Source organism: Paractinoplanes maris (assembly GCF_023544465.1).
Lineage (GTDB): Bacteria > Actinomycetota > Actinomycetes > Mycobacteriales > Micromonosporaceae > Actinoplanes > Actinoplanes maris.
The window spans coordinates 1-111,979 of sequence record NZ_JALPVL010000005.1; the positions used below are offsets into that span (position 1 = coordinate 1).

Below are 111,979 nucleotides of genomic sequence, written 5' to 3' on the forward strand. Positions count from 1 at the left end.
GATGGCCGCCCGCCTGGCCGGCGAAGACATCGAACCGCAAGGCCCCATCGAAACCGAAGCGGCCCGACGTCTTCAAGACGAACTCAACCAAGACCCGGAGTAGTCACCAGGTAACCCAACACTCTCTAAGGCCTGTCCTGTCGATCACGTGGGAGTGAGGCGAGGTCCAGGTGGTGGCTGGCGGCGGCCGCAGAGCGGTCGCATACCGGGGTTGTATGTGGCCGTTCTGTGGACGTCGTCAGGCGCCACCTGGGCCACGCCGCAGCCCCGCGTGATCGACAGGACAGGCCTTAAGCGGGACGGCGGCGGGGGGTGACCAGGCCCGACTCGTAGGCCCAGACGACCAGCTGGGCGCGGTCGCGGCAGTGCAGCTTGGTCATCGCCCGGTTGACGTGGGTCTTGGCGGTCAGCGGGCTGATCACCATGCGGGCGGCGATCTCGTCGTTGCTCAGGCCGCGGGCGACCAGCTCGACGACCTCCTGCTCGCGGGCGGTCAGCACGTCGCGGCCGGCCGTGGGGTGGGCCGGGGGCTGGTTGCTGACGAATTCGCTGATCAGTGTGCGGGTGACGCCGGGGGCCAGCAACGCGTCGCCGCGGGCCACGACGGCGATGGCTTGGAGCAGGTCGGCCGGGTCGGCGTCCTTGAGCAGGAAACCGCTGGCGCCCGCCCGGAGCGCGGCGAAGACGTAGGAGTCGAGCCCGTAATTGGTGAGCATGAGCACCCGGACGGCGGCCAGCCCGGCGTCGGCCGCGATGCGGCGGGTGGCCTCGATGCCGTCGAGCCCCGGCATCTGCACGTCCATCAGGACGATGTCGGGCGAGACGCGCCGGGCGAGCTCGACCGCGCCGGTGCCGTCGGAGGCCTCGCCGACCACGTCGAGGTCGTCCTCGGCGTCGAGCAGGGCGCGGAAGCCGGCCCGCATGAGCGCCTGGTCGTCGACGAGCAGCACCCGGATCACGCGGCGCCGTCCAGCGGGAAGACCGCCCGTACGGCGAAGCCGCCCTCGTCGCGGTGCGCGGCCTGCAATGTGCCGCCCAGCCCGGTGACCCGTTCCCGCATGCCGTTCAGCCCGACCCCGGGCGTCACCGGCCGGGTCGCCGGCCCGGGTCCGTCGTCGACCACGGAGACCGTCAGGCAGGCCGGCGCGTAGTCGAGTCGCACCTCGGCGCCGGCCGGTCCGGCGTGCCGGGCGACGTTGGTCAGCGCCTCCTGGACGACGCGATAACCGGCCTGGTCGACCTCGACCGGCAGCTCCGCGGGCCCGCCGGTGACGGTCAGCCGCACCGGGACCCCGGCCGCCCGGGTCCGTTCCGCGAGCTCCTCCACCCGGTCCAGGCCCACCCGGTCCGCAGCCGCGGGCGCCCGCAACACCTCCAGCGTCTCCCGCAGCTCGCGCATCGCGGCTCCCCCGGCCTCCTGGATCGCCAGCAGCGCGGGCAACGGCTCCTCACCGTGCTTGCGGGCCAGGTGCACAGCGATCCCGGCCTGCACCTTGATCACCGAGATGCTGTGGGTCAGCGAGTCGTGCAGATCACGGGCGATGCGCAACCGCTCCTCGCCGGCCCGGCGCAGGGCCATCTCCTCGCGGGTGCGTTCGGCGTCGGCCGCCCGCTGCTCGACCTGTTCCAGGTAGGCCCGGCGTTGCCGCGCGACCAATCCGGCCACGTTGGCGGCGACGAACCAGCCCAGCAGCAGCGTCGTGCGTTCGACCACCTGCTGGCCGGGCCGGGCGGCCGGTGCGGCCGAGATGTCGTACGCGAGAAAGCCACCCAGAAAGGCGAGGCTGGTCACCGCGGCGGCCACCCGATGACCGCGCCACGCAGCGATGTAGACAGTGGCGAGGACGGCGAACGAAGCCGACACGCCCGCGTGGACCCGCACGTGCAGCGCGAGCATGGAGGCGGCCACGACCAGCAGCGCGGGCACCGGGTAGCGCCGGCACACCGCCAGCGCCGCCGCCATGGCCAGCACCAGGGCGACGTCGACCGCACGGACCGGATCGGCGTCCGGCGCGACAGCCGCGTTGCCCAGCAGGAAACCGCCGAGGACAACGCCGCCGAGAAGGTAGGGCAGATCGGGGCGCACGTTGGCACTGTAGGACGGACGGCCCACGCGGGGCATCCCGCCGGCGGCGTAGCCGGGGCATACCACGGGCGCGGTATCGGGGCGGGGCCAAGTGTCTACTGAGGCACGACGCTTTCCCGGGCCGCCCGGCCGAGCATGAGTCCCATGACTTACCGCTTCTTCACTCCCTCCCTCGCCGTGGCGGACAGCCGCACGGCCGACGTCCACCGGCAACTGCGCGAGGACTTCCTCGGTCCGGTGCCGGCCTTCCGGGCCCTCTCGGCCGAGCCGGACATCCTCGCACCGGCCTGGGCGCTGATGCGCGAGGCCCTGCTCGCGGACGGCGTCTCGCGGGTCGAGCGGGAGCTGGTGGCGTCGGTGGTCTCGCAAGCCAACCGGTGCCGGTTCTGCGCCGACGCGCATGTGACGCTGCTGCACGCGCTCGGCGAGCACGAGCTGGGCGAGGTCATCGCCCGCGGTGCTCCGCCGCCGCGTCCCCGCCACGCCGCGCTCGCCCAGTGGGCCGCGGCCAGCCGCCGCCCCCGTGCGTCGAGGTGGACCAGTCCGTACTGTGCCGAGATCACCGGCACACTGCTGGCGTTCCACTTCCTCAACCGGATCGTCTCGGCGCTGCTCGCCCCGGATCTGCTGCCCGGCGGCCTGCAGCGGTTCCCGGTGGTGCGGGCGGCCGGCGGACGGCTGCACGCCCGGACCGTACGGGAACCGAAGGAACCCGGCCGCAGTCTCGCCCTTCTCGAGGAGTGCGCCGACCCGCCACCGGCCTGGGCCGGGGACAGCCCGGTCGGCGTGGCCTACGCGGCGTTGCGCGGTGCCGCCCGGCGCGGCGGCGAGCTGTTGAGCGACGAGGCCCGGCAGACCGTCACCGCCACGGTGAGCTGGGAGGACGGGCGGCACCCGGAGCAGCCCGGCGAGTGGGCCGTCGACCTGGTGCGGGACCTGCCGGCACGCGACCGGGTCGGCACCCGGATCGCGCTGCTGGCGGCGTTCGCCCCGGCCGCGATCACCCCCGGCGACGTCGCCCTCCGGCGGCTCTCGCACCCGTCCGACGCCGATCTCGTCCGGCTGATCGCGTTCGGCGCGATGGCCGCCACCGACCACGTCGCCCAGGCTCTCCTGCCGGTGCGGAGGCCGTGATGCGCCGGGCGTTCGTGATCCTCAGCGGCGTCACCCTCGCGGTGTTCGCGCTCCAGTTCGTCTTCGCCGCCGTCGGCGCGTTCACCAAACCGTCGAGCGAGGACGCGTACGCGTTGCACAGCATCACCGGCATGGCCGTGATCCCGGCCCTGACGGTGCTGACCACGCTGACCGCCGTGCTGGCCAAGGCGCCCGGCCGGCTCGTCGGCCTGACCCTGCTGCCGCTCGGCCTGACCCTGCTGCAGGCGCTGCTGGCCGCGCTCACCGGCACGTTCACCGACGAGGCGGGCGGCAGCACCACGGTGGGCCTGATCATCGGCGGGTTGCACGCCGTCAACGGGATCGTCGCCGTGCACGTCGCCGTCGGTGTCGTCCGGGGTGCGAGCCGGCTGGCCCAGCCCGCCCGGGCCGGGGTGGAGGCGGCGGCGTGACCACCGGGTCGATCATCGCCGCCGATCTGATTCTGGCGGTACTCGCGGCCGCGGGATGGCTGGGCGGCGGGGCGGCGGCGACCACGGGGCGCCGCCGCCTCGCGACCGGGCTGGCGATCCTCGCGCTGCTGGCCACGCTGGGCCGGGCGGCCACGACGGTCGCGCTGGCCCGGGCCGGGTGGTGGTTCGCGGCGGAGAAGGTGGTGATCGCGGCACCGCTGTCGCTGGCCGCGGTGGCGGTCGGTGTGCGGCGGACACCGATGGCGATGTTCTTCGCGGGCTATGCCGCCACCGGAGCACTGCTGGTGACGGTGCTGCACGGCTATCCGGTGTCGGCCGGCGCGGCGCTGCTCGCGGTGGCCGGCGTGGCCACGGCGACCGCCGTGACGTGGCGGCTGCTCCATGGCCGGACCTCCCGGACGGCCGTGGCGGTCGCGGTGGTGGCGCTCGTCGGTGGCACCGCGTTCGCCGTCGAGCCGACCGCCGCCGCCGATCATGATCATCGGCCGGTGACGGCGTCCCGGGCCGGTGAGCCGACCAAGCGTTTCGTCCTGACCGCCGGGACGACCGGGGACGCCTGGGCGTTCAACGGTCAGGTGCCCGGGCCGCAACTCGACGCGACCGTTGGTGACGTCGTGGAGGTGACGCTGCGCAACCGGGACATCGAGCGCGGGGTCACGCTGCACTGGCACGGCTACGACGTCCCGAACGACCAGGACGGCGTGCCCGGGGTGACGCAGGACGTCGTGCGGCCCGGACAGGAGTTCGTCTACCGGTTCGTGGCCGATCAGGCCGGAAGTTACTGGTACCACACACATTCGGCCTCCGACATCGGTGTGCGCAAGGGCCTGTACGGCGTGCTCGTGGTGCGCCCCGGGCGGCCGACCGGCGTGGAGGTCGTCGTGGCGTACCCGGCCCGGCCCCCGCTCACGACGACCGCTTCCCAGCCGGGCACCCCCGTACGATTTCGGTTGATCAACACGGACAGTGTCACCCACCGGTACGCGGTGGCCGGCGCCCCGTTCACGGTGGTCGCCCTGGACGGCCGGGACCTGGACAGCCCTAGTCCGCTGACGAACACCGTCCTGGCGATCCCGGCCGGTGGACGCTTCGACGTGGTCACCACAGCACCGGCCGCCCTGTTCGTCGACGGCCGCCCGGTGCGGGCGACCGGCCCGCTCCCGCCCGCCCCCGGCGCCTGGCCGGTCCTGGATCCGCTGACCTACGGCACGGCCTCCCCGCCGCCGTGGACGCGGGTCGACCGCACGCTGACGCTGGTGCTCGACCGCGGCCTCGACCTGCGCGGCCGGCTCCCCCGGTACGCCCACACGGTCAACGGCGCGGCCGATCCCGGCATCCCGACCCAGGTCGTCCGGCGCGGCGAGGTCGTACGGCTCCGCATCGTCAACCGCTCGCTGGTCGTGCACCCCTGGCACCTGCACGGTCACCACGTGCTGGTCCTGACCCGCGACGGGAAGCCGGCCACCGGCAGCCCGCTGTGGCTGGACTCGTTCGACGTGCGCCCGGGCGAGGTGTGGGAGGTGGCGTTCCGGGCCGACAACCCGGGCCTGTGGGCCAACCACTGTCACAACCTGCCGCACGCCGACGCGGGGATGATGCTGCATCTCCGGTACTGACGCCGGCCGCCGGATCATCGGGGTACAGTTGCTACTCGCCAGTAACAACGGTGGAGGCAACATGCTCAGCTCGCGTCTGCAAGAGGTGCTCGACGGCCCCTGGGCCCATGTCCGCAAGGCGGCCCGGGCCGAGCTCGGCGGGGACAAGTTCGTGGCGGTGCCCGGCGAGACGATCGACGAGGCCCGGGAGCGCGTCACCCGCCTGCTCCGGGACCTGCCGGCCGACCCGGGGGTGGCGGCCGGCTTCCCGATCGCGTACGGGGGTCAGGGCGACCCGGGTGGGTCGGTGGTCGCGGCCGAGATGCTCGCGCAGATCGACCTGTCGCTCATGGTGAAGGCCGGCGTGCAGTGGGGGCTGTTCGGCGGGGCCGTGACCGCGCTGGGCACCGCGTATCACCACGACCGGTATCTGCGGGACATCATCTCGGCCGAGCTGCTCGGCTGCTTCGCGATGACCGAGACCGGGCACGGCTCGGACGTGCAGCAGCTGCGCACCACGTGCGCTTACGACCCCGCCACGCAGACGTTCGACCTGCACACGCCGCACGAGGCCGCGCGCAAGGACTACATCGGCAACGCGGCCCGCGACGGGCGCCTGGCGGTCGTCTTCGCCCAGCTCATCACCGGCGGCAAGCGCTACGGCGTGCACGCGTGGCTGGTGCCGATCCGCGACGAGGACGGGAACGTCCTGCCCGGCGTCACCGTGGGCGACGACGGGCACAAGGCCGGGCTGCTCGGCGTGGACAACGGGCGGCTCTCGTTCGACCACGTCCGGGTGCCGCGCGAGATGCTGCTCGACCGGTACGGCCAGGTCGCGCCGGACGGCACCTACACGAGCTCGATCGACAACGACGTCCGCCGGTTCTTCACCATGCTCGGCACCCTGGTCCGCGGGCGCGTGGTCGTCGGCGGCTCGGCCGCGAACGCCGCCAAGGAAGCGCTGACCATCGCCGTGCGGTACGGCGAGTCGCGCCGCCAGTTCACCGCCCCCGGCGAGACCCGCGAGATCGCGCTCAACGACTACCTGGCCCACCAGCGGGTCCTGGGCGTGCATCTGGCCCGGGCGTACGCGTTGCACTTCGCGCAGGACGAGCTGGTCGGCGCGCTGCACGAGGTGCAGACGGCGGACGGGCCGGTCGACGAGCACCGGCAGCGCGAGCTGGAGTCCCGGGCCGCCGGCCTCAAGGCGGCACAGACCTGGCACGCCACCCAGGCGATCCAGGCCGCGCGGGAGGCCTGCGGCGGCGCCGGCTACCTGGCCGAGAACAGGCTGCCCGGGCTGAAGGCCGACACCGACGTGTTCACCACCTTCGAGGGCGACAACACGGTGCTGCTGCAGCTGGTCGCCAAGGGGCTGCTCACCGGATACCGCGACGCCTTCGGCTCCCTGGACGGCTGGGGCCGGGCCACCTTCGTCGCCGAGCAGGTGCGGTCGATGGTCTTCGAGCGCACGGCGGCCCGCGGTCGCATCCAGCGGCTGATCGACGCGGTGCCGGGCCGGGCCGAGGAGGTCGCGCTGACCGACCGGGGCTGGCACCTGGCGCTCTTCGAGGACCGGGAGAAGCACCTGCTCGAGGGCGCGGTGCGGCGGCTGCGCAAGGGTGCCGGCCAGAAGAAGGGGCGGCAGTTCGACATCTTCAACGACGTGCAGGACCACGTGCTCGAGACGGCCCGGGCGCACATCGACCGGGTCGTGCTCGAGGCCTTCGTGGCCGGCATCGACCGCACCGCCGACGATGAGGCCCGGGCCCTGCTGTCCAAGGTGTGCGACCTCTATGCGCTGAGCACGATCGAGGCCAACAAGGGCTGGCATCTCGAGCACCAGCGGATGGTGCCGGCCCGGTCCAAGGCGGTCACCGGCATGGTCAACGAGCTGCTGCGCCAGTTGCGGCCGCGGCTGACCACGCTGGTCGACGCGTTCGCCATCCCGGACGAGTGGCTCAACGCGGCGATCCTGCGCGAGGAGCCGGGCCGCCAGGACGTGATGGCCGGGCACGACGGGGCCGCCTCGAAGGGGTGACGCGCGGCGGTGACTCCGGCGGCGGCACGGCCTCGATACCCGCGCCGCCGCCGGAAGCTCAGGAGCCGCCGCCGTTGGAGCCGCCGCCGTTCGGCCCGCGGCCGTTGGCCCAGTTGCGGGCTCCCCGCGCGGCCGAGCCGACCAGGTCGGCCGCGCCGCCCGCGGCCTTGCGGGCGAACGTGACCAGCGGGTCGGGCGAGTCGCGGAACGAGTCGCGGTAGCTGGCCGCCGCCGCCTTGACGTCGGCGGTCACCGACGCGTCCCGGTCGTCGTCGCGGCGCGGGTAGTCGCCGCCCAGGATCCGGCCGTAGTCGCCGGAGTCGACCCATTTCTGCAGCTCGGCGGCGCGGGCCACCGGCACCGGCTCGCTGCTGAACGCGGTCATCCCGATCTTGTGGATGCTGTCGCGCAGATCGCCGCCGCCCTCGTACTCCGCGGCCTGCTCCAGGAACGCGGCCGTGTCGATCTGCGACAGGTCACCGCCGCCGGCCTGCTTCATGAACAGGCGCAGCGAGGCCGCCGGATCCTGCTGGGCGAGCAGCCCGGCCCGGTCGGCCGACAGCTCCGCCTTGCGCCACCACTCATACATCGCTGCGATGATCGCCCGCAGCGCGATGGCCCCGACCGGCACCCAGCTGAAGCTGGTGACCCAGCGGGTCAGCAGCGTCATGATCGTCTGGTAGACGGCGTGGCCGCTGCGCACGTGACCGATCTCCCGGCCGAGCAGGGTGCGCAGCTCGTCGTCGTCCAGCTTCTCGACGGCGCCCGTGCTGATCACGATGAACGGGTGGTCCATGCCGATCGCCTTGCTGGTGATCATCGGCTGCTGGCTCACGTAGAGCTCGGGCCGCTCGGCGACGTCGAGCGCGTCGGCCGCCTCGGCGAACAGGCCGTGCACCCGCGGATACTGGCGGTGGTCGACCCGGATCGCCCCGGCCAGATACGACAGGCGGAACCCCCGCTCGTTCCACATGCCGAACAGGCCGCGCACCACGTCGTCGAAGCCCCGCAGCTCCCGCAGCGCGGTCAGCGCACCCCGGTCGGCCGGATGCTCCCAGGCCCGCGAGCTGATGCCGGTCAGAGCGACCCGCTGGCGCGCCGGCCGGTTGTCGTCCTCGATGGTCATCTTCGTCTCCCGTCTGAAGTTCCGGTGACGATAGTGGCCTATCGAGCGGGCGGGCACATCCGGCCGAGGACCCGGTTCCGGACGGGCCGACTGCGACTTTCGGCCGATACTTCGGTACGGGGCACACCCGGTACCGAAGTCGGTTCCGGCGCGGCGGCGGACCGGCGAGGATTTCCCGCACACCTGGCGATGAGTTCACCGGCCGACGGGAGTCCAAGGGGCATGACTACGCAGACGCACACCATCAGCACCTCCGGCGCCGAGATCACCTACGACGTCCGGCCGGGCGAGGGCCCGGCCCTGTTCCTGGTCGGCTCGCCGATGGACGCGGCCGGCTTCGTCACCCTGGCCGGGCACTTCGGTGACCGCACGGTGGTCACCTACGACCCGCGCGGCGCCGGCCGCAGCAAGCTCACCGGCGGCCAGGCGACGTCGACCCCCGAGCAGCACGGCGACGACCTGAGCCAGGTCATCGACGCCGTCGGCGGCGGCCCGGTCGACGTGTTCGCCTCCAGCGGCGGCGCGGTCAACGCGCTCGCGCTGGTCACCGCCCACCCCGGCCAGGTGCGCACGCTGGTCGCCCACGAGCCGCCGATCATTCCCGTGCTGCCCGACCGGGAGACCGCCTCGGCCGCCACCCAGGGCATCGCGGAGCTCTATCAGCGCGAGGGCGTCGGCCCGGCGATGGTCCGGTTCATCCAGATCGTCAGCCACCGGGGTGAGGTGCCTGCCGGGTGGATCGACCAGCCCGCGCCGAGCCCGGCCGACTTCGGGCTGCCGACCGAGGACAACGGCGACCGCACCGACGTGCTGCTGGGGCAGAACCTCCTCTCGTGCACCCACTACGAGCCCGATTTCGCCGCGCTGCGGGCCGCCTCGACCCGGATCGTGGTCGGCGTGGGCGAGGAGTCGGTCGGCGAGCTGGCCCACCGCGGCGGTGAGGGGGTGGCGGCCGGTCTCGGCGTCGAGCCGACGACGTTCCCGAGCAACCACGCCGGGTTCCTCGGCGGGGAGTACGGGCAGCATGGCGACCCGGACAACTTCGCGGCCACGCTGCGCAAGGTCCTCGACGAGCAGTCGTGATTCCCGTACGCCTGCCCTGGCCGGAGACGAACGGGGGGCCAGGGCAGGCGGGGGGGGGTGGCTCAGCGGCGAGCGCGGGCCAGGGTGTCACGCAGGGTGTAATAGGCGGGCTTCTTGCCGAAGTCGTCCCACATCACGGTGGCGGCGCCCTCGGCCGGGAAGAACACCGGCACCCAGGAGTACTTGTCGGTGAAGCCCCAGATCGTGAACGAGTTGCAGTCCTCGACCGCGAGGCACGCGTCCAGCACGGTCTTGTAGTAGGAGGCCTGCGTCGTCAGCTGCTCGGCGGTCGGGACGCCGCCCTCGGGCAGATCCATCCGCACGTCGAGCTCGGTGATCGCGGTCTTGAGACCGAGGTCGTCGAAGCGCTGCAGCACGCCGGCCAGCTGGTCGGGCGCGCCATAACGCATGCTCAGGTGGGCCTGCGACGCGAAGCCGTGCAGCGGCACCCGCTGCGCGAGCAACTGCTTGGCCAGAGCCTCGTAGGCGTCGACCTTCACCCCCGGCCACTCGACGCCGTAGTCGTTGAGGAACAGCTGGGCCCTCGGGTCGGCCTGGTGCGCCCAGCGGAACGCGTCGGCGACGATGCCCGGCCCGAGCCGCGAGATCCAGATGTTCTCGGCGCGGTATTCGCCGTTCTCATTGAAGATCTCGTTGGCCACGTCCCACTGCTGGATCTTGCCCCGGTAGTGGCCGACCACCGTGAAGATGTGGCTCTTGAGGATCGAGCGCAGCTCCGCGTCGGTGAAGGTGCCCTCGGTGAGCCAGGACGGGTTCTGGCTGTGCCACAGCAGCGTGTGGCCGCGGACGACCTGGCCGTGCTGGCGGGCGAAACGGACGATCGCGTCGGCCGGCCCGAAGTTGTACCTGGTGCGCTCGGGGTGGATGAACTCCCACTTCATCTGGTTCTCGGGGGAGACGGAGTTGAACTCCTGGGCCAGGACGCGACGGTAGGGCTTGTCGTAGGTGAACGGGTCGGGATAGGGCTGGTCGACGTGGTGACCGCCGCCGGCGACCGCGGTGCCGATCCGCAAGTCTCGGGGTGCGGCCGCGCGCAGCGACTTGCTGTGCGGATGAGCCTGCACCGGCTGGACGACAAGGCTGAGGGTGGCCGTGGTGGCGAGGACGGCCACCACGGCCCGGGCTGCTCTTCTCATCGGGACTCCTTGGAGGAACGTTCGGTGGATGGCGCTCCCGTAACTTCCGGTGGTTCCTCGAAACTTATGCGCCTCAGCGGAGTCCGTCAATGTCTCAGGCGCCGGCCGCGCGCAACTCCCGCACGATTGTCGTGCCGCTCTCGCCCTCGGCCTCGACCTCGCGGCTGTGCCGGGCGACCTCGGTGAAGCCGGCCTTGACGGCCACCGCGCCCGAGGCCTTGTTCGCCTCGTCGTGCTTGATGGCGACCCGCTCGATGCCCGGCAGCGTCACCGCGACCCGGCTGATCGCCTGGACGGCCGCGGTCATGTAGCCGCGCCCGGCGAACGGCGTGGCCGTCCAGTAGCCGATCTCGAGCACGCCCGGCCCCATCCGCGTCATCAGCCCGATCGACCCGGCCAGCTCGCCGACCGCGGTGAAGATGGCGTAGTTGAACTGCGTGCCCGCGTCCCAGTCGGCCGACGACCGGCTGATGTACTCGCGGGATTCCTCCAGGCCGTACCCGTCGGTGGCCCACGGAAGGAATTGCCGCAGCTCAGGCAGCGAATCCTTGATGGCGTCAAGGGCCGCGGGAGCCCACTCGATCTCCCAGCGCTTGAGCACCAGCTCACCGGCATTGATCATCTCTGGCGGTTCCATGGCCCCGAGCCTCCCGCCCGCCGCACCCGGCGGCAAATCGTTTCCGCGTCCCGGCCACGGGGTGACCGCCGCTCAGCGTCTACTGACCGGCGATCGGCCGGGACAGGTCGGTCACGACGCGGTCGATCTCGGCCAGGACGTAGGCCGCCAGCTCGCGCTGCGCCTGCTCGGCGGCCGGGTCGGTCTCCTCCAGGTCGCCGAGCACCACGATGTTCTCGTCGTTCAGGGTGGCGGCCGGGGCGGTGTAGTTGAAGCTGCCCACCACGACCAGGCGCTCGTCGATGACCATGAGCTTGTGATGCACCTTCCGCACGCCGTTGCCGGGCGTGTTCTCGTACAGCTGGGCGCCTTTGACCTGGAGCGGGACCGTGGCGGCCCACTTCTGGCGGCCCTGGCCGCGGTCGAGGACGCCGCGGACCGGGATGCCCGCCCGCAGCAGCCAGAACATCGTGTCGTCGATGCCCGAGGACTGGGCGAAGGTGAACATCGCGAAGTCGACACGGCGCTCGGCCTTGAGCATCTGCTTCATGATCTCCATCTCGGGGCCCTGGTGCGGCGCGAAGATGGGCTTGACCCGGATGCGGCCGAGGCGGAACTCGCGCGGCTTCGACTCGCGGCGCTCGCGCAGCTCGCCGAACGTGCCGCTGCGCAGCCGCTCGAACTCGCGGAGGAAGAGCGACGCCGCCGTCTGCCCGTGCAGGACGAGTACGTGATTGAGGTTGTTGCCGTTGTCGTTCTTCCCGGTGTCGGTCAGCGTGAAGTTGGTCGACCCGGTCAGCACGGCCGCCGTCGGCGCGCCCGGGTCCCGCACGATGAACTTCTGGTGGAAGATCTTGGGGTTGAGATCGGTGACCAGGTCGACGCCCGCGCGCAGCAACGCCGAGTGGATGACCCGGTTGTGCTCGTTGTCGCCGGCCGGGCTCCACGGGTCGGCCAGCGGCGGGTCCTCGACCAGATAGTCGCCCTCGAGGATGATCTGCACGCCGACCTTGCGCGCCTTGGCCGCCAGCACGGCCTCGGCCACCGCCCGCGAGTCCAGTTCCTGCACCGCGATCAGCAACGAGTCGGTGGCGCCGGCGATGAAATCGCGGATCACCAGGTCCAGGTCGTCCGGCCCGCCGAGCGCCACCGGTCCCGCGTAGAACTCCACACTGCCCAGGTCGATCCCCATACCGTCAGTGTGCGGCTCCCCCGCCCGGCGTGGTGTCACCTGGCCGACGACCGCTCAAGGCAAGCGCCCGTTCGAGGGCGGAGGCGTCCGCGGCCACCGGCACCTCGGCCGCGTAGATGCCCATCGCCCGGCCCTGCTCGCCCATCCCGGTGACGAAGGCCAGGGCCGCCTCGGCCACGTCGTCGTCGCAGCGGAACTCCTGCCCGGTGGCCCGGGCCAGGTCCCAGCCGTGGATGACCACGTCGCTGACCAGCATCGACACCGCCATCGGGGCGGGCATCGGCATGCTTGCCATCCGCACCGGCCGGTTCCACGCCTCGTCCGCCGCCCACAGTGCCGTCGCGGCTGCGGCGTGCGCCCGGAAGGTGCCGGCGTCCTCGGCCGCCCAGTGGTCGTCGGGGATCGGCTCGCCCCGCCCGGCCAGCTCCAGCGCCGCGGCGACGAGCAGCAGGTGGTTGGTCAGCGCGCGTACGTCCCAGTCCTGGCACGGCGTGGGAGCGTCCAGCGACCCGGGGTCGACCTTGTCCAGCACTGCCACGGTGCTGTCGAACGCCCTGGTCATGATGTCGTGGTTCATGCGGGGAGCTTAGGCAGCGGGCTCGCCCGCGTTCTTGAAGAAAGGCGACTTGTTAGGCTGCGTCGGTGCCGGCGATCATCAACCCCGGCCCGGCCCGGCGGAAATTCGACTTCAGCGCGCCCGCCGCCGCGCCGGCCCTGCACCCCTTCGTCGAGCACTACTGGATCATCCGCTGGGACCTGCGCGGCCAGGAGCCGTACGAGCAGCGCGTCCTGCCCTACCCGGCGGTCAACGTGACCTTCAAGCCGGGCCGTTGCCGCATCGCCGGCGTGCCGCTGGGCCGGTTCCAGGAGACGCTGGAGGGTGCCGGTCGCGTCTTCGGCGTGCGCTTCCGGCCCGCCGGTTTCCGGCCTTTCCTGGGCGCGCCGGTCTCCTCGATCACCGACCGCTTCGTCCCCGTCGAGACGGTCTTCGATCAAGACCTTTCCGTACGGGTCCTGGCCGCCGACGACGAGGCCGCCATCACGATCCTCGACGAGGTGCTGACCGCCCGGGCGCCCGCCGAGCCGACGCCCGCGGCCGCGCTGGCCGCGTCGGTCGTCGCCCGGATCGCCGAGGACGCCGGCACCACCCGGGTGGACGACCTGGCGGACGAGTTCGCCATCGGCGTCCGGCAGTTGCAACGCCTGTTCGCCGACTACGTCGGGGTCAGCCCGAAGTGGGTGATCCGCCGGTTCCGGCTGCACGAGGCGGCCGCGCGCATCACCACCGGCGCGCCGGTCGATCTCGGCGAACTCGCCGCGGAGCTCGGCTACAGCGACCAGCCGCACCTGACCCGGGACTTCACCGCCATGGTGGGCGAGCCGCCCGCGTTGCACCGCCGAGCTCAGGCGACCGCGTGAGGTTCCGCGTCGCCCGTGTCGTCACCGAAGTGCTCGCCCCCGGGGTGCTCGTCGCGCTGCTGCTCATGGCCGTCGGCTTCCACGCCGGCAGCTGGTGGGGAGTGGGGGCGGCGATCTTCACGGCGGGCATTCCCATGGCGTACGTGGTCCGGGGTGTCCGCCGCGGCCGGTTGACCAGCCACCACATTCCCGAGCGCGAGCACCGCCGGGGCCCGCTGCTGTTCGGTCTGGCCTCGGTGGTCGTGGGTACGGTGGCGCTGGTGCTGCTCGGCGCGCCGCGGGAACTGCTCGCGCTGCTGGCGGCCGGGATCACCGGCCTGGTCGTCTTCGCGCTCGTCACCGCGTACTGGAAGATGTCGATCCACGCCGGGGTGGCCGCCGGGACCGTGGCCGTCCTGATCGCCGTGTACGGGCCGGTCGCCCTGCTCGGCGTCCCGCTGGTGCCGCTGGTCGGCTGGTCGCGCCTGGTGCTGAAGGCGCACACGCTCGGACAGGTCGTCGCCGGGACGCTGGTCGGCGCCGTCATCGCAGGAACGGTCTTCCCGCTCCTGCGATGATCGGTCAGTCGCCCTTGACGTTGACGATCTGGCGCAGCGTGTGCCGCACCTCGACCAGGTCGTCGGCGTCCCGCATGACCACGTCGATCGGCTTGTAGGCGCCCGGGATCTCGTCGAGGAACGCGTCGGTGTCGCGGTACTCGATCCCCTTCATCGCCTCGCGCAGCTGATCGCGGGTGAAGGTCTTGCGCGCCTTCGACCGCGAGAGCTGCCGGCCGGCACCGTGCGGCGACGAGTTCAGCGCGACCGGGTTGCCCTTGCCGACCACCACGTACGACGCGTCGCCCATCGACCCCGGGATGAGCCCCGGCCGGCCCTTCTCGGCGTTGATCGCCCCCTTGCGCGACAGCCACACCTTCTTACCGAAGTGGGTCTCCTGCTCGGTGTAGTTGTGGTGGCACTGCACCCGCTCCAGCTCGTGCACCGGCCCGCCCACGAACTCGGCGAAGCAGTCCACGACCCGGTCCATCATCTCGTCGCGGTTGGCCAGCGCGAAGTCCTGGGCCCAGCGCAGCTGCCGGATGTAGGTCCAGAACTCGTCCGTCCCCTCCGCCAGGTAAGCCAGATCCGGGTCGGGCAGGTCGATCCACCAGCGCTTCATCAACTCCTGCGCCACCTTGATGTGATGCGTGGCGATCTTGTTGCCGACGCCGCGCGAGCCCGAGTGCAGGAACAGCCAGACCTGCCCCTTCTCGTCCGCGGTGACCTCGATGAAGTGGTTGCCCGACCCGAGCGTGCCCAGCTGCAGCTCCCAGTTGCCGGCGAACCGCCCCGGATCGAAACCGGCCTTCGCCGCCTTCGCCGACAGCTCGTCGAGGCGCTTGCGCGCCGTGCCGGTCACGCTGACGTTGTACGAGCCGGCACTGAGCGGTACGGCGTTCTCGATCGCCGTCCGCAGCCGGGCGAGCCCCGGCTTGAGCTCGTCGCGGTGGTACTGGGTGCGCACGGCGGCCATGCCGCACCCGATGTCGACTCCGACGGCGGCCGGGATGATGGCCCCCAGCGTCGGGATGACCGACCCGACCGTGGCCCCCTTGCCGAGGTGCGCGTCCGGCATGAGAGCGATGTGCGGGAAGATGAAGGGCAGGCGGGAGGCTTTCTCAGCCTGTCCCTTCGTCTCGGCTTCCAGCAGGCTGGCCCAATTCACCAGACGCCCGTTGATCTTCTCCATCACCCCTGCTCCTTCCCGGTTCAGGCCTGTCACGCTAGCCGCCCAAGATCGCCCCACGCCTCCGAATTACGGCTGCCCGGGCGGAGAACTGGCAAGGGATGGTGCGAGGTCGCCCTCTCCGGTCAGGAAGACGACGGCTCGGGATCGGCCGTGAGGATGGTCTGGATCGGGGCGCGGTCACGCACGGGGGAAAGTCTCTCCGATTCACCGTCAGCGCCGGGAAGTTCCTTCACATAGACGGCGCACACCTCGAATACCCGGCCGGCCGAGGTGCCATCGTCGTGGAACTCCTCGTACTCGGTCTTGATATCGCCGTAGCGCCACGGGTCGTAAAGCAGACGGAGATAAAGCCGGACCGCTTCCTTGTTGTGCGGGCTGACCCCGAGCGCAACCCGGCGATGGCCGTGTTCCTGAAGCCACTTCTCCGCGGATCGGACCAGTTCCGTGCCGATACCGCGATGACGGAACTGGTCACGGACCCAGAGATTCATCACCAACGGCACGCCGGCCAGGTTGTCGCGGATCTCCGGTTCCTCCGCCACATCGGTCCAGATGAAGATGTGACCGACGGCCACATCTCCGATCCAGGCGGCGAGCAGTTCGCCGTGGCCGGCGTCGCGCCTGTTCAGCCGATTCCGAAGGAGGCCGAAATGGACCTCATCGGTCGCGAGCAGACGTAACTCGTTCGCCCTGACGGGCCGAACCTCAACACCGGTCACAACATCCACGAATTCGATCTCTCCAGGGACCGGCCGGCAACGGCGCCGGCCTGTGAGCTCAACCCACCAAGTATGTAGCCAGGACGAGGGCCAACAGCAGAACCGTCGCCAATACGAGTAGCCTCCGGCCGGCTTCAGCGGCAAGCCGGGCAGCCGCAGCCATCAACTCGGTGGCGGCCAGCATGACCTTCAGCGAAACGTTGATCATGGCAGCCACCGCCAGAACGGCTACCACGGCGACGACCGCGTAGTTTACCTGCAGCGTTGATGAAGATAGTGTTGACATTGCAGTCCTAACTTGCGGAGTTCAGGCACTGTGTCTGTGACACCCCTCAGCGCCAACTGGGGGGTGTCACGCTATGTCGTGGCAGCCCATGTGACTCGATGGCAAACCGCCGACTGGACGGCCACATTCGCCGCCCACGCGTCGAGCGCAACCACGTCACTCATTCGAGGCTGACATCAGCTTTACGCCATAGCCGGTGCCGTCACGTGCAGCGCCGCCACCCCTCCCTCGCTCCTCTGCACCCTCATGCACGGGTCACGCTCATAGATCAGTAAGTACAGGCTATACTTCAGGAATTTCTTGAAGCAAGGGACTCGCCCAGCGAGAACTACCGGCTGTGACCTTGGAGGCGCCCGTGCCGGTCGATCGCCCGATCGCCGACCGACTGACCCTTGCCGCCCTCCTGCGATATCTGCGCGAGCAGACGGGAATGAGCCAGAAGACGCTGGCAAAAGCGCTCGACGTCAGTACGCCTTCCATCTCCTCCTGGGAGAGGAAGTTGGACTCGGAACTCCCGCCGACAAAGCGAATCCGGCAGTACGCCGAATTCTTCGCCCCTTTCCTGTCGGTTGACGACGCGGGCGATTGGGTTGTCTCCGCGGTCCCGTCGCAGGAGATGCCGGAGCACCGGATCAAAATTGTCGAGGACCGTCTTCTCCGCCTGCGCGCGGCCGCCCTGCAGTCGAGAAGATCCCGCGCCGGTACTGATTTCTGGAGCTATCCCGCCGGCCACCACGTCATCGTGGTGGCCGCGCAACTGCCGGAAGAACTGCGCGCCCGCATGCCCTACACGAACCCCGACGACGCCGACTACGTGGAGTTGTACAACTTCGCCGATCCCGACGCACTAGTGGAGATATCGCGATACCTCTACCGGGCCAACCCGGACGACGACCTGGTGACTGTGGAGTGGAAACGTAGCCATGAGCTCACCTCGCGCGACCTGACGACCGACCTCATCGTTCTCGGCGGTGTCGACTGGAACACTGTTGCCGCCGACATGATGTATCGGCTCGATCTGCCCGTGAAGCAACATTCGTTCTTCGAACGAGGAGAGCTGAAAGGCTCATTCGAGGTGGTTGATCCACCGGACGAGGTCAGGACTTATCAGGCGAACCTCGTCCAGGTCAGAGACCGGCCGAAGCTGATAACCGATGTGGCGCTGTTCGCGCGGGCCCCAAATCCTTACAATCCGGCGGCCACGGTGACGATGTGCAACGGGCTTTTCGGCCGGGGCACGCTCGGCGCCGTGCTCGCGCTGACCGACCGCCGGACGCGGGAAACGAACTCGGCTTACCTGCGCTCCAAGTTTCCGCCCGAGTCGACCTACTGCCTCCTCTTCAACGTCCATGTGGGTGGTGGTCGCGCGGTGCCTCCCAACTGGGCTGACGGCAGCTCGGTCCTGTACGAGTGGTCCGAATCGAGGTAGCCGGTCCCGCACGAGACCGGTGTTCGCCGCGACTTAGGCTGCCAGGGTGATCGACGCGCTGGTTTTCGACTTCGACGGGCTGCTGATGGACACCGAGTCGACGCTGCTGGAGAGCTGGCGGTTCGAGTGGCGGCAGCACGGGCTGGAGCTGGCGGTCGAGGGGTTCTTCGCCGACCACGGCGGGGACGTCAACGAGCAGCGGAACGCGAATCTGGCGGCGGCCGTGGGTGGGCACTACGACCGGGCGGCGAGCCATTCCCGGCGTACGGCCTATCGCGACAAGCTGCACGCGGAACTCGAACCGGCGCCGGGCATCCGGGCATGGATCGAGCAGGCCGCGGGTTTGCGACTGGCCGTGGCGAGCAGTTCCCCGGTGAGCTGGGTGCGTGACAATCTGAGCCGCGCCGGGCTGCTGGAGGCGTTCGACGTGATCGCCGGCGGGAACGAGGTGGCCGCGCACAAGCCCGACCCGGCGGTGTACCGGCTCGCCCTCGAACGGCTCGGTGTGGCGCCCGGGCAGGCGGTCGCCTTCGAGGACACCCCGCACGGCGTCGCGGCGGCACAGGCGGCGGGGTTGCGGTGTGTGGCGATTCCCAACGCCTACACGCCGGCTTCCCGCTTCGCGATGGCCGACCTGGTCCTCACGAGCGCGGCGGATGCTCCCCTGCGGACGGTCCTCGACAAGATCATCGCGCGATCACGGTAACCTGCCCGCTGCCGCCGTACGCGATGTTCGTGCCGCCCGTCGCGACCACCCGCAGCGCCCAGGTGCCCTTGCCGATGGTCTTCGGGATCGCGTACGAGCCGTTGGCCTTCACGGTGTTGACGGCCACTGTGCCCCACTTGCCGCCGGTGTAGCGCTGCAGATTGACCTTGGCACCGGCCTGCGCCGGACGGACGGTGCCGCTCACCGTGATCTTCTGGTTGACCTTGGGCTTGGTCGTGCTCGCCTTGATCGACACCGCGAAGCGGACGGTGACCGTCGAGGTCGAGGCAGCCGGCCAGTGCCCCTTCGACCCGGCGAAGGTGGCCCGGTAGGCCGTGGTCACCGACGGCGTCGTCCGGAGGCTCCACCGCAGGTTCGTACCGGTCTTGACCGTCGTGACCTTGAACCAGGTGGGGGTGCCGGCCGCGCGGCGCTCGATCGTGATCGGGTCGCCCGCGCGCGGCCCGGTCCCGGAATAGGTCAAGGAGGCGCCGTAGTTGATCGACGCGGCCGACAGTCCCAACGTGGTCCGGCGCAGTGTCGCCGAGGCGATCGCGCTCTGCCCCTGCGGGCCGCTCGCCGTCACCCGGAAGCTGTAGTCATGGTTCGGGTCGAGGCCGTTGAACCGGGCCGACCGGGCCGTGGCTGGCAGCTCCTGATAGGTGAGCGGGGTCGCCGGGACCTCTGGCGTGGGCGACGGCGAAGAACCCGTACCCGGCTTGGCCCTGGGCGGGGTGTCGTCGTAGACGGTGACGTAGTAACGGGTCCACGTGACACCGTCGGGCGCCTCGGCCTCGGTCCACTCGACCAGCGCGACACCGCCGGCCTGGCCGGTGACGGTGAACTTCACCGCCGGCGCCACGGGCGGGACCATGGTGAACATCGGCCGGACCGTCACGTCGGCTGCCGCCGCCCCGCTCGTCCCCGCCTCGGACTGCGAAGCAAAGATCATCATGCCCGAGCCGAGGGCCGTCGCGGCCACCGTTGCGATGATCGCGCCACGTACACGGGCCTGCCTGATCGCCATGCGTCCCCCTCGCCGATACCGATGACGGCGGAACGCTATCGGACCGGCCCGTCGGGCGACTCCCCCGAACGCACGACCCCGCGCGAGGCCCCCACCGGCTTACCGGGCCGGTGCGTCGCCCGGCTGGGTGGTGAAGCGCAGGATGCGGTCGTCGCCGTCGCGGGGGTCGCCGCGGCCGTCGGTGTTGGACGTGGTGAGCCAGAGCGAGCCGTCGGGGGCGACGGCGGCCGTGCGCAGACGGCCGTACTCGTTGGTCAGGACCGCTGCCGGCTCGCCCAGGTCGTCGCCCTCGATCGGTACGGTCCACAGCCGCTCGCCGCGCAACGCCGCCACATAGAGGGTGTCGCCGGCGATCGCCAGGCCGGACGGGGAGGCTTCGCTGGTCGGCCAGGTGACCAGTGGGTTGGTGAACCGGCCGCCGTCGGTGTCGCCCTCGCCCTCCACCTCGGGCCAGCCGTAGTTCTGGCCCGGCTCGATCAGGTTGATCTCGTCGAGGTCGTTCTGGCCGAACTCCGTCGCGAACAGCCGGTCGTCGTCGTCCCAGGCCAGACCCTGCACGTTGCGGTGGCCGAGGCTGTAGACCGGGGAGCCGGCGGACGGGTTGCCGGGTGCGGGATCACCCTCCGGGGTCAGCCGCAGGATCTTGCCGTTGGGGCTCGCCGGGTCCTGCGAACGGCCGGTCTCGCCCGCGTCACCGGTGCCGACGTAGAGCAGGTTGTCGGGGCCGAACGCGATCCGGCCGCCGTTGTGGAAGCCGGCCTTGGCGATGCCGTCGAAGACGACCTCGGGCTGGTTCCCGCTGCCCACCTGGAAGCGGACGATGCGGTTGTCGGTGGCGGCGGTGAAATACGCGTAGACCCAATCGCCGCGCGCGGCCAGTCCGAGCAGGCCACCCTCGCCGCCCGCGGCTACACCGGGAACCTCGTACACCTGCTGGGGCTGACCACCGTCGGCGGGGACCCGCAGGATGCGGCCGGAGTCCCGCTCGGCCACCAAGGCGTCGCCGCCGGACAGGAAGGCCAGGCCCCACGGGGTGTCGAGGCCGGTGGCGATCTCGCGCGCGGGGCCGAGGGGGGTGCCGGCGCCGCCGCCGCCGTCGTCGTCGGAGGGGGAAGGCTGGGGAGTCGCGGAGCCAGGGGCGGGGTCGTCAGCCGGGTCGGCCGTGCCGCAGGCGGCGAGGGCGAAGACCGTGGCTGTGGCCAGGGCGGCGAGTGCTCGCAAGATGATGCCTCCGTCGTCGGGGATTCCATGGTTGCCGCCGGCGGCGAAACTCCACCGAAAGGCCAGGCCGCGTGACGGTGACGCGCTGAGCCACGGTTCGGGTTCCCGCTCGTTGATCAAGACATGACCCGCCGCCTGCGAGCTACCGCCCTGGCCACCACGGTGGCGCTCGGTCTCGTCCTCGCCCCAGCCGCTGCGCCGTTGCCGTTGCCGGTGCCGTTGTCGGGGGCCCTCCCCCACCCCTCCACCGTTTTTGGCGGCCGCGCCTTCGCCGCTGTCGCCCAGCCCGCAGCCGCTGTCGCCCAGCCCGCAGCCGCTGTCGCCCAGCCCGCAGCCGCCGTCGCGCAGCCCGCAGCCGCCGTTGCGCGGGAGCCGGCCGGAATCGGCCAGGCGATCGACGACATCCTGGCGGACCCCGTCCTCGCGGGCTCACAGGTCGGCGTCGTCGTGGCCGACGCGCGCACCGGCGCCACCCTCGTCGACCGCAACGGCTCGCGACGTCTGCTGCCCGCGTCGAACGCCAAGCTCTTCACCTCGGCCGCGGCCCTGGCGATCCTCGGCCCCGGGCACCGATTCACGACCGAGGTCAAAGCCTCCGGCGTACGCCGTGACGGCTCCCTCACCGGCGACCTCCATCTCCGCGGCGAGGGCGATCCGGCTCTGACTCCCGCCGCGCTCGACGCGCTGGCCCGGGACGTGGCCGCGTCCGGACTGCGCGAAGTCACCGGCGATCTGGTGGCCGACGACACCTCCTTCGACTCGCAACGACTCGGTCTCGAATGGGCTTGGGACGACGAAGCATTCTCCGGCGCGGCTCCCGTCTCGGCTCTGACGCTCGCGCCGGACAACAACTATCTGGCCGGAACAGTGAACGTCAAGGTGTCGCCGGCGCCTGTGGACAGACGACCGGCCCGCGTCTCGGTGAGCCCGGTGAACTCGCAACTGACCGTGGTCAACCAGGCTGTCACCGGCGAAGGCGTTACCCCGGTCTCGGTGACCCGCGGCCATGGCAGCAGCACACTGACGGTCACCGGGGCCATCAGCAGGCACGCTCCTGCGGTGACCGAGCCCGTCACAGTCTTGGACGCCACCGCCCTGACCGCCGAGGTGTTCCGCACGGCGCTGCACCGTCACGGCGTACGGGTGAAGGGGCGGACCGTCACTGGGGCGACCCCGGCCGGAGCGGTCGTCGTCGCACGCCACGCCGGGCAACCGTTGCGGGAGCTCATGGCGCCCCTGCTCAAGTTGTCCAACAACGGGATGTCGGAGCTGCTGATCAAGGCGATCGGGCGGCGCGCGGCCGGGGTCGGCTCGTGGCCGGCCGGCACCAACGCGGTCGCCGCCTATCTGGCCCGGCTCGGCGTCGACACGACCACGCTGCGGCAGGTCGACGGGTCCGGCTTGTCGCGGCGCAACCTCGTGCCGCCTGCCGCTGTCGCGCGGTTCCTGGTGGCGGTGCGTTCCGAGCCCTGGTTCCGCACCTGGTTCGCCGCGTTGCCGGTGGCCGGTGACCCGGATCCGATGATCGGTGGCACGCTGCGCAACCGGATGCGGGGAACGATCGCCGCGGGCAACGTGCGCGCCAAGACCGGCACGCTCACCGGGGCGTCCGCGCTGTCCGGCTACGTGACCGGCGCCGATCACCGTCAGTTGGTCTTCTCGGCGATCATCAACAACCAGCTGTCACCGTCGGTCACACCTGTTCTCGATCGTCTCGCCGTCGCGCTGGCCTGTTGTCCACAGGCCCCGAAAACTGTCGGTCCGGCGCTGTAGGTTCGCCGCATGCCACCGACCCAGCCGGATCTCCTGCCCGACACCGCCCGAGCGCTGCGCCACCGCCTGGCCACCACCCAGGTGTCCGGGCGGGCGCCTTCGATAGTGGCGGCCGTCGTGCGCGACGGCCGCCCGGTGTGGCTCGAGGGCTGGGGCAGCGTCGACGGTTCGACGCCGGGCGGTGACATCCAATATCGCATCGGCTCGATCACCAAGACCTTCGTGACTCTGCTGGTGCTGCGCCTGCGCGACGAGGGCCGGCTGACGCTGGCCGACCGGCTCGACGCCCACCTGCCCGGCACGGCGATCGGTGACGCCACCATCGGCTCGCTGCTCGCACACACGTCGGGTCTGGCCGCCGAGCCGCCCGGTCCGTGGTGGGAGCGCAGTCCCGGATCGCTGCGGCCCGAGCTGGCCGACGTGCTCCACGACGAGCCCCGGGTGCATCAGCCGGGCGAGCGTTTCCACTACTCCAACCCCGGTTTCGCGCTGCTCGGCGCGCTTGTCGAGCGCCTGCGGGGCAAGGCCTGGACGGAGGTGCTCGCGAGCGAGGTGCTGGAGCCGCTCGGCATGACCCACACCGGCCCCCATCCGTCCGCGCCACATGCTTCGGGCTGGGCCGTGCACCCCTGGGCTGACGTGGTGCTGCCCGAGCCCGTCCAGGATTACGGCCCGATGGGCCCGGCCGGCGAGCTGTGGTCCACGGTGGACGACCTGGCCCGTCTGGCTGCCTTCCTTCTCGACGGCGACGAGCGGGTGCTGCGGCCGGCGAGCCTGGAGGAGATGCGGACTCCCGCCTCCGCGCCCGAGCCTGGCTCGTGGCAGGCGAATTACGGCCTCGGCACCCAGCTGCTGCGTCGTGGCGACCGGCTGCTGTCCGGCCACACCGGCTCGGTGCCGGGCTTCCTGGCCACCGTGTGGGTCAGCCCGGCCGACGCGCTGGGCGCCGTGACGCTCGTCAACACCACCGCGGGCGTGCCCGTCAGCGGTTTCACCGCCGACCTGATCGACCTGGTCGCCGAGCGCGAGCCGCGCATCCCGGCCCCCTGGCAGCCCCTCCCCCACGTCGACCGGTCGGTTCTCGAGCTGGCCGGTCCGTGGTATTGGGGTCCCGCCCTGTTCGTGCTGCGCCCCCAGGCCGACGGCTGGCTCGAGCTGGCTTCCCTGACGGGCGCCGGCGACCGGGGCACCCGCCTGCGCCCGACCGGCGACGGCTCCTGGGTCGGCCAGAACGGCTACTTCGCCGGCGAGCGCCTCCACCCCCGCCACGACGACTCCGGCGCCGTCACCCACCTCGACCTGGGCACGTTCGTCTTCACCCGACATCCGTACGCCCCGGGGACCGTCATCCCGGGCGGCGTCGAGCCCACCGGCTGGCGCCCCGGCGACTAGGAGCCGCCCCCCACGGGTGGGAGCGGCTCCTGGCGACGGCGTCTGGCCGGCGGGTCAGGCGGCGTCAGGGCCGGCGGCGGAGGGCGGCGTCAGAGCTGGCGGCGGAGGGCGGCGTCAGAGCTGGCGGCGGAGGGCGGCGTCAGGGCTGGCGGCGGAGGGCGGCGTCGATGGCCTCGATGATGCGGGGGCGCATCTCGGCGGCCTTGATGACGGCGTCGACCGAGCCGACCTCGACGGCTCGCTGGATGCTGTGGACGCGGTCGAACTCCGCGGCCACCTCGCCCAGCTTCTCGGTGCGGACGGCGTTGCGCAGCTCCTCCAGCTCGGCGGCCAGCGCGCTGCGCTCGGCGCCGGTCACGGCGGCGAGGCGTTCTTCCGCGTTGCGCAGCCGTGGGTCGGCGGCCGTGCGGCGGTTGACGTCGCCGGTGAAGACGACCGCGGCGGCGGGGGCGCCGCCGAGCACCGAGGCGAAAGAGCCCTCGAGTGCCAGCACAGTCATGTTCGGGTTCAGCATCTTCGAGAAAACGACGAAGGCACCGCCGTGATAGCGAGAGATGACCGTGAAGATGATCGGGCCGCGGAAGTTGACGATGGCCCGGCCGATCTCGGCCCCGTATTCGAGCTGCAGCTTGCGCATCGACTCGGGCGAGCCGTCGAAGCCGGACAGGTTGGCCAGCACGACGAGCGGGCGGTTGCCCGACGCGGCGTTGATGGCGCGGGCCGCCTTCTTCGACGAGCGCGGGAAGAGCGTGCCCGCCGTGTAGGTGTCGGGGCCGTCGGTGGGCGGGAAGCCGCGCCGGGTCACCGACTGCGACTCGATGCCGAGCAGGCAGACCGGGATGCCGCCGAGGTGCACGTCCTGCACCACCGCGGTCTCGGCGTCGGCCATGCCGGCCCAGCGCTCCAGCACCGCGTGGTCCTGGTCGGCCAGCGCCCGCATGACCACGCGGATGTCGAACGGCTTCTTGCGGTCCGGGTTGGCCGTGGACGAGAAGATCTGACCGACCGTGGTGAAGTCGCTGCCGGCCACGTCGTGCGGGAAGTCGGAGATGTCCCGGTCAACCGGGTCGGCGGTCTGCGCCCGCCGCGGCGACGTCTCACCCGGGACGACGTAGGTGTGGTCGTAGTGCGACATCAGCACTTCGCGGGCCGCCGCCAGGTTGGGCGCCCAGTACTGCGCCTGGCCGTTGGGGCCCATCACCCGGTCGTAACCGCCGATGCCGAAGTTGTCCTCGGCCGACACGCCGCCGGAGAAGTCGAGCGACTGCTTGCCGGTCAGCACCATGGCCGAGTCGGGCGTCATGATCAGGACACCCTTGGTGTGCATGAGCATCGTCGCTTCGGCGTTCCAGTACGGCTGGGCGCCCACGTTGATCCCGGCGACCACGATGTTGATCTCTTGGCCGGCCTGGGTGAAGTCGACGATCCGCTTGAGGGCGGCCGCGACCCAGTCCATGTTCTCGGTGCCGGTGTCCATCGAGATCTTGGCGCCGGCCGACAGCGCCCACCACTCCAGCGGCACCCGCAGCCGCTCGGCGAGGTCGAGCGCCGCGATCACGCGGCGGCACTCCGGTTCCGACAGCGAGCCCAGAGCCTTGGTCGGGTCACCCAGCAGCACCGCCCGGGTCACCCCCTCCGGGTGCAGCGCCGTGCGGGTGGTCACCACACCGGCGACGATGGCCGCCGAGTTGGCACCCTTGGGCCGGTCGACCGGCACGAGAGCACCGGACGCGTCCAGGTCGTGCTCCACGAAATCGCCGAGCAGCCCGGTCAGCTCGTACGGGTAGACGGTGTTGCGGGCCGCGGCTCGCAGCACCTTGAGGCGGTAGTTGTCGAGCGGCTCGATCGGCTCCTCGGACGGCTCGCCGACGGTCAGCACGGGAGCGCCGGTCGCGTCGTTCGAGATGCGCACGGCGACCTTGGCCAGCGTGCCCGTCGCCGGGTCGCGGTAACGGCCGATGAAGAGGATCTCCTCGAGCCCCGCGCCCGCGCTGGTCGGCAGGATGCGCCGGGCGATCATCTCCATCTCCTCGCGGGAGATGGAGATCGGCGGCCAGACGTAGATGACGATGCGGTTGGTGCTGAACCGTTTGTCCGACGGCCGCTGGGCCTGGGCCCGGCGGATCGAGTCGAGGCAGGTCGCGATCGTCTCCTCCGCCGTCGGCAGGGCGACCAGGCGGCCGTCGTGCTCGCGGAGCTCGGTCAGGTCACGCACCTGGGCGAACGCCACCAGCCGGTCGTCACCCGGGTTCTCCCGCGCGACGCAGCGGAAGAGGTAGATCTCCTCGTCCGAGGAGGGCAGCCGGGTGAGGTCGAACTTGCGGAGGCGCTCCAGTTGCATGCGCTGCGCGATGTACGGGTGCAGGCCGCGGATCAGCCGCTCCTCGGCCATCCCGGTGCTCGACGGGCGCCACGTGAAGTGGTGGTGCATGACGGCGCCACCGCGGCCGGCGACCGTGGTGGTGAGCCGGCGGACCTGCGAGGGCAGCGGGTGGGCACTGACCACCTCGTGCAGGGCGGCGGCCATCGCGTCGGGGTCGGTCGGCTGCCCCTCCCAGGACAGGTAGATGTCGGCGTCGATCGGTGCGGCACCGGCCAGTTCGGCCAGACCGTCGAGGGCCGCGCCCAGCTGGTCGAACGGGACGGCGGCGGAGACGATCCACGAGCCCTCCCGCTCCGCGACGAGGAACGCGCCGGCCGTCCGCAGCCCGGTGAGCCCCTTGTTGCCGTAATAGCGGCGGGTCAGCACCTCGAGCATCACGGAGTTGTCGAGGTCGTGGCGCACGAGGCGCTGGCCGAGCAGCCGGACCAGCGGCTCGGTGCTGCGGACCATCTGGGCGATCCGCTCGGCCCGGTCGGGTGCCTGCGGGTCGGCGTCGAGCAGGCGCAGGTTCTTGCGGATGTCGGCGTAGACGCGGGCCCGGTTGCGCAGCAGCAGCGGCTGCCCGAACCACGAGAAGACGACGCCACGGGCCAGGTCGGCCAGGGCCGGGTAGCGGATCTGGGTGGCCGCGATCAGCCGTTCCAGCGCCAGGCCGGTGGGCTCGCGCAACGTCTCCTCGGGCGGGGAGGCCTGCAGCCAGGTGCGCAGCAACGTCGCGATGAGGTTGGCGTCGGCCGCGGCGCGCTGCTGGGCCAGGAAGATCCGGAAGACGGCGGCTTCGAGCTCCGGCGTCCGCTCCAGCTCCTCGACGCCGTAGTGGCCGAGGGCCTTGGACAGCCGGGCCTGGAACGACTCGGGCAGACCGGCCCGCTCGACGTCGAGGCTCTGCAGGTAGGTGTGGAAGTACTCCCGCGCGCTACGCACGTGGGTGTCGCCCGGGCCCTCCTCGCCGGCCGGGCGGTTGCGGCTCAGCTCGGCCAGGTCGGCGAAGACCTCGAGCAGCTGGACCTCGCCGGCCAGCGGGCGGTGACCGGTCTCGGACGCGGCGGCCAGGTATCCGGCCAGCACCCGGCGCTCGTCCAGCGGGTCGACGTCGAAGCCGAGCAGCTGGCTGCGCAGGTCTTCCTGACCGCGGGCGGCGCGGACCGCGGCCGACTCGTCGGCGGGCGCGGCGGGCAGGTCGAGCTCGACGCTGTCGGAGGCGGCCTCGGCCACCGCGTCGGCGTCACCGATCGGCTCGAGCCGCAGCAGCGGCGCCCCCGAGTCGACCTTGGCGCCGACGCTGACCAGGCATTCCTTGACCCGAGCCTTGAACGGAGCCCGGATCACGGCCTCCATCTTCATCGCCTCGAGCACCAGGACGGGTGCGCCCGCCTCGACCTCGGCGCCGGCCTCGAGCGGGGTAGCGATGACCAGTGCGGGCATCGGCGAGCGCAGCACGCCGCCCTCGTCACGGCTGACCCGGTGGGTGACGCCGTCGACCTCGACCAGGTGGATCGCGCCGTGCGCGCCGGTGAGGATCTTGTGGCGCTCGCCGTTGAGGGAGACGCGGCCAGTGTGCTTGTCGAAACGCTCCAGCTCGACGTCGGCCAGGCGGACGTCGGCGCCGGCCTCGATGCCGACGCGGAACCGGCGGGCGCCGATCCGGGCGACGCGGACGCGGTAGGTCGCGCCGCGCAGCTTCAGGTCCAGCGGGCGGCCGCTCTCGTGGCGCACCTGCGGGCGGCCGCCGAAAGCCGTCGACAGCAGCCGCTGCTTCTCGGTGAGCTCCTCTTCCTCGTACGCCTCGATGGCGGCCACGGCGAGCGCGACGGCCGAGTGCTTGTGCGAGACGAGGCGGCCCTCACCGCGGACGCGGTCGATCCAGCCCGTGTCGGCCGAGCCGTCGATGACCTCGGGCTGGTCGAGCAGGTCGAGCACGAAGCTCTTGTTGGTCGCGCCGCCCTCGATGACGACGGTCGTGTCGGCCATCGCCCGGCGGAGGCGGCCCAGCGCCTCGTCGCGGTCGTTCCCGTACGCGATGACCTTGGCGATCATCGAGTCGAAGTCGCCGGGAATGGTGTCGCCCTCGCTCACGCCCGTGTCGACGCGGATGCCGGGACCGGCCGGCAGGTCGAGCCGGGCGATGCGGCCCGGCGACGGGGCGAAGTCCCGGTCGGGGTCCTCGGCGTTGAGCCGGGCCTCGATGGCGTGCCCGCGCTCGCGCGGCGGCTCCCCGGTCAGGCGCCCGCCCGAGGCGACGTGCAGCTGGGCCTTGACCAGGTCGAAGCCGGTGGTCGACTCGGTGATCGGGTGTTCCACCTGCAGGCGGGTGTTGACCTCGAGGAACGCCAGGAGGTCGTCGCCGGGGTGGTAGAGGAACTCGACGGTGGCCGCGCCCCGGTAACCGACCCGGACGGCCAGCCGCTCGGCCGACTGCTTGAGCTCGAGGGCGCGCTCGGGCGGGAGTACCGGCGACGCCGACTCCTCGATGACCTTCTGGTTGCGGCGCTGCACCGAGCAGTCGCGCACGCCCAGCGCCCACGCGGTGCCCTCACCGTCGGCGATGACCTGCACCTCGACGTGGCGGGCGCCGGTGACCAGACGCTCCAGGAAGACGATGCCGCTGCCGAAGGCGCGGGCGGCCTCCTGGCTGGTGCGCTCGTAGGCGTCGGCGAGCTGGTCGCCGTCGCGCACGACCCGGATGCCGCGACCGCCGCCGCCGGCGGTGGCCTTGAGCATCAGCGGGTAGCCGATCGTCTCGGCCGCCGCGAGCGCGGCGTCGAGGGTCTCGACCGGGCCGCGGCTCCACGGCGCGACGGGGACCCCGACCTCCTCGGCGATCAGCTTGGCGCCGATCTTGTCGCCGAGCTTGCGCATGGCGTCGGGACTGGGGCCGACGAACGCGATGCCGATGCGCTCACACAGCTCGGCGAAGGCCGGGTCCTCGGCGACGAAACCCCAGCCGACCCACGCCGCGTCGGCGCCGGTGTCGAGCAGCGCGCGCTCGAGCGTCTTGAGGTCGAGGTAGGGCCGCGAGGCGGCCGGACCCAGGTCGTACGCGATGTCGGCCTCGCGGACGAAGGTGGATCCTCGATCGACGTCGGTGAACAGAGCCACCGTCTCGATCGGGGCTCCGGTCTCGGCGGCCAGCTCACGGACGGCGTGAATGAGCCGCATGGCGGCCTCACCACGGTTGACGATGGCGATACGACTGAACACCCGAACGATTCCCTACCTCACGGAAAGCTTCGACAGGAGACTACAGGCGACCCGCCGCGGGGGGTACGGCGTTCGGTCGTGGGTACTACCGCTAGCAGGAATGCGGACTCGACGGACGACCTGGAAGCCTGGATCACGTGACATTGCGGTGCCTCCTCGTAGACGACAACGACCACTTCCTCGCCGCGGCGCGTGACCTGCTGGAGCGCGAGGGTGTGGTGGTGGCGGGCATCGCGTACGACATCGCGGGGGCCCTCGCATGTGCCGGTGAGCTGCGGCCCGACGTGGTCCTGGTCGACATCAACCTGGGCGGCGAGAGCGGCTTCGACCTGGCCCGCCGGTTGTCGCCGACCCCTGTGATCATGATCTCCACGCACAGCGGGGACGACTACGAGGACCTGGTCGAGGATTCAGCGGCGATCGGCTTCCTGAGCAAGATCGAGCTGTCCGGCTCCGCGGTGCTCTCGCTGGTCAGCGCGCTTCCAGAAAGGTGAGCACGGCCAGGACGCGCCGGTGGTGGTCGTCGGTCTCGGGCAGGTTGAGCTTGCTCAGGACGCTGCGGACGTGCTTCTCGACAGTGCCCTCGGTGATCCACAACCGGCGGGCGATGCCGGAGTTGGACTGGCCCTCGGCCATCTGACCCAGGACCTCACGCTCGCGGGAGCTGAGCGCGGCCAGCGGGTCGTCGCGGCGCCGGGCGGTGACCAGCTCGGAGACCAGGCCGGGGTCGATGACCGAGCCGCCACCGGCGATGCGCTCGACCGCGGCCAGGAACTCGGTCACGTCGGTGATGCGGCTCTTGAGCAGGTAGCCGATGCGGCGGCCGCCGGCCAGCAACTCCATCGCCTGGTCGACGTCGGCGTAGGCGGACAGCACGAGCACGCCGGTCTCGGGCAGCTCGGCGCGGATCTGCTGGGCCGCCTGCAACCCCTCGGTGGTGTGGGTGGGCGGCATCCGCACGTCGACCACGACCAGGTCGGGCTGGGTGGCCCGGACCAGCCGCAACAGCTCGGTGGCGTCACCGGCCTGCCCGAGCACGTCGAGCCCCTCGCGGACGAGCAGGCTGGCGATGCCCTCGCGCAGCAGCACGTCGTCCTCGGCCAACACGACCCGCAGCCCAGTCATGGCAGAGATTATGCGGCTACCGGCTAGCCGGTATCGAGGAGTGGGGGTGGCCTCGATGTGTGATCCCCGCGATCTCGCGAGTCTGTACTCATGTGCAACCACACCCCCGAGTGCCCGGCGGTCGACCAGCCGGGGTGGGAAACCGCAGCTCAGCTGGTCCACCACGACGACCTGGGCTGGAGCATGTTGTGCAACGGCGCGATCGTGCTCGACGCCGCCGTTCGCCCCGAGCCGGCCCCGGTGCCGGTGCCCGCCGTCACCGAGATGCCCGTCCGCGCCCGGCGTGCGCGCACCCGGACCAGGACCCGCCAGGCCGTCCCGGCCCCCGCCCGCCGACCGGTCACCGAGCCGATCGCCGCCTGATCAGCGCTGCGTCTCGTCGCCGTCGCGGCTCGGCCGGCCACCGCCGGGATCGAGCGGGATCCGGGCGGTGACGGTGGTGCCGGCGCCGGCCGGGCTGATCACGTCGAGCGTTCCGCCGAGCGCCTCGGTGCGGTCCTTGAGGCCGAGCAGCCCGGTGCCGCCCGCGAAGTCGGCGCCGCCCGACCCGTCGTCGTGCACGCGCAGGTGCAGGCAGCCGTCCTGTTCGGTCACGGTCACCTCGACGACGGTGGCGCCGGCGTGCTTGACGGCGTTGGTGAGCACCTCGGAGACGACGTAGTAGGCGCCGACCTCGATCGCCTGCGGCGGACGCCCGGTCAGGCGTACGTCGACCTCGACCGGAAGCGGCGAACGGCGCGCGAGTGCCCGCAGCGCCGGCCGCAGGCCGGAATCGGACAACACCGCCGGGTGGATGCCGCGGGACAGCTCGCGCAGCTCGTCGATGACAGTCATCAGGTCGGTGCCGATCTCGGCCATCTCACCGGGCTCGGCTTTGTCGTGGGCCGCGGTCCGCAGCCGCAGGGCCAGCGCGACGAGCCGCTGCTGGGCACCGTCGTGCAGGTCGCGCTCGATCCGGCGGCGGGCCTCGTCGGCGGCGGCGACCAGACGGGCCCGGGAACTGATCAGTTCCGCCCGGCTCTGCGCGTCGGCGACCGAGGTGGCCACCAGTTCGGTGTATTCGCTCATCCGCACCTCGGTGTCCGGCGGCAGGTGCGACTCGGCGGAACCGACCGAGCACATGCCCCACAGCCGGCCGCTCACGACGATCGGCACCCCCACGGCGGTGGAGTCGAGGCGGGAGGCGCGGCCCGTTTCCCGTACGAGGTCGACGAGCTCGCCGGGCACGGCCGGGGCGGGCAGACCGGCGCAGGCCAGCTCGGTCGTCGAGCCGTCCAACTCGTACCGGAACAGGGTGGCCGTGTCGCTGCCCAGGTGGGCCCGGACCTCGTGGGTGACCGCCGCGAAGACCCGCTCGGGGGCCTCGCCCTTGGCGATGAGCAGGGCCAGCCGGCGCAGCGACGCCTGGACGTCGGCCATGTCGCCCCGGGCCCGTTCGGCGGCGACCGCCCGGCGGCTGGTCACGGTGGCCACCGTGCCGACGATGACCGCCATGCCGAGGAAGGTGGCGAGCAGCGTGTACGCGGCCTCGGAGAGCTCCCGCAGCGGCGGGAGGAAGAACCAGTCGTACGCCAGGATCGCCGCCGTGCCGATCGGCAGGGCGTAGAGGATGCCCAGGGCGCGCGCGAACAAGAGCACCACGGCGAGCAGGACGGCGGCGAACGGAAGCGCGTGGATCTCGCCGCGGGCGAGCGTGCACACCACGCGCGCGATCGCGAAAGAGACGGCACCGGCGACCGCGGCCAGCACAACCTGCAGCGGGAGCGGGATCCGCGTTCGGGACAGCACGTGCCGAGGCTGCCACCGCGGGACTCCCGGCACAACATCAACCGGCTCCGGGCGGCGCGGGAGAGGCGACGATCACCTCAGGCGTGGGTGATGTCGCTCGGCGCGGCGCAGTCACATGGACACTCCGGACCAGCGGAAGTGCGCGGAAACGGGCATAATTCGCGGACATGAACGACACCGCTGCCGAGATCGCCAGTCAGCCGGACGTCTGGGTGCGAGCCCTCGAACTCACCGAGCCCGCCCGCCGCGAACTGGCCGCCCCCGGCGAGCGGATGCTCGTGCTCGGCTGCGGCACGTCCTGGTTCGTCGCCCAGAGCATCGCTGAGCTGCGCGAGAACGCCGGACTCGGCGAGACCGACGCGGTCTGCGCGTCGGAGTTCGTGCCGCGCCGCCACTACGACCGGGTGGTGGCGGTGACCCGCTCCGGCACGTCGACCGAGGTGCTCGAGGCGCTGCGCAAGGTCCCGGCCGGCCCCCGGCGGGTCGCGGTCACCGCGGTCGCGGGGGAGCCGGTCGACGGCCTGTCCGACGCGCGTCTGCTGCTCGACTTCGCCGATGAGCGCAGTGTCGTGCAGACCCGCTTCCCGACCTCGGTGCTGGCGCTGGCCCGGGCGGCGTTCGGCGCGGACCTGCGCGATGCCGTCGCCGACGGGCGGGCGGCCCTGAGCGCCGACCTGCCGGCCGACCCGGCCGGCGTCGACCACCTGGTCTTCCTGGGCACCGGCTGGACGGTCGGCCTCGCCCACGAGGCGGCGCTCAAGGTCCGCGAGGCCGCCCAGGCGTACTCGGAGTCCTATCCGGCAATGGATTTCCGGCACGGACCGGTCGCCGTGGCCGGGCCGCGCAGCCTCGTCTGGTCGCTCGGTGACGTCCCGGCTGGTCTCGACGACGTGGCCCGGGGCGCCGGCGCCACCCCGTACCGCAACGGTCTCGACCCTCTCGCCCAGCTCGTGCTCGTCCAGCGCTTCGCGCTGGCCCTGGCCGCCCGGCGCGGCCTCGACCCGGACCACCCGCGACTGCTCACCCGATCAGTCGTCCTGGCCTGATCCCATGGGACGACGCCCCATGACGTTCACCGGTCTGAAGTGCTGAGACTCGGCGACGCTATAGTTCGCCGCTATGACTGTGTCGGCTGAGGCGCTGGCATCGTTGGCGGTGTTCGCCGGCCACCTCAGCTACCTTCTCCACCCGCCGTCGGCCCGGCACGACCCGCGCGCCCCGGCTCTGACGCAGCGGCTCCGATGACGCGACGGCTGTTGTCCGTGGTCGGCGCGGCCCTGCTCTTCGGATGCTCGCCGCGCTGGTGAAAGGGGACCACGACGGCGTACGGGACACGATCGGCAACCTCAGCACGCCCTGGTTGCTTGTCGCGCTCGCGGCCGGGATGCACACCCGCTCTCTTCCGCGCGGCGCGGCGCTCGGTCTCGCGGCGACGGTCACGGCCCTGCTCGGCTTCTACCTGGTGGTCGCCGTCACGGCCGATGACGGCCATCTCGAGCAGGTGTTGCGGCTGAACCGCCGCTGGCTGTATTCGGGGCTGCTGAGCGGTCCGGTGCTGGGAGCGTTCGGCGCCTGGCTCAACCGCCGCTTCACCAACCTGCCGATGGCCGTCACCGTGGTCACCGGTCTCCTGCTCGTCCTGGAGCCGGTGGCGATCGTTTCTGCTCGGATCGTGCCGGGGTGGCGCGAAGTCATCCACTGGCATCTCGCTCCCGGCGTCTACGTCGCCGAAGCCGTGCTCGGCCTGCTCGTCCTCGCCCTGGCCGGACGACGACTGGCCGGACGACGACTGGCCGGACGACGACTGGCCGGGCGACGACTGGCCGGGCGACGACGCCGGACGTTCTGAAACCCGTCAGGGCTTGGGCGCCGCGGGAGCCGGCTGGGCCGGGTTCGGCAGCGACGGGCGGCCGGCCACCAGGTCGGCGATGTCGAGGCCGTAATGGCCGAAGCGCGCGTCGAAGCCGTCGGCCCTGTCCTTGGCCCGCGCGGTCTTCACCTCGTCGTACCGGCGACGGGCCCAGGTGGAACCCGGCCGGGCCAGCCGGAAGGCACCGATCCAGGCCACCGGCGGCAGGAAGACGCCCAGCACCGCCGTCGAGAACTTGCCCTTGCGCACACAAACCAGCAGCGCGCACAGATGCACACCGGCCGACACCGTCACGGCGAGGTGGCCCAGGCCGAGCCCACTGTCCGGGGTGAGTGGGTTCAGCCCGAGCGACACCAGCCCGAGCACGCTGAGGGTGAGCGCCACCAACTGCACGGACAGCTGACCCTGCGGGGACCAGTAGACGTCCTGCAGGTGCAGGATCAGCGCGAACTCGTCGAGGATCAGTGAGGATCCGACACCGATCAGGACGCCCGCCGCCTCGGCCCACGGCCGCCGGCCACCCACCGCGACCGACAGGTAGGCACCGATCAGCGTGAGGATGATGCCCGGCACCGCGTGATGGATGTGGACGCCGCCGGAGACGTTGTTGCGAAACGGCCCGACACCCGCCCGGATCATGCGGGTGATGGTCCGCGTGGTCACGAAGGTCAGCAGAAACGACCCGAACAGCAGCAGGAACGGCAACTGCTCAGCGCCCATGGCCCATCCTCGAGATCCAGCCCATCCCGTACGGCGCTGACGGCGCCGCCGAGGCGGGAGTTTCAGCGCACCGTACCGAAGCGCGGGACCACCGGGCGCTCGGGCGGCCTGAAATGCCGATGACGGTCGGTGGCCGGGCTTCCTACACTGGGGCGATGTCACAGAGGAGACCGACGCTGGCGAACGTCGCAACGGAAGCGGGCGTGTCGAAAGCTGCCGTCTCCCGGGTCATCAACGACGCTCCGGGGGTGTCGCCGCAGACCCGCGAGCATGTGCGCCGGGTCATCGCCGAGCTGGGCTATCGGCCCGACCCGGTCGCGCGGGCTCTGGCCTCGGGCCACGGTGACGTCGTCGAGCTGGTCATCGTCGACGACGCGTCAGTGTTCGCCAGCAGCCCTTACTACGGCCGGATCACCGCCGGCATCCTGCAGGAGATCGCCGGCAGCAACGCTCAGCTGCGCGTGCACGTCGTCGACGAGCTGAGCACGGCCGCGCTGCTCAATCGGATCGCGGCGTCGGTGAGCCTGGGCGTTCTGCTGGTCAACGTGCCGCCCAAGCCGGCCGCGGAGTTCTATCGCCTCTGTGAGCGCGTCGTCACGATCGGGCCGACCGTGCCCGGTCTGCCCTTCGTCGGGATGGAGAACCCCGAGGGCGCGTACGCCGCGGTCCAGCACCTGCACGAGACCGGCCGCCGGCGCATCGCCGCCCTGCACGGGCTCGAGGGCAACTCGTGTGCCGACGGCCGCCGCGAGGGCTATCGCCGCGCCGTCCGCGAGTTCGGCCTGCCCGAGATCTCGGCGACCGGCAAGTTCCGGCGCGAGGCCGGCTACGAGCTCACCCAGCGCCTGCTGGCCGAGGAGCCCGGGATCGACGCGATCTTCGCCGGTTGCGACCTGCTGGCCACCGGCGCCATGCAGGCCCTGACCGACGCCGGCCGCCGGATCCCCGAGGACGTCGCCGTGGTCGGCTTCGACAACAGCGTCATCGCCGAGTGCACCAACCCGCCCATGTCCTCGGTCCACCAGCCCGTCGAGCAGATGGCCGCCGCCGCCACCCGCGCCCTGGTCAACCGTCAGATCGTCCCGCATTGGCGCTGCGTCTTCCCGGCCCGGCTCCAGATCCGCCGGAGCACCGCCGCCTGAGCCCTGCCGCGAATGACAGGTGACGCCCCGGCCCGGCATCACTGAGGCAGGCCGGGGTTACTGCAGGCGGTCGCGGAGGGCGGCCAAGGGGCCGTCCCAGTCGCGGGCCAGGGCGCCCAGGAACTGCTGGGCCACCTTCATGGGGGCGGAGTCGAGGCGGTAACGGACGCGGCGGCGCTCGCCCGGCTCGGGGGTGACCAAGCCCGCCTCGGCCAGCAGGGTCAGGTGTTTGGCGATGGCCTGCCGGGTGATGGGCAGCTGGGCCGCCAGGTCGGTCGCGGTGGCCGGGCCCCGGGCCGCCAGGGCGGCGAGAATCGCCCGCCGGCTCGGGTCGGCCAGGGCCGAGAAGACCTCCTGGGCCACCGGCTCCAGGTCAGAGTTTTCCATCGAGATACGCGGCCAGCTCACCGAGCTCGCTCGCCCAGCCCTCGACGTTGCCCGAGAACGCGGCCTTGTGCTCGTCCCCGCTCGTCTGCGCGAACCCGGACTCGACCACGGTCAGCATGGTGCCCGACCCGGTCGGCTCCAGCGTGAACTCCACGTAGGTGCGCCGGGGGTCGCCGTCGGGCAGCCCGTGGATCGGCCAGGTGTAGGCGAACACCGTCGGCGGTTCGACGCGCTCGATGGTCAGGGTCGCCGTGTCGCCGCTCGTCCACGCGAGCTTCGCCTCGCCGCCGACCCGCAGGTCGACCTCGGCGGTGTTGCCGAACCAGGTCCCCAGCCCCTCGGCCGTGGTGATCGCCGCCCACACCGCCTCCACAGGCTGGGGCAGCTCCATCGTCCGCTCGATGCGATCGGGAAAGCTCATGTCCACTCCTTCAGTAGCAACTACTTGGTTGCGTCACACGTTATAGCAATCATTCGGTTGCGTCAACCGTGGACGAGAAGAGGGTGAAACAGAGGAGAACCGATACGAGCGCCGGCATATCGACCGACTGGGTGAGGTCGATGACCGCGCGTGCGATGGCCGCCATTCGCCATCTCGGACAACCTGGCATTCGCCAGTGGAGACCGACCGTCGTAAAGGACGAAGACCAGTGAGCGAACACGGCGGATATCAGAATCCGAATACCGTTCATCCCCAGCAGTACGGTCCGCCACCGCAGTGGGCCGACCACGGTCACGCCACCGCCGCCCCGGTACCGCAGCATCATGCGGCCGTGCAGCCGTACGCTCCGGCCGGACACCCCGCTCACCAGGGCGGACCCGCCGTCATGTCCTACCGGCCGGGCACCGGCCTGCCGCTGGTCTCGGCCGGTGGCCGGCTCGGCGCGGTGCTGCTCGACGGCGTACTCATGGTGGTCACGCTCTGGATCGGCTGGTTCGTGTGGTCATTGATCACCTGGTCCGGCGGGCAGACGCCGGGCAAGAAATTGCTCGGTCATGTGGTGGCCGATCCGCACACCGGTCAGCCTTTCGACTGGGGCCGGATGGCGCTGCGCGAATTCTGCGTCAAGGGTCTGCTCGGCTCGGTGCTCAACATTTTCACCTTGGGCATCTACTTCTGGGTCGACTCGCTCATGGTTCTCGGCGAGGGCGGGCGCACCCTGCACGACCGCATGGCCGGGTCGGTCGTCCGCCACCTCGGCGCATGACCGCACCCGCGTGCGTGAGATGACTGCCGTCGCGGGGTAGGTAGTGGGGAGGCTGCCGGCGAAGGGAACTGCGGTGATCACACAGGACGATCTCGGCCACCTGAACGGCATCGAGGTGTTCGACGTCAACGGCGAGCGGATCGGCCCGATCGACCAGATCTACGTCGACCCGGAGAGCAACGACCCGCTGTGGGTGACGGTCCGGACCGGGACGCTCAGCTTCCAGGAGTCCTTCGTCCCCCTGCCGGGCGCCCGGCTCGCCGAGGGCCGGCTGATCGTGGCCGTCGACCGGCAACGCGTGACCCAGGCGCCGGTCCGGCAGACCGGCGCCCCGCTGAGCCACGAGGACGCCGACCGCCTGCTCGCCTATTACGGCATGGGCGCGGACGACGGCGCGGGTGACGGAGCCATGACCCGGTCCGAGGAACGCCTGGTGGCCGGCACCCGACAGGAGCCGACCACCAAAGTGCGTCTGCGCAAATATCTGGTCACCGAGGAACGCCAGATCACCGTGCCGGTCACCCGCGAGGAGGTACGCCTCGAGGAGGTGCCGGTCACCGCCGGGGACGACAGCCCGGACGACGACGTCGCTCCCCCCGACCTCACCCTCTACGCCGAGCAGCCCGTCGTCACCACCGAGAGGGTCCCGGTCGAACGGGTTCGCCTCACCAAGGAGACCGTCCACGACGAAGAGGTGATCTCGGCGCCCGTCCGCAAGGAGCGCATCGAGCTCGAGACCGAGCCTACGGACGAACCTGGAAGACCAGGTTGAACGGTGTCTCGGCCACCCGTTGGAAGCGGGTGAACCCGGCCTGCGCCGCCACGTCACGCAGCCGCGCCTCGCCGGCCTGCGCTCCGAGCGCCGCCCCGACCTCCTGCGACAGCGAGTTCGGCGTGCACAGCAGCGTCGACGCGCCGTAGTAGACCGCCCCCACCGGGTTGAGGTTGTCGGCCACCGTGTCCCCGGCGAACGGCTCGACCAGCAGGATGCTGCCGTCGGCGTCCAACTGGTGGTGCAGGTGACGCAGCACCCCGACCGGGTCGCCCATGTCGTGCAGGCAGTCGAACAGGCAGATCAGGTCGTACTCCCCGCTCAGCTCCTTGGCCCGGCCGGCCTCGAACCGGGTCCGGTTGCCGACCCCGGCCGCCGCCGCCCGCTCCTGGGCCGAGGAGATCGACTCGTCGTGATAGTCGATGCCGACAAACGTCGACGCCGGGTAGGCCGAGGCCAGCAGGATCGTCGAGGCGCCGTAGCCGCAGCCCACGTCGGCGACCCGGATCCCGGTCCGCAGCCGGTCGGCCACGCCGTCCATCGCCGGGAGCCACTGCCCCACCAGGTTCGCGTGGTAGCCGGGCCGGAAGAAGCGCTCACACCCCTCGAACACGTCGACGTGATGCTCGTGCCAGCCGACGCCCATGCCCGTCCGGAACGCGGTGACGAGCCGATCGGTCGAGCGGGCGGCGGCCAGCATCAGCTCGAAACCGCCGATCACACAGGCCGGGCTGGTCTCGTCGGTGAGCGCGATCGCATGCTCGACCGGCAGTTCGAACCGGTCGTCGCCGACATAGTCCACATAGCCCGCCGCCGCCTGCGCGCACAACCATTCCCGTACGTATCGCTCGGCCGTCTCGGTGCGGCCGGCGAGCTCGGCCGGTGTCAGCGGTCCGGCCCCGGCCATCGCCCGGTAGAGCCCCAGCTTGTCGCCGATCACCACCATCGAACCGGCCATCATCGCGCCGAAGTCGCCGACCGACTTGAACACGAAGTTCATCAGTTTCTGCTCGTTCACGGTCGTTGTCGTAGTCATAGCTGTTCCTTCCATCGGGTTACGACCGCAAGGTAGCCACGACGATTTCCGCTCTGTGTCCGGTTGCTGTCCCCGCCGGGGACAACAACGGCGCACAATCACCGGATGCCGGCCGCTCTGCGCGTGTGGATGCTCGGCGACTTCCGGGTCGAGGTCGCCGGCCGATCCGTGCCCGACGGTGAGTGGCGGCGCAGCGGGGCCACCGCACTGGTGAAGCTGCTGGTCCTGCGTCACCGCCTGCACCGCGAGGAGGCCGTCGATCTGCTCTGGCCCGAGGTGGACGCGGCCCTCGGCGTACGCCGTCTCAACAAAGCGCTGCATTTCGCCCGGCGGGTGCTGGGCGCCGACCGTCTTCCCCACCGCGACGGCATGCTGAGTCTGGCCGCCGGTGACCTGTGGACTGATGTCGGCAGTTTCGAGGCCGCGGCCCGGCAAGGCGACACCGAGGCCGCGCTCGCGCTCTACACCGGCGACCTGCTCCCGGAGAACAGGTTCGACGACTGGACCGAGCCGCGCCGCGCCCAGCTGCGTGATGCCGTCGTCCCGCTCCTGCTCGAGCGGTCGGCCCACGCCGAGCCGCCCGAGGCCGAGGCCGATCTCGTACGGCTCGTCGCGCTCGATCCGCTGCACGAGGAGGCGTACGCCCGCCTGATGCGCCTCGAAGCGGCGCGCGGCCACCGCCACCTCGCGCTGCGCTGGTACGACCGGCTGGCCGCGCAGCTGCGGGCCGACCTCGGCGTCGACCCCCGCGACGACCTCCAGCAGCTGCACCGCACTCTCACCGCGAGCCGTGCGCCCGAGACGGCCGCCCCTGGCCCCGGGAGCCCTTCGGCACTCGACGTGCCCGGTAGCCCTTCGACGGCCGGCGCCCGCGGCTTCGAGGAGCGCAAGCTGGTCACCGTCCTGGACGCGGACCTTCGCGGCGTCCGCGGGGAGTTCGCCGACGCCGACCCCGAACGCTCCCGCCGCGAGACGGCCGAGTGGACCGACCTGCTCCGCGAGGTCGTCACCCGGTGGGGCGGCGCGGTGCAGCCCCTGTTCGGCGGTGGTGTGATCGGCGTCTTCGGTTATCCGACGGCTCGCGAGGACCATGCCGACCGCGCGCTGCGGGCCGGCGCCGAGATCCTGCGACGGTTGCCGGTCCCGATCCGCCTCGGCGCGGACTCCGGCGAGATCATCGCGCCGGCCGAGCTGTCGCGGATGGGCGGGGCCGTCCTCGACACCGCCGCCCGCCTGCGCGCCGCGGCCGCCCCGGGGACGTTGCTGGTCACCGAACGCACCCGGCGCGCGGCCGACCGGCCCGGCCTGTGTTTCGGCGACGCCCACCCGGCCGGTGATCCGCCGCTGCCGGCCCATCGCCTGCTCTCCGCCGGACCCGGCAGCCGGGCGGCCACCCGCGAGCGGCACGAGGCGCCGATGATCGGCCGCACCGGCGAGCTGGCCGCCGTGCTCGGGCTGATCGAGGAGGCGGTGACCACCGGCCGGCCCCGCCTGATCACGATCACCGGCGTGGCCGGTATCGGCAAGACCCGGCTCGTCCGGGAGGCCGTGGCCCGGCGGCCCGGCCTGCGGGTGCTGCACGGCCGGTGCCTGGCGGCCGGGGACGGCATCACGTTCTGGGCGCTCGGCGAGATCCTGCGCGAGGCCTGCGGCATCCCGTTCGGCGACGCCGACGCTCACGCCCCGCAACGCCTGCGTTCCCGTCTCCGCGAGATCTTCGCCGACCAGCACCGACCACCGGCCGAAGCCCGGCCACACACCACCGCGGCTGACGCCCGGCCACACACCACCGCGGCCGAAGCGCGGCCACATACCACCGCGGCCGAAGCCGGGCCCCGCCTCACCGCGGCCGAACTGGACGCGACGATCTTCGCCCTCGCCACCACCGCCGCGATCCGGCTGCCGGACAACCCGCTCGACGAGGCCGATCCGCGGGACGTGGCCGACGAGCTGGGCCGGGCCTGGCCGCGCCTGGCCTCCGCGTTCGCCGCCCGCGGGCCGCTGCTGCTCGTGGTCGAGGACCTGCACTGGGCCGGCGCCCCGCTGATCGGCATGCTGTCGCGGCTGGTGACCCGCTCGACCGGCCCGGTGGTGCTGCTGACCACCGCCCGCCCCGAGTTCCTGGAGACCCGGCCCGATCTGCCCGAGGTCTCCATGGTCGCGCTGCGCTCGCTGCCCGCCGGGGACAGCGGGGACCTGCTCGACGCGTTGCCGCACACCATCCGGCTCGACCCGCGGCAGCGCGCCGAGATCCTCGCCCGGGCCGAGGGCAACCCGTATTTCCTGGGCCAGCTCGCCGCGCACCTGGCCGAGAGCGCCCCCGGCGGGCTGCCGGACACGCTGCACGCGCTGCTCGCGGCCCGGGTCGACGTGCTGCCGCCGGACGAGAAACGACTTCTGCAGGTGGCGTCGGTGATGGGCCGGGTCTTCTGGACGGCGCCGCTGCGCGAACGGCTGGGGCCCGGACTGCCCGGTCTGCTTGCGGCGCTGGAGAATCGCGGGCTCGTCCGGGCCCGGCCGGGTGCGTTGGTCACCGGTCAGGACGAGTACGCGTTCCAGCACGCCCTGCTGCGCGACGTCGCGTACGCCAGCCTGCCCGTCGCCGAGCGGGCCGCCGGGCACGCCGAGGTCGCGGCCTGGCTCGAGGAGGTGTCCCGCGAGCGCATCGGCGAGGTGATCGAGCTGGTGGCGGTCCACTATGCCGCGGCCGCCGACGTGGACGAGTGGACCCGGGGCAAGGCGTTCCGGTCGCTGATCACGGCCGGCGTCAGCGCCCGGCACCGGTACGCCGTCCCGCGCGCGCTCGACCTGCATCGCGCCGCCCTGCGGCACGCGTCGAACCCGGCCGAGCGGGCCGGCGCGCTGGAAGCCCTCGGCGACGACCACGAGACCGCGTACGACGGGGACAAGGCCGTCCGGGCCTGGCGCGACGCGATCACCGCGCTGCGGGACGCGCCCGGGCACGGCGACCGGCGGGCGGCCCTGTGTCTCAAGACCGCGCAGATGGTCGTGGCCCGGTGGGGTGGCTTCCGGGTGCCGGCCGACCCGGCGCTGGGCGATCGGGTGATCGACGAAGGGCTGGCCGCGGTCACCGATCCACCGACCAGGGCGCAGCTGCTGGCGTTGCGGGCACTGTGCGGCGGGCGCTGGGCCTGGACCGGGCGGACCGATCCGATGCCGGTGACCGGCCGCCGCCGCGCCGCGGCCGACGCGGCGGTCCTGGCCGGGCGGGTCGGCTCCCCCACGTTGCACGGGATGGCGCTGCTCGGCCGGGCCGCGGTGCACTTCCTCGAGGGCCGCTACGAGGACGCGGTCGTGGCGGTGCTGGACGAGGTGACGCTGGTCGAGCAGGAGGGCCGCGACCGGGACCGGGCGCTCGGGCACACCATCGCGAGCCTGGTCGTGGGCGGTGTCCGCGGCGACTACCGACTGGCTCTGGAGCACGCCCACCGCTCGTACGACTGGGCCCGGAACCTCTCCCCCCACGATCGCCTGCACGGCACGGCGGCCGTGCTCATCTGCCTGGAGCAGCTGGGGCTGGACAGGGAGATCGACCCGTTCCTCGACGAGCACCTGCGGCTGCGCCAGGGCCCGATGGCCGCGATGGCCTGCCCGTACATCCGCAGTGGCCCGCTCGTCGGCGCGCTGGCCCTGACCCGGCGCGGCGACCGGGGCGAATCCGGCAAGGTCGCCGCGACCGTCGAGCCCGACTTCGAGCATCCCGGCAACGCCGAGGGCCTGCGGGCCCGCCTGGCCCTGCAGCGGGGCGACATCGCCACCGGCCGCGCACTGGCCGAACGACTCGTCGCGATGGGCCGCCGCCCCAGCCCCGAGGAGATCCCGCAGGAGGCCCTGGTGCTGGTGCAGGCCCTGGACGCGGCCGGCGACCACGACGCGCTGCGGCGTTTCCTGCCCCGGGCCCGCGTCGCCGCCGGCTATCTGGCCCAGCTCACCCCGGCCTGCGATCGGGCCGAGGCGGCGGCCCGGATCTGACTAGACTGCATCGATGCCGAACGAGATGTCGTGGCTCAACGAGCCTCCAGAGTGGTCCGACCAAGCCGGCGTGATCAGCGTCCGCACGGCGCTCAAGACCGATTTCTGGCGGCGGACGTTCTACGGCTACGTCACTGACAACGGGCACTTCTACAGCCGGCCGGTGACCGGTGACTTCACCGCCGAGGTGCTGGTGTCGGCCGGGCACTCGGCCCTGTTCGACCAGGCCGGCCTGATGCTGCGGGCCGACGAGCGCACCTGGCTCAAGACGGGGCTGGAGGTCACGTCGGGCGCCGTCCAGCTCAGCACGGTGCTCACCCGCGACGACTCCGACCTGTCCGTGGTGCCGGTCCCCGGTTACGACGGTGAGCTGCGGCTGCGGCTGACCCGCTTCGGCTCCGCGGTCTGCGTGCACCGCGGCGACCCCGACGGCTCGTGGCACCTGGTGCGGCTCGGGCCCCTCGATCTGCCCGAGACCGTCGACGTCGGCGTCATGTGCTGCTCGCCCGAGCGCGAGGGCCTCGAGGTCACGTTCCGCGACTTCCGGGTCGGCGACCCGATCCCCCGGGAGGGGCTCGAGTAACCGGCTACGGCTGGGCCTCGACGAGCTCGTACACGTTGCCGTCGGGGCCGCGGAAGTGCTGCCAGGTCGGCCCGGCCTCGCCGACCAGCTCGACACCGGCCGCCCGCAGCTCGGCCACCGCGCCGGCCAGATCACGGACGGCGAACCCACCGACCGGCCCGGTGGCGAAGTGCTCCTTGCCGGCGTACGTCTCGTCGAAGACCTCCACGTTGTAGCCGCTGGGCAGCGTGAAGACCCAGAAACCCGGTTCCGTGTGGGTGGGCCGCAGCCCGAGCACGTGCAGGTAGAAGTCCGCCAGTGCGGCCGCGTTGCTCGTGCGGGTGCCCAGCCAGCCCAATCCGACAATATTCATGACCTCGATTGATACCAGAGGTACGGGCGCTGGTCGCCCGGCAGCGTCAGGTGCACCGGCTCCAGATCGAGTCGTTCGAGTGCCCGCCGGGACGAAAGCTCGGCGGGCAGGACCCGGAAGAGGTGCGTCGCCAGCGGCCAGCCGGTCCGCAGCCAGTCGTCGACGGCCTCGGTCACGGCCTCGGCCAGGCCGGTGTCCTGCTGATCCTGCCGGAGCCAGAACGTCACCATCGCGGCCGTCGCGGGGAAGGCGCCGACCGCTCGGACCCGGGTCAGATACTCGTCGAGCGGGTTGAGGTACAGGCAGCCCAGCGCCTCGTCGAGCGCCGGGGTGAGCAGCACGAACGTGAAGGCGCGACGGTTCTCGTGGTCGTCCTGGTGCCGGGCCACCAGCACCAGGTCGTCGGCCAGGGTGAACCCGTCGAGGGGCCACCGGCCGTCGCTGTGGACGCGGATCACCTCGGGACTGGCCAGGTAGGCGGCGTAGTCCAGCGCGGCGACGCCGGCGGTCAGCGGCGTCGCCACAAAACGGGCGTGGCGCAACCCGGACGGAACCGGGGTGCCGGGGCCGACCAGCATTCAGCGGCGGCCGGCCGCCAGGGCCACCAGGAACTGGCCGCCACCCGGGTCGACGGTGGCGGTCACCGGCAGACCGGGCACCAGCCGCGAGAAGCGGTCGACCAGCCAGTCGGCCGCCTCCTGCGCGTCCTTCTGCCGCGGGCAGCGGGCGACCAGCTCGCGGCCGCCCTTGCGTTCGAGGCGGTCGGCCACGGTGATCAGCGGCGCCGGCTCGATCACCTGCAGGCGGTCGGGCCACTCGATGACCACCTTGACCGCGCCCTTGCGGCTGTTGCAGGCACGGTGCGCGAGCCGCTCGGCCAGCTTGGCCTTGCGGTCGGCGGTCCGGCTGTCGACACTCGGCCCGCGCGGGTCGTTCACCGACTTGCCCGCGTCGACCGGCTCGTCGCACACCCAGCAGCGCCAGCCGTCGCGCTCGCCCACGTCTTCAAGAGAACCCATCCGCACAACCTAGTCCGGCCCCCGCCGGGCGTGCGGGGGGTCAGGCCTGGATCCAGTCGAAGGTGCGGGAGACGGCGCGCTGCCAGTTGCCGTACTCGGTCTCGCGCCTGGCCTTCTCCATCGACGGCAGCCACTGGGCGGCGCGATGCCAGTTCTGGCGCAGTCCCTCGAGGTCGGGCCAGTAGCCGACGGCCAGGCCGGCGCCGTAGGCCGCGCCCAGCGACACCGTCTCGGCGGCCAGCGGGCGCACCACCGGCACGTCGAGGACGTCGGCGATGTACTGCATCAGCAGGTTGTCGGCGGTCATGCCGCCGTCCACGCGCAACGTCTTGAGGGCCAGGCCGGAATCGGCGTTCATGGCGTCGACCACCTCGCGGGTCTGCCAGGCGCTCGCCTCCAGCACCGCCCGGGCCAGGTGGCCCTTGGTGATGTACGAGGTCAGGCCGACGATGACGCCCCGGGCCTCACTGCGCCAATACGGGGCGTACAGGCCCGAGAACGCCGGCACGATGTAGCAGCCGCCGTTGTCGGTGACCGTGCGGGCCAGCGTCTCGATCTCGGGCGCGCTGGCGATCAGCTCGAGCTGGTCGCGGAACCACTGCACCAGGGAGCCGGTGATGGCGATCGAGCCCTCCAACGCGTACGCCGCGGGCTCGCCCTTGATCTGATAGGCCACCGTGCTGAGCAGGCCGTGGGTGGAGCGCACCAGTTCCGAGCCGGTGTTGAGCAGCAGGAAGCTGCCGGTGCCGTACGTGCATTTGGCCTCGCCGGGCGCGAAGCAGGTCTGCCCGAAGAGCGCCGCCTGCTGATCGCCCAGTGCCGCGCCGATGCGCACACCGGGGAATGCCGCGGTGGCCGTGCCGAAGACGCCGACGGACGGGCGCACCTCGGGCAGCATCGCGCGCGGCACCCCGAAGAACTCCAGCGACTCGGCCGACCAGTCGAGGGTGTGCACGTCGAGCAGCAGCGTGCGGCTGGCGTTGGTGACGTCGGTGACGTGCAGGCCGCCGGTCAGGTTCCAGATCAGCCAGGTCTCCATCGTGCCGAAGAGCACCTCGCCGCGCTCGGCCCGCTCCTGCAGGCCGGGGTGATGGTCGAGCATCCAGCGCAGGCGCGGGCCCGAGAAATACGTGGCCAACGGCAGGGCCGACCGATGCCGTACGCCCTCCGCGCCCGGTTTCGCGTCGAGCTGACCGATCATGGTGTCGGTCCGGGTGTCCTGCCAGACCACGGCGTGCCCGATCGGGGTGCCGGTCGCGCGGTCCCACAGCACCGTCGTCTCCCGCTGGTTGGCGATGCCGACCGCCGCCACCTGGTCGATCGTGGCCCCGGCCCGGCGCAGCGCCTCGGGTCCGAGCCGTTCCACGTTGCGCCAGATCTCGGCCGCGTCGTGCTCGACCCATCCCGGTTTGGGGTAGTACTGCTTGTGCTCCTGCTGGGCGAGGGACACGAGCTGGCCGCGCCGGTCGATGACGATGCACCTCGTCGAGGTGGTGCCCTGGTCGATGGCGACCACGTAGCGCTCGGTCATGGTGTCCCTCCTATCGTCGGGCAGCTCCGAGATCGCGGGACACCGCGCGGGCGGCGTCGCGCACATTGGCCACCAGCGGCGGCCGGGGTTGATAGCGGCTGTCGCAGAGCCGTTCGACATGACCGGAGATCCCGATCGCGCCGACGACCAGACCGCCGTACGCCCGGATCGGCGCCGCGATCGACGCCTCGCCCGGGGTGAGCTCCTCGATGTCGGCGCTCCACCCGCATTCCCGCACCACCCGCAGGGCCGCCGCGAGCTCGCGCTGGGTGCCGATGGTGCGGCTGGTGAAGCGATCGAGCGAGGTGGGCGGGGTGGCCCCGTACGCGAGAAGGGACTTGCCCAGGGCGGTGGCGTGCATGGGCAGGAGGCTGCCGACGTCGAGGGTCTGGAAGGTGTCGTCGGGCCGGAAGACATGATGGACGACCAGCACCTGCCCCTCCAGGACGGTGCCGATCCGGACGGCCTCCCCGCTGCGTGACGCCAGCGGATCGGCCCAGTTGATCGAGCGGGAGCGCAGCTCGTTGACGTCGAGATAGCCGGTGCCCAGGCGCAGCATCGCCGCGCCCAGCTGGTAGTGCCCCGAGACCCGGTCCTGCTCGACGAAGCCCACCTTGCGCAACGTCTGCAAAATGCCGTGGGTGGTGCCCTTGGCCAGGTCGAGCGAGCGCGCGATCTCGCCGAGCGACAGCCGGCCCGCGCCGCCCGCGAGCAGGCGCAGAACGGCCGCAGCCCGCTCGATGGACTGCACTGTTCCCGGCACGTTACGACACTATGACGATCAGTAGCGGTGGATCGAGACCGCCGTTCGACATTGTCGAATGGCGTTCATTGTTAGTGCCGGTGTGCCTACCTAGCGTCCCTGAGAGGTTAACTTCAGGAGGGCTAATGGCCGCACGACTGAAGATCCCGGGAGGCATCGTCGCCGAGTTGGCGGCCGAGTTCGCCGGGACCATGATTCTCATCCTGTTCGGTGTCGGGGTGGTGGCCCAGGTGGCCGGCGCCGGCATCGGCGATCACGACAGCATCGCCTGGGCCTGGGGCCTGGGTGTGGTGCTCGGCGTCTATGTCGCCGGGCGCATCTCCGGGGCGCACCTCAACCCCGCTGTCACGCTCGCGCTCGCGGTCTTCAAAGGCTTCGAGTGGCGCAAGGTTCTTCCGTACAGCCTCGCGCAGTTCCTCGGGGCGTTCGTGGCCGCGCTGATCGTCCGGTGGAACTACACCGAGGTGCTGCACGCCGCCGACCCCGGTCTGACCATCAAGACCCAGGGCGTTTTCTCGACCCTGCCCGGCAACGGGACCCTGCCGGTCGGCGAGTGGGGCGCCTTCCGCGACCAGATCATCGGCACGGCGCTGCTGCTGTTCCTGATCCTCGCGGTCACCGACGTGATGGGTACTCCCCCGCAGGCCAACCTGGCCCCGTTCATCGTCGGCCTGATCGTCGTGGGCATCGGCATGGCCTGGGGCACCAACGCCGGCTACGCGATCAACCCCGCGCGTGACTTCGGACCGCGACTCGCCAGCTTCCTCACCGGCTACGGCGGCGCGTTCCGCGACCAGACCGGGTATCTCTATTTCTGGATACCGATCGTGGCACCCCTCATCGGCGGCGTGCTCGGCGCCGGCCTGTACCAGGGGCTCGTCGGCCGGTTCCTGCCCAAGCTGGGTGAACCGGAACCGGGACAGCTGCCCGAGCAGACCACCCGAGAGAACGTGGAGGCACGCAATGGCTGACTTCGTCGGCGCCGTGGACCAGGGCACGACCAGCACCCGCTTCATGATCTTTGATCACGGCGGCAACGAGGTGGCCCGCCACCAGCTCGAGCACGAGCAGATCCTGCCCCAGGCCGGGTGGGTCGAGCACAACCCGGCCGAGATCCTGGAGCGTACGGTCACGGTCGTCCGCACGGCGATGCAGAAGGCCAATCTGGGTGCCCAGGACCTGGCCGCGCTGGGCATCACCAATCAGCGCGAGACCGCGGTGGTGTGGGACCGCCGCAGCGGACGCCCGTACTACAACGCGATCGTCTGGCAGGACACCCGCACCGACCGGATCGCCTCGGCGCTCGACCGCGACGGCCGCGGCGACGTGATCCGCCGCAAGGCCGGGCTACCCCCGGCCACGTACTTCAGCGGCGGCAAGATCCAGTGGATCCTGGAGAACGTCGACGGGGTCCGCGAGGCGGCCGAGCGCGGCGACGCCATCTTCGGCAACACCGACAGCTGGCTGCTGTGGAACATGACCGGCGGCGTCGACGGGGGCAACCACCTCACCGACGTGACCAACGCCAGCCGCACGATGCTGATGAACCTGGAGACGCTCGACTGGGACGACGAGCTGCTCGGCTTCTTCAACATCCCGCGGTCGATGCTGCCCGAGATCCGGCCGTCGTCCGACCCCAACACGTACGGGGTGGCGCGGTGGCCCGGTTCGCTCGGCGGCGAGGTGCCGCTGACCGGCGACCTCGGCGACCAGCAGGCGGCCACCGTCGGGCAGGTGTGCTTCGCGCCCGGCGAGGCCAAGAACACGTACGGCACCGGCAACTTCATGCTGCTGAACACCGGCACCGAACTGGTCCGCTCGGAGAACGGCCTGCTCACCACGGTCTGCTACAAGTTCGGTGACGCGGCCCCGGTCTACGCGCTGGAAGGGTCCATCGCGGTCACCGGCTCGGCCGTGCAGTGGCTGCGCGACCAGCTGCACATCATCAACGAGGCCTCGGAGAGCGAGCGGCTGGCGGCCCAGGTGCCGGACAACGGCGGTGTCTACTTCGTGCCGGCGTTCTCCGGGCTGTTCGCGCCCTACTGGCGCTCCGACGCGCGCGGCGCGATCGTCGGGCTGTCCCGCTTCAACACCAGCGCGCACATCGCCCGGGCCACCCTCGAGTCGATCTGCTACCAGAGCCGCGACGTGGTCGACGCGATGGCGCAGGACTCCGGGGTCACGCTCGACGTGCTCAAGGTGGACGGCGGCATCACGGCCAACAACCTGGCCATGCAGATCCAGGCCGACGTGCTGGGTGTGCCGGTGAGCCAGCCGGTCGTGGCCGAGACGACCGCGCTGGGCGCCGCGTACGCGGCCGGGCTGGCCGTCGGCTTCTGGAAGAACACCGACGAGCTGCGGGACAACTGGAACGAGGCCAAGCGCTGGGAGCCGCAGTGGTCCGAGGAGCAGCGCTCCGAGGGTTACGAGAAGTGGAAGAAAGCCGTGGAACGCACCTTCAACTGGGTGGACGTGGACTGAATCATGGTGACAGCCCTCTCCCCGCAATATCGGGACTCGGCGCTGGCGGCACTGGCCGGCGCCGAGCTCGACGTCCTGGTGATCGGCGGCGGAGTGGTGGGAGCGGGGGCGGCGCTGGACGCCGTCACCCGCGGCCTCACCACCGGCCTGGTCGAGGCCCGTGACCTCGCCTCCGGCACCTCCAGCCGCTCCAGCAAGCTGCTGCACGGCGGCCTGCGCTACCTCGAGATGCTCGACTTCGCCCTGGTCAAGGAGGCTCTGCACGAACGCGATCTGATCGTGTCGCGCCTCGCGCCGCACCTGGCCCGGCCGCTGCGGTTCCTCTACCCGCTCAAGCACCGGGCGTGGGAACGGGCCTACGCGGGGGCGGGGGTGACGCTGTACGACACGATGGCGCTGGGCGGCGGCATGCCACGGCACCGGCAGCTGACCCGGACGGCGGCGCTGCGGGCCTGCCCGGCCCTGCGCAAGGACGCGCTGGTGGGCGCGATCCAGTACTACGACGCGCAGGTGGACGACGCCCGGCACACGATGTATCTGGCCCGGACGGCGGCGGCCTACGGGGCGCACGTGGCCTCGCGGACCGAGGTCGTCGGCTTCCTGCGCGAGGGTGAGCGGGTCACCGGCGTACGGGTGAAGGATCTGGAATTCGACCGGATCTTCGAGGTGCGGGCGCAACAGGTGATCAACGCGACCGGGGTGTGGACGGACGACACGCAGGCCCTGGTGGGCGAGCGGGGGCAGTTCCACGTGCGCGCCTCCAAGGGGATCCACCTGGTCGTGCCGCGCGACCGCATCCAGTCGACGACGGGGCTGATCCTGCGGACCGAGAAGAGCGTGCTCTTCGTGATCCCGTGGGGGCGGCACTGGATCGTCGGCACCACCGACACGGACTGGTCGCTGGACAAGGCGCACCCGGCGGCGTCCAGCACCGACATCGACTACCTGCTGGAGCATGTGAACACGGTTCTGGCCCGGCCCCTTTCCCGTACGGATGTGCAGGGCGTCTATGCGGGGCTGCGGCCACTGTTGTCGGGTGAGTCGGAGGCGACCTCACAGTTGTCCCGGGAGCACATGGTCGGGAGCCCGGTGCCGGGGCTGGTCGTGGTGGCCGGCGGGAAGTACACGACGTACCGGGTGATGGCCCGGGACGCGGTGGACGCCTGCGTGCACGGGCTGGGCCGGTCGGTGCCGCCGTCGTGCACCGAGGAGGTGCCGTTGGTGGGGGCCGAAGGGTTCAAGGCACTGTGGAACCAGCGGCGTCTGCTGGCGGTGCGGTCCGGGCTGCACGTGGCGCGGGTGGAGCACCTGCTCGGGCGGTACGGATCGCTGGTCCACGAGATCCTCGACCTGATCGCCGCCTCCCCCGAGCTGAGCGAACCGCTGGGCGGAGCCGACGACTACCTGCGGGCCGAGATCGTCTACGCGGCCGGCAACGAAGGGGCGCGGCACCTGGAGGACGTGCTGACCCGGCGGACCCGGATCTCGATCGAGACCTTCGACCGGGGGGTGAACTGTGCCCAGGAGGCGGCCGAACTGATGGCCGGGGTTCTGGGGTGGACGCCGGAGCAGACGACTCGCGAGGTGGAGAACTACCGCATCCGGGTCGAGGCCGAGCGGGAGTCGCAGGAGCAGGTCGACGACGAGACGGCCGATGCCACGCGTCTCGGGGCCCCGGACGTCGTGCCGGTCACCGCCTCGGATGCCGCCTGATCCGGTTCCCCTCGGTGGGTGGGCAGGCAGGGCCTCGGGTCCTGCTTGCCCAGGCGAGCAGGGCCTCGGGTCCTGCTTGCCCAGGCGAGCCTCAGCGTCCGGCGGAACCGACCGGCGGCCACGTCCGCAGGGCCATGTCGGCCACCAGGAGCAGGTCGTCCCGGGCGGCGCCGCCGGCGGCCTGGACGGCGATCCCGTTGCCCACGGTCATCAGGAAGCGGGCCAGCAGGGCGGGGTCGGCGCCGGGCGGCAGGTCGCCCTCGTCGACGGCCGCGGCGAATCGGCGTCGCAGGTGGGCGGTGCCCTCCTCACGCCAGGCGGCGAGGATGTCGCGGGCCTGGGCTCCCGTGTCGCCGGCGGCCAGGGAGCCCTGCACCCCGAGGCAGCCGGTGGGACAACCCGGCTGCGTGCTGGCGTGGACCGCGCCGTGCAGGAACGCGGTGGCCACCGCCCGGGCGGCCGGCTCCCTCAGCGCTCGGGCGAAATAGGACGCCGGGCCCTCGGTGTAACGCTCCAGCACCTTGCGGAACAGGTCCTCCTTGTTGCCGAAGGCCCGATACATGCTCGTGCGGGTGATGCCCATGGCGCCGGTCAGGTCGTCGAGGCTGGCGCCCTCGTAGCCCCGGGCCCAGAAGACCAGCACCGCTCGCTCGAGGGCCTCGTCGGCGTCGAATCCCCGGGGCCGGCCGATCGCCGTCTGCTTGCTCGTCACCGCCTCAGCATACCCCTTCGGTACCGATCGGATCCGAACTGCTACGGTGGCATTCGGTACTGACCGATACCGAAGTTTGCGGAGGTAGCAGCATGAGCAAAGTCGTTCTCGTCACCGGGGGGACCTCGGGCATCGGCCTGAGCCTGGCCGGGGCCTTCCTGGCCGACGGAGCATCCGTGGTGGTGTGCGGCCGATCCCGGACGGCCCTCGACCGTTTCCGCCAGGCGCATCCCCAGGCTCTCGCGGTCGAGGCCGACGTGACCGTCCCCGAGGCGCGAGCCGCCCTGCTGGACGCGATCACCGAGCGTTTCGGCCGGTTGGACGTGCTGGTCAACAACGCCGGCACGTTCGTCGAGCGGGACTTCGCCGCGGCCGGCGACGCCACCGCGGCCCTCGATCAGGAGATCGACCTGAACCTCACGGCCCCCATCAACCTGACCGGCGAGGCGTTGCGGCGCTGGCCGGCCATGGACGCCATCGTCTTCGTGACGTCGGGCTTCGCCCTGGTCTCGCCCACCCGCGCCCCGACCTACGGCGCCGTCAAGGCCGGGCTGCACGGCTTCGCCGACGGCCTGCGCCGCCAGCTCGCACCGCGAGGCACGCATGTGCTCGAGGTGCTGCCACCGACCACCGACACTCCCATGAACGCCGGCACCACGAGGGCGAAGATGCCGCCGGCCGAGGTCGCGGCGGTCACCCTCAAGGCACTGCGGCAGCGCCGGGCGATGGCCCTGCCCGGTCAGACGAAACTGATGCCGGCCATGCTCCGGATCGCGCCGCACACCCTGGGCCGGATGGTTTCGAAGCTCTGACCGCCGCACCTCCACCCGGCGCCGGTCGCCCATGATCGGGCTGCGTACTGTGGTGGCGGTCCAGGTCCGAACCGTCGATGGGTTGAGGCGATGAAGAGCCCGCTGCGCCCGGGGGACCCGCCGTCGCTGGGCGGTTACCGGCTGCTGGGGCGGCTCGGCGAGGGCGGCATGGGGTCGGTCTTTCTCGGCCGGCGCGACGACGGGCCGCTGGTCGCGATCAAGATGATCAAGCCGGAGTACGCGCAGGAGGAGGAGTTCCGCGGGCGGTTCCGCAGCGAGGTGCGGCGAGCCTGGCAGGTGCCGCCGTTCTGCACGGCCGCCGTTCTCGACGCGGACCCCGAGCACCCGACGCCCTACCTGGTGGTCGAGTACGTCGACGGCCCGAGCCTGGAAGAGGTGGTCTCGCGCGAGGGCCCGCTGACCGGGAGCCGTCTGCACAGTGTGGCGGTCGGCGTGGCCACCGCGCTGACCGCGATCCACGGGGCCGGCGTGATCCACCGGGACCTCAAACCGCAGAACGTGCTGTTCGCGTTGGGCACCCCCAAGGTCATCGACTTCGGGATCGCCCGCGCGCTCGACGTGACCAGTCAGCACACCCGTCCTGACCAGATGGTCGGGACGGTCGCCTACATGGCCCCGGAACGGTTCGACGGGGCGCACCGGGAGATCACGCCGGCGGCTGACGTGTTCGCGTGGGGGGCGGTCATCGCGTACGCCGGAACCGGGCGCACACCGTTCCGGGCCGACTCACCGGTGGCCACCGCCGCCCGGATCCTGACCCAGCCGCCGGACCTGACCGGGCTGACCGGCCCGCTGGCCGACCTGGTGGCGCTCACCCTGTCGAAGGACCCGGAGGACCGGCCGGCCGCGCACGAGCTGCTCACCCTGCTGCTGGCCCAGAACACCGGCCCGCAGGCGATCAGCCGTCCACCGTCGCTCGACCCGCGGCTGCGGAAGGCCGCGGAGGCGGCGCAGCTCTCCGGCCGCCACCTCTCCGGCGCCGGCGCGGTACCGGCCGTCGTGCCGGCCCGGCGGCGCCGCGCCCGGACGATCATCGCCGCGACCGCGGCGGCCACGCTGCTCATGGCCGGGATCGGTCTCTACAGCCGCGGCCGTCCGGAGGCTTCCGCGCAGACGCCCGCTGCCGCCCAGGCCACGATGCCGGTGCCGGGCGCGGTGCGCGGCGCGTGGGTGGTCGACGCCCTCGACCGGCGCGGGCAGTGGAACGCCTCGACCGACGACTACGGCGGCCGTTGCTCGTTCAAGAACGGCCTGGCCATGACGACGCCCAGCTTCGCCATGGTGTGCCCCGGCACCGCCCAGACCTTCGCCGGCGACCAGGCGATCTCCGCCGTCGTGGCCGTCGACAACGCCCGATCCTGCGCGGAGATCCAGTTCCGCGCGGCCGGCGAAAGCTCGTACTGGCTCGACCTGTGCCCGCGGATCATCCGGCTCCGCCACGCGGGCACGCTGCGGACCACCACGCTCGGCTCGACTCAGAACGCCTCGTTCGCCCCCGGCAAGCGGCGAGCGGTCGTCCTGAGCGTGCGCGGTGAGACGGCATCGGTGGCGGTCGACGGCGCCGGCGTGCTGACCACGAAGCTGACCGATCCGAGCCTGCTGGCCGGCCGGGTGGCCTTCGGCGTCGGCCCGGTCGACGAGGCGAGAGACCAGGACGTACGGGCGGGGGCGGTCGTCACCCGGGCCGAGCTTAGGCCGCTCGGGGACGCGCCCCCGTCCTCGGCCGGACCGGTGCCCCCGTTCACCGACGTCCGGCGGGGCACCACGAAGTCGATCGTCAAGGTCCACGGCTACTACCCGAAGACCAGATCGGTCGTCGTGGAACCGGTGCTGTTCATGACCGGTGACGAGTACTGCGCCCGGTTCCAGGTGAAGTCCACGGCCGACACCCCGTGCGAGCAGGCCTGGCTGACCGAGGACAGCCGCATGGTCGTGACCCTGCCGACCTCGGCCAAGCCCAAGCTGGCCAGCACGTTCGACGACCCCGGCCGCTGCGCCGGCGATCCGGTGACCGTCGGCACCTGCCCCATCACCGCCGACCGGCTGGCCGAACGCCTCGGCACCAACGGCCTGGTCGAGCTCACCACCACCAACGGCACCGTCACCGCGATGTCCGACGTCTACGTCCCTTGAGTTCCGGTCCGGCCGTCCCTCACCAGGTCGTTGAGTCGTCCGGGGTGGTCACCCACGGTGGCACCCGGTGGCGGGTCGAGGGGTGGAGACGGCCCGTCGGCTGATCCATCAGCCGGTCGGACAGGACGGGGTGCGTTCCCACCACGCGACTTGTGGTCCTGGGGTGAGGGGCGGCGGGCGAGGCCGGGCGGGGACGCGATTCGCGGTCCAGGGTTGCTCGGTGCGTGCCGCTCCTCAGCAGGCGATGCCTGATCTGACGCCACGGGGTGATCGCGAAGGCCGCGAAGGTGGTCACGCCGGCGAGCAAAGACATCATGACGAAGAGCATGAACAGACCGTAATTGCGCTTACCACCAACAGTCACCGTTCTCTCATACGATGCATCGTGATGATCAGTTGACCGTCGGTCACCGGTCGTATTAATCAGATCGAGCGGGCCCGAGGCGGGCACGGCACACTGAGGAACTATGTGGTTCCTGCTGGGTGCGCCCTGGGACTCGTCCGGATCCGGCCGGGGCGAGGCGAGGGCGCCGGACGCTCTGCGGTCGGCGGGGATCTCACGCCTGACCGAGGTCGATCGGGGCGATGCGGCGACCGTCATCACCTCGAGCGACCGGGATGAGGGCACCGGGGTGCGGGCGCTGCCCGAGACGATCAGCGCGGCGAGAGTGCTGGCGGCGGCCCTGCGGGAAGCCCGGGACGACCACCCCGGGCACCGGGCGCTGATTGTCGGCGGCGACTGCAGCGTGCTCCTGGGGATCTTCGCTCACCTGCGAGCCGCTGTCGGCGACGTGGGCCTGTGGATGGTCGACGGCCATCCCGACTATGTGGACCCGGCCGACTCCGACACCGGCGAGACGGCCGACTCGGAACTGGCCGTGCTCACCGGTGACGGGCCGGCCGTCCTGACCGGCCTGGCCGGCACCACGCCGATGGTGCACCCCCGGCATGTCACCCTGATCGGCCACCGCACCACCGGCCTCGACCCCGCCTCCGCGGCCGAACTGGCCCGGGTGCCGGGCGAGATGCTGACCGAGGTCGAGGCCGGTCTTCCGATGTGGCTGCACATCGACGTCGACGTGCTCGACCCGTCGGTCATGCCGGCGGTCACCTACCCCCAGCCCGGCGGCCCGGACTTCGACGACCTCGAGTCCCTCCTGACCCCGCTGACCGCGTCACCGGCCCTGCTGGGCGTGAGCGTCGCCGACTACCGACCCGACCTCGACCCGGACGGCCACTGCGCCGCCGGGCTCGTCACGCTTCTGGAACGGCTCCTCGTTCGCGCTTGACCAGGTCTCGCACCGCGGGGGCGACCTCGGCGGCCAGCAGCTCGGCCTGCCGGTGGTCGTCGCCGCCCAGGATGAAGCCGCTGATGCCGTGGTTGAGGGCAAGGTCGGCGAAGTAGTCGATCTGCTGGGCGGGCGGGCCGTCCACGCTCATGAAGTTCATCAGGCGGCGGATGCCGGCCGGGTCGCGGCCGGCCTCGCGGGCGGCCTCGTCGATGCGGGCGTTCATCCCGGGCAGCGAGGCGACGCCGTCGGGCAGGTAGGGCATCGACGGGAGCCAGCCGTCGCCCAGGCGGCCGGTCAGGGCCAGCATCCGGGGCTTGTAGGCGCCGATCCAGATGCCGATGTCGTGGGCCGGGCGCGGGCCGCGCTTGGCGCCGGCGACGGTGTAGTACTCGCCCCGGTGATCGACCCGCTCGCGGGTGCCGGTGTCCCACAGATCGCGGATGATCGGGATGGCTTCGGCCAGCGCGTCGATGCTCTGACCGGGGGTCAGGCGGCGTCCGCCCATCGCGGCCACGCCGTCGGGAAAGGCGCCCGAGCCCAGGCCGAGCTCGACCCGGCCGCCGCTCAGGATGTCCAGCGACGCCGCGGCGCGGGCCAGCACAGCCGGTGGGCGCAGCGGCAGGTTGAGGACGTTGCCGGTCAGCGTGATCCGGGAGGTCTTGGCGGCCGCGTAGGCCATCAGCGTCCAGGTGTCGAGGAACGCCGGCTGGTAGGGGTGATCCTGGAACGTGACCAGGTCGAGGCCGGCCCGGTCGGCGGTCACCGCCAGGTCGACGGCCTGGGCGGCGGTCGGGGTCACGAACGTACCGAAAAGCAGGTCGCGCCCGTAGTCGGTCATTTCTCCACCTCGGGGTCGATGTTGAAGTTGTCGCGGAGCAGGTTGGACGGGTCGTACCGCCGCTTCAGGGCGCGCAGCCGGCTCAGCGTCGCCGGCGGGAAGGCGTCGTGCAGACGCTCCGGGCGCAGGTCGGTCTCGAAGCTCAGATAGAGGCCGTCGAAGTGGTGGGCCAGGCGACCCCACACCCGGTTGAGCGCGTCCTGGTCACCGCCCAGCGCGGTCACCTGGAACTCGGGGGTGCGGTGGGCGAACGCGGTCGCGTCGGGGGCGGTGTCGGCGATCGCCCCGCCCATGTGGCGCAGCTGGAAGAAGTAGACCTGACCGGAGTCGAGCAGCTCGACGACGTCGCGGGCGAACTCGTCGGTCAGCACCGGCAGGAAGCCCGACCGTGCCACCGGCTCGCCCCGGCCGTGATGTCCGCCGGGTCCGACGTCGGCCGCCTGGGCCATCACGTCGGCGTACCGGGTGACAACCACCTGCTGCCGGGCCAGCAGGCCGGTCGCGGCGAACGGGGACAGCCGCTCGATGATGGTGTCCGGGTCCGCGGAGTCGACCAGGCCGTACATCTGGACCACGGACTGACCCTGCTGCGGCGGCCCGGTGAGGAAGAAGACCGTGGTGTCGCGGGGCGCGGTGCGGGCCACCTCGCCGTACTGCTTCAGCGTCTGCTCGAGGTCGGGGCTGACCAGCGCGAGCTGAGCCCAGCCGACCTCGCCGGTCTCGGCCGCCTCGAACTCGAAGGCGGTGGCCACGCCGAGGTTCGCGCCGGCCCCGCGTACGCCCCAGAAAAGCTCTTGATTCTCCTCGGCGCTCGCCCGGATCATGCTGCCGTCGGGGAGCACGAGCTCGACGGCCCGCAGGGCGTCGATGGTGAGGCCGTGCTCGCGCGAGAGGAAGCCGATGCCGCCCGCGGTGGCCAGGCCACCCACCCCCACCCCGCCGTAATCGCCCGAGCCGATCGCCCAGTCGTACTTGTCGAGCACGACGTTGACCTGCTTCCAGGTCGCGCCCGGGCCGACCCGGACCAGCCGCCGGTCCTCGTCGATCACCTCGACGTCGTTCATCGCGCCGAGGTCGATGACCAGGCCACCCCGGTTGGTCGAGCGGCCGCTGACGCCGTGACCGCCGCTGCGCAGACCGAGCGGCAGGTGCCGGTGCCGGCTCGCGAAGGCCAGCGCGTCGGCCACCTCGGCCGGTGTCCGGGGGCGGAGCACCAGGCCCGGCGAGCCGCCCCGCATGTAGGTCGACTTGCGGGCGCGATAGCCGGGGTCGCCGGGGGCGATCGCCACGTCGGCGAGGGACGCCGGGACGCCGTCGTAGTCGATGCCCTCGATGCCCTCGCGGCGGGACGCGAGGCGGGGGCCCGCGAGAAGGTCCAGGCTTTCGTACGCCTTCTCGCGCATCTCGGTCGACGCGGCCGCCACCGGGCCGGGCAACCCGATCCGCACACGCTCCGTGCGCGCGGCGAGCCACACCGCGGTCGTCCACGGGTCGAGCCCGCCCTCGGTGTCGGTCAGCTCCACCGTGCCGCCGGCCGCCTGGGCCGCCGCCACGAGCCCTGCGGGGTCGTTCTGCGCCGCCACGAGGTCGAGCGCGGTCCCCTGCGTCATGCGTTCCTCCACCGTTCGATCGTCGTATGAGATCGTCGTTGTAGTAGATAGTATTGCGAAAAGACGATCTGGCCAACAGATAGGATGGACGGGTGAGCGACGCGACAGCGGATCTCGGAGCGGCCCTGGGCACCGTGCTCCGGGCCTACACCGATCTGGTCGGCCCGAAACTCGACGGCTTCCCGCACGGGGCCCGCGGCTACCACACTCTCACCGAGGTGGTGGAGGGGCGGCCGCCGAGCCAGGCGGCCCTGGCGGCCAAGCTCGGCATCGACCGCACGATGATGACCTATCTCATCGACGACCTGGTCGAGGCCGGCCTGGTCGAGCGTCAGCCCAACCCGCACGACCGCCGGCAGCGGCAGATCGTCGCCACGGCCCGCGGGCTCGAGGCGATCGGCACCCTGTGCGGCCAGGTCGCCGAGGCCGAGGAGGCGGCGCTGGGCACGCTCGACCCGGCGGAGCGCGCGCTCTTCCGCCGGCTGCTGCACAAGGCCGCCGGCAACGGCCCGCTGCACACGGCCGAGGCCTGCGCGATCGTCACCGAGGCCCTCGAGGCCTGAACCCGGGCCGGCCACGCGAGGGCGAGGGCCGTCAGGCGGTCATCGCCTTCGTCAGCAGGCCGTGCAGGGCGACCTGCTCCTCGCGGCTGAGCCGGGCGATCGGCGTGCGGGTGGTCGCCGCCTCGACGAGCCGGCGCCGCGCGGCGCGGCCGGCATCGGTGAGGGCGAGCACTTTCGTCCGCCGATCGTGCGGAGCCGGCGCCCGGGTCACATAGGACAGGTGCTCGAGCCGGTCGGCCAGGAACGTCACGGTCGACGGGTCGCACCGCAGCGCGGCCGCCATCTCGCGCATGGTCGGGCCGGCAGCGTCCGGGTCGAGCTGCCACAACGCGTCGGCCAGGGCGTGGGTGATTCCCAGCTCCCCCATGACGTCACGGACCTGCTCGTCGGTGGCTCGGTCCATGGCGTGCACCAGCCGCAGCAGCTGGTAGGTCAGCGACTCCCCATCCATGCTTGGATTCTCCCATACTTGACGACTCCAAGCTTTTTCTCCACGATGGCGATACTTGGATAGTCCAAGCATCTGCCGGATGGAGACCTCCTTGACCGTGCGCGACAGACTGCGCCGCCGGGTGCTGACCACGGCGCTCCGATTGATCGACAATCGGGCGGCCATGCGGCGAGCCGCAACGATCGAACGCCACCGGACGACGGCCGACCAGGGTCCGGGGCCCTACTACGTGCCCGGATCGCCGCACCGGCGCGATGTCCGTGAGGACCGGGCCGGCGTGCCCCTCGTCCTGGGTATCCGGGTTGCCGAGGTGGGGCCGCTGACCCCTGTGCCCGGCGCCGAGGTGGAGATCTGGCACTGTGACGCCGACGGCATCTACTCCGGCTATCAGCGCTACGGTGCCGACAAGTTCCCCGCCCTGGTCTCGCTGACCCTGCGGCGGTTCCGGCCGAGCGACGACGCGACCTTCCTGCGTGGCCGGCAGGTGACCGGAGACGACGGGTGCGCCGAGTTCCTGACCGTCGTGCCCGGCTGGTACACGCCGCGAACCCTGCACATCCACGTCCGCTTGAGCGTCAGGGGCCAGGTCAGGCTGACCACCGAGCTGTACTTCCCGGACGACTTCGCCGCGTTGATCCAGTCGCAGCCGCCGTACAGCCGGCGTGGGCGCAGCCCGTTCGTCAACACCAACGACATCGAGATCCGCCTGGCCCAGGGCTCCCCGGGCAGCTGGCTGACCGTCCGCTCTCTCGTCGACGGTCACCGCGCCGACATCACCCTGCAGGTGCGGGCATGAGGGGGCCGACCGCGGTCGTCACCGGAGCCGCGGGCGGACTCGGCCGCGCCACGGCCCGCCAACTGCTGGACGCGGGCTTCGACGTCGTGGCCGTCACCCGTGACGCGGACAGCGCTGAGCGGACCCGCCGCGACCTGGTGACCCGTTCCGGATCCGGCCTGGTCCGGGCTCTGCCGGCCGACCTCCTGGTCCGGGACGACATCGACCGCCTGTCCCGCCGCCTGGAGGAGACCGGCACCCGCGTCGACGTCCTCGTGCACAACGCCGGCGCGGCCTTCCCGCACTACGCCGAAACCCCCGACGGCGCTGAACGCACCCATGCGCTCAATCACCTGGCGTCTTTTCAGCTCACTCATCGGTTGCTCGCCGCCGGGCTGCTCGCCCCGCGGGCACGGGTCATCGTCATCGCCAGCGATCTCGTCTCCCGGGGCCGGCTCGACCCGGGCCATCCCGATGTCACGGGGGTGAGCTGGCGTGGACGCTTCTCGCAACTCGCCGTCTACGGCACCGCGAAGCTCGCCGGTGTGCTCGCCACCGCCGAACTCGCCCGCAGGTTGCCGGCCGGCATGAGCGCGTACAGCGCGAACCCCGGAGTGATCCGGACCGGCTTCAACACCAAGGCGGGCGGCCTCCTGCGACTGGTGTCGGCCGTCAGCGGGCTGCTCGCCGTACCGCCCGAGAAGGCCGCCGCGACACCGGTCGGGCTGGCCACCGCCACCGTCCCACCCGCGCCGAACGGTGGCTTCTTCGTCAAAGGCGCCGCCGCGCCCCGGCCGGACGCGGTGCCACCCTCGATCGTCTACGAGGAAACGGCGCGGGCACTCGGCCTCACTCCGCTGTGACATCCATGCGGCGCAGCAACAGCCAGGCGTCGGCCGGGAAGAGGCGGCCGGCGACGGCCCAGGCCGAGCGGGAGTAGAACGGCCGGGCCACGGCCGCGCCGACGATCTCCGGGGCGGTCATCCGGTGGTCGGCGCCCTTCCAGCGGATCGTGCAGCCGCCGGCCGCGAGGACGTTGCGCACCCAGTTGGTGCGGGCACCCCACGGCAGGTTGACGATGAAGCCGCTGGGGGTCGTGGTGACGGCGATCGGCACGGCCAGCTCGCGGCCGGTGACCCGGCCCCGGTGGTGGACCACCGCCCACAGCGGGAAGAAGCGCCGGCCGGCCAGCACCCGGACGACGGGCGCGGTGGCCCGGGCGAAACGCCAGGAGGTGTCCTTCGGGGCGGCGGCTGCGGGGGTCGTCATGCCGTTCAGTGTGGGCTCGCGGCCGGCGCTGCCGCGTCCCGGCGATCCGTCAGCCGGCGTGGCGGTTCTCCGTCATCCGGACGACCCGCGCAGGACGTGGGCCACCGCGGCCGTACGCCCGCGGACGCCGAGCTTGCGATAGACGGCGGCCAGATGCCGCTCGACGGTGTGCACGGCGATGCCCAGCCGGGCCGCCAGCTCGGCGTTGGAGTGCCCGGCGACCAGCAGGTCGAGCACCTCACGCTCGCGCGGGGTCAGGCCACCGGCCGGCCGGCGGGCCACCCGGCCGTCGGCCACGAAGCCGCTGACCAGCGCGATGTCGCTCGCGCCACCCTCGATGAACAGCGTGGGAGTCGTGCCGGGCAGCTCGACCAGCCGCGCGCCGGGCAGCCGGGCGGCCAGCCGCCGGGCCACCTCGACCGGGATCTGCTCCGCGCCCTGACGATGCAGGACCAGCGCGGGCGCGCGCACCCGGTCGAGCTCCGCGGTCACGTCGATCGTGCCCGCGGCCTCGAACCACGCCTGGGCCACCGGCGCCGTCGTCGCCCCGCGGAAGGCGTCGGCGACCCACCGGCCGGACGGGGCCGCGTCCCAGCCGAGCCAGGCGGTGGCGGCCGCGTCGGCGAACAGCCCCCAGTCCTGGCCGACCAGCGAGAGCAGGGCCTGGGTCTGCGCCGGGCTCATCGCGTCCCGCAGCCGCGGGGCGCCGCCGAACAGGACGAGCCGCTCGACCCGGCCGGGCTCGCGAGCCGCGAACGCGATCGCCGTCGGGACCGAGTGGTAGTAGCCGAGCAGCGACGCCCGGCGGATGCCGGCGTGGTCGAGCACCGCCCGCAGGTCTCTCAGGTGCGCCTCGACGCCCAGGTCGCCGAGGTCGACCCGCCGGTCCGAGCTGCCCGTGCCCCGGCCGTCGTAGAGCACGACGGTCAGATCGCGGGCCAGACCCTCGTACGCGGCCCGCAGAGCCGGGATGCGCCACTGCGCCACGATGTTGCTCAGCGAGGGCAGCCAGACGAGCACCGGGCCCCGCCCGAAGACCTGATAGCCGAGCGTCACGCCGTCGTCGGCCCGGGCGAAACGCACGTCGGGAAGCTGCTCCACCCGGCCAGTATGCCGGAGCATCACATCCTTATAGATGTATTTAGATGTTTGGCCCATGTTGTGCAGGTCGGGGGTGCGATCGGATGGCTGTGGCAACCACTAATCCACTCCAGGAGGTACCGTGCGCACCCCACCCCGTGCGTTGGCGGGAACCGCTGCCGGTTTTCTCGCCGCCGCGATCGTGCTGACTGCCTCATCGGGCGGCAACGCGGCCCCGGCGGCTCCGGCGAAAGCTCCGTCCGAGAAGGTGCAGGGCGACGAGCACCACGATGATGTGATCGACAATCGGGCGGGGCGCGTCGCCCCGACCAGCGGCCAGCGTGCGGCCGCGGTGGGCACCTCGGCCCGCTGGAACGCTCTGGGCACGCCTTCCACGTTGACCGCGACCGGTGCCGCCCTCGAGACCGGGCTGCCGAGCGACCCGGTCGCGGCCGCCCGGGCGTACGTCGACAAGAACCTGGACGTGCTGGGGCTCACCGCCCGGGGCGCGCAGGCCCTGGAGCTCCTGACCACCTCGCCGATCGGGGAGGGCGCGGCGGTCGTGTTCCGGCAGAAGTTCGGTGACCTGGTCGCCGGGCGCGACGGCCTGCTCTCCGTCGGCGTCCGGGACGGCAAGGTGTGGTTCGTGAGCTCGTCGCTGGCACGCGACGCCGTGGCACCCGAGCCGGCCACGCTGAGCGCCGCCGACGCCGCGGGCATCGCCGCGCGTGAGGCCGGCGTGACCGGCCCGACCGTCCTGGCCAACAAGCTGGTCGCCGTGCCGACGCCGAGCGAGGGTGCTCGGGCGGCCTGGCAGGTCACCTTCGGCGCCGACCTGACCGGGGCCGACCCGGTCGCCTACACCTCGTACGTCGACGCCCGCGACGGCGGCATCCTGGTCCGCGAGAGCATCGTCGACCACGACAGCGACAACCCGTCGTGGGATGTCTTTCCCAACTCGCCGCCCACCGACTACTCCTCGCGGGACACCCGCAAGACGTGGTGCTGGGCGCCGCAGCGCGGCTGTGACGAGCTCGTCGCCTCCAGCGCGTCCCCGCTGGCCTGGGACGTCGACCCGGCCACGAACGAGCCGACCTTCACGACCCGCGGCAACAACGCCATCGCGGTCGAGAACTGGAACTCGAACGACCCGTTCACGGTCGGCACCGAGACGGCCACGCCGAAGCCGGACCGCGACTACAACTACCCGTGGACCAACCAGTGGCAGCGGGAGCGTTGCTCGCCCGACGTCTTCACCACGCCGCAGGAGAACGACATCGACGCGGCCCGGGCCAACCTGTTCGGCATGCACAACCGCATGCACGACTGGTCGTACCACCTGGGCTTCACCGAGGCCACCTGGAACATGCAGGACGACAACCTGCGGCCCGGCGGTCTGGGCGACGACTACGAGCAGGGCAACGCGCAGGCCGGCGGCATCAGCGGTGGCCCGCCGAACTTCGAGGCCCGCAACAACGCCAACCAGATCACCCCGCCCGACGGCGAGGCGCCGATCACGAACATGTACCTGTGGCAGCCGATCGCGGCCGCCTTCTACGGCGCGTGCGTCGACGGCGACTACGACATGTCGGTGATCGGGCACGAGTACACCCACGCCATCACCGGCCGCATGATCGCCGGGCCGGACGCGGGCGTCAGCACGCCGCAGGGCATGAGCGAGAGCTGGTCCGACCAGCTGGCCGTGGAATACCTGGCCGAGCACGGCTACGCGCCGAAGGGCGAGCGCGGGTTCACCGTCGGCCAGTACGTCACGACCGACCCGGTGGCCGGCATCCGCAACTACAACATGAGTGACAGCCCGCTCAACTACTCGAGCATCGACTACGACCTAGTCGGGCTGCAGGTGCACGCCTCCGGTGAGGTGTGGAGCGCGACGAACTACGACATCCGGCAGGCGTTCATCCGCAAGTACGGCGCGGGCACGCCGGCGCTGAACAAGTCGTGTGCCAACGGCAGGACGCCGGTGACCAAGTGCCCGGGCAACCGGCGCTGGGTCCAGCTCGTGTTCGACTCGTTCCTGCTGATGGCCAACAGCGCCAACAGCATGGTCGACGCGCGCGACGCCATGCTCGGGGCCGACCTGGTGCGCTTCAACGGGGCCAACCAGGGCCTGATGTGGAACGCGTTCGCCAAGCGCGGTCTCGGTGAGGGTGCGGTCAGCAACGGCGCCGCCGACGCCAACCCGACCCCCAGCTTCTCCTCGCCGAACGCGACCGAGGGGACCTACAAGTTCCGCCCGGTCGACGAGTTGGGCAAGCCGGTCGCCGGGGCCCAGCTGTTCGTCGGCGACTACCAGGCCCGTGCGGTGCCGGTGGCCGACACCGACCCGGCCACGCCCCTGACCGACGAGGTCAAGCTGGTGCCGGGCGCGTACAAATTCATCGCCCAGGCGCCCGGTCACGGTCACGCCCGGGTCGGCACCAGGCCGGTGCTGCCCGGCCTGACCCTGCCGCTGATCGTCAAGCTGCCGACCAACCTGGCCTCCACGGCGGCCGGTGCGGTGGCCACCGGCGACGGCATCAACCTGGCCCGGATCACCGACGACGACGAGGCCACCAACTGGGCCTCGCTGGGCAGCCCGGTGGCCGGTAAGCAGGTCACCGTCGACCTGGCCGGTGGGGCCCAGACCGTACGCCGGGTGCAGGTCAGCGCCCAGCTGCGGCCGGCCGTGGTCGGCGACCCGGACGCCGGCACCCAGAACAGGTACACGGCGCTGCGGCAGTTCAAGGTGCTCGCCTGCACCGCGACGGCCACGGTGACCTGCGCGAACGCGACCGAGTTCACCACCGTCCACACGAGCAAGCCGGACGCCTTCCCGTCGACCGCCCCGCGGCCGCGCGTGAAGGATCTGGTCGTGAAGTCGTTCGACATCCGCGACACGACGGCCACGCACCTGCGCCTCGAGGTCGTGACCAACCAGTGCACCGGTGGTCCCGACTTCGCCGGTGAGCAGGACGCCGACCCGCGGGCGAGCACGGACTGCGCCACGGCCAGTCCGCAGGCGCTCAACGTCCGGGTGGCGGAGTTCCAGGCGTACGCGAAGTAGTTGATCCCTGGCGGCGGCCCGCACTCACTTGCGGGTCGCCGCCAGAGCCCAGGCCATTTTTCTCCTTCTCCACTCCCCGGGATATCAACCCCCGCCCGCCGGGTCGGTGGCATGCTGCGTTTACGGTGTTCAACGACGCCCGCGGAGCTCGACACCGGAGACTGGGACCTTGACGACCGAGGACGGCGATCAGCAGATCGCGCGCTGGGCCGGTTCAGGCCATCCCCTGCCGGCGACGATGGGTGAGATCGACCCGTTCCGGGGGATGAATGACGAGCTGACCCATTTCATGCTGGTCTACAAGTTCGGGCTGGCCGAGATCGGCACCAAGATCAACATCTTGGCCGAGGAGCTGGCTCATCGGGGCCGGGGCAACCCGATCGAGCATGTGCTCCCCCGGCTCAAGACCCCGGCCAGCATCAGCGCCAAGGCCCGGCGGATCGGCTGCCCGCTCACCATCGACGACCTGCGGGCCCGCATCCGCGACATCGCCGGCATCCGGATCGTGTGCAGCTTCGTCTCCGACGTCTACACGGTGGCCGAGATGCTCACCCGCCAGCCCGACATCACCCTGCTGCAGACCAAGGACTACGTCGCCCAACCCAAGGTCAACGGGTACCGCAGCCTGCATCTGATCGTCGAGATCCCGGTCTTTCTCTCCGAGCGCGTGGTGCAGGTGCCGGTGGAGGTCCAACTGCGGACCGCCGCCATGGACTTCTGGGCCAGCCTCGAACACAAGATCCACTACAAGTACGACCCCCAGGTGCCCGGCGCCCTCCGAGAGGAGCTGGCGGCGGCCGCCGAGGACGCCGCCCGCCTCGACCGCCGCATGGAGCTCCTGCACCGCGAAGTCCACGGCCCCCGCCGCTGAGCCCCGGCTACGGCCGGCCGCGGTAGGTCGCGGGCAGGGCGGCAACTCGCTCCGCCCAGCGGTCGACGTAAGACTTCACGCCGCCGGCAGTGCGGGGAAGACGGAGCCAGTCCCGCGCGGCGTCGCCGATCTCCCGTCGGGCGATCATCTCGGCGTCCTCGCCGTAGTCGACCGGGTAGTGGTCCGCGATGTCCGACAGATCCGCCATGATGGGATACAGCGCTTCGGCCGGCCCCGCGCTGTCGGCCATGAGCGCCAACTCGGTCAGAGCGGCCTTCAACTCTTCGATCACCCCCACCGGGTCCTCGGCCCTGTCCAGGACCCGATACATGAAGGAGTCGACCCGCTGGATCAGCGCGGGGGTGGCAGGCTGTTCGGCTTCGGGCATCCACCCATGATCGCTTGACGTGCCGCCCTCCGGTCTCGTGACGCGGCACCATGACTGCGGATGCGGCGTTTTCATGCGTCGCTCCAGCCGGCCACACCGCCAGGTTGCGCCGTCCTACGGTTTGCGGGCCACCACGGCGTAGATGCCGAGGTCGTCGCTGACCGGGCGGTCGGCCGGGTCGTCCTCGGCCCGCCAGTCGCTGACCAGCACCAGGCCCGGCTCGGCGATCTCGAGGCCGTCGAGCCAGCCGAGGATCTGGGCCCGGTCGCGGGCACGCACGTCGGTCCCGCCCGCGGCGAACATCTTGCGGTACGCCGCGAGGCCCTCGGGCGAGCTGTAGTCCATCGTGCCGTGGGTGATCGCCACGTAGCTGCCGGACGGCAACGCGCCGACGAGGGTGCGGACGGCGTCGGCGGCCTGCGCGTCGTCGTGCACGAAGTGCAGCGTCGCGATCATCAGCAGCCCGACCGGCTCACCGAGGTCGAGAGTGTCGCGCAACGCCGGGTGGCTCAGGATGGCGGCGGGCTCGCGCAGGTCGGCCTCGAGATAGGCCGTACGCCCTCGCGGGTCGCCGGTGAGCAGCGCGCGAGCGTGCACCATGACGATCGGGTCGTTGTCGACGTAGACGACCCGCGACTCGGGCGCGACGCGCTGGGCGACCTCATGGGTGTTGTCCGGCGCGGGCAGCCCGGTGCCGACGTCGAGGAACTGCCGCACGCCCTCGCCGGCCAGGAAATCCACGACGCGGCCGAGGAACCGGCGGTTGGCCCAGGCCAGCTCGACCACGATCGGGAACGCCTCGGCGATGGCATCCCCCGAGGCCCGGTCGGCCGCGAAGTGATCCTTGCCGCCCAGCCAGTAGTTGTAGCGCCGAGCCGGATGCGGCACCGACGTATCGATGGTGTCCCCTGCCTTACCCACGGCACGATGATAGAGGACAAGGCTCGATCTACTTCGGACTTTTTGCAGCCAGGATGTCATCAGTCCGGGCCGGAGTCAGCGACAACGCCGGCTTTCCGTCGTCCGTCAGCCCGAACCGCCTGATCAAAGCAGCCTCACGCCGACCGGCGACCTCGTCAGTCAGGACGCCGGTCTGATCCCATTCGTCACCCTCCCTGTTCATCTGGGGCAAAACCGTGCACGACCACTCGACCAGCGCTTCGGTGTCGGCCGGCTCGCCCTCGACGAGGCGCTCCGCGATGTTCGCGGACGCGGCGGCGGCGGGCCAGGCGACGGACTCACTGGACGGAAACAAGACGGACGACGACCGCGTGGTCCGGTTCCGCAGCGCGAACGACTCCCGCAGCGAGGCCAGCGTCTCCAAGGCTTCGATGTCGCCGCGGTTCACCGCTTCCACGGCCAGCAGCTCGGCGGCCTCGACGCCGTCGATCCACTGAGTGAGGGACACCAGCGCGCGGAGCGCCTGCTTGTCACCGGCGTCCGCGGCCACCCGGTACATCCGGGCCGCCTCGTCGGGTTCGGCGCGTAGCTCGAGCACCAGGCCGAGCAGCCAGGCCGCGTCAGGATCGCCGCGGCCGGCCTGTTCACGGGCCAGGTCGGCCATCTCCCGGGGCGGTACGCTCTCGGCCGACATGGTCCGGCCGGCCCGCGCGGCAGCCTCGCGGGTCAGACGGTCCAGCCGACTGCCAAGGATGCCCCCTCCGAGACGTCGAGGCGACGTCACCAGATCCCGGAGGCCGGCGTGCATCTCGGCCAGAGCGTCCGGCTGAGCTGCCGGTTCGCCGGGCGGCGCGGTACGGCTCCGCCGGCCTCTGATCAAGCCGATCGCCTGGGACAAGCCGCCTCGACCGTCGGACGGCTTGGGCGGCGACCAGTGCTCGTCCCGGAAGATGTGCCGAGCGAGATGGTCCTCGTCTCCCGCCGCCCGCTCGAAGATCCTCCAGCAGCGCTCCACGTCGACGTAGGGATGCCGGTGGCTGAGCAGGTGGCGCTTCTCCGGTGCTACGAGTGGCAGCACCCCGGCCCTGTTCTCGAGCTGAGCGGCCGAGTCGTGGTCTCCGGCCTCGTGACGCAGATCGGCGAGGTGACGATAGGCCGGGAGATGTCCGCACTCCACGGCACGCCGGTAGAGCTCCTCGGCACCGTCCCGATCGCCCGCTTGCCGACGCATCCGGGCGAGCCGGAGCATGGACGGCGGGTATGCCTTCGCCGCATGCCCGGCATAGGTCGCGGCGCTGTCCCGGTCGCCCCGCCGGGCTGCTATGTCGGCCAGCAGGTCCCACGCCGCGAGATCCTCCGATCGGGCCGCCTCCCAAGCGAGCGACTCGGCGGCCACCAGGTCGCCGTCGGCGGCTCGCCGCACGGCAATGGACAGAAGCACGGCGGCGTCACCACGGTTGGCGGCAGCGCGGGCGAACTCCTCCGCCGCGTGGTCCTCGCCCGCTTCGAGATGGATCCGCGCGAGAGGAGTGAGCGCTCGGACCTCGCCGCGACCGGCCGCCCGCCGGTACAGCTGCGCCGCCCGGCCGAACCGGCCCCGCCCGGCCGCGGCGTCGCCCAGCGCGGCCAGGACGCTCGCGACGTCGATCACGGTCGTCGCGGCCTCCCAGAACGCCGGCGGTGGATAGGCCGCGGCCCTCGCCGCCGTTCCCGCCTGCTCGATCGCGTCGGCCAGCCGGACCGTCGCGTCGTCGCCGGGCCGCACCCGGGTCAACGGGCCCGGAATGCCGCGTTGTGGCTGGTCCAGATCATCCAGCACGGCGTGGAACCAATCCGCGCCGTGCTTGCGGACCAGCGAGGTCAGATCGGTCGCGGAGAGATAGCCGGCCGCCGCCCGCTCCAGGAACGCGCCCGGCAGATAGACCGGATGACCCATCCGGCGTGCATCGATTGCCGCCTCCAGCACGGCTCGTTGACCGGCCGGCGCCGTCCGATAGCGGCGCAACAGCTCGGGGACACCGGCCAGGAACTGGGCGATCCGGCCGCCCGCGGCCTCCCGGACCGCGACGGCCAGGCGCTCGTCCCGCTCCCCGGCCGCTCGTATGGCCTCGAGATCAGCCCCGGCGAAAGCTTCCGGGACGACCACCTCGCTCCCCCGCAGGAGGGCTCGCGCCTGGTCGTGCGGGTCCGGCCGCCCGTCCTGCGGCGCCGCCGTCAACCGCTGCCAGAACTGCGGCCACAGCGTGGCCAGCACCAGCACCGGGCCACGCCGCTCGTCGCTCAGCAACGTCCGCAGCCGGGCTGCCACTTGCTCCCCGAGTGCCGGGTCAGGGGTGGACAGATAGTGGTGAGCGTCGTTGATCCACACCACCGTGCACGGCCGCACGTCCGCGAGCGACTCGAGCAGAGCGTCGGGCCGGGACGGATCGATCGGGTGCCACAGGTGCCACTTCTTCGGCAGACCCTGGATGGACTCGTGGAAGGCCCGCGTCTTTCCGGTCGACGAATCGCCCACCAGCGTGACCAGCTTGCTCCGGCCCGCCGCCACCTGATCGACCACCTCGGTCAGCCGACGGTCGTGCTCGCGCCGCACATAAACCGGCTGCGACGCCACCGGGACGCCCGGAACCTCGACCGCCTCATGCACTTCCAGGTCCGCGGCGCTGAAAGCGTGCACCCGCTTGCCGGGCCGCCGGCGACGCGGCCCAGCGTGCCACTCGTCCAGCACGACCACGGCGACACCGAGGAGGACGAGTCCGGTCAGGACGGACCAGACGGCGGTCTCGTGTCCGGTCATCTGGGGCACCAGACCGCCCACCACCTCGGTGGCCAACCCGATCCCGGCCGGAACGAGGACCGCCCCGAGGACACGGTTCAGCAGGGACGGCCGGGGCGTCCTCCGGCGGGCCTCCGTGTCCATGTCCTGATGGTGTCAGCCCCGGCGACCGTCCGCCTTCCCCGGTGTGCGATCGCCGCCATCAGCCGGCCGAAACGAAGGTCACACCCGGGGAAGCGGGCCGATGAGTCGGTTGACCGATGCTTGCCGTTCGCCCGCGCCGCACGCTCGGAGTCGACGGACAGCGAGCTGGGGGATGAGCATGGCTACGGAGACGGCGCGGCAGGCGGAGCTGGGGCTTCATGGGCACGAGCTGCGTGGTGCGGCCGGGCGGGCGGTGATCGCCGAGCTCGTCGGGACTTTTGTGCTGGTGCTGGCGATCGTCGCGGTGGCGGTGGCGGCGACGCTGAACGTCGCGGTGGCCGGTGGGGCGTACAGCTCGGAGACCGTGGCCCTGGCCGGCGGCGGGGCGCTGGCGGTGGTGGTCGCGGCGCTGGGGCCGGTGAGCGGGGCGCACCTCAACCCGGCGGTGACGGTGTCGCTCGCGCTGACCGGGCGGTTCCCGTGGGGGCGGGTTCCCGTCTATGTCCTCGCGCAGCTGGTGGGGGCGCTGCTCGCGGCGGTGGCGGCCTGGGGAGCGTACGGGGACCAGGCGCGAGCCGTGGCGAAGCTGGGCGCCACCGCGCCCGCGGCCGGGGTGAGCGGCCCGCGGGTGCTGCTCGTCGAGGCGCTGGTGACCTTCGTGCTGGTGCTGGTGGTGGTGCTCGTGGCGAACGACCCGCGCGTCTCGCGGGGCAGCGCGGCGCTGGCGATCGGGCTCGCGCTGGGCCTCGCGATCCTGATCAGCGGGCCGGTCACCGGCGCCGGCGTCAACCCGGCGCGGGCGCTCGGACCGATGATCGCGGCCGGTCAGTGGAGGGACTGGTGGGCGTACGTCATCGGACCTCTGCTCGGCGGGGCGGTGGCCGCTTTCCTGTACGAACGTGTGCTCACCGATCAGGGCAGGATGGCGTCGACGTAGCCGCCGTCGACGCGCAGCGCCCCGCCGGTGGTGGCTGAGGCCAGCGGCGACGACAGGTAGACGACCATGTTGGCGATCTCCTCGGGCTCGATGAGCCGCTGGAGCAGCGACTGCGGCCGGTGCCGGCGCATGAACTCGCGTTGCGCCTGGTCCCAGGGCAGGTCCCGGCCGACCAGGGAGTAGACGAAGTCCTCGACGCCGCCGGTGTGGGTCGGCCCGGCCATGACGCTGTTGACGGTCACGCCGGAGCCGGCCGCCTCCTTGGCGAAGCCGCGGGAGACGGCCAGCAGCGCCGTCTTCGACATCCCGTAGTGGATCATCTCGACCGGGGTGACCACGGCCGAGTCGCTGGCGATGTAGAGCACCCGGCCCCAGCCGCGCTCCCGCATGCCCGGCAGCACGTCGCGGGTGAGCCGCACCCCGGCCAGCACGTTGACCTCGAAGTACCGCCGCCAGTCGTCGTCGGTGATCTCCAGGGCCGGCTGCGCGCCGAAGATGCCCAGGTTGTTGACGAGGATGTCGACCTGTCCGATCGCGTCGAGGGCGGCCGCGGCGCCGTCGGCCGTGCTGACGTCGGCCGGCACCGCGACGAAATCCCCCTCCCCCAGCTCGGCCAGGGCCCGGTCGACCGACTCGCGCGACCGCCCGTTGACCCCCACCCGGGCTCCGGCCGAGGCCAGCCCGGCCGCGATGGCCCGGCCGATACCCTGGGTCGATCCGGTGACGAGAGCGGTCTTCCCCGCAAGATCAAGGCGCATGGGTGTGAGTTTTCCCCACCCCCGGCGTGATCACACTCCCCGGCTCCGGTGTGTACGTTCGTACGCAATGAACACCGCACGCCGCCGCCTCGCCCTGTTCGCTCTCTTCTTCCTGCCCGGCCTGGGGATCTCGTCCTGGGTGACCCGCACGCCGGACATCCGTGACCTGCTCGGCGCCTCGACCGCCCAGATGGGTCTGGTGCTGCTCGGCCTCTCGGCCGGCTCGATGCTCGGCATCCTCGGCTCCGGCCGCGTGGTGTCCCGCTTCGGCACCCGGCCGGTGGTCGCGGCGGGCATCCTCACGACGGTCGTCAGCATCCCGGTGATCGGCGCCGGCGCCGGCCTGTCCCTGATCGCGTTGGTCACGGCCGGCCTGTTCCTCTTCGGCTTCGGCATGGGCAGTGGCGAGGTCGCCATGAACATCGAGGGCGCCGACGTCGAGCGGCTCACCGGACGGGCCGTACTGCCGACCATGCACGGCTTCTTCAGCCTGGGCACGGTCGTCGGCGCGGCGATCGGCATGGTCCTGACCGCGGTGGCGTTCCCGGTGACCTGGCACCTGTTCCTGATCGGCCTGATCAGCGTGCCGATCGCTCTCGCCGCGGTGCGCCACATCCCGTACGGCGTGGGTCTGTCACCCTCGGGCGCGGAGAAGACCGCCGAGCGCGAGCCGGTCTGGCGCGACAAGCGCCTGTGGCTCATCGGCGTGATCGTGCTGGCCATGGCGCTGGCCGAGGGCGCGGCCAACGACTGGCTGCCGCTGATCATGGTCGACGGCCACGGGCTCGACGCCGCCTGGGGCTCGGCCGTCTACACCGCCTTCGCCGCCGCCATGGCGATCGGGCGGTTCGGTGGCGGCTGGTTCCTGCGGCGCTACAGCCGGGCCACGGTGCTGGGGGCCAGCGCGGTCCTCGGCGGCATCGGCCTGGTGCTCGTGATCGCGGTCGACAACCAGTTCGTGGCGGGCGCGGCCGTGCTGCTGTGGGGCGTCGGCGCGGCGCTCGGCTTCCCGGTCGCCCTCTCGGCGGCGGGCGACTCCGGCCCCGACCCGACCGCGCGGGTCTCGCTGGTGGCGACCGCGGGCTACGTCGCCTTCCTGGTCGGCCCGCCCGCACTGGGCTTCCTCGGCGAGCACTACGGCCTGCGCAACGCGATGATCGTCGTGCTGGTCCTCCTGCTGCTGGCCGCGGCCGTGGCTCCCGCCCTCAACCGCCGCCCCGCCGCGGAAACAAAGCCGGAGCCGGAGCCGAGCGTGAGCTGAGGCCTCCGGGCCATTGCTGCAAGCGGCTACACCGGCGTACTTCTCGCGCCGCGGTTGGCGGTCTCCCCGGCTTCCGCAACCCCCCCTCGGCAGTCTTTACATGGCCCCGCATGCTTTGCCCCTCCTCACGGACGGGCGCCTCGCTCCAGTCCGGCCTGCCAGGGCGAACCACCCGACGGCAGACTCGGCCCGGCGGCGGCTGCCGGGCGGACCATTCGACCGCAAACCCGGCCCGGCGGTCTGCTCAGACCAGGTACTCCCCGCCGCAGGCCTCGGCGAGGGACGGGCCGAAGAGCGCGGCCGGGAAATGAGCGCCCGGCTTGCCCTCGCCGGCCAGCAGCCGGCACGCCACCTCGGCCGGCACGGCTCCCGTGAACGCCTGGGCCTCCCCCACCCGGAGCCAGCCCTCCCGAACCTCACCGTCGGACCACCGCGCCCGGGCATGCCCCCACGAGTGCTCGCGGGGCTGCGGCCGGGTCTTGAACGCGACCCGGGCCAGCCGCCGGATCGCGAAGGCCCGCACCGGCGGGACTGCCAGCAGCGCCGCCGCGATCGGCAGCACCACCTGAACCAGGGACGACGACGGCACCTCGCTCGACGCGGACAGCACGGACGGCGCCCCGCTCGCCCGCTGGGCCGCGAGCAGTTCGCCGAGCGGCATGCCCGACGTGGTGACGCGCGAGCCGTCGGGCAACGTGAGCTGTTGCGCGTCCCCGGCGAGCCGGGCCGGCACGAGCCCGCCGTCCCGAAACCGCCGGCCCCCGAACCGCCGACCGCCGGCGACACCGGGCAGCCCGCCGAGCATCGTGCCGGCGAGCGCCTCCCCGACCGCGCCGGCCTCCACCGCCAACGAGGGCACCATGTCGACCCGCACCTCGGCCGGAGCGGGCCGACCGGAGCACAGCTTGACGACGACACTCTCGGTGGCCGTCACACCGAATCCAGCCCCGGTCACCAGCGTCCGCCCGGCCGCGGCCGCCGCGTCACCGCGACCGAGCACGGCCGACACCGCCGCCAGGTCGTTGGCCAGGTCCACATAGTGACTGCCGGGCAGGCAGGCCCGGATGAGTGGCGCCGCGGTGTCCGCGAACGGCCCGACCGTGTTGATGACAACAGCCGGTTGCCGCCGCCGGATCTCCTCGGCGATCGCCTCGACCGACCCGGCGACCACCGTACGGCCGTGACCACCACCCGCCGCCGCGAGCCGACCGGCGTTCCGGCCGACCAGCACCGGTGACACCCCCCGCCGGCCCAACTCGGCCGCGACCGCGCGCCCACTGCGTCCGCTACCGCCCAGAACCCAGATCTCGTCTGTCATGACGCCCCCTTCCGATGACACGTCGTGTCGTCACCATAGACGTGATGGCACGCCATGTCATCACGTAGGATGCCCGAGTGAGCAGATGGCAGCCGGACGCGCGCGAGCGCCTCGAGCAGGCCGCCATCGCATTGTTCGTGGAGCAGGGCTTCGCGGCCACGACGGTTCCGCAGATCACCGCGCGGGCCGGGCTCACCACGCGCACGTTCTTCCGCCACTACGCCGACAAGCGAGAGGTCCTCTTCGCCGGCGACGAGATCCCCGCCATGGCCGCCCGCATGATGGCCGACGCTCCCCCCGACGCCGACCCGATGACGCTGATCCTCGACGGCCTCGAGACGGTCACCCGGACCCGCTTCGACCCCCGCCGCCACGACCTGCGCCAACGCCGCCGGATAGTGCGCTCCGATCCCGCCCTGCAGGAACGCGACCTCCGCAAGCGAGCCGCTCTGAGCGAGGCCATCCGCAGCGGCTTCGAGTCCCGCGGCCTCGGCCCCACCCAGGCCGCCCTCCTGGCTGAGACGGCGCTGACCTTGCTCTACGTCTCCCTCGACGAGTGGCTGGACGCCGACGACGACGCCCCGCTCCATACCTACATCGAGAAGACGTTGTCGGTCCTGCGCGACACCATCGCCTGACCCGGTGACCGGGCAATCGGCGACAGGTCCGCGCCGAATGCCTCGATACCGACGTCGTTGAGGTGAGCGGTGACGTATCCAGGGCCGCAGCCGAGATAGGCCACCGGCCCGCCGCCGGCGGCGTGGGCCAGGTCTGCGAACAGCGCCAGCACAGCACGCAGATATGGCTCCTCGGACAACGAATCGCGGACGAAGCCGGCGTAACTGCCGGCAATGGTGTCGTATGACGTCGGGGTGTCGACAAGCCAGCCGTCTGACCTTTGGCCTGGCCCTGCCGGTGCCGGAGTCGCCGATCAGGCAGATTAGCTGGCCGGCGCGAATCCAGTCGCTCGTGTTCTTCGCACTCGGCCATGAACAGTTCGGCGAGCATGCCGCGATAGCTGAGCTGGTCACCTTCGGCGCGGGCAAGGCCGCCGTTGACATTGGCGTCGTATAACGCGGCTCGCGCCTTTTGTTGCTCGGTGAACATCGATCATATCGACGCTTGTTCTTCTCCGTGGCCTTTGCGAGCGTCGGGGTCCAGTCCAAGAAACCACGGGGGGTTTCATGAACAGGTCAGTACGACGGCGGCTGGGTGCCGCCATAGGGACACTCGTCATCCTGGTCAGCACAGTGGTGCTCGGCACGACACAACCGGCCCAGGCCGCGGCCTACGACTACAAGCCGGGGCATCCGATGATGCGCAGCCCCAACGTCGGCCAATGCACCGGCTCCTGGGTGGTGGTCGGGGCCTCGGGCTCGTTCTTCCTCACCGCCGGGCACTGTGACTTCCCCGGGATACCGGGCCAGGAATGGACGTCCGGCCTCGTCTACGGCACCTCGACCTCATTCGGGCACTTCGGTTCCGTACGGCGCGACGACGACACCAGCACGTGTAATGGTGTTCACGACGGTGAGATGGACCTGCAACTCATCCAGCCCCGGGCGAATCTCGTCGGTTCCTACCAGATTGTCTCGGCCGGCAACGTCGAAGGCGGGCGGGTCGTCGGCAGGCTGAGCAACAGCCGGTTGGACGCCGGCGGCCAGGTCGGCAAGTACGGCCGAGTCGGCGGCTCGTCGGTCGGCACACTCCGCGGCACGTCGACCTGGTGCAGCGGGGAACGCGTTTACCTCGCCGACTATCGCTCCTCCGGCGGGGACAGCGGTGGTCCCGTCTACGTCAACGACGGTCAGGGGCGCGCCTGGGCTGCCGGCGTGCACGTCGGCAGGATTCCGATCAACAACGTCGAGTACGCCGCGTTCATCTCGATCGACGACGCGCTGGCCCGCTTCGGGGCGCAGTTACCGGTCTTCAGCTCCCTGGCGGAGGAGCAGGAGCCGCCACTCCACCCGGGCGAACCGTTGCGCCACATGAAGGCCACCGAATTCCTCCCCGACTGAGACACGTGGAGTGACCGACAACCGAAGAGGTCTCCGGCCGACGCCGGAGACCTCGTGGTCACCAGCACGACGTGCTCGGCGGCAGGTGAACGAGACAGCCGACCGCTGAAGCAGCAGGCGCGGCGAAGCCCAACGGACCGCCTCTTCGACGGAACGCAAACGCCACGGCCGACGCCACAGCTCGTCCCGACCCGTCGCCCACCGAGACGATTTTGCGGACGTCAACTCGCTAGCGGAAGAACGCCGACCCGGCTCACGCCGCCCTCCCACGACGTACGCCGAAGGCGGAAGCGACCGGCATTGTTAAGTTCCCGCACCCCACCACCAAGCCCGGCCCGCCGGACCTGATCCCCTCAGCTTCGTCCACAGCGCGGCAGCCAGACCACCACCCCGCCAGGGGACCGCCCACCCCGCCCGGCAATCACCCGCGGGTGACCCGTCCCCTGGCCGTCACCGATCCCCACGCGAGGTTGGGGCCGAGGGTGGCCACGCAGGGCACAGAACGCTCCACAGCCCAGCGTGGCCACCCTCGGCCCCAACCGTCCCGGCGCAAGAAAACCGCAGTTGACCCCGCTCATCCCGAACGAGCCCCGAGGGGATAGGCCTCGTTAACGGCGCCGCCGGCGATGACGCTGGTGAGTATCGAGAGCCGAGGGACAGGAGCTAGTCGACGGTCAGAACCAGCTTGCCCTGGACGTGGCCGTCGGAGATCACGCGGTGAGCCTCGGCGGCCTCAGTGAACGGGAACTCGCGGGAGACGTGGACCCGCAGGCGGCCGTTGGCCACGAGCGCGCCCAGGGTGGCCAGTTCCATGCCGTCGGGCCGGACGAAAACGTAGCGGCCGCCCTGCTCCTTCACCGCGGCGTCGACGACCGAGACGTGCCGGACCGGGTGCCGGACCAGCGACGGGCTCTGGGTCAGGGCGTCACCGCCGTGGAAGTCGGCCACCGCGTCGACCCGGCCGTCGCCACCGATCAGGTCGGCCAGGCGCTTGGGCAGGTCGTCGCCGTACTCGATGGGCTCCGCGCCCAGGCTGCGCAGGAAATCGTGGTTGGCCGGCGAGGCCGTGCCGATCACGCGGGCCGCACCGACCGCGCGGGCGATCTGGACGGCGAGGTGACCGACTCCCCCGGCCGCCGCGTGCACGAGCACCACGTCACCGTGGCTGACGCCGATCGCGGACAGCGCCTGCAGCGCGGTCAGCCCGGCCAGCGGCAGACCGCCCGCCTCGCTGAGCGACATCGCCGCCGGCACGTGGGCGACCACCCGCTCGTTGACCGACACGAGTTCGGCGTACGTGCCGTGCTGCACATGCTCCTTGCGGGCGTACGCCATCACCTCGTCGCCCGGCGCGAACCGGGTCACCGCCGGCCCGACCTGGTCGACCACGCCGGCCACATCCCACCCCGGGACCAGCGGGAAGTGGTGCGGATAGGCACCCGCCAGATAGCCGGTCCGGATCACGTAGTCGACCGGATTGACGCCGGCCGCCCGGACCCGGATGCGGACCGTGTCGGGCCCGACCGGCGGGTCGGGGAGCTCCCGCAGCGTCATGACGTCGACGTCACCGAACTCGTCCAGCGCGATAGCCCTCATGAGGGGCATTTTGCCCTATTGAGCCGACAAAAAACGCCCGACGTCACAAGGACGCCGGGCGTTGCCGGGTGGGTTACTTCGAGAACTTCGCGTACTTGGCGTTGAACTTCTCGATGCGGCCCGCGGTGTCGAGGACGCGGGTGCGGCCGGTCCAGAACGGGTGGCTGCCCGCCGAGATCTGGACGTCGACGACCGGGTAGGTCTGCCCGTCGGTCCACTCGATCGTCTTCTCGCTGGTCTCGGTGGACCGGGTGAGGAACGCGTAGTCCGCGTTGCGGTCGCGGTAGACGACGGTGTGGTAGGCGGGGTGAATGCCGTTCTTCATGTCTCTGTCCTCCTGAGGAGTGCATCCGTCTCAACCACCGACCCACCCCGGTTATTTCCCCTCCCGGGCCACGTTGTCGAGAAGGCCATAAGTGCTGGTCAAGGCCGTTTTGGTCACGGCCCGAGGCGTACGGGGGTTTGGCGCCATCATGATCGGGAACGCATCGAGTCATGACGACGTTGCGTGCGCTGGTGCTCGGCTGTTCCCTCAAGTCGGGCTCGCAGGAGTCGAGCAGCGAGCTGCTCGGCCGCCAGATCCTCGACGCCCTGGCCGACCACGACGTGGACGGTGAGGTGATCCGCGCGGTCGACCAGAACATCAAGTTCGGGGTGAGCACCGACGAGGGCGACGGTGACGGCTGGCCCGCCGTACGGGAAAAGGTTGTGGCCGCCGACATCCTGGTGATCGCCACGCCGATCTGGATGGGCCAGCCGTCCAGTGTCTGCAAGATGGTGCTGGAGCGGCTCGACGCCGAGCTCTCCGAGACCGACGACCGGGGCCGCCCCTCGATGTACGACAAGGTCGCCGCCGTGGGCGTGGTCGGTAACGAGGACGGCGCCCACCACGTGATCGCCGAGGTGCTCCAGGCCCTCAACGACGTCGGCTTCACCGTCCCGGCGGCCGGCGGGGCCTACTGGGTCGGTGAGGCCCTGGGCAAGCTCGACTACAAGGACGCCGGCCCCAAGCCCGACACCACCGGCGCCGCGGTCAAGGCCTTGGCCGGCACCGCCGCCCACCTGGCCCACGCCCTCAAGGCGAACCCCTACCCCGCCGAGTAGGCCGCCGGTCAAGCCCGGGACGGGTCTATGCGCCCGGTGATGATCGTCCTAGGCTTCGGCGATGGGCATCCTCTTCGACCTCGTGAACGCTGTCCGGACCGGGTCGGTGGAGGTCGTCGACCTCACCGCGCCGCTGTCGAGCGAGACGCCGATCCTGCAGCTGCCGCCGCCGTTCGCCAACACGATCCCGTTCGGGCTCGAGGAGATCAGCCGGTACGACGACCGCGGGCCGGCCTGGTATTGGAACGACATCCACACCGGCGAGCACACCGGCACCCACCTCGACGCGCCCGTGCACTGGGTGACCGGCCGGGACGGGGAGGACGTGTCGCAGATCCCGCCGCTCAAGCTGGTCGCGCCGGCCGCCGTGATCGACGTGTCGGCCCGGGTCGCCGACGACCCCGACTTCCTGCTCGAGATCGCCGACGTGCGCGAGTGGGAGTCCGCGCACGGTCCGCTGCCGAGGGAGGGCTGGCTCCTGGTGCGTACCGGGTGGGACGCGCGCTCGGCGGTTCAGTCAGACTTCCTCAACGCCGACGAGACCGGCCCGCACACGCCCGGCATCTCCGTCGAGTGCGCGAAGTGGCTGGCCGACGAGGCCCCGGTGATCGGCGTGGGCGTCGAGACGGTCGGCACCGACGCCGGGCAGGCGTTCGGCTTCGACCCGGCGTTCCCGTGCCACTCGTATGTCCTGGGCGCCGGCAAGTACGGGCTCACCCAGTTGCAGAACCTCGACCGGCTGCCACCGGTCGGAGCGGTCGTCATCGCCGCGCCGCTGCCGATCGTCGGCGGTTCGGGCAGCCCGGCGCGCGTGCTGGCCCTGGTCGAACGGTGACCACCGTCGCCGAGGTGGTCGGCGCGACCCTGGTCCGGCTGGGCGCCACGCACGTGTTCGGCGTGGTCGGCAGCGGCAACTTCCACGTGACCAACGCCCTGGTGGCCGGCGGCGCGACCTTCGTCGCCACCCGGCACGAGGGCGGGGCGGCCACCGCGGCCGACGCCTACGCCCGGGTCTCGGGTGAGGTCGGCCTGGTCAGCGTGCATCAGGGTTGCGGGCTGACGAACGCGATGACCGGCTTGGCCGAGGCCGCCAAGAGCCGTACGCCCCTGGTCGTGCTCGCGGCCGAGCCGGCCGCTTCGGCGCTGCGGTCGAACTTCCGGGTCGACCAGGACGCGCTCGCGCTGGCCGTGGGCGCGTCGAGCGAACGGGTGCACAGCGCGGCCACCGCCGTCGCCGACACTGCGCGGGCCTGGCGCCGGGCGGCCGGCGAGCGCCGGACCGTCGTCCTCAATCTGCCGCTCGACGTGCAGGCGGCGCCGGCCGAGCTGGCGGAGCCGCCGTCCGCCGTCCGGGTCACGCCGCCCCGGGCGTCCGACGAGGCGGTGGCGGAGCTGGCCGCGCTGCTGACCGGCGCGCAACGACCGGTCTTCATCGCCGGCCGAGGCGCCCTGGGCGCGCGGGAGGAGCTGCGAGCTCTCGCCTCGGACCAGGGGGCCCTGCTGGCCACGTCGGCGGTCGCGCGCGGGCTCTTCGTGGGTGATCCGTGGAGCCTCGATGTGTCCGGCGGTTTCGCCACGCCGCTCGCGGCCGAGCTGATCACCGGGGCCGACGTGGTCGTGGCCTGGGGCGCGTCGCTGACCATGTGGACCACCCGCCACGGCGCGCTCATCGACCCCGCCGCGACCGTCGTCCAGGTCGACCTGGACCCGGGCGCGCTGGGCGCCCACCACCGCATCGATCTGGGTATCACCGGGGACGTGGCGGCCACGGCCCGGGCCGTACGGCTGGTGCCCGCTCCCCCGGCGGAGTCACGCTTTCCCACGGTCCCGGGGGAAAAGGCCGGGTACCGGACGGCGGAGGTGCGGGAGCGGATCGTGGCCGGGGGCCGGTGGCGGGACGTGTCCTACGAGGACGAAGGCGACGCCGCGCACATCGACCCGCGGACCTTCAGCATCGCGCTCGACGACCTGATCCCCCGCGAGCGGGTCGTGGCCGTCGACTCCGGCAACTTCATGGGCTACCCGTCGATGTTCCTGTCCGTGCCCGACCGGCGGGGTTTCTGCTTCACGCAGGCGTTCCAGTCGATCGGGCTGGGCCTGGCCACCGCGCTCGGCGCCGCGCTGGCCTCCCCCGGCCGGGTGCCGGTGGCGGCCTGCGGCGACGGCGGGTTCCTGATGAGCATCGCCGAGCTGGAGACCGTGCGGCGGCTCGGCCTGGGCATGCTGATCGTGGTTTACAACGACGAGGCGTACGGGGCCGAGGTGCACCATTTCGGGCCGCACGGCCATCCCCTGTCGACGGTCGTGTTCCCCGAGACCGACCTGGCGGCCATCGCCCGGGGGTACGGCTGCGAGGCGGTGACCGTGCGGCACCCGGGTGACCTCGCCCCGGTCGCCGCCTGGCTGGCCGGCCCGCGGACCGTACCGATGCTGGTGGACGCGAAGGTCAGCGCGGGCCGCCCGTCGTGGTGGCTGGAGGAGGCTTTCCGCGGGCACTGAAGCACGGGCCGGGCCCCGCGCGATGCGGTGACCCGGCCCGGCGTACGGGTCAGGACTGGTCTTCGGCCAGCCGGATGCTGGCGTAGGAGCCGAAGGTGGCCGAGGTCCACGCCCGGACCGGGGTGGCGAAACCACCGTTGGGGGCGGCCACCAGCGTGTGCAGGGCGACGCTGCCGTCGGAGTAGCCGTAGAGCGCGGCCAGGTCGTCGCGCCCGTCGCCGTTGAAGTCGCCCGCGGTGAACCGGGTCCGCTCCCACGAACCCCACGACGACGTGGTGGACTTCCACGAGCTGAAGGGGTTGTTGAAGCCGCCGCCGGCCTTGGCCGTCCAGGTCTGCATGGCCAGGTTGCCGTCGGTGGCGTACGCGTAGAAGCCGGCCACGTCACCCAGGCCGTCGCCGTTGAAGTCACCGGCCGCGATCGTCATCCGGTCCGGGTCACCCCAGTACGGCGTGGCCGGGGCGAACCAGCCGCGTACCGGCGCCGCGAAGCCACCGGTCGCGTTGGCCGTCCAGCTCAGCAGTCCGACGCTGTTGTCCGGGTATTTGTAGAACGAACCCAGGTCCGTCCGGCCGTCGCCGTTGAAGTCGCCGTTGAAGATCTTCATGCGGGCGGTCTCGCCCCAGACCGGCGAGGCGGCGGTGAGCCAGCTGCGGGCCGGGGTGCCGAAGCCGCCGTCGGCTCGCGCGAGCCAGGTGAACAGCCCGACCGACTTGTTGGCGTAGCTGTAGAAGCCGGCCACGTCGGTGCGCCCGTCGCCGTTGAAGTCGCCGCTGGTCATCTTCATCTGGTCGTACGAGCCGAAAGTCGTGCTGGTCCAGGAGCGCAGGGCGCCGGAGTAGGTGCCGTCGGCCCGGGCCAGGAACGTGTCGAGGGTGAGCGTGCCGTTGGCGGCGCCGTTGAGCACCGCCTGGTCGACGATGTCGTCACCGTTGAAGTCGCCGCGCAGCACCTTCATCTTGGCCGTGTTGTAGCTGCCGTCCGCGCTCTTGAAGCCGCCGCGGGCGGTCATCGTGCCGGTGGCCGCGGTGGTGAAGGTGAACGGGCCGGCCGCGCCGGTGGAGTACGCGTAGACCAGAGTGACGTCCTCGCGGTGGTCCTGGGCCGGACCGCCGGGGGCGATGCCGCGGATCCAGCCGGTCAGATCGTCCAGGCGGGACTCGACGGCGTCCCGGCGGGTCTCGTCCGACGCGATGCAGCCGCCCTGATAGGACGCGTGGTGCAGGGCCACCAGCTCGACCGCGCCGCCGGTCTCGCGCAGCGCCGGACCACCGGCGTCACCCTTGCAGAGGCCGGGCTGACCGGGGCTGGTGCCGGCGACGTCGACCCGGGTCTCGTTCACCGCGCTGACCGAGAACGCCGCGGCGTGCAGACGGCCGGGCACCCATGTGTCGGCGGTGCGGCCGTAGCCGGCCAGCTGGAGCACCTCGCCGGTCGCAGGCGCGGTGGTGGACAGCGCGACCGGCGTGAGGGTGGTGGGCTTGTCGAGCCGCACCAGGACGACGTCGCGGCTGGGGTGCGGGACCAGGCGGGTGGCCGTACGGACCTGACCGCCCGTCCCGCTCAGGTCGGTGCGGCCGATGGTGACCGTGGTGGCGACCGGGGGCCGTCCGGCGACCGCTGCGCCGAAACAGGCCGTCTCGGTGATCACCCACTGCGGATCGACGAGCGCGCCGGTACACGCCTGACCGTCCCCGGGAATTCCGATCGCCAGATGCGCCACAAAGCCGTACGCCCCGTCGGCGACCGCCGTGCCGTCGACCACCCCGTAAGCGGGAACGCTGCCGGCGAGGGCGCCGGTCAGCACGGTCGCGGCCAGAACGGCTCGCCCGAATGACTTCTTACGCAAGCGTGACCACTTCCTTACAACAAGGCAGAGAGGAGGAGAACCGCCGCATCATATGGCGATCCGCACGCCCCCACCGCCCCGGCTTCGATCGAAGGGCGACGATACCGCTGACGCCCAGCCGCCGGCCTTGAGTCAGCGAGCGGCGGCGAGCACGACGGCGGCGAGCTCGTCGCGGGTCGGGCCCGGGTGGGCCGGTGCGCGCCAGCCGCGCGCGTAGAGGGCCCGCACCCGCGGCTCCACCTCGTCGAGGGTGGCCGGCAGGGCGTCCATGGCCTGATACGGCCCGACCACCCGCCACAGTGACGGGTCGGCCTCGGTCGCTTCCATGATCAGATCGCTGGGCAGGCGGCGGGTCACGTCGACGTCCCCGCCGGCCCAGCGGCGCAGCAGGTCGGCGTCCCAATAGACGTGGTCGGCATACCAGGGGCGCACGTTGCCGGTGCACCACTCGTCGAAGGCGAGCGCCGCCGCGGCCGGGTCGCCGGAGTGCTCGTCGAGCTGCCGCAGCAGGTTGACGCACTGCCGCAGGGCGACCGCGATGCCGCGCCCGGCCGCCGGGTTGGTGGTGCAGACGGTGTCGCCGACGTGCAGCAGCCCCGGCAACCCGACCCGGCCCCCGGCGTCCAGCTGCCCCCGGTAGGTGTTGTGGAGCCGCCCGCCCGGCAGCACCGGGGTGATCGGCCGGCTGCGCTCCGGCGACACCCAGGCGGCCAGCGCGGGCACGGCCGCGGCGGCCGCCTCGAACACCTCGGGGAACCGGAGCGCGCCGAACCGCCGGTCGTCCGAGGGCCGCATGATCAGGGCGGAGAACGTCCGGTTGTCGTGCTGAAACACCGCGACCAGGTAACCGGCCAGCGTCTGGATGATGCCGATCGGAGCGTTCATCGGCCCCGGCTCGGCGCCCGGCCGCAGGATGTACTGCCGGGACACGTACGAGAGACCGCAGTCGCCGCCCTCGGCCGCCGCCCGCAGCCCGGCCGCCAGCCGGGCCGACCGGCCCGACGCGTTGATCACCAGCTCGGCCGCCAGCTCGTGCCCGTCCACGATCAGACCCGTCGCCCGCCCACCGGCCTGGGCCACGTCGTCGACGTGTCCCCGCACCAGGGCGACGCCGGGCTCGTCCACGGCGAAGGCGCGCAGCACCCGCTCGAAGACCGCCCGGCGGCACCGCAGGCCGACCGCTCGCGCCGGCTGCCCGTCAGCGCCGGGGAAGCGGATCTGCTCCACCCCGGCCGCGGTCAACGCGTCCAGCATCTCGGGCATCTCGGCGTCCAGCGCCTCCCCGATCTGCGGCCGGAAGCCGTGCGGGTGGTGGAACTGCATGACCCCGCGGCGTTCCCAGCTCCCGTCGGCGCCGGGCCCGCCGTCGCGATCGACCACAGTGACCCGGTGCCCGCGCCGGGCGAGGGCCACCGCGGTGAACAGTCCGGCCGGCCCGGCCCCGGCGACAGCGACATCCATGCCGCGAGCCTAGGCCCGCTCGTGCTGCGCTCCTGGTCAGCGTCGTGAAGCCGTCAGTCCTGGTGGCGCAGGCGCTGCGCCGGCACGCCGGCCAGGACGAGCCGCCGGGCGATCTCCGGCCCCGGATTGAGGAGGAACACCACGACCTGGTGGTCGTCACCGACGACGCAGGCCGCCGCGAGCGTGCCCACGTTGATCGGGTCGACCGCGACGACCTCGGTCAGATCGAGGATCAGCCGCAGCGGACGGACATGCCGGACCGTACGCACGACGAGCTGCCGCAGCTCGACCGCGCACTCAGGACCGACGCTGCCCCGGAGATGAATGATCACGCTGCCGTCGTCCGCGGTGCGGACCTCGAGGTCGCCGGCCCGCGCGTCGCCAGTCGTCACCGGCTGTTCACCCACGCGGTCACCATATGAGGACCGATGTCCGGCGGGCATCCACCTCTCGGCTGTGCCGCCGGACGTTGATGGCATCAAAAGGGGATCAGAGTCCGGGCCGGGCTCCGTAGCGTCACCGGCATGAGACATCACGGGGGAACAGTGCGAGTGGCGCTGGTGGCACTGGCCGTGGCGGCCGTCGCCGGGGGTTGCGCCGGTCGGACGGACGCCGGCGCGTCACCCGGGCCGGTGACCGGCAGTGCCGACAGCGGCTTCGGCATGAGCCCGGACACGCCGGCACCCAGTGCCACCCGGACCACACCCACACCGGCGAAGAGGACGGTTACGACGGCGAAGGCGTCACCCGCGCCGCCGACAAAGACGCCCCAGGCCGTTCCCGACTGGGCCGACGTGGTCGAGCCCTGCCCCGTCGCCGGGCAGCGGGTCGAGATCCAGCGGGTGCTGCAGGCCGACGTGACCGGGGACGGGCTGGTCGACACGATGGTCGCGCGCACCTGCGAGGCGTCGACGTCGTACTGGGCGTCCACGATCGAGGTGTTCGACGGCACTGCCGACCCGCGCCGGCCGGAGCGGATCGGGGCGCCGCTGCTGCAGGAGCGGGTGAAGGAGGACGAGCCGGTCGTCACCGACGTGAGCGTCAACGCGGGCATCATCGGCATCAAGGCGTACGGCACCAGCCCCAAGGGCACGAAGGCGTGCCCCGACCTGACGCTGTTCTACCGCTACGAGTACTCGGGCCGGGGTTTCCGGCTGATCTGGCGCGACTGGGGCACCTCGGAGCGGTGCGACAAGCTGAAATAGCTACATGACCCAGCGGTCGACCAGGGCCTCGTGGGCTTCGAGACGCTGCTGGGTGCGCACCGGGTCGGTGCCGGCGACAGCGTCGAGGAGGCTGATCGCCAGCACCACAGTGGCCGCGTGCGAGTCGAAGACCAGGCCGGTGCCGACCGGGGCGACCAGCAGGACGTCGGCGTCGCCGGCGAACGGGACGAGCGGGCTGTCGGCCACGATCACGGTGGCCAGGCCGAGCTGCCGGGCCAGGCGGATCGCGGCGACCGTGCTCGCCGGGTATCGCGGCATCGCGAACACCAGAACCGCGCTCGCGCCCTGCTGGTGCAGTTGCAGGACGGCGTCGTCGAGACCGCCGGCGTCGGTGTGGACCGAGGTTGACGGGAGGACCCGGCGAGCGAAGTACCCGAAGTACTCGGCCAGCGCGGCCGAGGCCCGCAAGCCGATCACGCCGAGCGGCGAAGTGGCGGCCAGCAGGCGGACGGCCGCGGCCATCCGCTCCCCGTCGAGCTCCCGGCCCAGACCGGACAGGTTCGCGACCTCCTGGTGCAGCGGGCTGTGCCGGTCCAGGGTGACGTCGCCGGCCTGACCGGCGAGCACGACCTCGCGCAGGGCCGCGCGGAACTCGGGATAGCCGGCGAAGCCGAGCGCGGTGGCCAGCCGGGTCACGGTCGGCTGGCTGACACCGGCCTGCTCGGCGATCTCGATGGTGGAGAGGAACGCCACATCGGGAAACAGGGCGAGCATCCGCTGCACGATCTGCCGCTGGCTGGGCGACAGCCGGTGCCGTTGCGCGAGCTCCAGCAGCCAGTCCTCGGCGCGGCCGGTGTCCAGCCGGTTCTCCAACGTCATGACACCGCCCCGAGCGAAGCTGAATACCTTGTAACACTCAGGCTATAGGGTGCATGACATGATTCAGGAGATCTGGCTCCGGTTTCTCAACGGCGCCGACATCGACGGCCTGGGCCTGGGAACGGCCGACGTGATCGGCGCGGTCGAGGACGTCGTGGCGGCGCACGGCCGCGGCGAGACCGTTTTCGAGCCCCGTACGCATCTGGTCCCCCGCAACGGCGGCGCCGGCCACTTCAACGTGCTCCGCGGCCACGTCGACACGCTCGGCGAGCGGGGCCTGAGCGGCGTCAAGGTCGTCGGCGACTTCGTGCCCAACTACCAGCAGGGCCTGCCCAGCGAGCTCGCGCTGATGACCGTCTTCGACCCGACCAACGGCGTCCCGCTGGCGATCATGGACGCCACCCTGATCACCGAGGTGCGCACCGGCGCGATGACCGCCGTCGGCGCGAAATACCTGGCCCGCCCCGACTCCAGGATTCTCGGCCACGTCGGCGCGCGCGGCACGGCGTTCGCCAACGTCACCATGCTCGACAGCCTGTTCCCGCTGGAGGAGATCCGGGTCACCAGCCGCCGGCCCGAGTCGCGCGAGTCCTTCGCGGCCCGGCTGCGCGAGGTCACCGCGACCCCGGTGCGCGCGGTGGCGACCTCCGACGAGGCCTTCGACGGCGCCGACATCCTGGTCGAGGCGTCCCGGCTGGAGAAACCGGCACCCCTGTTGCGGACGGCGGCCGTCAAGCCGGGCGCTTTCGTCGTCCCCTACGGCACGATCAGTGCGGTCGAGCTCGACCTGCTCGACGTGATGGACAAGGTGGTGGTCGACGACTGGCGCGAGTCGCAGTCGGGCCGCTTCGGCAGCCTGCGCGCGCACGTCGACAGCGGCCGGCTGAGCGAGCAGAGCCTCTACGCCCAGATCGGCGAGATCGTCAGCGGGCAGAAGCCGGGCCGCGAGCGCGCCGACGAGCGCATCCTCTTCTGGCATCGCGGCCTGTCGGTGCTCGACGTCGCCCTGGCCCACCTGATCCTGACCCGCGCCGAGGCCACCGACGTGGGCACGATGCTGCGTTACCGATGACCGGCACCCTTCCCGTACGCGTGATCAGGCGCGCGCCCGACCTCGACCGCACCGTCATCGCCGAGCTCGCGCGGGGCGCCGTCCGCGTCGAGCTGACCGCGGAGCTGACCGGCGCCCTGGCCGAGAGCCGCCGATCCACCCTGGCCGACCTCGAAGGCCGGACCGTCTACGGGGTCAACACCGGCATGGGCGCGATGTCCGGCCTCCGCCTCGACGCCGCGGCCCAGCGCCACCACCAGGACAACCTCATGATCGGCCGGGCGGTCGGGTCGGCACCGTGGCTGCGCCGCGATCAGGCCCGGGCCCTGCTCGCCGCGCGCCTGCGCAGCTTCCTCGACCCGTCGGCCGGGGTCTCCGACGAGCTCTGCCGCCTCCTGGCCGACCTCCTCAACGCGGACGTCGTACCGGCGGTCCCGGCCCTCGGCAGCGGCGCGGCCGGCGAGATCATCCCGCTCGCCCACGCGGGCGCCGCCCTGATCGGCGCCGGCCAGGTCCTCGACCACACCGGGCCACCGGTCGACGCGGAGCCCGCCCTGGCCAAGGCGGGGCTGGCGATCCGGTCGTTCGGCCCCAAGGAGGGCATCGCCTTCCTCGAAGGGGTGCCGGGCCTGACCGGGCTGGCCGTGCTGGGCAGCGCGGCCACCCACACCCTGCTGAGCCAGATCCTGGCCGCCACGGCCGCTTCGCACACCGCGGTCCGGGCCAGCCTCGACCCCCTGCACCCGGCGCTGGCCGACAGCGCCGAGCTGAGCGCGGTGCTGGCCGGCTTGCGGGAACGCCGGGGCCACGGGGACGCCGGGGCTCTGCAGGCGCCCGTCTCGTTCCGGGTCACCGCACCCGCTCTGGCCGTGGCGCTGCGGGCGGTCGCCGCCCTCGACGCGGCCATCGACCGCACCCTGAACGCGGTCACCGACTCCCCGGCCCACCTGGACGGTGAGTTCGTCGGCACGTTCGGCTTCGCCGGCACCGACCTGACAGCGACCCTCGGCGCGCTCACCACGGCGCTGGTCCACCTGGCCGACCTGGGCGCGGCCCGGCTGCACCGCCTGCTCGACCCGCGCGTGACCGGCCTGGCGCCGCAACTGTCGGCGTCGCCCGGCCTGCACGCCGGGATGGCCGCCGTCCACAAACGCGCCGCCGGGGTCACCCATCGCCTGCGCCGCTTCGCCCTCCCGGCGCTGCCGGGCGCGATCGAGACCTCGCTGGGCCAGGAAGACGTCCAGAGTTTCGGCTTCGAGGCCGCCGAATGCCTGGACGAGGTGCTGACCGGCCTGCGCGACATCCTGGCCTGCGAACTCCTGGCCGTCGTCCAGGCCCAGCGCCTCGGCGCTCCGCGGACCGCCGCCCTCGACGACCTGGACGCCACCCTGCCGCCCGGAACCGTCGACCGCGTGTTCGGCCGCGACATCGACCACATCATCGAGCTGCTCACCAGCGGCTGGCCGTCCGACCCGGCGACCAGCAACGCCGGGCGGCCGAACGCAAGCTGACCTCGGCGCCCATCAGCCTCTGCCCGCCCGCCGGTGGCTCGGACCGGGGGGCAGGCGCCGCCGGGGCTGGGAGTCAGGTGTTGCGGCCGGGGCGGGAATCAGGCTCCGCCGCCCGGGGGCTGGCAGTCAGCTGCCGCCGCCGGCGGCGGGCAGTCAGGCACTGCGGCCGACGGCGAGAATCAGGGTCCGCCGCCGGGGCGGGAATCAGGCGCCGCAGCCGGGGCCGGGGCCGGGAATCAGGCGCCGCAGCCGGGGCCGGGAGTCAGGCGCCGCAGCCGGGGCGGGAGTCAGGCGCCGGGGCCGGGGCCGGGAGTCAGGCGCCGCGGCCGGGGCCGGGAGTCAGGCGCCGCGGCCGGGGCCGGGAGTCAGGCGCCGCGGCCGGAGCCGATGATCACGAAGGTTCGGGCGGGTGCGGCATCGGAAGGGTGCAGGCGGAGCATGGTGAGCTGGACCATGCGGGGCCACCAGCGGGTCGGCTCCCGCCAGGCGCACTCGAGAATCGTGGCTTCGGGGTTGTCCTGGCAGTCGCCGAGCTGCTCCCAGTGGTCGAGCTGGGTGGCGACGATCTGCCGCGACTGGAGCCACGGTGAGCCCGGCGGCAACGAGTAGGAGCGCACGGTCGCCGTCCCGCGGTCGTTGCGCAGGCTGCGCCCGATGATGCCGGCGCGGTCGAGGACGACCCGCTCGAAGGGGGCGCCCGGGACCGCCCCGGCGGGTGGGGTGATCGCGTGCGCGACCCCGGCCGCTCTCCATCTCAGGGCAGCAACCGCCCCCAAGGCGAGGACGACGAGCAGGAGAAGTCCCGCTGTAGCGGCGCCCACGCGCCGTCGGGTGATCCGCACAGACGGAGTGTAGGGACCGCCCAGACGGCCACGGGTCATGGTGTGCCGGGTAGCCGGTGGCCGCACTCAGGAAGCCCAGTTCGCAGGTGACCGCACTCAGCAGGCCGAATTCGCAGGTCGCCGCACTCCGCCGGCCGAGCTCGCAGGGTCGCCGCACTCCGCCGGCCGAGCTCGCAGGTCGCCGCACTCCGCCGGCCGAGCTCGCAGGGTCGCCGCACTCCGCCGGCCGAATTCGCAGGTCGCCGCACTCCGCCGGCCGAATTCGCAGGTCGCCGCACTCCGCCGGCCGAGCTCGCAGGGTCGCCGCACTCCGCCGGCCGAGTTCGCAGGTGGCGCGCTCAGCGGGCCGAGTTCGCGGGTGCCGGCGCAGTCGTGGCCGAGGGCCGGCGGACTGAGGCGTTCGGGTGAGGCCTCAGCGCGGCGGGCTGGTCGAGCCGCGGACGACCAGCTCCGGACGGAAGAGCGGAGCCCCGCCGGGCGAGTGGAGCTTCTCGACGGCGGCGGCCACGATGGCGTCCTCGTCCCAGGCCATCGTGGTCAGTCCCGGCTGGACCAGGACGGCCAGCTGGTGGTCGTCGTAGCCGACCACCGACAGGTCGCCGGGGATGGTCAGGCCGGCGTCGCGGGCCGCGCGGTAGACGGCGAAGGCCAGCGAATCGCTCAGGCAGAACACGCCGGTCGGGCGCCCGGGCCCGGCCAGCAGCGCCGACACCACCTCGACGGCGTCGGTGGTGGCGGCCGGCGCGGCGATGGCCACCAGTTCGATGCCGAGCTGCTCGGCGATCGAGGGCGCGAGCAGCTGGGCCGGGCGGCCCGGGGTGGAGGGCAGCGCGGGCGCGAGCAGCCCGACCCGGCGATGGCCCAGCTCGGCGAGGTGGGCGAAGGCCGTCCGGACCCCGTACCCGTTGTCGAAGAGCACGCTGCTGGAGCCGGGCCGGGCCACGAGCGCGTCGCCGATCGACACGACGGCGACCGAGGGGTCGAGCAGGCGCCAGTAGTCGGCCGTCGGGTCGACCGGGGAGACGAGGGCGCCGTCGACGCGCTGGGCGGCGAACTGCTCCACGATGCGGCGCTCGAGGGCGGGATCGGCGTCGGCGTCGGCGATCGTCGCGAACCGTCCCTCGCGGCGCAGGGCCCGGGTGAGCAGCACCGACAGGTCCTGCTGCCAGAGATCGCGCAGCGAGCCGGAGACCCCGATCCAGCCCGTACGCCCGCTGGCCAGCGCCCGGGCGATCGGGTCGACGGTGTAGCCGAGATCGTCGGCCAGCTCGCGAACGCGCTGGATGGTGGCCGGCGAGCCGCGCAGGCCGCGCAGTGCGTACGAGGTGGCCGCGAGCGAGAGCCCGGCGGCGGATGCCAGGTCCTGCAGCGTCCGTCGCCCCTGCTGCTTAGGCACCGGCCGACAGTAACACCGCGAAAGCTGTCCCGGTGCCCGAGAACACGTTGCGCGAACAGGGAGGGAAGCGCTTCACTTACCCGGTCATGTGAAGCGCTTCCCTAGCCGGCGAGGAGGGTCGATGGTGATCGACTGCCATCAGCATCTGTGGCCGGCCCGGCTTATCGACGCGCTCCGCCGCCGCCAGACCCACCCCTATCTGCGGGGTTGGACGCTGCACCTGCCGGGCGAGCCGCCGTATGAGGTGGATCCGGCCGCCCATGACGTCGAGCGCCGCCGGGAGCAGGAGCGGCGCGACGGCCGGACGCGGGTCCTCGTGTCGCTGTCCAGCCCGCTGGGTATCGAGCACCTGCCGGCCCACGACGGGGCCGAGCTGATCGATCTCTGGCACGAGAGCGCGCTCGAGCTGGGCGAGCCCTACCACGTGTGGGCGGCCGCCGCGGTCACCGAGCTCGACCCGGACGGCCTGGCCAAGGTGCTGCGCGAGGAGCGGGTGGCCGGGCTGCAACTGCCGGCCACGGCGCTGGCCGACCCGGCCGGCATCGCCCACGTCGAGCCGCTGCTGGCCGAGGCGGAGCGGGCGGGCAAGCCGGTGCTGGTGCATCCCGGGCCCGCCCCCGCCTGCGACCCCGGCCTGCCGGCCTGGTGGCCCGCCCTGGTGCCGTACGTCTCGCAGCTGCACCAGTCGTGGCTGGCCTGGCACGTCGCCGGTCGCCGCCGGCACCCCCACCTGCGTGTCGGGTTCGTGGCGCTGGCCGGGCTGGCTCCGCTGCATCACGAGCGGCTGGCCGCGCGCGGGGGCGCCCTCGGTGCGCTCGACCCCAACGTCTTCTACGAGACCTCGTCCTACGGCACGCGCGCGATCGACGCGCTGATCCGGGTCGTCGGGGTCGATCCGATCGTGTCGGGCTCCGACCGCCCGTACGCCGAAGCCGTCGACCCCGGTCTGGGCGCGGCCTTCACGCACGCCCTGTTCGATGCCAACCCGCGCCACTTTCTCACTGGGGAGTCCCGATGACCGTGTTGCCGGCCCCGCCCGGTCGTGTGCTGGATCTGCACGAGCTCAAGCGCTGGGTGGCCGACCTCGCCGCCCGGCCCGAGCTGTGGGAGCACCTCGTGCGGCACGAGACGGGCAAGCGGCACTACGCGTCGGTCTACCGCGACAGCGACATCGACGTCTGGGTGCTGTGCTGGAACGTCGTGGACGACACCGGCTGGCACGACCACGACACGTCGTCGGGCGCGGTGGCCGTCACCCGGGGCGCGGTCACCGAGGCCACCCCGCGGATGGGCGGCGAGCCGGTCACCCGGGTCGTGGGGGCGGGGCGGACGTTCGCCTTCTCGCCCGACCACATCCACCGGATGGGCGGCGCGGTCGACGGCTCGGTCTCCCTCCACGCGTATTCGCCGCCGCTGTGGCGCATGGGGCAGTATTCGATCAGCAGTTCGGGCGTGCTGCGCCGCCGGGCGGTCAGTTACGCCGACGAGCTCAGGCCCATCGACGAGTAGTCGAGCACGGCGCCCAGCTCGGGCAGCAGCTCGGCCGCGCGCTCCAGGTCGGCTCCGAGCGGCCGGTCCTCCTCGGACGTGTCCAGCTGCTCGGAGGCCATCTCGAACGCGTCCCGGACCGGCCCGGCGATGAGCCGGCCCGGAGCCATCCGCAGCGCGCGGACGGCGGCCACCAGCTCGGCCGCCAGCAGCGTCGGCGCCAGGTGGGTCATCGTGCGCAGCGAGCGGGCGCCCTGGGTGGCGAAGCTGGCGTGCTCCTCCAGCCCGAGCGAGATGCTCAGCGTGCCGGCCGCCGTCGGGGTCATGCCGACCCGGATCTCGGTCAGCAGATCCTGGACGACGTACTCGCTGATCATGAGACCGGAGCTGCCGGCCGGACCGGCCGCCAGGAAGGCTCGCAGCCCGGTCAGGTCGGGTCGCATCAGCAGTCCCAGTCGCGCGGTCGACAGCGACAGCACCGGCAGGAACGCCCCGCGCACGGCGTCCAGCTGGGAGGCCAGCGTCGCCGTGTGGAACTGCCCGTGATGCCGTACGCCGTCCGGGGTGACCAGCGGGTTCTCGACGGCGCCGTTGAACTCGGCGGCCAGCGCGTCGTCGAGTGACCGGGCGGCGTGGATGGCCGGCGCGGTGACCTGGGGCAGCACCCGCAGGCCGAACGGGTCCTGGATGCGTACCGGGGCGCCGCTGCCGGCCACCAGGCGGCCCATCAGCCGGGCCACCTCGACCTGGCCGGGATGGGGCCGGTAACGGTGCACGGTCACGTCGTACGCCTCGGGGTTGCCCCGCAGGGCCAGGAAGCTCAGCGCCGCCACCACCATGGACGCGCGGAGCTGGCTCTGCACCCGCTGCAACGCCAGCGCGGCGGTGGCCACGGTGAGCGCGCTCGAACTGATCATCGGCAGCGCATCGGTGGTGCCGAACGGGGTGATCGGGCCCTTGCCGTCACGCCACGGCCGCTCGCCGGCCAGCGTCAGGCTCAGCTCGGCCAGGGCGGCCAGGTCGCCGGTGCCGATCGCGCCCCAGTTGTGGATCGTCGGCACCGCCCCGTCGTGCAGCGCCTCGGCCAGTGCCTCGGCGACCTGCCGGGAGACCCCGGAGCCCCCGGCCAGGATCTGGTTGAGGCGGACGGTCATCATGGCCCGGGCGGTGATGTCGTCCTCGATCGGGCCGACGGCCGCGCAGTGACTGCGCAGCAGCCGCAGACCGCGCTCCTCGTCGCCGGCCGTGCGCTCGTGCCGATTGGCACCGACCCCGGTATTGGCGCCGTAGACTGCCCCGTGCGCCCGTGCCTGCTGCAGCAGGGCATGCCGCCCCTCGACCCGTCGCAGAGCGGCCGGATCGACCTCGACCCCGCATCGACCGGAGGCGATGGCCAGGAGCGCAGCCAGCGTCAGACCACGACCGTCGAGTCGTTCTACCTGCATAGCGCCACCATCACACGTGTCTCTAGACCGTAACGGCTCCCCCGATCCGTTGACATCTTATTCACTACCCCTGAAGTATGAATAGTGGTATTCATCGCTAGCCTGGAGCGCCATGATCACATTCGATGACGTCGTGAAGGTCTACCCCGGCGGCGGCACCGCAGTCGATCACGTCTCGCTGGAGCTTCCCACCGGCAAAACTACGGTCTTCGTCGGGCCGTCGGGCTGCGGAAAGACCACTTCCCTCCGCATGATCAACAGAATGATCAGCCCGACCTCGGGCCGCGTCCTGATCGACGGCAAGGACGTCGCCGGCCAGGACGAGGCACTGCTGCGGCGCGGCATCGGCTATGTGATCCAGCACGCCGGCCTCTTCCCGCACCGCACCGTGCTGGACAACGTGGCCACCGTGCCGGTCCTGCTCGGCAAGACCCGCCGCGAGGCCCGTGACACCGCGATGCAGGTGCTCGAGCGGGTCGGCCTGGCCCCCGAGTTCGCCCAGCGTTACCCCGCTCAGCTCTCCGGGGGCCAGCAGCAGCGCGTCGGGGTGGCCCGGGCGCTGGCCGCCGACCCGCCGATCATGCTGATGGACGAGCCGTTCAGCGCGGTCGACCCGGTCGTCCGCGAGCAGCTGCACCGCGAGTTCCTGCGCCTGCAGTCCGAGCTGGGCAAGACGATCGCCATGGTCACCCACGACATCGACGAGGCGATCAAGCTCGGCGACGAGGTCGTGATCTTCCGCCAGGGCGGCATCGTGGCCCAGGTCGGCACCCCGCAGGAGCTGCTGGCCAACCCGGCCGACGAGTTCGTCGCCGAGTTCGTGGGCCGCGACCGCGGGCTGCGCAGCCTGTCGTTCGACACCGCGGCCGAGATGCCGGTGCGGCCGCTGCCGGCCGAGCTCGTGGTCGACGAGGCGGGCCGGCCGCTGGGCTGGAAGTCGTCCGACGGGATGAAGCCGACCGGTGGCTCCTTCACCAGCGGCGACACCCTGCGCCTGGTGGCCGACCTGGCGATCCTGTCGCCGGTGGGCATCGCGGTGCGGGTCGACGCGAACGGGGTCGCCGACGGCATCGCGCCCCACCACGACCTGGCCGACTACCTGGCGGCGCGGCGCGGCTGATGATCACTTATCTCTCCAACAACTCCGAGACCGTGCTGGCCGCACTCCGCCAGCACATCTGGCTCGCGCTGCTCCCGGTGCTGCTCGGCTTCGTCATCGCGCTGCCCATCGGCTATCTGGGCGTCCGCTTCCCGTGGCTCTATCACCCGTTGGTCAACGTGGCCGGTGTGCTCTATTCGATCCCGTCGCTGGCGCTGTTCGTGTTCCTGCCGGTCGTGCTGGGCACGAGGATCCTGTCGCCGCTCAACATCGTCGTCGCGCTCACCATCTACACCGTGGCGCTGCTGGCCCGCACGGTCGCCGACGGTCTGCGGTCGGTCGACCACCTGATCACCGAGTCGGCCACCGCGATGGGCTACCGCCGGCTGCGGCGCCTGATCGACGTCGAGCTGCCGGTGGCGCTGCCGGTCATCCTGGCCGGCCTGCGGGTGGCCACGGTGGCGAACATCAGCCTGGTCAGCGTGGGCGCGCTGATCGGCGTGGGCGGGCTCGGCCAGCTGTTCACCCGGGGCTTCCAGCTCTTCTACATCGAGCCGATCCTGGTCGGCGTCATCCTCTCGGTGCTGCTGGCCGCCGTCGCCGACCTGGCCATCGTGCTGATCCAGCGGGCGGTCACGCCGTGGACGCGCTTCCAAGGGGGCCGGGCGTGAACCTCTCCTACCTGTTCGACGCGGCGCACTGGGATCTCAACGCCTCGGGCAGCATCCCGCAGCTGCTTCTCTCACACCTCTGGTACGTGTTCCTGGCGCTCGCCATCGGCACGGTGATCGCCCTCCCGATCGGCCTGTACATCGGGCACACCGGACGCGGCTCGTTCATCGCGATCAACGCCGGTAACGCGGGCCGCTCGCTGCCTACCCTGGGCCTGCTGATGCTCATGGTGACGTTGCTCGGGCTGGGCCTGCTCCCGGTCCTGATCGCCCTCACCGTCCTGGTCATCCCGCCGATCCTGACCTCGGCCTACGCGGGTCTGCGGTCTCTCGACCAGCGGGTCGTGGACGCCGCCCGGGGCGTGGGCATGCGGCCCTGGCAGGTGCTCACCCGGGTCGAGCTGCCGATGGCGCTGCCGGTGCTGATGAGCGGTTTCCGCAGCGCCGCCCTGCAGGTGGTCGCCACCGCGACCGTGGCCGCCGCCGTGGGCCTGGGCGGTCTCGGCCGCCTCCTGATCGACGGCCTGGCCGTCAACGACTATTCCCGAGTGCTCGCCGGCGCCATCGTTGTCGCGGTGCTGGCCGTCCTGCTCGACCTGATCCTGGCGCTGGCACAGCGCTGGATCATCTCTCCCGGCCTCCGGGCGTCCCGATGAAAGGTCCATTGATGAAGCGTTTCGGCCGTTTCAGCGCGGTAACCACCGCGCTGGCGCTCACTGTTGCCCTCACGGCCTGCGGTGCCGACGAAGACCCGCTGGCCAACGACAACGGCGGCGGCAGCGCCGCGCCCGGCACCATCACCGTCGGCTCGGCCAACTTCGCCGAGAGCGAGCTCCTCGGCGAGATCTACTCGCAGGCCCTCGAGGCCAAGGGTGTGCAGGTCAAGCGGCAGTTCAACATCGGCGCCCGCGAGCTCTACCTGAAGGCGCTGCAGGACGGCTCGATCGACCTGCTGCCCGAGTACAACGGCGCGCTGCTGTCGGCCCTGCAGAAGGGCGGCGCGCCCGAGGGCGTCAGCAAGCCCGAGGACGTGCTGGCGGCGCTGAAGAAGGTCCTGCCGGCCGGCACCGAGGTGCTGGAGCAGTCGCCGGCCGAGGACAAGGACACGCTGACCGTCACCCAGGAGACGGCGACCAAGTACAGCCTGAAGACGATCGACGACCTCAAGCCGGTCGCCGGCCAGCTGACGATCGGCGCCGGTCCCGAGTGGCAGGAGCGCTACCAGGGTCTCAAGGGCCTGGAGTCGCTCTACGGGCTCAAGTTCAAGGAGTTCAAGCCGCTCGACGCCGGTGGCCCGCTGACCGTCAACGCCCTGGTCAAGGGTCAGATCCAGGTCGGCAACATCTTCTCCACCGACTCGTCGATCGCGACCAACAAGTTCGTGGTGCTCGAGGACCCGAAGAACCTCTACCTGGCCGAGAACATCATCCCGCTGATCCGCTCGACGGCCAACAACCCGACCGTCACCGGCGCGCTCAACGCGGTCTCGGCCAAGCTGACCACCGAGAACCTGACCACCACGCTGGCCAAGGTGCAGGTCGACAAGCAGGACACGGCGTCGGTGGCCAAGGGCTGGCTGACCGAGAACGGCCTGGTCTGACCGACGTGAGGGTGCCGCTGCGGCGGCACCCTCATACGGCGGTGAAAACCGCCGAATAAGAGGGGGACGCCCGCCCGCGACCCCGAGGACCAGCATGATGGCAACCGGCCTACGCCGCTGGCTCGCTGTCGCCCTGGTGCTGGCCGTGCTGATCGGCGGCGGGGCCGCCACGTGGCTGGGGATGCTCGAGGTACGGCAGGTGCAGCACCGCCAGGCGGCCCTGCTGATGGACCACAACGCTGAGGCCATCCAGCGCGCGGTGGCCAACGAGGCGTCCCGGTACACCGAGACCCTGGCCGACATCACGGCCGCGGTGGGCTCGCAGACCGACTTCAGCGCCGCCGACTTCGAGGCCGTCACCTCCCGCCTGACCCGCGACCGGCTGCCCGGCGCGAGCACCGTCGCCTATCTCGTGCCCGCTCAGGACGACGAGATCGCCGAGGTGCAGAGCCACTGGCGGGCCCGGGGCGCCGCAGACCTGACGCTGAAGTCCGCGGGTGACGCCCTGGAGCATCAGTTCCTGATCTTCAGCCGGTCGCTCGACCACGTGACGCTCGCGCCCGGCATCGACCTCACCCAGGCCGAGGAGCCCGCGGCCGCGCTGCGGTTCGCGCGGGCCAGCGGCGAGGTGACCGCGAGCCATCCGTACGTGCTCCTGAAGGACCGCGCCCGGCCGACGGTGCACAAGCAGCAGTCCTTCCTGTTGGCCGCGCCCGTGACGGGAGCGGCCGGCACCCCGGCCGCCGGGCAGTTCCAGGGCTGGGTGACCCTGTCGATGCGGGGCAGCGACTTCGTCGAGGAGACCCTGCACGCGTACGCGGGTGACCTGCTCAAAGTGACTCTGAGCGACCAGGACGCGTCGGTGGTGACCACGGTCGCCTCGACCAGCGCGACGGCCAGGCTGCTGCCGGACACGAGCCTGCGCCGGGTGCGATCGGTCTACGTCGGCGAGCGGGAATGGCAGATCGACATCGAGCCGACCCAGCGCCTGATCAGCGAGACCGACCGCCGGCTGCCGTTCTTCACGCTGCTCATCGGATTGCTGGTCACCGTGCTGGCCGGGTTCCTGGCCGACTCGCGGCGGCGGGCCTTGAAGAGGGTGGCCGACGCGACGGCGTTGCTGCGGCACGACATCGAGCGGCGCAAGGCGGTCGAGGCCCGGCTGCTCGACCGCGAGGACGAGCTAAGGCACCTCGCGATGCACGACGCGCTGACCAAGCTGCCCAACCGGGCGCTGTTCCACGAGCGCCTCGAACAGTCGCTGGACCAGCCGCTGGCCGTGTTCTTCATCGACCTCGACGGGTTCAAGGCGGTCAACGACGGGCTCGGGCACAGCGCCGGTGACCAGCTGCTCATCGACGCGGCGGCGCGGTTGTTGCAGTGCGCCCGAGCCGGCGACACCGTGGCCCGGCTCGGTGGTGACGAGTTCGCGATTCTGGCCTCCGCGCCCTCGTCCTTCTCCGAGGCGTTCGCGGAGCGGATCGTGAGCAGCCTGCGAGCGCCGTTCGACGTCGACGGACAGCCGGTCACGATCAGCTGCAGCGTGGGCGTGGCCGTCTCGGCCGGCGGCCCGGCCGACGCACGACGCCTCGTGCACACGGCCGACGAGGCGATGTACGCGGCCAAGGCAGCCGGCAAGAACCGCTACATGCTGGCCGACGCCGAGCCGGCCGCTACGAGAACGCCGTGACCGGCCGGTCCAGCCGGACGCCGTCGACCGTGGTGTCGACCATCTCGTTGTAGAAGGCGACCAGGTTGGTGATCGCGGCGACGGCCGGGGACGGATACCGGTAGGACCAGGCCAGGTCGGGATAGGAGCCGGTGGGCGTGCGCACGGTCCAGTAGTCGCCGGTGCGGCCCTTGTAGGGGCAGAGGCTCTCGGTCGCGGTGTGCTCCAGAACGTCGAAGTTCACCGCCGTCCGGTCCAGGTAATAGCGGGTCGGCAGGCCGGTCTCGAACAGCAGCACCGGCGAGCGCGACTCGGCCAGCAGCACGCCGTCCAGCTCGACGCGCACCTGCCGGGTCGAGCGCAGCGCGTCGGTCCGCGTGTACGGGTTGCGCGGGTGCAGGAAGATCTCCTCGTCCTCCTCGTACCACGCGTCCAGGGCGTCCCACTCGAAGCGGACGAGCCCGGCCAGGCCCGGCAGGTCGCTCTCGGTGTAGACGCGCGCCGCCATCGGCCGGTCGACGTCGCCCACCTTGAGCCCGATCCGGCGGGTGAGGCCACGGCTCAGCCGGCGCTCGTGCTGCTCGTCGACGATCACGTCGGCCGCGACGTCGTCCAGCGGGATGTAGTAGGCGGGCGGGATAGTTCGGCACCTCCCACAGATAGACCGCGCGGGTCGTGTCGAGCACGGTCCGTCCGCCGATTGTCGCCCGGACCCGCCGGGGTGACGGTTCCATCTGGTTGGCCGCGGCGATCATCCGCGGGAAGTCGGTCGTCATGTGTCCTTCGTAGCGCGCTTCCCCCGGCCGATGCTCTCCGGTTCCGCGTGTTTCGAGGCTGGGGTGAGGGCGGTGACGACGCCGCTGCCGACGAGCCAGCTGACGGCGACCACGAGGGCGAGCCGCTCGACCGTCGCGCCGAAGTCGCTGCGGCCGACGAAGAGCATGGTCAGGCCGAGGGCGGCACCGAGGGGCACGATCAGCACGACGCCCGCGGCGGCCAGCCGGGTCATCGCCGGGCGTGGGTGGGCCAGGAAGACCGCGGCCATCGCACCGGCCAGCACGATCATGCCGGCGACGCTGGCCGAGGCGTGGATGATGTCGGCCGCCGTGGCCGGCTCGTAGGGGGGCAGGGGGCAGGTGTCGCTGCAGGCGACCAGGCCCGACGTGGCCGCCAGCACCGCCGAGACCAGCAGGCACACGCTGACCAGCCGCAGGTCGCGCAGAGCCCAGCCGAGCAGGGCCACGCCCGCCGCGAGCAAGACCAGACCGCTGCGGTACGGGATCGCGTAGGGCTGACCGGCCGTGCCGGCCTCACTGACATACCCGTCCCACCAGGAGCCGGCCGGCGCGACCAGCGCCACCAGCATGACCACGGCACCGGCGGTCACCGCGGCCGAACCGGCGATCGCCGCAGTTCTCGTCACGCTCCCATCATGATCGATAGGGTCGGGGAATGCCTCGGACCGTGGTCGTGACCGGCGCCAGCTCCGGAATAGGCCGGGCCGCGGCGGTGGCCCTGGCCCGGGGCGGCGACGAGGTGATCCTGCTGGGCCGCGACCCGCGGCGGCTGGCCGGCGCGGTCGAGGCGGTGCGGGAGGCGGCCGGCCGGACGCCGGCCGCCCATCAGGCCGATTTCGCCGTCCTGGACGACGTGCGCTCGGCCGGCGAGCGGATCGCCGCCGAGCATGAGCGCATCCACGTGCTGGTCAACAACGCGGGCCTGCTGACCGCCGTCCGCCCGCTGACGGCCGACGGCTTCGACCCGACGATGCAGATCAACCACCTGGCCGGATTTCTGCTCACCCACCTGTTGCTGCCCCGGCTGCGCGCCGCGGCGACCCCGGCGGCCCCGGCGGCCCCGGCCCGGATCGTCACGACCAGCTCGGCCGCCGAGGCGTGGGGCGCGCTGGACCCGGACCGCCCCGGCCGTCGGCAGTACTCACGCTGGCTGGCCTACGGCGCGAGCAAACAGGCCAACATCCTGTTCACCGTCGAAGCGGCCCGCCGCTGGGCACCCACCGGTGTCATCCCGGCCTGCTACTTCCCGGGCCTCATCCGCAGCGGTTTCGGCCGATCGAGCCCCTCGTTCAGCGCCGCCCGGCTGGCCCCCGGCCTCTTCCGAACCCCCGAGGAGGGCGCCGACACCCTGCTCTGGCTGGCCACCAGCCCGACGCCCCCGCACCCCGGCGGCTATTACGCCTGGCGTGCCCCCTTCCGCGCCACCCCGCGCTCGACCAGCCCGTCCCGAGCCGCGCGCCTGTGGCAGTCAAGCCTCACCGCGGTCGGTCTGCCGGCCTGAGGTGACGGCGGAGGACTCTCCCGGCCCGAGGTGACGGCGGAAGAAGAGGACGGCGCTGTCGGCCTCGTGCCGGGGCAGCCCGCCGTGGCGGCCGGGATTGGCGTGCAGCGTCTTGTCGGCGGAGGCGAACGTCTCGAACAGCGCCAGGCCGGACGACCGCGGCACGAGCTCGTCGTCCCACTGCAGGGCGAACTCGATCGGCGCGGTGATGCGAGCGGCCGTCCCGGCCCGGTTGTCGCGCAACCCGATCAGCCCCAGAACGCCGGCCGTGAGACGGTCGTCGTCGGCCATCAGGGCCAGACCGATCGCCGCCCCCATCGACATGCCCCAGAAGCCGGCGGGCCCGGCCGGTGCCAGCAGTGAGCCCGGGATCGTGTCGTCGCGAAGGAAGTGTTGCTCGGAGAAAGTCATGACGTGCCCTTCGGTATGCCGCAAGGGGCACCCCGGGGACCGTACGTCAGCTCAGCGACGCCACCCCGGGAGCACCCGACCATCCAGTGCGTTGATCGGTCTCACCTCCTCGGGTAGCAGCAGCCGCCGAACGGTAGCAGACCGCCTAAGCTCCGGACATGATTGCGCGAATGTGGCGGGGCCGGGTGCGGACCGAGCGGACGGACGACTACGTCGCCTACATCGAGCGGACCGGGCTGGCGGGTTACCGCGAGACGCCGGGCAACCGCGGGGCCGAGATGTGGGTGCGCGACCTCGGCGACGGACGCACCGAGGTGACGACGGTGAGCTGGTGGGATTCGCTCGACGACATCCGCGGCTTCGCCGGTGAGGACATCGAGCGGGCCGTCTTCTACCCCGAGGACGACGAGTATCTGGTCGACCGCGAGACCACAGTGACTCATCACGAGGTGGTCCGCCGCCTCGGCTGAGACGAATTTCCGCCTGATGTTCGATTCTTTCAGGCTGCGGTTCAACTATTGCGTTCGTGTGAACGCGGCTGTCACGATGACCGTCGATCCGTTCCCCACTCCCCCGGATCGACTGGAGTCCCCGTGCCCGTCACCCGACGCACCCTTCTGTCCACAGCGGCCGCCGGCTCGGCCGCCGCCCTGCTCACCGATCTCTCCCCGGCCCGCGCCGCCTCTCCCCCGGGCGACGTCGTCGGCAAGATCTCCGTCGGCTACCAGGGCTGGTTCTCCTGCCCCGGCGACGGCGCCCCGATCGGCGGCTGGTGGCACTGGAGCCGCGACCGCTTCCAGCCGCCGTCGCCCGGCAACACGACGATCGTGTCCTGGCCCGACATGCGCGACTTCACCCACGCCTACCCGACGGCGTACCCGAATCTGGGCGACGGCCGACCGGCGACGCTGTTCTCCTCGTACGACCAGCAGACCGTCGACACACACTTCCAGTGGATGCGCACCTACGGCATCGACACCGCGGCGCTGCAACGCTTCAACCCGATGGGCGACGAGGGCCCCACCCGCGACGCCATGACCGTCAAGGTGCGCAACGCGGCCGAGGCCACGGGTCGCAAGTTCTACATCATGTACGACGTCACGGGCTGGACGTCGATGCAGAGCGAGCTCAAGGCCGACTGGACGGCGAAGATGGCGGCGCACACGTCGTCGCCGGCCTACGCGCGGCAGAACGGCAAGCCGGTCGTCTGCCTCTGGGGCTTCGGCTTCGCCGACGACGGCCGCCCGTTCGCCCCGGCCGCCTGCCTCGAGGTCGTCAACTGGTTCAAGGCGCGCGGTTGCTACGTGATCGGTGGCGTGCCCACCTACTGGCGCGAGGGCAAGAACGACAGTCGCACCGGTTTCGCCGACGTCTACCACGCGTTCGACATGATCTCGCCGTGGATGGTCGGCCGCACCGGCACGCTCGACGGGCTCGACTGGTTCCTGTCTAATGTGAACACCGCCGACCAGGCCGACTGCAACGCCCGCGGCATCGACTACCAGCCCTGCGTCCTGCCCGGCGACCTCTCCACGGGCGCCCGCCGCCACGGCGACTTCTACTGGCGCAGCCTCTACAACATGATCAAGGTGGGCGCCCAGGGTCTGTACGTGTCGATGTTCGACGAGTTCAACGAGGGCAACCAGATCGCCAAGACCGCCGAGACGGCCGCCTCCGTCCCGGCCGGCACCGGCATCCGCCCGCTCGACGAGGACGGCACCTTCTGCTCGTCCGACTACTACCTCCGTCTCACCCAGGACGGCGGCCGCATGCTGAAGGGGCAGCTGGCGCTGACCGCCGTGCGCCCGACCCCGCCCGTCACCGGCACGACTCCGCCGCAACCCACCGGCGACCTGGCCCGCGGAAAGCCGGCCTCGGCGAGCGGCCAGACGCAGACGTACGCCCCGGGCAACGCCGTCGACGGTGACGCCGGAACCTATTGGGAGAGCACGAACCACGCCTTCCCACAGTGGATCCAGGTCGATCTCGGTGCCACCCGGACGGTCGGCCGGTGTGTGCTGAAGCTCCCCGGCGGCTGGGGCGCACGATCCCAGACACTGGCGATCTCGACCAGTACGGACGGCTCGTCGTTCAGCACGTGGTCGGCCGCCACGGCCCGCGTCTTCGATCCGGCCAACGGCAACACGGTGACCGTCACCGGCGCGGCCGCCCAGGCCCGATACGTACGGGTGACCTTCACCGCCAACACCGGCTGGCCCGCCGGTCAGCTGTCGTCCTGCGAGGTCTACACCACGTAAGCACCCTCGTCGGCGGGCGGGCCGGCAGCTCCCACACTGCCGGCCCGTCATTCACGTGCGGTGCCGGGTGAGTCGCAGGCCGGTCAGCTCGCCCGCTTCGACGCCACCCACCAGCTCCGAGGCGATGAGCCGCCCGGCTTTCGGCGCCAGCGTGACACCGGAATGCATGACGGCGACGTAGGCACCCTCGGCCTCGGGGACGGGACCGATCAGCGGCAGGCCGTCGGCCGGCATGGGGCGCTGTCCGACCCGTACGCCGAGCAGCCGCACCTCCCGGCAGCCGAAAGTGGCGATGATGCGCCGCAGCGTCTCCTCGCCCACCTGCCGCAGATCGGCGCCGGTCCAGGCGGCGGCGACCAGCAACTCCCCATCGGCGGCCTCGCGCACCTCCAGTTCGGGCGAGACGAAGATGGTGCGGACCAGTCCCGGCGGCGCGGCGAAGCGCATGAGCAGGGCCGGTGACGGCGCCACGGGCAGGTCGAACCCCAGCGGGCGGCACAGTGCGGCCGCGTCCACGCCGGCCGCCACGACCACTATGTCCGCCTCCACATCACCGGCGGCGCAATGCACACCGACGACTCGCCCACCTCGCACCGTCAGCGCGCTGACGGCCGTGCCGGCCATCACCCGGGCCCCGTGGGACTGGGCCGCGCGCACCAGAGCCCGCGTCACCGCGACCGGGTCCACGGCTCCGTGGTCCTCGAGGAAGAGCGCCCGGCCGGGCGGCCGCCGCAGATGCGGTTCGAGCCGGGCGGCCACGTCGTCCGGAGGATGCTCGTCGCCGCACAACAGTGCGCCGCGCCACTGCACCCGGACGCCGGGCACGTCGGACTCCCACCGCCGCCAGTCCCGCAAACCGTGCCGTCGCAAGGCCGCGCTCGCATCCGGGACGTCCTCGGCGCGCGGTTCCCCGATCCAGGCGAACGAGTCCGCGGTGACCCCTCACCCGGGTTGCGCCTTGTCGATCAGCACAACGTCACCGGAGGCCCGGGCCACTTCGTAGGCCACCGCCGCCCCGACGATGCCCGCACCCACCACCACGATTCGCACGATCGAACCTCCCGTCCCGGTCAGCGTGGCACGGCGGCGAACATTGCCGGCCCGGGGAGGGAACCCCTCGGCCGGTCGATGCCTTTGGATGGGCAGGGACGACGGGGGGTGGACGATGACGCAACGGATCAGGGACCTGCTCGACGAGGCGGTGTCCGGGATCGAGCCGGGCACCCGTGACCCGGTCGGGGCGGTGGTGCGCCGGGGTCGATCGCGACGGCGACGGACGGTGCTGGCCGGCGCCCTCGCCGTCCTGGCCGTGCTGGGCGGCGGCGGCCTGGCGGCCCGGCAGCTGAGGCCGGATCCGCCACCCCGGCTGGCCGACACCGAGCGCGCGCTGCCACGGCCTCACGTGGTGGACGGCGTCGTGGTGGTGGGGGCGCTGCGGTTGCCCGTCCCGGCCGGCTGGCGGGCGGAGGCGGCCCGACCGGGCAAGCCGTGCCGCGATCCGGCCACCACGATCCTTTTTGTCCGGGCCGACGGCAAAGGCTGCACGACGGCGGCCATCCTGATCGCCGTCGGGCCCGATCGGGACTTCCCGCCGGCGTACGGGGTGGCCTTCGAGCAGTCCGACGGCGGGCAGATGCTGCTGTCGGCGCCCATCGCGTTCACGCTGCCCGGCGGGGAGCCGGCGTGGTTGTCCGAGCGGCTCGACAGCGACATGATGGCCCCTGGCCGGCCGGAAGGGTATGACTACGCGGAGCACGTCGTGCTGCCGTGGTCGCTGGTGGCGGTCACGCTCAAGATGGACGGCCCGGCGGCCGGCCGGATCATCAGCACGATGCGCTCGGAGCCGGTCGAGGGCGGCCGCCTGGCGCTGCCGTCGAACGTCACCACCGCGGAGCTGACGGCGCCGGACACGGCCGGGCAGATCTCCCGGGAGAGACACGGCGAGATCACCGATCGGAAGAAGGTCGCCGAAATCGTCCGGCTGTTGGGCCGGCAGAAGACCGTGGCCGACACCCAGGCCTGTGCCCGCCCTGATCAGGACGCTCTGCGGGTGGAGCTGCGCCCGCCCGCCCGCGTGGTGGAGCTGCCGGCCAAGGGTCCGTTGCCGCGGGCCACTTCTGGGATCACGGTGGTCATCTCGCTCGGCGACTCGTGCCAGGAGGCGGTGTCGTCGGCCGGTGGCCGGGTGCGCTTCGACGGCGACGCGGTGGCCGAGCTCGAGAAGCTGTTCGGGATCGACGGATGAGCGGGGACGCCACACCGGCCGGGTTCGCCGAGTTCGTGACCGCGCGCTACCCGGCGCTGGTGCGCTACGGCACCCTGCTGACCGGCGACCGCGGGCACGGCGAGGACCTCACGCAGGACGCGCTGGTCAAGACCTATCGGGGGTGGCGGCGGCTGCGGTTCTCGGACGACGGCGATCCGGAGGCGTACACCCGGCAGGTGATGGCCCGGGCCGCCTGGCGGGCGAGCAGGCGGTTGTGGCATCGCGAGATCCCGGCGGCCGCACCGCCCGACCGGGCCGCGGCCGGGGACCCGTACGAGAGCCGCGACACTGCCGAGGTGGTGCTCGCGGCCCTGCGGGAGCTGCCGGCCGGACAGCGGGTCGTGCTGGTGCTGCGGTTCTGGGCCGGGCTGACCGAGCAGGAGATCGCCACTCAGCTGGGCTGCTCGGCGGGCACGGTGAAGAGCCGGGCCAGCCGGGCGATCGGGACGCTGCGCCGCACGGCCGGGCTGACCGACGCGTTCACGCTGAGCGAGACGGGCTGAGCCAGGGGGCGATATCGGCCAGGTCCGTCGCGAGGTAGCGCACGAGTCCCTGTCCGTATCGGTGCTCAGTCACCACCGGCCGGCCGTCGAGACGTCGCACCGTCTCGGCGCCGGCCGGTTCGACGTCGTCGAGCCACCGGTGGCCCTCGCCGGGGAGGTGGCGGACGATCCGGACGCCGAGGAGGTCGTCGAGCGAGCCCGGGGTGACCCGGCAGTGCTCGTCGGTCAGGCCGCAGGCGAACGTGAGCACGAGGGTGCCGCCGCCTCGCACGTAGGAGCGCAGGGCGGCGTGCGTGGCGCTCGACATCAGATACAGCAGCGGCGCGGCCACGAGGCGGTAGCTGTCGAGCGGGGCATCGACCGGGAGCACGTCGACCGGTGAGCCCAGGGCATGATGCCAGCGGCGGCCGGTGGCCTCGTAGTCGATGTCGCGGGTGGGCAGGTGCGGGGACTGCCAGGCCCACATCGTCTGCTCGTCGTACAGCAGAGCTCGCGAGGCGGTCGGTCTTTCCGGCGTACGGCCTCGGAGCGCGGCGCCGACGTCGGCGATCTCGCGGAAGACCGGTGTGTCCGGCCCCTCGTGCGGCACGATCGCCGGGTGCCACTGCTCGGCGCCCCCGCGACTGGCCCGCCACTGGAAGTACATGACCCCGGACGCGCCACGGTCCAGATAGGTGCCGGCTGCGGCCCGGGCCTGACCCGGTGCGAGTGCCCGCGTCACGCCGTCGGGGCCGCGGACCGCTCCGGGCGCGTGCTCCATCAGGATCCACGGCTCTCCCCCGGCCCAGCCGCGGGCCAGATCGGCCGTGAACGCCCGCTCGGCCAGGTGGTCGCCGACCGAGGCCGGGTAGTCGTCGACGGCCACCACGTCGACCTCGCGCGCCCAGCGGGCATGGTCGACCGGCACCCATCCGCCGAGGGCGAAGTTGGTCGTCACCGGCCGGCCCGACGGTCGTACGATCTCGCGCTGGGCCACGAAGTGGCCGAGCATCGCGTCCGAGACGAAGCGGCGGTAGTCGAGCAGGTGGGCGGGATTGCCCAGATACTGGGTCGTGCGCGGCGGCTGGACCTGCTCGAACGAACCGTAGCGCTGGGACCAGAAATCGGTGCTCCAGGCGGCATTGAGCTCGGCCGGATCGCCGTACCGGCCGGCCAGCCACCGCCGGAACGCGAGCGCGCAGTGGTCGCAGAAACACGTCGTCCCGTACTCGTTGTGAATGTGCCACATGCGCAGCGCGGGATGGCCGGAGTAGCGCCGGGCCAGCTCCGTCGCGATGCGCTCGCTGAGCTCCCGGTAGGCGGGCGCGTTGACGCAGTAGGTGTCCCGCGACCCGGGGGTGAGCCGGACGCCGTCCGCCGTGACCGGCAGCCCGTCGGTGAACCACGGCGGCGGCGAGGCGGTCGGGGTGGCCAGGCAGGCCCCGATCCCGTTGTCCGCCAGCAGGTCGAGCACCTGGTCGAGCCAGCCGAAGTCGAACGTCTCGGGAGTCGGCTGCAGCCGCGACCACGAGAACACACCCACGGTCACCAGATTGACGTGGGCTCGGCGCATCAACTCCACGTCAGTGGCCCACACCGAAGCGGGCCACTGCTCCGGGTTCCAGTCGCCGCCGAACCAGATCATCCCTTGATGGCCCCGAGCAGGACGCCCTTGGCGAAGTGGCGCTGGACGAACGGATAGACCAGCAGGATCGGGATGAGGGTCAGGGTCACCACGGCCATCTGGATCGCCAGGGGTGCGATCTGTTGCGTACCGAAGTACTGGCCGGTCGTGTTCTGGCCCGTGCCCGGCATCGCGTTGCCCTGCAGGGTGTACGTGTAGATGACCATTTGCAGCGGCCACTTCTGGTTGTCGGGCAGGAAGAGCAGTGCGTTGAAGAACGTGTTCCAGTAGCCGACCGCGTAGAACAGCGCCACCACCGCGGTCACCGCGCGCGAGGTCGGCAGGACGATCGACCAGAGCGTCCGCCAGTCGCCCGCACCGTCGATGTGGGCCGCGTCGATGAGGTCCTGTGACGTGTTCGCGAAGAACGCCCGGACGACCAGGATGTTGAAGACGCTCACCGCGGTCGGCAGGATCAGCGACCAGTAGGCGTCGTAACCGCCGAGGGCCGACACCACCAGGAACGTCGGGATCAGGCCGCCGCTGAAGAACATGGTGACGACCAGGGTGAGCAGAATCGGCCGGTGGGCCCACGAGTTCTGGCGGGACAACCCGTAAGCGGCCAGGATCGTCACCACCATCGAGATGACCGTGCCGACGATCGTGATGCCCAGGCTCACCAGCAGCGAGTGCATCACCAGCTGATTGGTGAAGATCTGCCGGTACGCCTCGAAGGTGATCCCGCCCGGCACGAGCACCATGCCGCCGGCCTCGTTGACCGCCCCCTGGGTGGACAGGCTGGTCAGCACGACCATCCACAGGGGAACGGCGACGACGGCGACCACGACCGCCAGGATCAGGCCCTTGCCGGCCTGCCCGGCCGGGGTCGGCGGCTCCTCCCAGTTGGGGCGGGCGTTCACTTTCACCTTGGTCTTGGCTGTCGCAGTGGTCATCGCCGATACAGTCCGTCCTCGCCCATCAGGTGCGCGATCTTGTTGGCGGCCAGGATGAGCACGAGCGAGAAGACGCCCTTGAACAGCGAAGCGGCCGCGCCGAGGCTGAAGTTCGCGT

107 protein-coding genes and 1 pseudogene (1 of these 108 cut by a window edge) are annotated in these 111,979 nt (G+C 71.9%); 55 read left to right on the forward strand and 53 right to left on the reverse strand.

Annotation, left to right across the window (positions count from 1 at the left end; translation table 11 throughout):
• Positions 1-290 precede the first annotated feature (290 nt).
• Positions 291-959, reverse strand: coding sequence for a response regulator (locus NAG42_RS15120; RefSeq protein ID WP_250030904.1), 669 nt, complete (start codon positions 957-959; stop codon positions 291-293).
• On the reverse strand, positions 956-2,086 hold the full coding sequence (locus NAG42_RS15125) for a sensor histidine kinase (RefSeq protein ID WP_250030905.1): 1,131 nt from the start codon (positions 2,084-2,086) through the stop codon (positions 956-958). The genes NAG42_RS15120 and NAG42_RS15125 overlap by 4 nt, the downstream gene beginning before the upstream one ends.
• Before the next feature lie 144 nt (positions 2,087-2,230).
• Between NAG42_RS15125 and NAG42_RS15130 the strand changes: the two genes are divergently transcribed.
• The 4 genes from NAG42_RS15130 to NAG42_RS15145 all read left to right on the forward strand — a co-directional run bounded on the left by NAG42_RS15130 (position 2,231) and on the right by NAG42_RS15145 (position 7,308).
• Positions 2,231-3,220, forward strand: coding sequence for a carboxymuconolactone decarboxylase family protein (locus NAG42_RS15130; RefSeq protein WP_250030906.1), 990 nt, complete (start codon positions 2,231-2,233; stop codon positions 3,218-3,220).
• The gene (locus tag NAG42_RS15135; protein ID WP_250030907.1) at positions 3,220-3,651 is read left to right on the forward strand and encodes a DUF6220 domain-containing protein; all 432 of its coding nucleotides are present in this window, start codon (positions 3,220-3,222) and stop codon (positions 3,649-3,651) included. Before NAG42_RS15130 ends, NAG42_RS15135 begins: the two co-directional genes overlap by 1 nt.
• Positions 3,648-5,288, forward strand: coding sequence for a multicopper oxidase family protein (locus tag NAG42_RS15140; RefSeq protein ID WP_250030908.1), 1,641 nt, complete (start codon positions 3,648-3,650; stop codon positions 5,286-5,288). The genes NAG42_RS15135 and NAG42_RS15140 overlap by 4 nt, the downstream gene beginning before the upstream one ends.
• 61 nt (positions 5,289-5,349) lie before the next feature.
• Positions 5,350-7,308: an acyl-CoA dehydrogenase family protein gene (locus tag NAG42_RS15145; RefSeq protein ID WP_250030909.1), complete on the forward strand. Its 1,959-nt coding sequence runs from the start codon at positions 5,350-5,352 to the stop codon at positions 7,306-7,308.
• A gap of 58 nt (positions 7,309-7,366) precedes the next feature.
• On the opposite strand, the gene NAG42_RS15150 is transcribed toward NAG42_RS15145, so the two are convergent.
• Positions 7,367-8,434: a M48 family metallopeptidase gene (locus tag NAG42_RS15150; protein WP_250030910.1), complete on the reverse strand. Its 1,068-nt coding sequence runs from the start codon at positions 8,432-8,434 to the stop codon at positions 7,367-7,369.
• Positions 8,435-8,656: 222 nt separating this feature from the next.
• Between NAG42_RS15150 and NAG42_RS15155 the strand changes: the two genes are divergently transcribed.
• Positions 8,657-9,517, forward strand: coding sequence for an alpha/beta fold hydrolase (locus NAG42_RS15155; protein ID WP_250030911.1), 861 nt, complete (start codon positions 8,657-8,659; stop codon positions 9,515-9,517).
• Between the two features lie 62 nt (positions 9,518-9,579).
• Here the strand turns inward: NAG42_RS15155 and NAG42_RS15160 are convergent, their stop codons facing one another.
• From NAG42_RS15160 to NAG42_RS15175, 4 genes are all read right to left on the reverse strand, one after another.
• On the reverse strand, positions 9,580-10,674 hold the full coding sequence (locus NAG42_RS15160) for an endo-1,4-beta-xylanase (RefSeq protein WP_250030912.1): 1,095 nt from the start codon (positions 10,672-10,674) through the stop codon (positions 9,580-9,582).
• A 94-nt stretch (positions 10,675-10,768) separates the two neighbouring features.
• Positions 10,769-11,311, reverse strand: coding sequence for a GNAT family N-acetyltransferase (locus NAG42_RS15165; RefSeq protein WP_250030913.1), 543 nt, complete (start codon positions 11,309-11,311; stop codon positions 10,769-10,771).
• A gap of 79 nt (positions 11,312-11,390) precedes the next feature.
• A complete protein-coding gene (locus tag NAG42_RS15170; protein ID WP_250030914.1) occupies positions 11,391-12,482 on the reverse strand; it encodes a phospholipase D-like domain-containing protein in 1,092 nt (363 codons plus the stop codon).
• 4 nt (positions 12,483-12,486) lie between these two features.
• The gene (locus NAG42_RS15175; protein ID WP_250030915.1) at positions 12,487-13,059 is read right to left on the reverse strand and encodes a TIGR03086 family metal-binding protein; all 573 of its coding nucleotides are present in this window, start codon (positions 13,057-13,059) and stop codon (positions 12,487-12,489) included.
• Positions 13,060-13,124: 65 nt separating this feature from the next.
• On the opposite strand from NAG42_RS15175, the gene NAG42_RS15180 reads away from it, so the two are divergent.
• Both NAG42_RS15180 and NAG42_RS15185 read left to right on the forward strand, forming a co-directional pair.
• On the forward strand, positions 13,125-13,901 hold the full coding sequence (locus tag NAG42_RS15180; RefSeq protein ID WP_250030916.1) for an AraC family transcriptional regulator: 777 nt from the start codon (positions 13,125-13,127) through the stop codon (positions 13,899-13,901).
• The gene (locus tag NAG42_RS15185) at positions 13,898-14,458 is read left to right on the forward strand and encodes a phosphoesterase PA-phosphatase (protein WP_250030917.1); all 561 of its coding nucleotides are present in this window, start codon (positions 13,898-13,900) and stop codon (positions 14,456-14,458) included. The genes NAG42_RS15180 and NAG42_RS15185 overlap by 4 nt, the downstream gene beginning before the upstream one ends.
• Before the next feature lie 4 nt (positions 14,459-14,462).
• On the opposite strand, the gene NAG42_RS15190 is transcribed toward NAG42_RS15185, so the two are convergent.
• The 3 genes from NAG42_RS15190 to NAG42_RS15200 form a co-directional block, all read right to left on the reverse strand.
• On the reverse strand, positions 14,463-15,629 hold the full coding sequence (locus NAG42_RS15190; RefSeq protein ID WP_250030918.1) for an RtcB family protein: 1,167 nt from the start codon (positions 15,627-15,629) through the stop codon (positions 14,463-14,465).
• A 122-nt stretch (positions 15,630-15,751) separates the two neighbouring features.
• A complete protein-coding gene (locus NAG42_RS15195; RefSeq protein WP_250030919.1) occupies positions 15,752-16,357 on the reverse strand; it encodes a GNAT family N-acetyltransferase in 606 nt (201 codons plus the stop codon).
• Between the two features lie 49 nt (positions 16,358-16,406).
• The gene (locus NAG42_RS15200) at positions 16,407-16,634 is read right to left on the reverse strand and encodes a hypothetical protein (protein WP_250030920.1); all 228 of its coding nucleotides are present in this window, start codon (positions 16,632-16,634) and stop codon (positions 16,407-16,409) included.
• A gap of 355 nt (positions 16,635-16,989) precedes the next feature.
• On the opposite strand from NAG42_RS15200, the gene NAG42_RS15205 reads away from it, so the two are divergent.
• Entirely contained in the window at positions 16,990-18,063 is a 1,074-nt protein-coding gene (locus NAG42_RS15205; RefSeq protein WP_250030921.1) for a helix-turn-helix domain-containing protein, read from the forward strand.
• A gap of 46 nt (positions 18,064-18,109) precedes the next feature.
• Positions 18,110-18,769, forward strand: a complete 660-nt coding sequence (locus NAG42_RS15210) for an HAD family hydrolase (protein WP_250030922.1) — start codon at positions 18,110-18,112, stop codon at positions 18,767-18,769.
• Here NAG42_RS15210 and NAG42_RS15215 read toward each other — a convergent pair.
• Both NAG42_RS15215 and NAG42_RS15220 read right to left on the reverse strand, forming a co-directional pair.
• Positions 18,750-19,751, reverse strand: a complete 1,002-nt coding sequence (locus NAG42_RS15215; RefSeq protein WP_250030923.1) for a fibronectin type III domain-containing protein — start codon at positions 19,749-19,751, stop codon at positions 18,750-18,752. The genes NAG42_RS15210 and NAG42_RS15215 overlap by 20 nt on opposite strands.
• 144 nt (positions 19,752-19,895) lie before the next feature.
• On the reverse strand, positions 19,896-21,023 hold the full coding sequence (locus tag NAG42_RS15220) for a PQQ-dependent sugar dehydrogenase (protein ID WP_438872411.1): 1,128 nt from the start codon (positions 21,021-21,023) through the stop codon (positions 19,896-19,898).
• Between the two features lie 117 nt (positions 21,024-21,140).
• On the opposite strand from NAG42_RS15220, the gene dacB reads away from it, so the two are divergent.
• Entirely contained in the window at positions 21,141-22,790 is a 1,650-nt protein-coding gene (gene dacB, locus NAG42_RS15225; protein WP_250030925.1) for a D-alanyl-D-alanine carboxypeptidase/D-alanyl-D-alanine endopeptidase, read from the forward strand.
• 9 nt (positions 22,791-22,799) lie between these two features.
• Entirely contained in the window at positions 22,800-24,182 is a 1,383-nt protein-coding gene (locus tag NAG42_RS15230) for a serine hydrolase domain-containing protein (RefSeq protein WP_250030926.1), read from the forward strand.
• Positions 24,183-24,321: 139 nt separating this feature from the next.
• Here the strand turns inward: NAG42_RS15230 and NAG42_RS15235 are convergent, their stop codons facing one another.
• Positions 24,322-29,766 (reverse strand): ATP-binding protein, encoded by a 5,445-nt coding sequence (locus tag NAG42_RS15235; protein WP_250030927.1) that lies wholly within the window; start codon positions 29,764-29,766, stop codon positions 24,322-24,324.
• 137 nt (positions 29,767-29,903) lie between these two features.
• On the opposite strand from NAG42_RS15235, the gene NAG42_RS15240 reads away from it, so the two are divergent.
• Positions 29,904-30,260: a response regulator gene (locus NAG42_RS15240; RefSeq protein ID WP_250030928.1), complete on the forward strand. Its 357-nt coding sequence runs from the start codon at positions 29,904-29,906 to the stop codon at positions 30,258-30,260.
• On the opposite strand, the gene NAG42_RS15245 is transcribed toward NAG42_RS15240, so the two are convergent.
• On the reverse strand, positions 30,238-30,882 hold the full coding sequence (locus NAG42_RS15245; protein ID WP_250031444.1) for a response regulator transcription factor: 645 nt from the start codon (positions 30,880-30,882) through the stop codon (positions 30,238-30,240). The genes NAG42_RS15240 and NAG42_RS15245 overlap by 23 nt on opposite strands.
• Before the next feature lie 99 nt (positions 30,883-30,981).
• On the opposite strand from NAG42_RS15245, the gene NAG42_RS15250 reads away from it, so the two are divergent.
• On the forward strand, positions 30,982-31,254 hold the full coding sequence (locus tag NAG42_RS15250) for a DUF5999 family protein (protein ID WP_250030929.1): 273 nt from the start codon (positions 30,982-30,984) through the stop codon (positions 31,252-31,254).
• Here NAG42_RS15250 and NAG42_RS15255 read toward each other — a convergent pair whose 3' ends face one another.
• On the reverse strand, positions 31,255-32,679 hold the full coding sequence (locus NAG42_RS15255; protein ID WP_250030930.1) for an ATP-binding protein: 1,425 nt from the start codon (positions 32,677-32,679) through the stop codon (positions 31,255-31,257). It abuts the gene before it with no gap.
• 167 nt (positions 32,680-32,846) lie between these two features.
• Between NAG42_RS15255 and NAG42_RS15260 the strand changes: the two genes are divergently transcribed.
• The 3 genes from NAG42_RS15260 (at position 32,847) to NAG42_RS15265 (ending at position 34,528) form a co-directional block, all read left to right on the forward strand.
• On the forward strand, positions 32,847-33,725 hold the full coding sequence (locus tag NAG42_RS15260) for an SIS domain-containing protein (RefSeq protein WP_250030931.1): 879 nt from the start codon (positions 32,847-32,849) through the stop codon (positions 33,723-33,725).
• 73 nt (positions 33,726-33,798) lie between these two features.
• Positions 33,799-33,924 (forward strand): hypothetical protein, encoded by a 126-nt coding sequence (locus tag NAG42_RS44080; protein WP_284045404.1) that lies wholly within the window; start codon positions 33,799-33,801, stop codon positions 33,922-33,924.
• Positions 33,925-33,967: 43 nt separating this feature from the next.
• Positions 33,968-34,528, forward strand: a complete 561-nt coding sequence (locus NAG42_RS15265; protein ID WP_250030932.1) for a DUF6518 family protein — start codon at positions 33,968-33,970, stop codon at positions 34,526-34,528.
• A 6-nt stretch (positions 34,529-34,534) separates the two neighbouring features.
• Here NAG42_RS15265 and NAG42_RS15270 read toward each other — a convergent pair whose 3' ends face one another.
• Positions 34,535-35,269, reverse strand: coding sequence for a hypothetical protein (locus NAG42_RS15270; protein WP_250030933.1), 735 nt, complete (start codon positions 35,267-35,269; stop codon positions 34,535-34,537).
• A gap of 155 nt (positions 35,270-35,424) precedes the next feature.
• Here NAG42_RS15270 and NAG42_RS15275 point away from each other — a divergent pair, with 155 nt between their 5' ends.
• Entirely contained in the window at positions 35,425-36,411 is a 987-nt protein-coding gene (locus tag NAG42_RS15275) for a LacI family DNA-binding transcriptional regulator (protein ID WP_284045405.1), read from the forward strand.
• A 57-nt stretch (positions 36,412-36,468) separates the two neighbouring features.
• Here NAG42_RS15275 and NAG42_RS15280 read toward each other — a convergent pair whose 3' ends face one another.
• Both NAG42_RS15280 and NAG42_RS15285 read right to left on the reverse strand, forming a co-directional pair.
• Entirely contained in the window at positions 36,469-36,798 is a 330-nt protein-coding gene (locus NAG42_RS15280; protein ID WP_250030935.1) for an ArsR/SmtB family transcription factor, read from the reverse strand.
• Positions 36,785-37,219: an SRPBCC domain-containing protein gene (locus NAG42_RS15285; protein WP_250030936.1), complete on the reverse strand. Its 435-nt coding sequence runs from the start codon at positions 37,217-37,219 to the stop codon at positions 36,785-36,787. The genes NAG42_RS15280 and NAG42_RS15285 overlap by 14 nt, the downstream gene beginning before the upstream one ends.
• A gap of 352 nt (positions 37,220-37,571) precedes the next feature.
• On the opposite strand from NAG42_RS15285, the gene NAG42_RS15290 reads away from it, so the two are divergent.
• Complete coding sequence (locus NAG42_RS15290) at positions 37,572-38,006, forward strand: RDD family protein (protein ID WP_250030937.1); 435 nt, start codon at positions 37,572-37,574, stop codon at positions 38,004-38,006.
• 73 nt (positions 38,007-38,079) lie between these two features.
• Positions 38,080-38,778: a DUF2382 domain-containing protein gene (locus NAG42_RS15295; protein ID WP_250030938.1), complete on the forward strand. Its 699-nt coding sequence runs from the start codon at positions 38,080-38,082 to the stop codon at positions 38,776-38,778.
• Here the strand turns inward: NAG42_RS15295 and NAG42_RS15300 are convergent.
• Entirely contained in the window at positions 38,750-39,814 is a 1,065-nt protein-coding gene (locus NAG42_RS15300) for a class I SAM-dependent methyltransferase (protein WP_250030939.1), read from the reverse strand. The genes NAG42_RS15295 and NAG42_RS15300 overlap by 29 nt on opposite strands.
• 105 nt (positions 39,815-39,919) lie before the next feature.
• On the opposite strand from NAG42_RS15300, the gene NAG42_RS15305 reads away from it, so the two are divergent.
• Both NAG42_RS15305 and NAG42_RS15310 read left to right on the forward strand, forming a co-directional pair.
• Positions 39,920-43,807 (forward strand): ATP-binding protein, encoded by a 3,888-nt coding sequence (locus tag NAG42_RS15305; protein ID WP_250030940.1) that lies wholly within the window; start codon positions 39,920-39,922, stop codon positions 43,805-43,807.
• Between the two features lie 13 nt (positions 43,808-43,820).
• Positions 43,821-44,390, forward strand: a complete 570-nt coding sequence (locus NAG42_RS15310; protein ID WP_250030941.1) for a DUF1349 domain-containing protein — start codon at positions 43,821-43,823, stop codon at positions 44,388-44,390.
• A 4-nt stretch (positions 44,391-44,394) separates the two neighbouring features.
• On the opposite strand, the gene NAG42_RS15315 is transcribed toward NAG42_RS15310, so the two are convergent.
• The 5 genes and pseudogenes from NAG42_RS15315 to NAG42_RS15335 all read right to left on the reverse strand — a co-directional run bounded on the left by NAG42_RS15315 (position 44,395) and on the right by NAG42_RS15335 (position 48,055).
• A complete protein-coding gene (locus NAG42_RS15315; RefSeq protein ID WP_250030942.1) occupies positions 44,395-44,742 on the reverse strand; it encodes a VOC family protein in 348 nt (115 codons plus the stop codon).
• Positions 44,739-45,320, reverse strand: coding sequence for a hypothetical protein (locus NAG42_RS15320; RefSeq protein ID WP_250030943.1), 582 nt, complete (start codon positions 45,318-45,320; stop codon positions 44,739-44,741). The genes NAG42_RS15315 and NAG42_RS15320 overlap by 4 nt, the downstream gene beginning before the upstream one ends.
• On the reverse strand, positions 45,321-45,761 hold the full coding sequence (locus NAG42_RS15325) for a hypothetical protein (RefSeq protein ID WP_250030944.1): 441 nt from the start codon (positions 45,759-45,761) through the stop codon (positions 45,321-45,323).
• A 9-nt stretch (positions 45,762-45,770) separates the two neighbouring features.
• Positions 45,771-47,292, reverse strand: a pseudogene (glpK, locus tag NAG42_RS15330) (glycerol kinase GlpK).
• 10 nt (positions 47,293-47,302) lie between these two features.
• Positions 47,303-48,055 (reverse strand): IclR family transcriptional regulator, encoded by a 753-nt coding sequence (locus NAG42_RS15335; RefSeq protein ID WP_250030946.1) that lies wholly within the window; start codon positions 48,053-48,055, stop codon positions 47,303-47,305.
• 125 nt (positions 48,056-48,180) lie between these two features.
• Here NAG42_RS15335 and NAG42_RS15340 point away from each other — a divergent pair, with 125 nt between their 5' ends.
• Genes NAG42_RS15340 through NAG42_RS15350 form a run of 3 tightly spaced genes read left to right on the forward strand, consistent with a single transcriptional unit; the run spans position 48,181 to position 52,249 of the window.
• Positions 48,181-49,026 (forward strand): MIP/aquaporin family protein, encoded by an 846-nt coding sequence (locus NAG42_RS15340; protein ID WP_250030947.1) that lies wholly within the window; start codon positions 48,181-48,183, stop codon positions 49,024-49,026.
• Positions 49,019-50,536: a glycerol kinase GlpK gene (gene glpK / locus NAG42_RS15345; protein ID WP_250030948.1), complete on the forward strand. Its 1,518-nt coding sequence runs from the start codon at positions 49,019-49,021 to the stop codon at positions 50,534-50,536. The genes NAG42_RS15340 and glpK (NAG42_RS15345) overlap by 8 nt, the downstream gene beginning before the upstream one ends.
• A 3-nt stretch (positions 50,537-50,539) precedes the next feature.
• On the forward strand, positions 50,540-52,249 hold the full coding sequence (locus tag NAG42_RS15350) for a glycerol-3-phosphate dehydrogenase/oxidase (protein ID WP_250030949.1): 1,710 nt from the start codon (positions 50,540-50,542) through the stop codon (positions 52,247-52,249).
• Positions 52,250-52,340: 91 nt separating this feature from the next.
• Here the strand turns inward: NAG42_RS15350 and NAG42_RS15355 are convergent, their stop codons facing one another.
• A complete protein-coding gene (locus NAG42_RS15355; RefSeq protein WP_250030950.1) occupies positions 52,341-52,961 on the reverse strand; it encodes a TetR/AcrR family transcriptional regulator in 621 nt (206 codons plus the stop codon).
• A 92-nt stretch (positions 52,962-53,053) separates the two neighbouring features.
• Here NAG42_RS15355 and NAG42_RS15360 point away from each other — a divergent pair, with 92 nt between their 5' ends.
• The 3 genes from NAG42_RS15360 to NAG42_RS15370 all read left to right on the forward strand — a co-directional run bounded on the left by NAG42_RS15360 (position 53,054) and on the right by NAG42_RS15370 (position 57,216).
• Entirely contained in the window at positions 53,054-53,773 is a 720-nt protein-coding gene (locus NAG42_RS15360; protein WP_250030951.1) for an SDR family NAD(P)-dependent oxidoreductase, read from the forward strand.
• Between the two features lie 90 nt (positions 53,774-53,863).
• Positions 53,864-55,927, forward strand: coding sequence for a serine/threonine protein kinase (locus NAG42_RS15365; protein WP_250030952.1), 2,064 nt, complete (start codon positions 53,864-53,866; stop codon positions 55,925-55,927).
• Positions 55,928-56,394: 467 nt separating this feature from the next.
• A complete protein-coding gene (locus NAG42_RS15370) occupies positions 56,395-57,216 on the forward strand; it encodes an arginase family protein (protein ID WP_250030953.1) in 822 nt (273 codons plus the stop codon).
• Here NAG42_RS15370 and NAG42_RS15375 read toward each other — a convergent pair.
• Together NAG42_RS15375 and NAG42_RS15380 are read right to left on the reverse strand one after the other, a co-directional pair.
• The gene (locus NAG42_RS15375; protein WP_250030954.1) at positions 57,182-58,057 is read right to left on the reverse strand and encodes an LLM class flavin-dependent oxidoreductase; all 876 of its coding nucleotides are present in this window, start codon (positions 58,055-58,057) and stop codon (positions 57,182-57,184) included. The two genes, NAG42_RS15370 and NAG42_RS15375, sit on opposite strands and share 35 nt — an antisense overlap.
• Positions 58,054-59,667 carry an FAD-binding oxidoreductase gene (locus NAG42_RS15380; RefSeq protein ID WP_250030955.1) on the reverse strand — a complete coding sequence of 538 codons (1,614 nt, stop codon included), beginning with the start codon at positions 59,665-59,667 and terminating at the stop codon, positions 58,054-58,056. Before NAG42_RS15380 ends, NAG42_RS15375 begins: the two co-directional genes overlap by 4 nt.
• A 92-nt stretch (positions 59,668-59,759) precedes the next feature.
• On the opposite strand from NAG42_RS15380, the gene NAG42_RS15385 reads away from it, so the two are divergent.
• Positions 59,760-60,230, forward strand: coding sequence for a MarR family winged helix-turn-helix transcriptional regulator (locus NAG42_RS15385; RefSeq protein ID WP_250030956.1), 471 nt, complete (start codon positions 59,760-59,762; stop codon positions 60,228-60,230).
• A 31-nt stretch (positions 60,231-60,261) separates the two neighbouring features.
• Here the strand turns inward: NAG42_RS15385 and NAG42_RS15390 are convergent, their stop codons facing one another.
• The gene (locus NAG42_RS15390) at positions 60,262-60,681 is read right to left on the reverse strand and encodes a MarR family winged helix-turn-helix transcriptional regulator (RefSeq protein ID WP_250030957.1); all 420 of its coding nucleotides are present in this window, start codon (positions 60,679-60,681) and stop codon (positions 60,262-60,264) included.
• Positions 60,682-60,760: 79 nt separating this feature from the next.
• Between NAG42_RS15390 and NAG42_RS15395 the strand changes: the two genes are divergently transcribed.
• Positions 60,761-61,477 carry a dioxygenase family protein gene (locus tag NAG42_RS15395; RefSeq protein ID WP_250030958.1) on the forward strand — a complete coding sequence of 239 codons (717 nt, stop codon included), beginning with the start codon at positions 60,761-60,763 and terminating at the stop codon, positions 61,475-61,477.
• Complete coding sequence (locus NAG42_RS15400; protein WP_250030959.1) at positions 61,474-62,319, forward strand: SDR family NAD(P)-dependent oxidoreductase; 846 nt, start codon at positions 61,474-61,476, stop codon at positions 62,317-62,319. Before NAG42_RS15395 ends, NAG42_RS15400 begins: the two co-directional genes overlap by 4 nt.
• Here NAG42_RS15400 and NAG42_RS15405 read toward each other — a convergent pair.
• Positions 62,306-62,725 (reverse strand): hypothetical protein, encoded by a 420-nt coding sequence (locus NAG42_RS15405; protein ID WP_250030960.1) that lies wholly within the window; start codon positions 62,723-62,725, stop codon positions 62,306-62,308. The two genes, NAG42_RS15400 and NAG42_RS15405, sit on opposite strands and share 14 nt — an antisense overlap.
• 72 nt (positions 62,726-62,797) lie before the next feature.
• Positions 62,798-63,826: an alpha/beta fold hydrolase gene (locus NAG42_RS15410; RefSeq protein ID WP_250030961.1), complete on the reverse strand. Its 1,029-nt coding sequence runs from the start codon at positions 63,824-63,826 to the stop codon at positions 62,798-62,800.
• A gap of 121 nt (positions 63,827-63,947) precedes the next feature.
• Between NAG42_RS15410 and NAG42_RS15415 the strand changes: the two genes are divergently transcribed.
• Together NAG42_RS15415 and NAG42_RS15420 are read left to right on the forward strand one after the other, a co-directional pair.
• On the forward strand, positions 63,948-66,872 hold the full coding sequence (locus tag NAG42_RS15415; protein WP_250030962.1) for a M36 family metallopeptidase: 2,925 nt from the start codon (positions 63,948-63,950) through the stop codon (positions 66,870-66,872).
• Between the two features lie 169 nt (positions 66,873-67,041).
• The gene (locus NAG42_RS15420; protein ID WP_250030963.1) at positions 67,042-67,743 is read left to right on the forward strand and encodes a GTP pyrophosphokinase; all 702 of its coding nucleotides are present in this window, start codon (positions 67,042-67,044) and stop codon (positions 67,741-67,743) included.
• Between the two features lie 7 nt (positions 67,744-67,750).
• Here the strand turns inward: NAG42_RS15420 and NAG42_RS15425 are convergent, their stop codons facing one another.
• The 3 genes from NAG42_RS15425 to NAG42_RS15435 form a co-directional block, all read right to left on the reverse strand.
• Entirely contained in the window at positions 67,751-68,131 is a 381-nt protein-coding gene (locus tag NAG42_RS15425) for a hypothetical protein (RefSeq protein WP_250030964.1), read from the reverse strand.
• Between the two features lie 114 nt (positions 68,132-68,245).
• The gene (locus NAG42_RS15430) at positions 68,246-69,052 is read right to left on the reverse strand and encodes an SAM-dependent methyltransferase (RefSeq protein ID WP_250030965.1); all 807 of its coding nucleotides are present in this window, start codon (positions 69,050-69,052) and stop codon (positions 68,246-68,248) included.
• A 28-nt stretch (positions 69,053-69,080) separates the two neighbouring features.
• Positions 69,081-71,951, reverse strand: coding sequence for a tetratricopeptide repeat protein (locus tag NAG42_RS15435; protein WP_250030966.1), 2,871 nt, complete (start codon positions 71,949-71,951; stop codon positions 69,081-69,083).
• A gap of 172 nt (positions 71,952-72,123) precedes the next feature.
• Here NAG42_RS15435 and NAG42_RS15440 point away from each other — a divergent pair, with 172 nt between their 5' ends.
• Positions 72,124-72,888, forward strand: a complete 765-nt coding sequence (locus NAG42_RS15440; RefSeq protein ID WP_250030967.1) for an MIP/aquaporin family protein — start codon at positions 72,124-72,126, stop codon at positions 72,886-72,888.
• Here NAG42_RS15440 and NAG42_RS15445 read toward each other — a convergent pair.
• Positions 72,864-73,646, reverse strand: a complete 783-nt coding sequence (locus NAG42_RS15445) for an SDR family NAD(P)-dependent oxidoreductase (RefSeq protein ID WP_250030968.1) — start codon at positions 73,644-73,646, stop codon at positions 72,864-72,866. The genes NAG42_RS15440 and NAG42_RS15445 overlap by 25 nt on opposite strands.
• Positions 73,647-73,713: 67 nt before the next feature.
• Between NAG42_RS15445 and NAG42_RS15450 the strand changes: the two genes are divergently transcribed.
• Positions 73,714-74,907 (forward strand): MFS transporter, encoded by a 1,194-nt coding sequence (locus NAG42_RS15450; protein WP_250030969.1) that lies wholly within the window; start codon positions 73,714-73,716, stop codon positions 74,905-74,907.
• 244 nt (positions 74,908-75,151) lie between these two features.
• Here NAG42_RS15450 and NAG42_RS15455 read toward each other — a convergent pair whose 3' ends face one another.
• Positions 75,152-76,225, reverse strand: a complete 1,074-nt coding sequence (locus tag NAG42_RS15455; RefSeq protein ID WP_250030970.1) for a saccharopine dehydrogenase family protein — start codon at positions 76,223-76,225, stop codon at positions 75,152-75,154.
• A 77-nt stretch (positions 76,226-76,302) separates the two neighbouring features.
• Here NAG42_RS15455 and NAG42_RS15460 point away from each other — a divergent pair, with 77 nt between their 5' ends.
• The gene (locus tag NAG42_RS15460; protein WP_250030971.1) at positions 76,303-76,863 is read left to right on the forward strand and encodes a TetR/AcrR family transcriptional regulator; all 561 of its coding nucleotides are present in this window, start codon (positions 76,303-76,305) and stop codon (positions 76,861-76,863) included.
• Here NAG42_RS15460 and NAG42_RS15465 read toward each other — a convergent pair.
• Entirely contained in the window at positions 76,818-77,015 is a 198-nt protein-coding gene (locus NAG42_RS15465) for a hypothetical protein (RefSeq protein WP_250030972.1), read from the reverse strand. The two genes, NAG42_RS15460 and NAG42_RS15465, sit on opposite strands and share 46 nt — an antisense overlap.
• A 71-nt stretch (positions 77,016-77,086) precedes the next feature.
• Between NAG42_RS15465 and NAG42_RS15470 the strand changes: the two genes are divergently transcribed.
• A complete protein-coding gene (locus tag NAG42_RS15470; RefSeq protein ID WP_250030973.1) occupies positions 77,087-77,299 on the forward strand; it encodes a hypothetical protein in 213 nt (70 codons plus the stop codon).
• Between the two features lie 110 nt (positions 77,300-77,409).
• Complete coding sequence (locus tag NAG42_RS15475; RefSeq protein WP_250030974.1) at positions 77,410-78,243, forward strand: chymotrypsin family serine protease; 834 nt, start codon at positions 77,410-77,412, stop codon at positions 78,241-78,243.
• A 663-nt stretch (positions 78,244-78,906) separates the two neighbouring features.
• Here NAG42_RS15475 and NAG42_RS15480 read toward each other — a convergent pair.
• Together NAG42_RS15480 and NAG42_RS15485 are read right to left on the reverse strand one after the other, a co-directional pair.
• Positions 78,907-79,839: an NADP-dependent oxidoreductase gene (locus NAG42_RS15480; protein WP_250030975.1), complete on the reverse strand. Its 933-nt coding sequence runs from the start codon at positions 79,837-79,839 to the stop codon at positions 78,907-78,909.
• Positions 79,840-79,912: 73 nt separating this feature from the next.
• Positions 79,913-80,164 (reverse strand): type B 50S ribosomal protein L31, encoded by a 252-nt coding sequence (locus NAG42_RS15485; RefSeq protein WP_250030976.1) that lies wholly within the window; start codon positions 80,162-80,164, stop codon positions 79,913-79,915.
• 170 nt (positions 80,165-80,334) lie between these two features.
• Between NAG42_RS15485 and NAG42_RS15490 the strand changes: the two genes are divergently transcribed.
• From NAG42_RS15490 to NAG42_RS44890, 3 genes are all read left to right on the forward strand, one after another.
• Positions 80,335-80,943: a flavodoxin family protein gene (locus NAG42_RS15490; RefSeq protein ID WP_250030977.1), complete on the forward strand. Its 609-nt coding sequence runs from the start codon at positions 80,335-80,337 to the stop codon at positions 80,941-80,943.
• 61 nt (positions 80,944-81,004) lie between these two features.
• Complete coding sequence (locus tag NAG42_RS15495) at positions 81,005-81,778, forward strand: cyclase family protein (protein WP_250030978.1); 774 nt, start codon at positions 81,005-81,007, stop codon at positions 81,776-81,778.
• On the forward strand, positions 81,775-83,442 hold the full coding sequence (locus NAG42_RS44890) for a thiamine pyrophosphate-binding protein (protein WP_250030979.1): 1,668 nt from the start codon (positions 81,775-81,777) through the stop codon (positions 83,440-83,442). Before NAG42_RS15495 ends, NAG42_RS44890 begins: the two co-directional genes overlap by 4 nt.
• Positions 83,443-83,491: 49 nt before the next feature.
• Here the strand turns inward: NAG42_RS44890 and NAG42_RS15505 are convergent, their stop codons facing one another.
• The 3 genes from NAG42_RS15505 to NAG42_RS15515 form a co-directional block, all read right to left on the reverse strand.
• Entirely contained in the window at positions 83,492-85,291 is a 1,800-nt protein-coding gene (locus tag NAG42_RS15505; RefSeq protein ID WP_250030980.1) for a trypsin-like serine protease, read from the reverse strand.
• 132 nt (positions 85,292-85,423) lie between these two features.
• Complete coding sequence (locus tag NAG42_RS15510; protein ID WP_250030981.1) at positions 85,424-86,752, reverse strand: FAD-dependent oxidoreductase; 1,329 nt, start codon at positions 86,750-86,752, stop codon at positions 85,424-85,426.
• Positions 86,753-86,805: 53 nt separating this feature from the next.
• Entirely contained in the window at positions 86,806-87,159 is a 354-nt protein-coding gene (locus NAG42_RS15515; RefSeq protein WP_250030982.1) for an STAS domain-containing protein, read from the reverse strand.
• 117 nt (positions 87,160-87,276) lie between these two features.
• Here NAG42_RS15515 and NAG42_RS15520 point away from each other — a divergent pair, with 117 nt between their 5' ends.
• A complete protein-coding gene (locus tag NAG42_RS15520) occupies positions 87,277-87,957 on the forward strand; it encodes a hypothetical protein (RefSeq protein WP_250030983.1) in 681 nt (226 codons plus the stop codon).
• On the opposite strand, the gene NAG42_RS15525 is transcribed toward NAG42_RS15520, so the two are convergent.
• On the reverse strand, positions 87,958-88,797 hold the full coding sequence (locus NAG42_RS15525) for a MurR/RpiR family transcriptional regulator (RefSeq protein WP_250030984.1): 840 nt from the start codon (positions 88,795-88,797) through the stop codon (positions 87,958-87,960).
• A 58-nt stretch (positions 88,798-88,855) separates the two neighbouring features.
• On the opposite strand from NAG42_RS15525, the gene NAG42_RS15530 reads away from it, so the two are divergent.
• Positions 88,856-89,869, forward strand: a complete 1,014-nt coding sequence (locus tag NAG42_RS15530; protein WP_250030985.1) for an ornithine cyclodeaminase family protein — start codon at positions 88,856-88,858, stop codon at positions 89,867-89,869.
• A complete protein-coding gene (locus NAG42_RS15535; protein ID WP_250030986.1) occupies positions 89,866-91,359 on the forward strand; it encodes an aromatic amino acid lyase in 1,494 nt (497 codons plus the stop codon). Before NAG42_RS15530 ends, NAG42_RS15535 begins: the two co-directional genes overlap by 4 nt.
• Before the next feature lie 365 nt (positions 91,360-91,724).
• Here NAG42_RS15535 and NAG42_RS15540 read toward each other — a convergent pair whose 3' ends face one another.
• Positions 91,725-92,201, reverse strand: coding sequence for a hypothetical protein (locus tag NAG42_RS15540; RefSeq protein ID WP_250030987.1), 477 nt, complete (start codon positions 92,199-92,201; stop codon positions 91,725-91,727).
• 412 nt (positions 92,202-92,613) lie between these two features.
• Positions 92,614-93,597 carry a LacI family DNA-binding transcriptional regulator gene (locus tag NAG42_RS15545; protein WP_250030988.1) on the reverse strand — a complete coding sequence of 328 codons (984 nt, stop codon included), beginning with the start codon at positions 93,595-93,597 and terminating at the stop codon, positions 92,614-92,616.
• Between the two features lie 121 nt (positions 93,598-93,718).
• Between NAG42_RS15545 and NAG42_RS15550 the strand changes: the two genes are divergently transcribed.
• Positions 93,719-94,615: an amidohydrolase family protein gene (locus tag NAG42_RS15550; protein WP_250030989.1), complete on the forward strand. Its 897-nt coding sequence runs from the start codon at positions 93,719-93,721 to the stop codon at positions 94,613-94,615.
• Positions 94,612-95,106 carry a cysteine dioxygenase gene (locus NAG42_RS15555; RefSeq protein WP_250030990.1) on the forward strand — a complete coding sequence of 165 codons (495 nt, stop codon included), beginning with the start codon at positions 94,612-94,614 and terminating at the stop codon, positions 95,104-95,106. The genes NAG42_RS15550 and NAG42_RS15555 overlap by 4 nt, the downstream gene beginning before the upstream one ends.
• Here NAG42_RS15555 and NAG42_RS15560 read toward each other — a convergent pair.
• Positions 95,073-96,530, reverse strand: a complete 1,458-nt coding sequence (locus NAG42_RS15560; RefSeq protein WP_250030991.1) for an aromatic amino acid lyase — start codon at positions 96,528-96,530, stop codon at positions 95,073-95,075. The two genes, NAG42_RS15555 and NAG42_RS15560, sit on opposite strands and share 34 nt — an antisense overlap.
• 112 nt (positions 96,531-96,642) lie before the next feature.
• Here NAG42_RS15560 and NAG42_RS15565 point away from each other — a divergent pair, with 112 nt between their 5' ends.
• The 5 genes from NAG42_RS15565 to NAG42_RS15585 all read left to right on the forward strand — a co-directional run bounded on the left by NAG42_RS15565 (position 96,643) and on the right by NAG42_RS15585 (position 101,590).
• The gene (locus tag NAG42_RS15565; RefSeq protein WP_250030992.1) at positions 96,643-97,650 is read left to right on the forward strand and encodes an ABC transporter ATP-binding protein; all 1,008 of its coding nucleotides are present in this window, start codon (positions 96,643-96,645) and stop codon (positions 97,648-97,650) included.
• Positions 97,650-98,300, forward strand: a complete 651-nt coding sequence (locus tag NAG42_RS15570; RefSeq protein WP_250030993.1) for an ABC transporter permease — start codon at positions 97,650-97,652, stop codon at positions 98,298-98,300. The genes NAG42_RS15565 and NAG42_RS15570 overlap by 1 nt, the downstream gene beginning before the upstream one ends.
• Complete coding sequence (locus NAG42_RS15575) at positions 98,297-98,956, forward strand: ABC transporter permease (RefSeq protein WP_250030994.1); 660 nt, start codon at positions 98,297-98,299, stop codon at positions 98,954-98,956. The genes NAG42_RS15570 and NAG42_RS15575 overlap by 4 nt, the downstream gene beginning before the upstream one ends.
• An 11-nt stretch (positions 98,957-98,967) precedes the next feature.
• Entirely contained in the window at positions 98,968-99,900 is a 933-nt protein-coding gene (locus NAG42_RS15580) for an ABC transporter substrate-binding protein (RefSeq protein ID WP_250030995.1), read from the forward strand.
• 97 nt (positions 99,901-99,997) lie between these two features.
• Positions 99,998-101,590 (forward strand): sensor domain-containing diguanylate cyclase, encoded by a 1,593-nt coding sequence (locus NAG42_RS15585; RefSeq protein ID WP_250030996.1) that lies wholly within the window; start codon positions 99,998-100,000, stop codon positions 101,588-101,590.
• On the opposite strand, the gene NAG42_RS15590 is transcribed toward NAG42_RS15585, so the two are convergent.
• Both NAG42_RS15590 and NAG42_RS15595 read right to left on the reverse strand, forming a co-directional pair.
• Entirely contained in the window at positions 101,574-102,164 is a 591-nt protein-coding gene (locus tag NAG42_RS15590) for a DUF427 domain-containing protein (protein WP_250030997.1), read from the reverse strand. The two genes, NAG42_RS15585 and NAG42_RS15590, sit on opposite strands and share 17 nt — an antisense overlap.
• Before the next feature lie 177 nt (positions 102,165-102,341).
• Positions 102,342-102,992 carry a DUF998 domain-containing protein gene (locus NAG42_RS15595; protein WP_250030998.1) on the reverse strand — a complete coding sequence of 217 codons (651 nt, stop codon included), beginning with the start codon at positions 102,990-102,992 and terminating at the stop codon, positions 102,342-102,344.
• Positions 102,993-103,021: 29 nt separating this feature from the next.
• Between NAG42_RS15595 and NAG42_RS15600 the strand changes: the two genes are divergently transcribed.
• A complete protein-coding gene (locus tag NAG42_RS15600) occupies positions 103,022-103,867 on the forward strand; it encodes an SDR family NAD(P)-dependent oxidoreductase (protein WP_250030999.1) in 846 nt (281 codons plus the stop codon).
• On the opposite strand, the gene NAG42_RS15605 is transcribed toward NAG42_RS15600, so the two are convergent.
• Positions 103,835-104,278: a dienelactone hydrolase family protein gene (locus NAG42_RS15605; RefSeq protein ID WP_250031000.1), complete on the reverse strand. Its 444-nt coding sequence runs from the start codon at positions 104,276-104,278 to the stop codon at positions 103,835-103,837. The genes NAG42_RS15600 and NAG42_RS15605 overlap by 33 nt on opposite strands.
• Positions 104,279-104,436: 158 nt before the next feature.
• Between NAG42_RS15605 and NAG42_RS15610 the strand changes: the two genes are divergently transcribed.
• Complete coding sequence (locus tag NAG42_RS15610; protein ID WP_250031001.1) at positions 104,437-104,748, forward strand: antibiotic biosynthesis monooxygenase family protein; 312 nt, start codon at positions 104,437-104,439, stop codon at positions 104,746-104,748.
• A gap of 123 nt (positions 104,749-104,871) precedes the next feature.
• Positions 104,872-106,536 (forward strand): glycoside hydrolase family 99 protein, encoded by a 1,665-nt coding sequence (locus NAG42_RS15615; RefSeq protein WP_250031002.1) that lies wholly within the window; start codon positions 104,872-104,874, stop codon positions 106,534-106,536.
• Positions 106,537-106,587: 51 nt separating this feature from the next.
• Here the strand turns inward: NAG42_RS15615 and NAG42_RS15620 are convergent, their stop codons facing one another.
• Both NAG42_RS15620 and NAG42_RS15625 read right to left on the reverse strand, forming a co-directional pair.
• The gene (locus tag NAG42_RS15620; protein WP_250031003.1) at positions 106,588-107,406 is read right to left on the reverse strand and encodes an NAD(P)/FAD-dependent oxidoreductase; all 819 of its coding nucleotides are present in this window, start codon (positions 107,404-107,406) and stop codon (positions 106,588-106,590) included.
• Positions 107,407-107,478: 72 nt separating this feature from the next.
• Positions 107,479-107,586 carry an FAD-dependent oxidoreductase gene (locus tag NAG42_RS15625; RefSeq protein WP_250031004.1) on the reverse strand — a complete coding sequence of 36 codons (108 nt, stop codon included), beginning with the start codon at positions 107,584-107,586 and terminating at the stop codon, positions 107,479-107,481.
• Positions 107,587-107,701: 115 nt separating this feature from the next.
• Between NAG42_RS15625 and NAG42_RS15630 the strand changes: the two genes are divergently transcribed.
• On the forward strand, positions 107,702-108,781 hold the full coding sequence (locus NAG42_RS15630; protein WP_250031005.1) for a hypothetical protein: 1,080 nt from the start codon (positions 107,702-107,704) through the stop codon (positions 108,779-108,781).
• Positions 108,778-109,305, forward strand: coding sequence for a SigE family RNA polymerase sigma factor (locus NAG42_RS15635; RefSeq protein WP_250031006.1), 528 nt, complete (start codon positions 108,778-108,780; stop codon positions 109,303-109,305). Before NAG42_RS15630 ends, NAG42_RS15635 begins: the two co-directional genes overlap by 4 nt.
• Here NAG42_RS15635 and NAG42_RS15640 read toward each other — a convergent pair.
• The 3 genes in view from NAG42_RS15640 to NAG42_RS15650 are tightly spaced (each overlapping or abutting the next) and all read right to left on the reverse strand, a layout consistent with a single transcriptional unit that may run on beyond the window.
• Positions 109,283-110,929: a beta-galactosidase gene (locus NAG42_RS15640; RefSeq protein WP_250031007.1), complete on the reverse strand. Its 1,647-nt coding sequence runs from the start codon at positions 110,927-110,929 to the stop codon at positions 109,283-109,285. The genes NAG42_RS15635 and NAG42_RS15640 overlap by 23 nt on opposite strands.
• A complete protein-coding gene (locus NAG42_RS15645) occupies positions 110,926-111,861 on the reverse strand; it encodes a carbohydrate ABC transporter permease (protein ID WP_250031008.1) in 936 nt (311 codons plus the stop codon). The genes NAG42_RS15640 and NAG42_RS15645 overlap by 4 nt, the downstream gene beginning before the upstream one ends.
• Positions 111,858-111,979, reverse strand: the end of a protein-coding gene (locus NAG42_RS15650) for an ABC transporter permease (protein WP_250031009.1). Its footprint extends 835 nt past the window's final position; 122 of the gene's 957 nt are visible here — the last part of the coding sequence; the start codon falls outside the window, past its right edge — the gene reads right to left on this strand; its stop codon occupies positions 111,858-111,860. The genes NAG42_RS15645 and NAG42_RS15650 overlap by 4 nt, the downstream gene beginning before the upstream one ends.

Excerpts from the sequence above, each read along its gene's own strand:
- NAG42_RS15130 (WP_250030906.1), top strand. The coding sequence starts at position 2,231 with ATGACTTACCGCTTCTTCACTCCCTCCCTCGCCGTGGCGGACAGCCGC.
- NAG42_RS15135 (WP_250030907.1), top strand. The coding sequence starts at position 3,220 with ATGCGCCGGGCGTTCGTGATCCTCAGCGGCGTCACCCTCGCGGTGTTC.
- NAG42_RS15145 (WP_250030909.1), top strand. The coding sequence starts at position 5,350 with ATGCTCAGCTCGCGTCTGCAAGAGGTGCTCGACGGCCCCTGGGCCCAT.
- NAG42_RS15150 (WP_250030910.1), bottom strand. The coding sequence starts at position 8,434 with ATGACCATCGAGGACGACAACCGGCCGGCGCGCCAGCGGGTCGCTCTG.
- NAG42_RS15155 (WP_250030911.1), top strand. The coding sequence starts at position 8,657 with ATGACTACGCAGACGCACACCATCAGCACCTCCGGCGCCGAGATCACC.
- NAG42_RS15160 (WP_250030912.1), bottom strand. The coding sequence starts at position 10,674 with ATGAGAAGAGCAGCCCGGGCCGTGGTGGCCGTCCTCGCCACCACGGCC.
- NAG42_RS15165 (WP_250030913.1), bottom strand. The coding sequence starts at position 11,311 with ATGGAACCGCCAGAGATGATCAATGCCGGTGAGCTGGTGCTCAAGCGC.
- NAG42_RS15170 (WP_250030914.1), bottom strand. The coding sequence starts at position 12,482 with ATGGGGATCGACCTGGGCAGTGTGGAGTTCTACGCGGGACCGGTGGCG.
- NAG42_RS15175 (WP_250030915.1), bottom strand. The coding sequence starts at position 13,059 with ATGAACCACGACATCATGACCAGGGCGTTCGACAGCACCGTGGCAGTG.
- NAG42_RS15190 (WP_250030918.1), bottom strand. The coding sequence starts at position 15,629 with ATGGAGAAGATCAACGGGCGTCTGGTGAATTGGGCCAGCCTGCTGGAA.
- NAG42_RS15200 (WP_250030920.1), bottom strand. The coding sequence starts at position 16,634 with ATGTCAACACTATCTTCATCAACGCTGCAGGTAAACTACGCGGTCGTC.
- dacB (WP_250030925.1), top strand. The coding sequence starts at position 21,141 with ATGACCCGCCGCCTGCGAGCTACCGCCCTGGCCACCACGGTGGCGCTC.
- NAG42_RS15230 (WP_250030926.1), top strand. The coding sequence starts at position 22,800 with ATGCCACCGACCCAGCCGGATCTCCTGCCCGACACCGCCCGAGCGCTG.
- NAG42_RS15250 (WP_250030929.1), top strand. The coding sequence starts at position 30,982 with ATGTGCAACCACACCCCCGAGTGCCCGGCGGTCGACCAGCCGGGGTGG.
- NAG42_RS15260 (WP_250030931.1), top strand. The coding sequence starts at position 32,847 with ATGAACGACACCGCTGCCGAGATCGCCAGTCAGCCGGACGTCTGGGTG.
- NAG42_RS44080 (WP_284045404.1), top strand. The coding sequence starts at position 33,799 with ATGACTGTGTCGGCTGAGGCGCTGGCATCGTTGGCGGTGTTCGCCGGC.
- NAG42_RS15265 (WP_250030932.1), top strand. The coding sequence starts at position 33,968 with ATGCTCGCCGCGCTGGTGAAAGGGGACCACGACGGCGTACGGGACACG.
- NAG42_RS15270 (WP_250030933.1), bottom strand. The coding sequence starts at position 35,269 with ATGGGCGCTGAGCAGTTGCCGTTCCTGCTGCTGTTCGGGTCGTTTCTG.
- NAG42_RS15275 (WP_284045405.1), top strand. The coding sequence starts at position 35,425 with ATGTCACAGAGGAGACCGACGCTGGCGAACGTCGCAACGGAAGCGGGC.
- NAG42_RS15280 (WP_250030935.1), bottom strand. The coding sequence starts at position 36,798 with ATGGAAAACTCTGACCTGGAGCCGGTGGCCCAGGAGGTCTTCTCGGCC.
- NAG42_RS15285 (WP_250030936.1), bottom strand. The coding sequence starts at position 37,219 with ATGAGCTTTCCCGATCGCATCGAGCGGACGATGGAGCTGCCCCAGCCT.
- NAG42_RS15300 (WP_250030939.1), bottom strand. The coding sequence starts at position 39,814 with ATGACTACGACAACGACCGTGAACGAGCAGAAACTGATGAACTTCGTG.
- NAG42_RS15305 (WP_250030940.1), top strand. The coding sequence starts at position 39,920 with ATGCCGGCCGCTCTGCGCGTGTGGATGCTCGGCGACTTCCGGGTCGAG.
- NAG42_RS15310 (WP_250030941.1), top strand. The coding sequence starts at position 43,821 with ATGCCGAACGAGATGTCGTGGCTCAACGAGCCTCCAGAGTGGTCCGAC.
- NAG42_RS15315 (WP_250030942.1), bottom strand. The coding sequence starts at position 44,742 with ATGAATATTGTCGGATTGGGCTGGCTGGGCACCCGCACGAGCAACGCG.
- NAG42_RS15320 (WP_250030943.1), bottom strand. The coding sequence starts at position 45,320 with ATGCTGGTCGGCCCCGGCACCCCGGTTCCGTCCGGGTTGCGCCACGCC.
- NAG42_RS15325 (WP_250030944.1), bottom strand. The coding sequence starts at position 45,761 with ATGGGTTCTCTTGAAGACGTGGGCGAGCGCGACGGCTGGCGCTGCTGG.
- NAG42_RS15340 (WP_250030947.1), top strand. The coding sequence starts at position 48,181 with ATGGCCGCACGACTGAAGATCCCGGGAGGCATCGTCGCCGAGTTGGCG.
- glpK (WP_250030948.1), top strand. The coding sequence starts at position 49,019 with ATGGCTGACTTCGTCGGCGCCGTGGACCAGGGCACGACCAGCACCCGC.
- NAG42_RS15350 (WP_250030949.1), top strand. The coding sequence starts at position 50,540 with ATGGTGACAGCCCTCTCCCCGCAATATCGGGACTCGGCGCTGGCGGCA.
- NAG42_RS15360 (WP_250030951.1), top strand. The coding sequence starts at position 53,054 with ATGAGCAAAGTCGTTCTCGTCACCGGGGGGACCTCGGGCATCGGCCTG.
- NAG42_RS15365 (WP_250030952.1), top strand. The coding sequence starts at position 53,864 with ATGAAGAGCCCGCTGCGCCCGGGGGACCCGCCGTCGCTGGGCGGTTAC.
- NAG42_RS15370 (WP_250030953.1), top strand. The coding sequence starts at position 56,395 with ATGTGGTTCCTGCTGGGTGCGCCCTGGGACTCGTCCGGATCCGGCCGG.
- NAG42_RS15375 (WP_250030954.1), bottom strand. The coding sequence starts at position 58,057 with ATGACCGACTACGGGCGCGACCTGCTTTTCGGTACGTTCGTGACCCCG.
- NAG42_RS15380 (WP_250030955.1), bottom strand. The coding sequence starts at position 59,667 with ATGACGCAGGGGACCGCGCTCGACCTCGTGGCGGCGCAGAACGACCCC.
- NAG42_RS15390 (WP_250030957.1), bottom strand. The coding sequence starts at position 60,681 with ATGGATGGGGAGTCGCTGACCTACCAGCTGCTGCGGCTGGTGCACGCC.
- NAG42_RS15395 (WP_250030958.1), top strand. The coding sequence starts at position 60,761 with ATGGAGACCTCCTTGACCGTGCGCGACAGACTGCGCCGCCGGGTGCTG.
- NAG42_RS15400 (WP_250030959.1), top strand. The coding sequence starts at position 61,474 with ATGAGGGGGCCGACCGCGGTCGTCACCGGAGCCGCGGGCGGACTCGGC.
- NAG42_RS15405 (WP_250030960.1), bottom strand. The coding sequence starts at position 62,725 with ATGACGACCCCCGCAGCCGCCGCCCCGAAGGACACCTCCTGGCGTTTC.
- NAG42_RS15425 (WP_250030964.1), bottom strand. The coding sequence starts at position 68,131 with ATGCCCGAAGCCGAACAGCCTGCCACCCCCGCGCTGATCCAGCGGGTC.
- NAG42_RS15435 (WP_250030966.1), bottom strand. The coding sequence starts at position 71,951 with ATGGACACGGAGGCCCGCCGGAGGACGCCCCGGCCGTCCCTGCTGAAC.
- NAG42_RS15440 (WP_250030967.1), top strand. The coding sequence starts at position 72,124 with ATGAGCATGGCTACGGAGACGGCGCGGCAGGCGGAGCTGGGGCTTCAT.
- NAG42_RS15445 (WP_250030968.1), bottom strand. The coding sequence starts at position 73,646 with ATGCGCCTTGATCTTGCGGGGAAGACCGCTCTCGTCACCGGATCGACC.
- NAG42_RS15450 (WP_250030969.1), top strand. The coding sequence starts at position 73,714 with ATGAACACCGCACGCCGCCGCCTCGCCCTGTTCGCTCTCTTCTTCCTG.
- NAG42_RS15455 (WP_250030970.1), bottom strand. The coding sequence starts at position 76,225 with ATGACAGACGAGATCTGGGTTCTGGGCGGTAGCGGACGCAGTGGGCGC.
- NAG42_RS15470 (WP_250030973.1), top strand. The coding sequence starts at position 77,087 with ATGACGTCGGGGTGTCGACAAGCCAGCCGTCTGACCTTTGGCCTGGCC.
- NAG42_RS15475 (WP_250030974.1), top strand. The coding sequence starts at position 77,410 with ATGAACAGGTCAGTACGACGGCGGCTGGGTGCCGCCATAGGGACACTC.
- NAG42_RS15480 (WP_250030975.1), bottom strand. The coding sequence starts at position 79,839 with ATGAGGGCTATCGCGCTGGACGAGTTCGGTGACGTCGACGTCATGACG.
- NAG42_RS15485 (WP_250030976.1), bottom strand. The coding sequence starts at position 80,164 with ATGAAGAACGGCATTCACCCCGCCTACCACACCGTCGTCTACCGCGAC.
- NAG42_RS15490 (WP_250030977.1), top strand. The coding sequence starts at position 80,335 with ATGACGACGTTGCGTGCGCTGGTGCTCGGCTGTTCCCTCAAGTCGGGC.
- NAG42_RS15495 (WP_250030978.1), top strand. The coding sequence starts at position 81,005 with ATGGGCATCCTCTTCGACCTCGTGAACGCTGTCCGGACCGGGTCGGTG.
- NAG42_RS15510 (WP_250030981.1), bottom strand. The coding sequence starts at position 86,752 with ATGGATGTCGCTGTCGCCGGGGCCGGGCCGGCCGGACTGTTCACCGCG.
- NAG42_RS15520 (WP_250030983.1), top strand. The coding sequence starts at position 87,277 with ATGAGACATCACGGGGGAACAGTGCGAGTGGCGCTGGTGGCACTGGCC.
- NAG42_RS15525 (WP_250030984.1), bottom strand. The coding sequence starts at position 88,797 with ATGACGTTGGAGAACCGGCTGGACACCGGCCGCGCCGAGGACTGGCTG.
- NAG42_RS15530 (WP_250030985.1), top strand. The coding sequence starts at position 88,856 with ATGATTCAGGAGATCTGGCTCCGGTTTCTCAACGGCGCCGACATCGAC.
- NAG42_RS15535 (WP_250030986.1), top strand. The coding sequence starts at position 89,866 with ATGACCGGCACCCTTCCCGTACGCGTGATCAGGCGCGCGCCCGACCTC.
- NAG42_RS15550 (WP_250030989.1), top strand. The coding sequence starts at position 93,719 with ATGGTGATCGACTGCCATCAGCATCTGTGGCCGGCCCGGCTTATCGAC.
- NAG42_RS15555 (WP_250030990.1), top strand. The coding sequence starts at position 94,612 with ATGACCGTGTTGCCGGCCCCGCCCGGTCGTGTGCTGGATCTGCACGAG.
- NAG42_RS15560 (WP_250030991.1), bottom strand. The coding sequence starts at position 96,530 with ATGCAGGTAGAACGACTCGACGGTCGTGGTCTGACGCTGGCTGCGCTC.
- NAG42_RS15565 (WP_250030992.1), top strand. The coding sequence starts at position 96,643 with ATGATCACATTCGATGACGTCGTGAAGGTCTACCCCGGCGGCGGCACC.
- NAG42_RS15570 (WP_250030993.1), top strand. The coding sequence starts at position 97,650 with ATGATCACTTATCTCTCCAACAACTCCGAGACCGTGCTGGCCGCACTC.
- NAG42_RS15580 (WP_250030995.1), top strand. The coding sequence starts at position 98,968 with ATGAAGCGTTTCGGCCGTTTCAGCGCGGTAACCACCGCGCTGGCGCTC.
- NAG42_RS15585 (WP_250030996.1), top strand. The coding sequence starts at position 99,998 with ATGGCAACCGGCCTACGCCGCTGGCTCGCTGTCGCCCTGGTGCTGGCC.
- NAG42_RS15600 (WP_250030999.1), top strand. The coding sequence starts at position 103,022 with ATGCCTCGGACCGTGGTCGTGACCGGCGCCAGCTCCGGAATAGGCCGG.
- NAG42_RS15605 (WP_250031000.1), bottom strand. The coding sequence starts at position 104,278 with ATGACTTTCTCCGAGCAACACTTCCTTCGCGACGACACGATCCCGGGC.
- NAG42_RS15610 (WP_250031001.1), top strand. The coding sequence starts at position 104,437 with ATGATTGCGCGAATGTGGCGGGGCCGGGTGCGGACCGAGCGGACGGAC.
- NAG42_RS15630 (WP_250031005.1), top strand. The coding sequence starts at position 107,702 with ATGACGCAACGGATCAGGGACCTGCTCGACGAGGCGGTGTCCGGGATC.
- NAG42_RS15635 (WP_250031006.1), top strand. The coding sequence starts at position 108,778 with ATGAGCGGGGACGCCACACCGGCCGGGTTCGCCGAGTTCGTGACCGCG.
- NAG42_RS15640 (WP_250031007.1), bottom strand. The coding sequence starts at position 110,929 with ATGATCTGGTTCGGCGGCGACTGGAACCCGGAGCAGTGGCCCGCTTCG.
- NAG42_RS15645 (WP_250031008.1), bottom strand. The coding sequence starts at position 111,861 with ATGACCACTGCGACAGCCAAGACCAAGGTGAAAGTGAACGCCCGCCCC.